Source organism: Cryobacterium sp. MP_3.1 (assembly GCF_035984795.1).
GTDB lineage: Bacteria > Actinomycetota > Actinomycetes > Actinomycetales > Microbacteriaceae > Cryobacterium > Cryobacterium zongtaii.
Map to the genome: position 1 here is coordinate 1 of NZ_JAXCHV010000014.1, position 82,605 is coordinate 82,605.

88 protein-coding genes are annotated in these 82,605 nt (G+C 69.0%); 38 read left to right on the forward strand and 50 right to left on the reverse strand.

The genetic code is table 11. From position 1 onward, the window contains the following. Positions 1 to 130 precede the first annotated feature (130 nt). From RCH12_RS10485 to ku, 5 genes are all read right to left on the reverse strand, one after another. Positions 131 to 682, reverse strand: a complete 552-nt coding sequence (locus RCH12_RS10485; protein ID WP_088456040.1) for a MerR family transcriptional regulator — start codon at positions 680 to 682, stop codon at positions 131 to 133. Positions 683 to 831: 149 nt separating this feature from the next. Further along, complete coding sequence (ftsR, locus tag RCH12_RS10490; protein ID WP_088456039.1) at positions 832 to 1,530, reverse strand: transcriptional regulator FtsR; 699 nt, start codon at positions 1,528 to 1,530, stop codon at positions 832 to 834. Further along, positions 1,530 to 1,943, reverse strand: a complete 414-nt coding sequence (locus RCH12_RS10495; RefSeq protein WP_088457974.1) for an FHA domain-containing protein — start codon at positions 1,941 to 1,943, stop codon at positions 1,530 to 1,532. The genes ftsR and RCH12_RS10495 overlap by 1 nt, the downstream gene beginning before the upstream one ends. Positions 1,944 to 2,065: 122 nt before the next feature. Continuing rightward, entirely contained in the window at positions 2,066 to 2,650 is a 585-nt protein-coding gene (locus RCH12_RS10500; RefSeq protein ID WP_327016827.1) for a CDP-alcohol phosphatidyltransferase family protein, read from the reverse strand. Between the two features lie 33 nt (positions 2,651 to 2,683). Beyond that, on the reverse strand, positions 2,684 to 3,637 hold the full coding sequence (gene ku / locus RCH12_RS10505; RefSeq protein ID WP_327016828.1) for a non-homologous end joining protein Ku: 954 nt from the start codon (positions 3,635 to 3,637) through the stop codon (positions 2,684 to 2,686). Positions 3,638 to 3,719: 82 nt separating this feature from the next. On the opposite strand from ku, the gene RCH12_RS10510 reads away from it, so the two are divergent. After that, positions 3,720 to 6,251, forward strand: coding sequence for an ATP-dependent DNA ligase (locus RCH12_RS10510; RefSeq protein WP_327016829.1), 2,532 nt, complete (start codon positions 3,720 to 3,722; stop codon positions 6,249 to 6,251). Next, complete coding sequence (locus tag RCH12_RS10515; RefSeq protein WP_327016830.1) at positions 6,248 to 7,120, forward strand: DUF1295 domain-containing protein; 873 nt, start codon at positions 6,248 to 6,250, stop codon at positions 7,118 to 7,120. The genes RCH12_RS10510 and RCH12_RS10515 overlap by 4 nt, the downstream gene beginning before the upstream one ends. Here the strand turns inward: RCH12_RS10515 and RCH12_RS10520 are convergent. Next, entirely contained in the window at positions 7,101 to 7,550 is a 450-nt protein-coding gene (locus RCH12_RS10520; RefSeq protein ID WP_088456035.1) for an NUDIX domain-containing protein, read from the reverse strand. The two genes, RCH12_RS10515 and RCH12_RS10520, sit on opposite strands and share 20 nt — an antisense overlap. 99 nt (positions 7,551 to 7,649) lie before the next feature. Here RCH12_RS10520 and deoC point away from each other — a divergent pair, with 99 nt between their 5' ends. Then, positions 7,650 to 8,363 carry a deoxyribose-phosphate aldolase gene (gene deoC, locus RCH12_RS10525; RefSeq protein ID WP_103431698.1) on the forward strand — a complete coding sequence of 238 codons (714 nt, stop codon included), beginning with the start codon at positions 7,650 to 7,652 and terminating at the stop codon, positions 8,361 to 8,363. Positions 8,364 to 8,550: 187 nt separating this feature from the next. On the opposite strand, the gene RCH12_RS10530 is transcribed toward deoC, so the two are convergent. Together RCH12_RS10530 and RCH12_RS10535 are read right to left on the reverse strand one after the other, a co-directional pair. After that, a complete protein-coding gene (locus RCH12_RS10530; protein ID WP_103431697.1) occupies positions 8,551 to 9,078 on the reverse strand; it encodes an adenine phosphoribosyltransferase in 528 nt (175 codons plus the stop codon). A gap of 64 nt (positions 9,079 to 9,142) precedes the next feature. Beyond that, positions 9,143 to 9,715, reverse strand: coding sequence for a MarR family winged helix-turn-helix transcriptional regulator (locus RCH12_RS10535; protein WP_327016831.1), 573 nt, complete (start codon positions 9,713 to 9,715; stop codon positions 9,143 to 9,145). Positions 9,716 to 9,797: 82 nt separating this feature from the next. Here RCH12_RS10535 and idi point away from each other — a divergent pair, with 82 nt between their 5' ends. From idi to RCH12_RS10575, 8 genes are read left to right on the forward strand one after another with little or no spacing between them, the layout of a single operon-like run. Next, a complete protein-coding gene (gene idi, locus RCH12_RS10540) occupies positions 9,798 to 10,379 on the forward strand; it encodes an isopentenyl-diphosphate Delta-isomerase (protein WP_103431695.1) in 582 nt (193 codons plus the stop codon). Then, positions 10,372 to 11,418 carry a polyprenyl synthetase family protein gene (locus RCH12_RS10545; RefSeq protein ID WP_103431694.1) on the forward strand — a complete coding sequence of 349 codons (1,047 nt, stop codon included), beginning with the start codon at positions 10,372 to 10,374 and terminating at the stop codon, positions 11,416 to 11,418. The genes idi and RCH12_RS10545 overlap by 8 nt, the downstream gene beginning before the upstream one ends. Next, positions 11,415 to 12,323 carry a phytoene/squalene synthase family protein gene (locus tag RCH12_RS10550; RefSeq protein ID WP_103431693.1) on the forward strand — a complete coding sequence of 303 codons (909 nt, stop codon included), beginning with the start codon at positions 11,415 to 11,417 and terminating at the stop codon, positions 12,321 to 12,323. Before RCH12_RS10545 ends, RCH12_RS10550 begins: the two co-directional genes overlap by 4 nt. Beyond that, the gene (crtI, locus tag RCH12_RS10555) at positions 12,320 to 13,957 is read left to right on the forward strand and encodes a phytoene desaturase family protein (protein ID WP_327016869.1); all 1,638 of its coding nucleotides are present in this window, start codon (positions 12,320 to 12,322) and stop codon (positions 13,955 to 13,957) included. The genes RCH12_RS10550 and crtI overlap by 4 nt, the downstream gene beginning before the upstream one ends. After that, the gene (locus RCH12_RS10560; RefSeq protein ID WP_423739413.1) at positions 13,957 to 14,283 is read left to right on the forward strand and encodes a lycopene cyclase domain-containing protein; all 327 of its coding nucleotides are present in this window, start codon (positions 13,957 to 13,959) and stop codon (positions 14,281 to 14,283) included. The genes crtI and RCH12_RS10560 overlap by 1 nt, the downstream gene beginning before the upstream one ends. Continuing rightward, positions 14,280 to 14,630, forward strand: a complete 351-nt coding sequence (locus RCH12_RS10565; RefSeq protein WP_327016832.1) for a lycopene cyclase domain-containing protein — start codon at positions 14,280 to 14,282, stop codon at positions 14,628 to 14,630. Before RCH12_RS10560 ends, RCH12_RS10565 begins: the two co-directional genes overlap by 4 nt. Next, positions 14,627 to 15,541: a prenyltransferase gene (locus RCH12_RS10570; RefSeq protein WP_103431691.1), complete on the forward strand. Its 915-nt coding sequence runs from the start codon at positions 14,627 to 14,629 to the stop codon at positions 15,539 to 15,541. The genes RCH12_RS10565 and RCH12_RS10570 overlap by 4 nt, the downstream gene beginning before the upstream one ends. Positions 15,542 to 15,572: 31 nt before the next feature. Continuing rightward, the gene (locus RCH12_RS10575; protein ID WP_088456025.1) at positions 15,573 to 15,941 is read left to right on the forward strand and encodes an RNA-binding S4 domain-containing protein; all 369 of its coding nucleotides are present in this window, start codon (positions 15,573 to 15,575) and stop codon (positions 15,939 to 15,941) included. A gap of 27 nt (positions 15,942 to 15,968) precedes the next feature. Here the strand turns inward: RCH12_RS10575 and RCH12_RS10580 are convergent, their stop codons facing one another. Beyond that, entirely contained in the window at positions 15,969 to 17,441 is a 1,473-nt protein-coding gene (locus tag RCH12_RS10580; protein WP_327016833.1) for a lipase maturation factor family protein, read from the reverse strand. Between the two features lie 143 nt (positions 17,442 to 17,584). On the opposite strand from RCH12_RS10580, the gene RCH12_RS10585 reads away from it, so the two are divergent. From RCH12_RS10585 to RCH12_RS10605, 5 genes are all read left to right on the forward strand, one after another. After that, on the forward strand, positions 17,585 to 18,634 hold the full coding sequence (locus RCH12_RS10585; protein ID WP_243399201.1) for a LacI family DNA-binding transcriptional regulator: 1,050 nt from the start codon (positions 17,585 to 17,587) through the stop codon (positions 18,632 to 18,634). Positions 18,635 to 18,714: 80 nt separating this feature from the next. Continuing rightward, positions 18,715 to 20,037, forward strand: coding sequence for an extracellular solute-binding protein (locus tag RCH12_RS10590; RefSeq protein ID WP_103432111.1), 1,323 nt, complete (start codon positions 18,715 to 18,717; stop codon positions 20,035 to 20,037). Between the two features lie 6 nt (positions 20,038 to 20,043). Beyond that, positions 20,044 to 21,018 (forward strand): carbohydrate ABC transporter permease, encoded by a 975-nt coding sequence (locus tag RCH12_RS10595; RefSeq protein WP_103431688.1) that lies wholly within the window; start codon positions 20,044 to 20,046, stop codon positions 21,016 to 21,018. Then, positions 21,015 to 21,890 (forward strand): carbohydrate ABC transporter permease, encoded by an 876-nt coding sequence (locus RCH12_RS10600; protein ID WP_103431687.1) that lies wholly within the window; start codon positions 21,015 to 21,017, stop codon positions 21,888 to 21,890. Before RCH12_RS10595 ends, RCH12_RS10600 begins: the two co-directional genes overlap by 4 nt. 2 nt (positions 21,891 to 21,892) lie before the next feature. Further along, positions 21,893 to 22,969 carry a glycoside hydrolase family 130 protein gene (locus tag RCH12_RS10605; RefSeq protein ID WP_103431686.1) on the forward strand — a complete coding sequence of 359 codons (1,077 nt, stop codon included), beginning with the start codon at positions 21,893 to 21,895 and terminating at the stop codon, positions 22,967 to 22,969. Between the two features lie 46 nt (positions 22,970 to 23,015). Here RCH12_RS10605 and csrA read toward each other — a convergent pair whose 3' ends face one another. The 11 genes from csrA to RCH12_RS10660 all read right to left on the reverse strand — a co-directional run bounded on the left by csrA (position 23,016) and on the right by RCH12_RS10660 (position 32,544). Then, complete coding sequence (gene csrA, locus RCH12_RS10610) at positions 23,016 to 23,288, reverse strand: carbon storage regulator CsrA (protein WP_088456020.1); 273 nt, start codon at positions 23,286 to 23,288, stop codon at positions 23,016 to 23,018. Between the two features lie 4 nt (positions 23,289 to 23,292). Further along, positions 23,293 to 24,366, reverse strand: coding sequence for a hypothetical protein (locus tag RCH12_RS10615; RefSeq protein WP_327016834.1), 1,074 nt, complete (start codon positions 24,364 to 24,366; stop codon positions 23,293 to 23,295). Then, positions 24,341 to 26,392 (reverse strand): flagellar biosynthesis protein FlhA, encoded by a 2,052-nt coding sequence (locus RCH12_RS10620; protein ID WP_327016835.1) that lies wholly within the window; start codon positions 26,390 to 26,392, stop codon positions 24,341 to 24,343. The genes RCH12_RS10615 and RCH12_RS10620 overlap by 26 nt, the downstream gene beginning before the upstream one ends. Further along, a complete protein-coding gene (locus RCH12_RS10625) occupies positions 26,393 to 27,490 on the reverse strand; it encodes an EscU/YscU/HrcU family type III secretion system export apparatus switch protein (protein WP_327016836.1) in 1,098 nt (365 codons plus the stop codon). Continuing rightward, complete coding sequence (locus RCH12_RS10630) at positions 27,491 to 28,249, reverse strand: flagellar biosynthetic protein FliR (protein ID WP_327016837.1); 759 nt, start codon at positions 28,247 to 28,249, stop codon at positions 27,491 to 27,493. Continuing rightward, positions 28,250 to 28,525 carry a flagellar biosynthesis protein FliQ gene (gene fliQ / locus RCH12_RS10635; protein ID WP_088456015.1) on the reverse strand — a complete coding sequence of 92 codons (276 nt, stop codon included), beginning with the start codon at positions 28,523 to 28,525 and terminating at the stop codon, positions 28,250 to 28,252. Continuing rightward, positions 28,525 to 29,325, reverse strand: coding sequence for a flagellar type III secretion system pore protein FliP (gene fliP, locus RCH12_RS10640; RefSeq protein ID WP_103432110.1), 801 nt, complete (start codon positions 29,323 to 29,325; stop codon positions 28,525 to 28,527). The genes fliQ and fliP overlap by 1 nt, the downstream gene beginning before the upstream one ends. A gap of 92 nt (positions 29,326 to 29,417) precedes the next feature. Further along, positions 29,418 to 29,918, reverse strand: coding sequence for a flagellar biosynthetic protein FliO (locus RCH12_RS10645; protein WP_327016838.1), 501 nt, complete (start codon positions 29,916 to 29,918; stop codon positions 29,418 to 29,420). Then, positions 29,919 to 30,692, reverse strand: coding sequence for a flagellar motor switch protein FliN (fliN, locus tag RCH12_RS10650; RefSeq protein WP_327016839.1), 774 nt, complete (start codon positions 30,690 to 30,692; stop codon positions 29,919 to 29,921). Next, on the reverse strand, positions 30,689 to 31,597 hold the full coding sequence (locus RCH12_RS10655) for a flagellar motor switch protein FliM (protein WP_327016840.1): 909 nt from the start codon (positions 31,595 to 31,597) through the stop codon (positions 30,689 to 30,691). Before RCH12_RS10655 ends, fliN begins: the two co-directional genes overlap by 4 nt. Before the next feature lie 32 nt (positions 31,598 to 31,629). Further along, on the reverse strand, positions 31,630 to 32,544 hold the full coding sequence (locus RCH12_RS10660) for an EamA family transporter (RefSeq protein ID WP_327016841.1): 915 nt from the start codon (positions 32,542 to 32,544) through the stop codon (positions 31,630 to 31,632). A 40-nt stretch (positions 32,545 to 32,584) separates the two neighbouring features. Here RCH12_RS10660 and RCH12_RS10665 point away from each other — a divergent pair, with 40 nt between their 5' ends. Beyond that, positions 32,585 to 33,064 carry a MarR family winged helix-turn-helix transcriptional regulator gene (locus RCH12_RS10665; RefSeq protein WP_327016842.1) on the forward strand — a complete coding sequence of 160 codons (480 nt, stop codon included), beginning with the start codon at positions 32,585 to 32,587 and terminating at the stop codon, positions 33,062 to 33,064. Positions 33,065 to 33,113: 49 nt separating this feature from the next. On the opposite strand, the gene RCH12_RS10670 is transcribed toward RCH12_RS10665, so the two are convergent. Both RCH12_RS10670 and RCH12_RS10675 read right to left on the reverse strand, forming a co-directional pair. Next, complete coding sequence (locus tag RCH12_RS10670; protein WP_327016870.1) at positions 33,114 to 33,671, reverse strand: GrpB family protein; 558 nt, start codon at positions 33,669 to 33,671, stop codon at positions 33,114 to 33,116. A gap of 66 nt (positions 33,672 to 33,737) precedes the next feature. Next, on the reverse strand, positions 33,738 to 34,187 hold the full coding sequence (locus RCH12_RS10675) for an SRPBCC family protein (RefSeq protein WP_103431675.1): 450 nt from the start codon (positions 34,185 to 34,187) through the stop codon (positions 33,738 to 33,740). Positions 34,188 to 34,223: 36 nt separating this feature from the next. Between RCH12_RS10675 and RCH12_RS10680 the strand changes: the two genes are divergently transcribed. Beyond that, the gene (locus RCH12_RS10680) at positions 34,224 to 34,778 is read left to right on the forward strand and encodes a GNAT family N-acetyltransferase (RefSeq protein ID WP_133163851.1); all 555 of its coding nucleotides are present in this window, start codon (positions 34,224 to 34,226) and stop codon (positions 34,776 to 34,778) included. 151 nt (positions 34,779 to 34,929) lie between these two features. Here the strand turns inward: RCH12_RS10680 and RCH12_RS10685 are convergent, their stop codons facing one another. From RCH12_RS10685 to RCH12_RS10705, 5 genes are all read right to left on the reverse strand, one after another. Beyond that, positions 34,930 to 35,100: a hypothetical protein gene (locus tag RCH12_RS10685; RefSeq protein ID WP_327016843.1), complete on the reverse strand. Its 171-nt coding sequence runs from the start codon at positions 35,098 to 35,100 to the stop codon at positions 34,930 to 34,932. Between the two features lie 94 nt (positions 35,101 to 35,194). Continuing rightward, a complete protein-coding gene (locus RCH12_RS10690) occupies positions 35,195 to 36,103 on the reverse strand; it encodes an OmpA/MotB family protein (protein ID WP_327016844.1) in 909 nt (302 codons plus the stop codon). Then, complete coding sequence (locus RCH12_RS10695) at positions 36,100 to 36,912, reverse strand: motility protein A (protein WP_103431672.1); 813 nt, start codon at positions 36,910 to 36,912, stop codon at positions 36,100 to 36,102. Before RCH12_RS10695 ends, RCH12_RS10690 begins: the two co-directional genes overlap by 4 nt. Continuing rightward, positions 36,913 to 37,179 carry a flagellar FlbD family protein gene (locus tag RCH12_RS10700; RefSeq protein ID WP_103431671.1) on the reverse strand — a complete coding sequence of 89 codons (267 nt, stop codon included), beginning with the start codon at positions 37,177 to 37,179 and terminating at the stop codon, positions 36,913 to 36,915. Positions 37,180 to 37,284: 105 nt separating this feature from the next. Next, complete coding sequence (locus RCH12_RS10705; RefSeq protein ID WP_327016845.1) at positions 37,285 to 37,989, reverse strand: hypothetical protein; 705 nt, start codon at positions 37,987 to 37,989, stop codon at positions 37,285 to 37,287. Between the two features lie 138 nt (positions 37,990 to 38,127). On the opposite strand from RCH12_RS10705, the gene RCH12_RS10710 reads away from it, so the two are divergent. Continuing rightward, positions 38,128 to 39,807: an HNH endonuclease signature motif containing protein gene (locus RCH12_RS10710; RefSeq protein ID WP_327016846.1), complete on the forward strand. Its 1,680-nt coding sequence runs from the start codon at positions 38,128 to 38,130 to the stop codon at positions 39,805 to 39,807. Positions 39,808 to 39,830: 23 nt separating this feature from the next. Here RCH12_RS10710 and RCH12_RS10715 read toward each other — a convergent pair whose 3' ends face one another. The 17 genes from RCH12_RS10715 to RCH12_RS10795 form a co-directional block, all read right to left on the reverse strand. Next, positions 39,831 to 41,015 carry a flagellar hook protein FlgE gene (locus RCH12_RS10715; RefSeq protein ID WP_327016847.1) on the reverse strand — a complete coding sequence of 395 codons (1,185 nt, stop codon included), beginning with the start codon at positions 41,013 to 41,015 and terminating at the stop codon, positions 39,831 to 39,833. Positions 41,016 to 41,146: 131 nt separating this feature from the next. After that, complete coding sequence (locus tag RCH12_RS10720; protein WP_327016848.1) at positions 41,147 to 41,599, reverse strand: flagellar hook assembly protein FlgD; 453 nt, start codon at positions 41,597 to 41,599, stop codon at positions 41,147 to 41,149. A 78-nt stretch (positions 41,600 to 41,677) separates the two neighbouring features. Next, entirely contained in the window at positions 41,678 to 42,781 is a 1,104-nt protein-coding gene (locus RCH12_RS10725; RefSeq protein WP_327016849.1) for a flagellar hook-length control protein FliK, read from the reverse strand. 521 nt (positions 42,782 to 43,302) lie between these two features. Further along, positions 43,303 to 44,022 carry a C40 family peptidase gene (locus RCH12_RS10730; RefSeq protein WP_327016850.1) on the reverse strand — a complete coding sequence of 240 codons (720 nt, stop codon included), beginning with the start codon at positions 44,020 to 44,022 and terminating at the stop codon, positions 43,303 to 43,305. Beyond that, positions 44,019 to 44,498 (reverse strand): flagellar export protein FliJ, encoded by a 480-nt coding sequence (locus RCH12_RS10735; RefSeq protein ID WP_103431664.1) that lies wholly within the window; start codon positions 44,496 to 44,498, stop codon positions 44,019 to 44,021. The genes RCH12_RS10730 and RCH12_RS10735 overlap by 4 nt, the downstream gene beginning before the upstream one ends. Beyond that, on the reverse strand, positions 44,495 to 45,877 hold the full coding sequence (locus RCH12_RS10740; protein ID WP_327016851.1) for a FliI/YscN family ATPase: 1,383 nt from the start codon (positions 45,875 to 45,877) through the stop codon (positions 44,495 to 44,497). Before RCH12_RS10740 ends, RCH12_RS10735 begins: the two co-directional genes overlap by 4 nt. After that, positions 45,874 to 46,560 (reverse strand): FliH/SctL family protein, encoded by a 687-nt coding sequence (locus RCH12_RS10745; RefSeq protein WP_327016852.1) that lies wholly within the window; start codon positions 46,558 to 46,560, stop codon positions 45,874 to 45,876. The genes RCH12_RS10740 and RCH12_RS10745 overlap by 4 nt, the downstream gene beginning before the upstream one ends. Beyond that, complete coding sequence (fliG, locus tag RCH12_RS10750) at positions 46,544 to 47,560, reverse strand: flagellar motor switch protein FliG (RefSeq protein ID WP_103431661.1); 1,017 nt, start codon at positions 47,558 to 47,560, stop codon at positions 46,544 to 46,546. Before fliG ends, RCH12_RS10745 begins: the two co-directional genes overlap by 17 nt. Then, complete coding sequence (fliF, locus tag RCH12_RS10755; RefSeq protein ID WP_327016853.1) at positions 47,560 to 49,182, reverse strand: flagellar basal-body MS-ring/collar protein FliF; 1,623 nt, start codon at positions 49,180 to 49,182, stop codon at positions 47,560 to 47,562. Before fliF ends, fliG begins: the two co-directional genes overlap by 1 nt. Beyond that, positions 49,182 to 49,493 carry a flagellar hook-basal body complex protein FliE gene (gene fliE, locus RCH12_RS10760; protein ID WP_103431659.1) on the reverse strand — a complete coding sequence of 104 codons (312 nt, stop codon included), beginning with the start codon at positions 49,491 to 49,493 and terminating at the stop codon, positions 49,182 to 49,184. The genes fliF and fliE overlap by 1 nt, the downstream gene beginning before the upstream one ends. After that, entirely contained in the window at positions 49,493 to 49,885 is a 393-nt protein-coding gene (locus RCH12_RS10765; RefSeq protein ID WP_103431658.1) for a flagellar basal body rod protein FlgC, read from the reverse strand. Before RCH12_RS10765 ends, fliE begins: the two co-directional genes overlap by 1 nt. Next, positions 49,885 to 50,226, reverse strand: coding sequence for a flagellar basal body rod protein FlgB (locus RCH12_RS10770; RefSeq protein WP_103431657.1), 342 nt, complete (start codon positions 50,224 to 50,226; stop codon positions 49,885 to 49,887). The genes RCH12_RS10765 and RCH12_RS10770 overlap by 1 nt, the downstream gene beginning before the upstream one ends. 139 nt (positions 50,227 to 50,365) lie before the next feature. Further along, positions 50,366 to 50,758 (reverse strand): hypothetical protein, encoded by a 393-nt coding sequence (locus tag RCH12_RS10775; protein WP_103431656.1) that lies wholly within the window; start codon positions 50,756 to 50,758, stop codon positions 50,366 to 50,368. Continuing rightward, entirely contained in the window at positions 50,745 to 51,248 is a 504-nt protein-coding gene (fliS, locus tag RCH12_RS10780; RefSeq protein WP_327016854.1) for a flagellar export chaperone FliS, read from the reverse strand. The genes RCH12_RS10775 and fliS overlap by 14 nt, the downstream gene beginning before the upstream one ends. Continuing rightward, positions 51,248 to 52,576, reverse strand: coding sequence for a flagellar filament capping protein FliD (fliD, locus tag RCH12_RS10785; protein WP_327016855.1), 1,329 nt, complete (start codon positions 52,574 to 52,576; stop codon positions 51,248 to 51,250). Before fliD ends, fliS begins: the two co-directional genes overlap by 1 nt. A gap of 149 nt (positions 52,577 to 52,725) precedes the next feature. Further along, positions 52,726 to 53,568 carry a flagellin N-terminal helical domain-containing protein gene (locus RCH12_RS10790; RefSeq protein WP_327016856.1) on the reverse strand — a complete coding sequence of 281 codons (843 nt, stop codon included), beginning with the start codon at positions 53,566 to 53,568 and terminating at the stop codon, positions 52,726 to 52,728. A gap of 84 nt (positions 53,569 to 53,652) precedes the next feature. Continuing rightward, positions 53,653 to 54,615 carry a sigma-70 family RNA polymerase sigma factor gene (locus RCH12_RS10795; protein ID WP_103431652.1) on the reverse strand — a complete coding sequence of 321 codons (963 nt, stop codon included), beginning with the start codon at positions 54,613 to 54,615 and terminating at the stop codon, positions 53,653 to 53,655. Positions 54,616 to 55,012: 397 nt separating this feature from the next. Here RCH12_RS10795 and RCH12_RS10800 point away from each other — a divergent pair, with 397 nt between their 5' ends. The 7 genes from RCH12_RS10800 to RCH12_RS10830 all read left to right on the forward strand — a co-directional run bounded on the left by RCH12_RS10800 (position 55,013) and on the right by RCH12_RS10830 (position 63,640). Continuing rightward, positions 55,013 to 55,498 (forward strand): flagellar protein FlgN, encoded by a 486-nt coding sequence (locus RCH12_RS10800; protein ID WP_103432109.1) that lies wholly within the window; start codon positions 55,013 to 55,015, stop codon positions 55,496 to 55,498. 33 nt (positions 55,499 to 55,531) lie between these two features. Continuing rightward, positions 55,532 to 56,977 carry a flagellar hook-associated protein FlgK gene (flgK, locus tag RCH12_RS10805; protein WP_327016857.1) on the forward strand — a complete coding sequence of 482 codons (1,446 nt, stop codon included), beginning with the start codon at positions 55,532 to 55,534 and terminating at the stop codon, positions 56,975 to 56,977. Between the two features lie 15 nt (positions 56,978 to 56,992). After that, a complete protein-coding gene (locus RCH12_RS10810; RefSeq protein WP_327016858.1) occupies positions 56,993 to 57,868 on the forward strand; it encodes a flagellin N-terminal helical domain-containing protein in 876 nt (291 codons plus the stop codon). Next, positions 57,865 to 58,275, forward strand: coding sequence for a flagellar assembly protein FliW (locus RCH12_RS10815; protein ID WP_103431649.1), 411 nt, complete (start codon positions 57,865 to 57,867; stop codon positions 58,273 to 58,275). Before RCH12_RS10810 ends, RCH12_RS10815 begins: the two co-directional genes overlap by 4 nt. Positions 58,276 to 58,326: 51 nt before the next feature. After that, positions 58,327 to 60,636, forward strand: a complete 2,310-nt coding sequence (locus tag RCH12_RS10820) for an acyltransferase family protein (RefSeq protein WP_327016859.1) — start codon at positions 58,327 to 58,329, stop codon at positions 60,634 to 60,636. Between the two features lie 207 nt (positions 60,637 to 60,843). Further along, positions 60,844 to 62,613 (forward strand): ABC transporter ATP-binding protein, encoded by a 1,770-nt coding sequence (locus tag RCH12_RS10825; protein WP_103431648.1) that lies wholly within the window; start codon positions 60,844 to 60,846, stop codon positions 62,611 to 62,613. A gap of 43 nt (positions 62,614 to 62,656) precedes the next feature. After that, positions 62,657 to 63,640 (forward strand): acetylxylan esterase, encoded by a 984-nt coding sequence (locus tag RCH12_RS10830; protein WP_103431647.1) that lies wholly within the window; start codon positions 62,657 to 62,659, stop codon positions 63,638 to 63,640. A 16-nt stretch (positions 63,641 to 63,656) separates the two neighbouring features. Here the strand turns inward: RCH12_RS10830 and RCH12_RS10835 are convergent, their stop codons facing one another. Beyond that, positions 63,657 to 64,664 (reverse strand): LacI family DNA-binding transcriptional regulator, encoded by a 1,008-nt coding sequence (locus tag RCH12_RS10835; protein ID WP_103431646.1) that lies wholly within the window; start codon positions 64,662 to 64,664, stop codon positions 63,657 to 63,659. Between the two features lie 302 nt (positions 64,665 to 64,966). Between RCH12_RS10835 and RCH12_RS10840 the strand changes: the two genes are divergently transcribed. The 6 genes from RCH12_RS10840 to RCH12_RS10865 all read left to right on the forward strand — a co-directional run bounded on the left by RCH12_RS10840 (position 64,967) and on the right by RCH12_RS10865 (position 72,651). Next, the gene (locus tag RCH12_RS10840; RefSeq protein WP_103431645.1) at positions 64,967 to 66,259 is read left to right on the forward strand and encodes an ABC transporter substrate-binding protein; all 1,293 of its coding nucleotides are present in this window, start codon (positions 64,967 to 64,969) and stop codon (positions 66,257 to 66,259) included. A gap of 187 nt (positions 66,260 to 66,446) precedes the next feature. Beyond that, positions 66,447 to 67,346, forward strand: a complete 900-nt coding sequence (locus tag RCH12_RS10845; RefSeq protein WP_243399240.1) for a carbohydrate ABC transporter permease — start codon at positions 66,447 to 66,449, stop codon at positions 67,344 to 67,346. Further along, positions 67,343 to 68,167 (forward strand): carbohydrate ABC transporter permease, encoded by an 825-nt coding sequence (locus RCH12_RS10850; RefSeq protein WP_088455979.1) that lies wholly within the window; start codon positions 67,343 to 67,345, stop codon positions 68,165 to 68,167. Before RCH12_RS10845 ends, RCH12_RS10850 begins: the two co-directional genes overlap by 4 nt. 16 nt (positions 68,168 to 68,183) lie before the next feature. Then, positions 68,184 to 70,694: a glycoside hydrolase family 2 protein gene (locus tag RCH12_RS10855; protein ID WP_327016860.1), complete on the forward strand. Its 2,511-nt coding sequence runs from the start codon at positions 68,184 to 68,186 to the stop codon at positions 70,692 to 70,694. Next, positions 70,691 to 71,725 carry a glycoside hydrolase family 113 gene (locus tag RCH12_RS10860; RefSeq protein ID WP_442784576.1) on the forward strand — a complete coding sequence of 345 codons (1,035 nt, stop codon included), beginning with the start codon at positions 70,691 to 70,693 and terminating at the stop codon, positions 71,723 to 71,725. The genes RCH12_RS10855 and RCH12_RS10860 overlap by 4 nt, the downstream gene beginning before the upstream one ends. After that, positions 71,722 to 72,651: a BadF/BadG/BcrA/BcrD ATPase family protein gene (locus RCH12_RS10865; RefSeq protein ID WP_327016861.1), complete on the forward strand. Its 930-nt coding sequence runs from the start codon at positions 71,722 to 71,724 to the stop codon at positions 72,649 to 72,651. The genes RCH12_RS10860 and RCH12_RS10865 overlap by 4 nt, the downstream gene beginning before the upstream one ends. A gap of 26 nt (positions 72,652 to 72,677) precedes the next feature. On the opposite strand, the gene sufU is transcribed toward RCH12_RS10865, so the two are convergent. Together sufU and RCH12_RS10875 are read right to left on the reverse strand one after the other, a co-directional pair. Continuing rightward, the gene (gene sufU / locus RCH12_RS10870) at positions 72,678 to 73,169 is read right to left on the reverse strand and encodes a Fe-S cluster assembly sulfur transfer protein SufU (protein WP_327016862.1); all 492 of its coding nucleotides are present in this window, start codon (positions 73,167 to 73,169) and stop codon (positions 72,678 to 72,680) included. Beyond that, a complete protein-coding gene (locus tag RCH12_RS10875; RefSeq protein WP_327016863.1) occupies positions 73,166 to 74,527 on the reverse strand; it encodes an aminotransferase class V-fold PLP-dependent enzyme in 1,362 nt (453 codons plus the stop codon). The genes sufU and RCH12_RS10875 overlap by 4 nt, the downstream gene beginning before the upstream one ends. Positions 74,528 to 74,647: 120 nt before the next feature. Between RCH12_RS10875 and RCH12_RS10880 the strand changes: the two genes are divergently transcribed. Next, complete coding sequence (locus RCH12_RS10880; RefSeq protein WP_327016864.1) at positions 74,648 to 75,868, forward strand: ThiF family adenylyltransferase; 1,221 nt, start codon at positions 74,648 to 74,650, stop codon at positions 75,866 to 75,868. 13 nt (positions 75,869 to 75,881) lie between these two features. Here RCH12_RS10880 and RCH12_RS10885 read toward each other — a convergent pair whose 3' ends face one another. Further along, positions 75,882 to 76,550: a GAP family protein gene (locus tag RCH12_RS10885; RefSeq protein ID WP_133163850.1), complete on the reverse strand. Its 669-nt coding sequence runs from the start codon at positions 76,548 to 76,550 to the stop codon at positions 75,882 to 75,884. 140 nt (positions 76,551 to 76,690) lie between these two features. Between RCH12_RS10885 and RCH12_RS10890 the strand changes: the two genes are divergently transcribed. Continuing rightward, positions 76,691 to 78,511 carry an alkyl/aryl-sulfatase gene (locus RCH12_RS10890; protein WP_103432107.1) on the forward strand — a complete coding sequence of 607 codons (1,821 nt, stop codon included), beginning with the start codon at positions 76,691 to 76,693 and terminating at the stop codon, positions 78,509 to 78,511. 19 nt (positions 78,512 to 78,530) lie between these two features. Here the strand turns inward: RCH12_RS10890 and RCH12_RS10895 are convergent, their stop codons facing one another. Continuing rightward, positions 78,531 to 78,839: a MoaD/ThiS family protein gene (locus RCH12_RS10895; protein WP_241980223.1), complete on the reverse strand. Its 309-nt coding sequence runs from the start codon at positions 78,837 to 78,839 to the stop codon at positions 78,531 to 78,533. Then, positions 78,836 to 79,420: a dihydrofolate reductase family protein gene (locus RCH12_RS10900; protein WP_327016865.1), complete on the reverse strand. Its 585-nt coding sequence runs from the start codon at positions 79,418 to 79,420 to the stop codon at positions 78,836 to 78,838. The genes RCH12_RS10895 and RCH12_RS10900 overlap by 4 nt, the downstream gene beginning before the upstream one ends. Before the next feature lie 157 nt (positions 79,421 to 79,577). Between RCH12_RS10900 and RCH12_RS10905 the strand changes: the two genes are divergently transcribed. The 4 genes from RCH12_RS10905 to RCH12_RS10920 are packed head-to-tail and all read left to right on the forward strand — an operon-like array spanning position 79,578 to position 82,464. Then, positions 79,578 to 80,909 (forward strand): molybdopterin molybdotransferase MoeA, encoded by a 1,332-nt coding sequence (locus RCH12_RS10905; protein WP_327016866.1) that lies wholly within the window; start codon positions 79,578 to 79,580, stop codon positions 80,907 to 80,909. Further along, positions 80,902 to 81,408: a cyclic pyranopterin monophosphate synthase MoaC gene (moaC, locus tag RCH12_RS10910; RefSeq protein WP_327016867.1), complete on the forward strand. Its 507-nt coding sequence runs from the start codon at positions 80,902 to 80,904 to the stop codon at positions 81,406 to 81,408. Before RCH12_RS10905 ends, moaC begins: the two co-directional genes overlap by 8 nt. Beyond that, complete coding sequence (locus RCH12_RS10915; protein ID WP_327016868.1) at positions 81,405 to 82,034, forward strand: MogA/MoaB family molybdenum cofactor biosynthesis protein; 630 nt, start codon at positions 81,405 to 81,407, stop codon at positions 82,032 to 82,034. Before moaC ends, RCH12_RS10915 begins: the two co-directional genes overlap by 4 nt. Continuing rightward, entirely contained in the window at positions 82,024 to 82,464 is a 441-nt protein-coding gene (locus RCH12_RS10920; RefSeq protein ID WP_174776720.1) for a molybdenum cofactor biosynthesis protein MoaE, read from the forward strand. The genes RCH12_RS10915 and RCH12_RS10920 overlap by 11 nt, the downstream gene beginning before the upstream one ends. Positions 82,465 to 82,605: the final 141 nt, after the last annotated feature.

Consider the following 82,605-nt stretch of genomic DNA (forward strand, 5'->3'; position numbering starts at 1 on the left):
TTCTCACCCGAAGACGGGTTTCCACTCGTTAACGAAGACACGGTCGTTGCAACTCCCAGAAGTACGGGGTGTTGCAACGACCGCTAGAACCCAAGGAGCGTTTCGGGGCTTTTCTCACGGTTCGCGCAGGCTAAGAGACCTTGCGGGAGACACGACGGGCGGCGAGCTCGTCGGACGGGTCAGCGGTCTGGGTGTCGAGTTCGACGAGGGTGGTTTCCACCTCGCGCAAGACCTTGCCGACGGCGATGCCGAAGACACCCTGGCCGCGGCTGACGAGGTCGATGACCTCGTCGTTGGAGGTGCAGAGGTAGACGCTGGCGCCGTCGCTCATGAGGGTGGTCTGAGCCAGGTCGTTGACGCCTGATTCGCGCAGCTGGTTGACCGCGGTGCGGATCTGCTGCAGGGAGATGCCGGTGTCGAGCAGACGTTTGACGAGCTTGAGTACCAGGATGTCGCGGAAGCCGTAGAGCCGCTGCGATCCGGAGCCGGCCGCGCCGCGAACCGTGGGCTCCACGAGTTCGGTGCGGGCCCAGTAGTCGAGCTGGCGGTAGCTGATACCCGCGGCGCGCGCCGCGACGGCCCCCCGATAGCCGGAGTTCTCGTCGAGCTCGGGCATCCCGTCGGTGAAGAGCAGCCCCTGACCGTACCGAGACGAATCATCTCGGGGATTGAGTTCACTCATACAGAACGCCTCTCGGGGGTGGATGCGAACCTTCAGGCCGCACTTCAACGTTAGCGAGACCGACGGCCCCTACCGATGACATCCGCCCGAACGTGTCGGCGTGTCGAGAGAACGCTGGTTCTCGGTGCGTTGAACTTTCAGTCTACGACTTATTTGGTCAGGCGGCCCAGGGCGGAGCGGATCAGGCTGCCACGGATCACTTCGAGCTGCCCGGCGATCTCCACGGCCATTTCGGCCGCCTTGGCGCGGCTGGAGGCGTCCTTCCGGCGGGCCAGCGGAACCAGGGCGCTCTCGATCAGGCCGAGCTCGCGTTCAGCCGCACCGCGGAAGCCGCGGAGGTGCCTGGGTTCGATCCCGCTCTGCTGCAGGTCGACCAGGGCGCGGAGCACCTTGAGGGCGTCGTCACCGTAGTGTTCGGCGGGCACGATGATCGACGCCGTGACGGCGTCGTGCAGAAGAGTGGAGGAGGCTCCGGACTCGCGCAGGAGGTCCTCGCGGGTGAAGCGGCGCGCGATCACAAGCATGCTCGGACCGGGCGCCCCGCCGCCGGGAAGAACCGGTGACAGGCCCGCATCGAGGTCATCGAGGTAGGCGCGGATCACCTTCAGCGGCAGGTAGTGGTCGCGCTGCATCGACAGGATCAGGCGCAGCCTGTCCACGTCGCCGCCGTTGAACTTACGGTAGCCGGACTCCGTGCGTGCCGGGGAGACAAGCCCCTGTTCCTCAAGGAACCGCAGTTTGGACGGGGTCAGGTCAGGGAATTCCGGTGTCAACCGGGCCAGGACCTGGCCGATACTCAAGAGTGACGTCGCGCCCGGCAGTCTGGCCTGGGCGGAGGACGCCGACACTAGTCGCTCGCCAGGTGAACGAGGTCGAGCCGCGAGGCGTAGAACGTGAGGCGGAATTTGCCGACCTGAACTTCGGATCCGTCGGTGAGGACGGCCAGGTCGATGCGTTCGCCGTCGAAATAGGTGCCGTTGAGCGATCCCAGGTCTTTCACCTGGAAGATGCGGCCGTTGCGCAGGAATTCGGCGTGGCGACGCGACACCGTGACGTCATCGAGGAAGATGTCGGCATTCGGGTGTCGTCCCACCGTCGTGACATCGGCATCCAGGAGGAAACGCGCACCCGAATTGGGACCGCGGCGCACCACCAGGAGCGCCGACCCTGAGGGCAGTGCCGCGATGGCCTCCTGCTCCTCGACGGTGACGTTGGCGTCGAGCGCGGCCAAGGACGCCGCGAACTCCTGGCTGAACGTCATCGTCGTATCGACGTTGCCCGTGGCATTCTCAGGCGCCACCTTACGCACGGGTTCTTTCTTGTCGTCGGGATCGACCACGGTGCACCTCCTACTGGGTAAATCGTATCGGATGGAACGGACCTTCAAGCGCGCGGAAGCCGAATCACCCGAACCGTTTCAATCGCGTAGATGACCCCGGCCCACCAGTAGAGGTAGGCGCCCCAGAGACCGAACGCCCAGCCGACCGGCTGCGACCACCAGGACAGCTCCGGGAACGCCTGGCCGAGCATGATCATCGGGAGGGCATAAAAGAGGCAGAACGTGGCCACCTTGCCCAGCTCATGCACAGGGAGCGGGCCGAAACCGTGGTTGGCCAGCACAACTCCCAAGCCGAGCAGGAACACATCGCGACCGACGACGACGGCAACGATCCACCACGGCACCAGATCGCGAAAGGCGAGCCCGACGAGTGCGGCAAAGATGTAAAGCCGGTCCGCGGCCGGGTCGAGCAGTTGGCCGAGCCGGGTGATCTGGTTGAACCTTCGCGCGATCACGCCATCGAGGTAGTCGGTGAGGCTGGCCACCGCGAGGACCAGGAGCGCCCAGGCGTCCTCCCCGCGCACCAGCAGGGTGAGGAAGACCGGGACCAGCGCCAGTCGGAGGAAACTGAGCAGATTCGGCACCGTCAGCACCCTGGAGCTGAGCTGAGGTGGAACGGGCCCGGTCACGACACGAGTCTATCGAGCGGCCACGGAAGAGGCTCAGGCTTCTTTCCTGGCGGCGGGCTTCTTCGTGGCGGCCTTGGTCTTGGCGGCACCGGTCTTGCTGGCACCGGTCTTGCTGGCACCGGTCTTGCTGGCACCGGTCTTGATTGCTGCGGTCTTGGCGGCACCGGTCTTGGCGGCGCCTGCCTTGGCGGCACCGTCCCCGGACCGGCTGCGGTCGACGCTGCGGCGCAGCGCCTCCATGAGGTCGAGCACCTCTCCCCCGCCGGCCTCCTCGTCGGCGCCGCCGAAGGTGGCCTCGGTGTCGATCGCGTCACCCTTCTCGAGCTTCTCCTCGATGAGGCGGCGCAGTTGGGCCTGGTACTCATCGGTGTAGTCGCCCGGGCTGAAATCGGCGGCGAAGGAGTCCACCAAGGCCGCGGAGAGGTCCAGCTCCCGGTCGGAGATCTTCACGGCCTGCTCGAGCGCCGGGAACTCGGCCACGCGCACCTCGTCGTCCCAGAGCAGGGTCTGCAGCATCAGAACGCCCTCGCGCACCCGGAGTGCGGCGAGCCGCGTTTTCTGCCGCAATGCGAAGTGCACGATGGCGGTGCGGTCGGTCTGCTCCAGAGTGCGGCGCAGCAGCACGTAAGCCTTGGGTGAGGAACCGTCCGGTTCGAGGAAGTAGCTGCGGTCGAACATGATCGGGTCGAGCTGGTCGCTGGGCACGAATTCGACGACGTCGATCTCGCGGCTGCGCTCCTCGGGTAGGGACTTGAGGTCGGCATCCGTGATCACGACGGTCTTGTCGCCGTCGGTGAAGGCCTTGTCGATGTGCGCGTAGTCGACGACCTTGCCGCAGACCTCACAGCGGCGCTGGTAGCGGATGCGTCCGCCATCCGCATCGTGCACCTGGTGCAGTTCGACGTCGTGGTCTTCGGTGGCGCTGTAGACCTTGACCGGCACGTTGACCAGCCCGAACGTGATGGCGCCCTTCCAGATTGATCGCATCGTTCGTCCTCCAGAGCCCAGTACACACCCGTCCTATGGGGTGAGGCTAGACCGGCGGGCGGGCGTGGAGCAAGCTGGGCACATGGCAACTGGCGCGGGGGCTGCGGGGAATGGCGCTGTGAGCGCCGACGGCGCCCAGCGGGAGGTCGTGACGGTGGGCGGCCGACGGGTCACCCTCACCCATCTGGACAAGGTGATGTACCCGGAGACCGGCACCACCAAGGCCGACATCCTGGGCTACTACGCGGCGGTCGCGGATGCGCTCATCCGCCATGCGCGGGACCGGCCGGCGACCCGCAAGCGCTGGGTGCACGGCGTGGGCACCCCCCAGGAGCCCGGGCAGGTGTTCTTCCAGAAGAACCTGGCCGAGGGCACGCCGGACTGGGTGGAGCGCCGGGAACTGGCTCACAAGGCGCGCACCACCGTGTACCCGCTGGTGAACGACCTGGCCACCCTCACCTGGCTCGCCCAGATCGGCACCCTGGAGATCCACGTGCCGCAGTGGCGGTTCGACGCGGCGGGCGCCCCGGCCCGCCCCGACCGGCTGGTGCTGGACCTGGACCCCGGCGAGGGCGTCGGCCTCGCCGAGTGCGCGGAGGTGGCCCGGTGGGCCAGGGCGCTGCTGCTGGACATGGGCCTGGACACCCTGCCGGTGACCAGTGGGAGCAAGGGCATCCACCTGTATGCGGCGCTGGACGGCAGCCACACCTCGGAGCAGGTGGGCCAGGTGGCGCATGAACTCGCGCGGGCATTGGAAGCGGACCATCCTGGCGAGGTTCTCAGCGCGATGACCCGGTCGCTGCGGGACGGCAAGGTCTTCGTGGACTGGAGCCAGAACAGCGCGAACAAGACCACCATCGCGCCCTACAGCCTGCGCGGACTGCTGCGGCCGCTGGTGGCGGCACCGCGAACCTGGCGGGAGCTGGAGTCGCCCGGACTGGAGCAGCTGGATTACCGGCAGGTGCTGAAGCGACTGGAACGACGCCCGGACCTGCTGGGCCCGGTGGCGGACGCCATCGACGCGGGCGCGAGCTCGGCCTCACGGACCGAAGAGGACCGCCTGCACCAGTACCGCAGCAAGCGCGACGCCCGGCGCACCCCTGAGCCGGTGCCGAGGGCGACACCGCCGGCGCCCGCCGGTGGCGGCGGGGCTTCGTTTGTGATCCAGGAGCACCACGCCAGGGCCCTGCACTTCGACCTGCGCCTGGAACAGGGCGGCGTGCTGGTGTCGTGGGCGCTGCCCAAGGGCGTGCCCGTCGACCCCACCCGCAACCACCTGGCCGTGCACACCGAGGACCACCCGCTGGAGTATCTCGAGTTCCAGGGTGATATTCCGGTGGGAGAGTACGGCGCCGGCACCATGTCGATCTGGGATTCCGGTACCTATTCGCTGCAGAAATGGCGGGACGATGAGGTGATCGTCACCCTGCACGGCCGACCGGACGGCGGTCTGGGCGGTGCCGAACACGAGTTCGCGCTCATCCGGACCGGCGGTGCGGAGTCGCGCAACTGGCTGATCCACCTGATGAAGCCGAAACGATCGGTGCCGGCCGGCTGGGGTGCCACCGAGGCCCGATACTCCCCCATGCTCGCCAGGCTGGGCAGCCTCCGCGAGCTGTCGGCGGAGTCCGACTGGGCCTACGAGATGAAGTGGGACGGCATCCGGATGCTGGCCTACCTCGACGGCGACGGGAAGGTGCGCTTCCTCACCCGGAACGGCAACGACGTGACGGCGTCCTTCCCCGAGCTCGTTGACGACCTGCGAACGGCCGTGGGAACCGGCGGCGCCGTGCTCGACGGCGAGGTCGTGGCCCTGGACACCACGAACCGGCCCGACTTCTCCCTGCTGCAGACCAGGCTCGGGCTCACCGATGAGAGTGATGTGCGCCGAGCGCAGCGGCGGGCCCCCGTGCACTATTTCGTCTTCGACCTGCTCGAGAACGACGGCGTGGCTCTGGTCGACCAACCGTACGCGGAGCGCCGGGCAGCCTTGGAGGCCGGTGTGACGCCCACCGGAACCGTGCAGGTGCCGCCGTCCTTCTCCGGCGATGCCGCCACGGTGCTGGCCACCAGCCGGCAACTCGGCCTGGAGGGACTGATCGCCAAGGAGACCGGCAGTACCTACTCGAGCGGACGCCGCACCGACCGCTGGGTGAAGATCAAACACGTCAGGGCACAGGAGGTCGTGATCGGCGGCTGGCGGCCCGGAAACGGGCACCGCGGCGACACCTTCGGCTCGCTTCTCGTGGGCGTGCCGACGGCGGGCGACTCCGCCCGGCTGCGGTACGCCGGGCGGATCGGCACCGGCTTTCGCGACCGCGACCTCACCAGCCTGCGCCGCCGGCTCGACGAGCTGCCCACGACGGACACCCCGTTCGACGACGTTCCGTCGGAGGAGGCGTCCGACGCCGTGTGGGTGCGCCCGGTGCTCGTGGGCGAAGTGGAGTTCGCCGGGTGGACCCCGGCCGGCCGGCTGCGGCACCCGAGCTGGCGGGGCCTGCGCCCAGACAAAGCGCCCAGCGATGTGGTGCTGGACGAGGAGCTGCCGCCGGACGCGGTGCCGGATGCCGCGGTGGCGAGTACCGCCGTGCCGGAGGGGACGGCGCCCCGATGACCGCCGCCGCATCCGCCCTGCTGGTGTGCCTGAGCCTGTGTGCGGCCGCCATCGCCACAACCTGGCTGCTGTCGGTTCTGACCCGGGAGTACTCCTGGGTGGACCGGGCCTGGTCGGTGCTGCCGCCGGTGTATCTGTGGGTGTTCGCCGTCGCCGGCGGGCTCACCGATCCCCGGCTGGTCGTCATGGCCGTGCTCGGCACACTGTGGGGCCTGCGACTGACGTTCAATTTCGCGCGGAAGGGCGGCTACCGGCCCGGCGGTGAGGACTATCGGTGGGCGGCGCTGGGGCGCCGGATGAGCCGGCGCCGGTTCGCCCTGTTCAACCTGGTCTTCATTTCCGGCTACCAGAACCTGTTGCTGCTGCTCATCACCCTGCCGGCGTGGATCGGGCTGCAGCACCCTCAGACACCGTTCGGCGCTGCCGACCTGGTCGCCACCGTGCTGTTCCTCGCCTTCCTCGCCGGGGAGACCGTGGCCGATCAGCAGCAGTGGGACTTCCAACGCTCCCGCGCCGTGCTCCGTGCGCGGGGCGGGGCCGACCCGGGGTTTCTGCGGAGCGGACTGTTCAGGTTCTCCAGGCATCCGAACTACTTCGCTGAGATCGCCCAGTGGTGGGTGATCGCCGGCTTCGGCGCCATCGCCGCCGGCACCTGGCTGCAGCCGGGTGCGCTCGGCGCGGTGTTGCTGACCCTGCTCTTCGTGGGATCCACCGCCTTCACCGAGAGCATCTCGGTCTCCAGGCATCCCGGCTATCGGGCCTATCAGCGCGAGGTCTCGGCCCTCGTGCCGTGGCCCCCGCGCCGACCGGCGGCCCACTCGGTGGGCGCATCCGCCGGCGACGGCCCGGTCAGACCAGGCGGTCCCTGAGCGCGGGCCAACTGGCCGCGAAACCGGGATGCAGCGGCAGCTGCTGCACCTCGGCCGGCGCCACCCAACGCAGCGCGATGCTCTCCGTGTCACTGATGATCGGGTCGAACGGTTCCAGCGCCCGGACGACCACCGTGGTGTACGACCAGAAGCCGAGGTCGACCACCGAACTGAAGCTCAGCCTGAGCAGGTGCGCGGGAACACCGGCCTCTTCGCCGGCCTCCCGGATCGCGGCGTCGAGGGCGCTCTCGTTCTCGTGCCTGGCGCCGCCCGGGACTCCCCAGGTGTCGCCCTGATGGCTCCACAGGGCACGGTGCTGCAGAAGGACACCGAGGTCGGGATGGTGCACGAGCAGACCGGCCGCCCCGTACCGGCCCCAGAACCTGGCACCGTCGGGGCCGTAGACCCACGCATCACCGCTCCCGCTCATAACTCAAGCATGCCGCACCCGCCAGGGAACATCATCCGCGCGCCGGGTAAGATCGAGCCAGGCGGACACCTCGCCGCCCCTCCCAAAGGACTTACGAGCATGACCTCTTCCACACCCGCCACCGCACTCGACGCCGCCGGCCTGGCCCGCTATATCGACCACACCCTGCTGAAGCCCGAGGCCACCCAGGCCGACGTGGCCGGCCTCATCGCCGAGGCCGTCGAGCTCGGTGTCTACTCGGTCTGCGTGTCGCCGTCGATGTTGCCGCTGACCCTTCCCGCGGATGCCGACCTCAAGGTCGCCGTGGTCTGCGGGTTCCCGAGCGGCAAGCACGCCAGCTCGATCAAGGCCGCCGAGGCCGCCCTGTCGGTGTCGCAGGGCACCGACGAGGTCGACATGGTCATCGACATCGGTGCGGCCAAGGCCGGCCGATTCGATCTCGTCGAAGCCGACATCAGCGCCGTGCGCGCCGAGATCCCCGCACCCCTGATCCTCAAGGTGATCATCGAGTCCGCCGCCCTCACCGACGACGAGATCGTCGGCGTGTGCCGCGCGGCCGTGGCCGCCGGCGCCGATTTTGTCAAGACCTCGACAGGGTTCCACCCGGCCGGCGGCGCCACCGTGCACGCCGTGCGCCTGATGCGCGAAACCGTCGGCGATGCCCTCGGCGTCAAGGCCTCCGGCGGGGTGCGCAGCCACGCCGACGCTCTCGCCATGATCGAGGCCGGCGCGAGCCGCCTCGGCGTGTCGGGCAGCAAGGCCGTGCTCTCCGGCGCAGCCGTCGAGCCCTCGGCCAACCCCGCCGCCTACTAGCGGTACCCGGGCCTGACCCCGCCACGAGCGTCGTGGCGCGGGTTAGCCCCGGCGGCACGTGGCAATCGCGGCGGCCTGCGTTCTATCCCGGGCCGTCGGAGATACCACGTGCCGCGAGCAACAACCTGTGCCATCGGAGACGACCCGTGCCGAAGGAACCGTGCGACACGGGTCACAAAGCGCGCGGCTAGACCGAGACGATCGTGTGCACGGGTGCGCCGCTGATACGGCTACGCCCGTCGAGCTCGGCCAGTTCGAGCACCACGCCGACACCGATCGTCAGGTAGCCGGCCCGTTCGATGAGGCGCGCGGTGGCCGCGACGGTGCCGCCGGTGGCCAGCACATCATCCACGATGAGCACCCGGGACCCGGCGGGCAGCTGCCCGACCTCGAGTTCGAGGCGTGCCGAGCCGTACTCCAGGTCGTACTCCTCCGTCAGCACCGTGCCGGGGAGCTTTCCGCCCTTGCGTACCGCGAGGACCGCGCACTGCGCGGCGTAACCGATCCCGGCCGCGAGCAGGAACCCACGGGCCTCGATGCCGGCCACGGCGTCGAACTGGCCCCGGTAGCGCTCGCTCAGGTCATCGATGATCGCTCGGAAGGCCACGGCATCGGCGAAAACCGGGTTGAGGTCACGGAACAGGATCCCGGGTTGGGGGAAGTCCGGATACGAGGCGAGAAGGGTGTGCACGTGCTGGGCGGCGGGAATAATCACGTACTCCAGGGTACCGCCCGGCTTCGTCGCTCCTCGGCCAACGGCAGCCACCGGAACCCGAGAGTCAGGGTGCGGTGGGGGCGTCGGCGTCTGGCGCGGCCGAGTCGGCCGGCTCGTCCATCGCTCCGCTGAGCTCGTCGAGGAAACGCACCACGGCGAGCTGCTCCGGCGCGGTGAGCTTCTCGGCGGCCGCCAGCATCCTCTGGTGTGCAGCTCCCAGGGTGCGCCGCATCTCGTCGTGAGCGCGCCGGGTGGCGTGCAGCACTTGCGCCCGCCGGTCGCTGGGGTGCGGCTCCCGGCGCAGCCGACCGGATGCCTCCAGCCGGGAGAGCAGCTTGGCCGTGGCGGCCGAGGTGATGCCGAGAACGGCGCTGAGGTCCTTCGGGCCGATCGGCTCCGAGCGCTCCTCCGCCGCGATCAGGTGCCGCAGGGCGACCAGGTCGGAGTCGTTCATGTCCATGTCGGAGCGCGCCCGGATGCGCATCGCCACGTCGGCCGCGCGGAACCTGCGCACGGCGCGGAGCACGTCGACCGCGGTGGCCGGTTCCCCGCCGGCGCCGGCGGCGGCATCCGGGTACCAGTACGCGTCGGAACCGAGTCGACTCGGCTCGGCGGCGGGTACGACGGCGGGAGGCATAGGCACCATGCTAGCCTCGAATATCGCTAACTCGGTTAGGTACTTTTTCGGGTATCTTGGCTGCACGAGAGGAAGTCCCGTGATGCACACAGCAGAACACACGATCGAATTCGACACCATCGAATCTCGGCACGCCGCCCCTGCCGACGATCTGGTCGTTCTGCTGGACGAGGAGGGTCGTGAGATCGGCACCGCCGCCAAGAGCAGCGTGCACGGCGCGGACACCTCCCTGCACCTGGCGTTCTCCTGCTACGTCTTCAACGATCGCGGTGAGGTCCTGGTGACCCGGCGGGCACTGGCCAAGAAGACCTGGCCCGGCGTCTGGACCAACTCCTTCTGCGGCCACCCGGCCCCGGCCGAAACTCTCACCGACGCCGTGCACCGGCGCGCCGACTTCGAACTGGGACTCGACATCGACCGCATCGACCTGGCCCTGCCCCTGTTCCGCTACCGCGCGACCGACAGCAGCGGCATCGTCGAGAACGAGGTGTGCCCGGTCTACCTGGCGCGGGCATCCGCGGATCCGGTGCCCAACCCCGACGAGGTCATGGAATTCACCTGGACCCAGCCCGAGACCCTGCGGCGCTCGGTGCTGGCCAGTCCGTTCGCTTTCAGTCCCTGGATGGTGTTGCAGATGCGCGAACTGGAGACCTTCCGTGCATGAGATCGTGACGCTGGGCGTCGAAACCGAACTGCACAGGTTTTTCGCCGCGGCCCGGTTGCGCGCCAGCGACTACGGCGACCACTACGTCGCGCTCTGGGATTCCCTGGACCAGGCCAGCCGCGGCGGCAAACGGGTCCGCCCCGCCCTGGTGCTGGCCGCCTACGACGGCTTCGGCGGCACCGACCGCACCCTGTCCACGCCCGTCGCGGTGAGCTTCGAGCTCCTGCACACGGCGTTCCTGATCCACGACGACGTGATCGACCGCGACCTGTCCCGCCGCGGTATGGCCAACATCGCCGGCCGGTTCACCGAACGTGCCATCGCGCACGGTGCGGCAACCGGGCAGGCCGAGGCCTGGGCCGCCACAGCGGCCATCCTCGCCGGCGACCTGGCCCTGAGCGAGGCGCATCGCGCGCTGGCCCTGCTGCCGGTGCCCGCCGAACTGCGCGGCCGGCTGCTCGATCTGCTCGACCGGGCCGTGTTCGTTTCCGCGGCCGGCGAACTCGCGGATGTGACCAACACCGTCAGCCGGGACCCCCTCACGATCGACCAGGTGGTCACCACGCTCGAACACAAAACGGCGATCTACTCCTTCGAGGCTCCCCTGCAGGCCGGCGCGGTCCTGGCCGGCGCGCCGGAGGAGGCCATTGACGCCCTCGGCCGGTTCGGGCGCCTGATCGGTGTCGCCTTCCAGCTCACCGACGACCTGCTGGGCGTGTTCGGCGACCCCGCCAGCACCGGCAAGAGCGTCCTCGCGGACCTCCGCGAGGGCAAGCAGACCGCCCTGATCGCGCACGCCGGCGCCACCGACCGGTGGCCCCTGATCGCGCCGTTCCTGGGCAAGGACGACCTCACCGAGGCCGAGGCCGAACTGGTGCGCGGGCACCTCCGCGACTGTGGGGCCCCTGACACCGCGGATGCTCTCGCCCGCGAGTACGCCAGCCGTGCGGTTGAGGCCCTGCAGGGCCCGCTCATGCCCGACGAGCTGCGCGCCACCCTCACCCAACTCGCCCTCAGCGCCGTGACGCGGCAGAAATGAGCCGCGACACGGCCGGTTCCCTGGTCGGCGCGGAGACGACGGGCCTGGACAGCTACAACGCCGCCGCGCTGGCCAGCGCGAACACGGTGATCGCCCAGTACTCCACCTCGTTCGGCCTGGCCGCCCGACTGCTCGCCCCGGCACGGCGCGACGAGGTGCGCAGCATCTACGCGCTCGTGCGCATCGCCGACGAGATCGTCGACGGCGCCGCCAGCGGGGCGGGCATCGACCTGGCCGGACAGCGCGAGCTGCTCGACGATCTCGAGCACGAAACCGAACGCGCGATGGCGCGCGGCTTCAGCACCAACCTGGTGGTGCACGCGTTCGCCGTCACCGCCCGCCGGGTCGGCATCGACCCGGCCCTGACCCGCCCGTTCTTCTCCTCGATGCGTCGAGACCTCGACCCGGCCCCGTTCACCGAGACGGGTGTCGCCGAGTACATCTACGGGTCCGCGGAGGTCGTCGGGCTGATGTGCCTGCGCAGCTTTCTGCGCGAGTCCCCTCGGACGCCGCAGGAGCAGGCCGTCCTCGAACACGGTGCCCGCAGCCTCGGCGCCGCGTTCCAGAAGGTGAATTTTCTGCGCGATCTGGCCGCCGACCGGGATGCGCTGGGGCGCAACTACTTCCCGGGTATCGACCTCACCCGGCTCACCGAACCGCAGAAGAACCTGCTGCTGGACGATATGGATGCCGACCTCGACGCCGCCGCGCGGGTGCTGCCGCTCCTGCCTCCTGGCAGCCGCCGCGCCGTCACCGCCGCCCACCGGCTATTCGCCCGGTTGTCTGCGAAACTGCGGGAGACCCCCGCCCAGAGTTTGATGAGCACCCGTATTCGGGTGCCGGATCCGGAGAAACTGATGATCGCCCTCTCGTCCTCGCTCGGCCCGCAGGCGTGGCGACGGTGAGCGGCCAGGCCCGCCCAGCGCCGACCGGAAACGCGCCGACCAACGCGCCGACCAGGACAGTGGTGATCGGCGGCGGCATCGCTGGCCTGGCCAGCGCGGCGCTCCTGGCCAAGGAGGGCCACCAGGTCACTTTGCTTGAGGCCCACGACACGCTCGGCGGCCGGGCCGGCTTCTGGGAGGCCGACGGTTTCCGCTTCGAGACCGGTCCGTCCTGGTACCTCATGCCGGAGGTGTTCGAGCACTTCTACCGGCTGATGGGCACGAGCGCGGCCGAGCAGCTGCAGCTGACCCGTCTCGACCCCGGCTATCGGGTGTTCTTCGAATCGGACACCGAGCCCGTGGATGTGCGCGCGGAGCGGGCCGACAACATCCGGCTGTTCGAGAGCCTCGAACCCGGTGCCGGCGCCCGCCTGGAGAAGTACTTGGCCAGTGCCAAGGAAACCTACGACATGGCCGTGGACAGGTTCCTGTACACGAGCTTCGCCTCGTTCAAGCCTCTGCTGGTGCAGGACGTGCTCTCCAGGATGGGCCGGCTCGGCCGCCTCCTGCTGCAGCCGCTGGATAAATTCGTTGCCGGCTACTTCCGCGACCCGCGCATCCGCCAGATCCTCGGCTACCCGGCAGTGTTCCTCGGCTCCTCGCCCGACCGGACCCCGTCGATGTACCACCTGATGAGCCACCTCGACCTGGCCGACGGTGTGCTCTACCCGCAGGGCGGCTTCAGCCGGCTCATCCAGAGCATCGTGGACCTGGCCCGCGCGGAGGGCGTCACCATCGAAACCGGTGCCACCGTGCAGGCCATCCGCAGCGGGCCCACCCCTGTCGGCCGGCGCGCCAAGGCGGCCGTCGAGGGCGTCACCTACACCAACGCGGCCGGCGAGACCGTGCGACTGGATGCCGATCTGGTCGTCTCGGCCGCCGACCTGCACCACACCGAAACCGAACTGGTGGAACCCGCCAAGCAGACCTACCCGGAGCGCTGGTGGCAGAAGCGCACCTCGGGCCCCGGGGCCGTGCTGGTGCTGCTCGGCGTGAGCGGCGAGCTGCCCAAGCTCGCCCATCACACCCTGTTCTTCACCGAGGACTGGGCCGACAACTTCGACCGCATCTTCGGCACGGAGACCTCGGTGCCCAACCCGGCGTCGTTCTACGCCTGCCTGCCGAGCGCGACCGACCCCGGGGTGGCGCCCGACGGTGCCAGCAACATGTTCCTGCTCATCCCGGTGCCCGCCGACACCGGCATCGGCCACGGTGGCATCGACGGCGCCGGTTCGGCCGGTGTCGAGGGCATCGCGGATGCCGCGATCGGCCAGCTGGCCGAGTGGGCCGGCATCCCCGACCTCGCCGAGCGCATCCTGGTGCGGCGCACCATCGGGCCGGCCGACTTCGCCGACGACCTCAACTCGTGGAAGGGCGGGGCGCTGGGACCGGCGCACACCCTCAAGCAGAGCGCGTTCTTCCGGGGCACCAATGTGTCCAAGCACATCGACGGCCTGTACTACGCCGGTGGCACCACCATCCCGGGCATCGGCCTGCCGATGTGCCTGATCAGCGCCGAGATCCTGCTCAAACGGATTCGTGGGGACGTGAGTACCGGGCCGCTGCCCGAGCCCCTGGCCGTCGTTCTGCACTGATGCTGGGTTTCGCGTATCTGCTTGCCCTGCTGGTGTCGTTGACCGGGATGGTCGTGCTCGACCGCCGGTTCGGCCTGTTCTTCTGGCGGGCGCCCCGCGCCGCGGCCGTCGTGCTCGCGTCGGGGGTGCTGTTCTTCCTGGCCTGGGACCTGGTCGGGATCGGTACCGGCATCTTCTATCGCGGCGAGACCGTCTTCATGACCGGTCTGCAGGTGGCCCCCGAGCTGCCGATCGAAGAGGTCTTCTTCCTGACCTTCCTCTGCTACCTGTTCATGAATGCCCTGCAGGGCGCGCGGATGCTGCTGGAGCGACGGCGCCCCGCATGAGCTACCTGGCGCTGAACACGATCTTCCTCGGCCTCGCGGCCCTGGCGGCTGCCGCGGCCCTGTGGCGGCGGCCGGCCTCCAGACGGCTCTACGCGGCATCCGGGCTCGCCCTGGCCGCCGTGCTCGTGCTCACCGCGGTCTTCGATAACATCATGATCGGGGTGGGGCTCGTCGCGTACGACCCGGCCCTGATCTCCGGAGTGTTCGTGGGAATCGCGCCAGTGGAAGACTTTGCGTATCCGGTGGCCGCGGCCCTGCTGCTTCCGGCCGTCTGGTCGCTGCTCGGCGGCGACACCCGGCCGCCCATACGCCGCCGGACCACCCCACGATCGGAGCAGGACGAATGACCGAGTCGATTCCCCCCACCGGCGCCGCGGCGACCGGACTCGGCCACACCTTCCGGCAGGTGCTGCTGTCGTCCCGCCCACTGAGCTGGATCAACACGGCCTTCCCGTTCGCCGCCGCCTACGTCGTCACGACGGGCCGCGTCGACGCGCTGCTGGTGGTGGGCACCCTGTTCTTCCTGATTCCCTACAACCTGCTCATGTACGGCATCAACGACGTCTTCGACTACGAATCCGACCTGCGCAACCCCCGGAAGGGCGGCGTCGAAGGCGCCATGCTCGAACAGAGCCTGCACCGCACTGTGCTGGTCTCGGGCGTCGCGACGGCGGTGCCGGTACTCCTGCTGATGCTCGTGCTCGCCGGTGCGAACCCCGGGTCCTGGCTGGTGCTGGCGATCAGCCTCTTCGCCGTGGTCGCCTACTCGGCACCCCGGCTGCGGTTCAAGGAACGGCCGGTGCTGGACTCGGTCACCTCGAGCATCCACTTCGTGAGCCCGGCCGTGTACGGCCTCGCCGTTGCGGGCGCCCTGGTCACGCCGGACCTCGTCGCGGTGCTGGCGGCCTTCTTCTTCTGGGGCATCGCCAGCCACGCCTTCGGTGCCGTGCAGGATGTCGAACCCGACCGGCAGGGCGGCATCAGCTCGATCGCGACGGCGTTCGGTGCCGCGCAGACCGTGCGCCTGGCCATCGGTTTCTGGCTGCTGGCCGGGGTGCTCATGCTGGTCACCGACTGGCCGGGGCCGCTCGCCGCACTGCTGGTGATCCCCTACGTTCTCGCCGCCTGGCCGTACCGGTCGATCAGCGACGCCGAGTCCGAACGGGCCAACAACGGCTGGAAACGGTTCCTGCGGCTGAACTTCTTCACCGGTTTCCTGGTGACCATGTTGCTCATCCTCTGGGTCGTGCTGCGCTGACCCTGCGCCCCGGCCCGCGTAGAGTCTAGGCATGGAGTTGAGCAGTGCACGGGTGGACAGCTGGGCCTGGGCGGTGCGGATGTACAAGACCCGCTCGCAGGCCACGGCGGCCTGCCGGGCCGGGCACGTTCGGGTGAACGGGGAACGGGCCAAGTCCGCTCAGTCCATCAAGCCCGGCGACGAGGTGCGAATCCGGGCCAACGGGTTCGACAGGGTTCTCGTGGTGTCGCGGATCATCGTCAAGCGGGTGGGTCCGAGCGTGGCCGCCGAGTGCTTCGTGGACAACACGCCGCCACCGCCGCCGCGCGAGGAGCTGGCCCTGGTGCCTATGCGCGACCGCGGCGCCGGCCGGCCCACCAAGCGTGAGCGCCGCGAGATCGAGGAGCTGCGCGGGCACTGACCGGCCGGGCCGCCCAGCCAGGCCGGGTCACGGCGCGCTGCCGTCCTCGGTGTCGGCCGGCAGCCGCACGGGCGGCACCAGGGTGCCCACCTCACTGCGCACCCACCAGACGTGTTCGGCCCGGCGTTCAGCCGGCGTGCTGAACCTGTACAGGAACAGCCGGGCACGCACATAGCGCGGCGGCGCCGCGGCGAACGGATTGTGCGCGAGCATCCGCAGGGTGGCGCGGTCGCCCTGCAACAACCGGGCCAGGAATACCTCGAACCACCGGGACTCGCGTGACCCGAGGGCCAGGAACCACATCAGCCAGTCCAGCCGCAAGTGGTACGGCGCGAACTGCCCCGGCACCCTGGCCACGTCACCGGGCTTGCCGCGGAACTCGTAGGCCCGCCAGGCCGTGGGGTCCCGCGGGTCGTCGGAGTCGCTGCCCTCGACGACCACCTCAAACCGCTCCTTCGTGACGGTGCCGAACGCACCGTAGGCGTTCACCAGGTGGAACGGGTTGAAGCTCGCGTTCATGAGCTGACGGCGGCGCAGCAGGTTGCGGGCCGGCCAGTAGCTGAGCACCAGCAGGCCGAGGGTCACGGCGAGCACCACAACCACGAACCACGCCGGCTGCTCCCCCGCCACGGCCGCCGGCTCCGGCGCGCGCAGGGCCGGCACGAACAGCCCGCCGACCCATCGGAAGGCGGCGTCGTCGACCGCCGCGGCGGCCAGCACGATGGTGATCCAGTTCAGCCAGGCGAAATTGCCGGTGAGCACCAACCAGAGCTGACTGAGCACGATGACGCCCGCCGCAACCGAGGCCACGGGCTGCGGAGCGAACAGCAGGAACGGGGCGATGAGCTGCACGGTGTGGTTGGCGAGCACCTCGCCGCGATGGAACCACCGGGGCAGGTGGTGCACGAACCAGCTCACCGGGTTGGGCATCGGCTGGGTCTCGTGGTGATAGAACAGGGCCGTGAGGTCACGCCATTCCCGCCCGCCGCGCAGTTTGATCATTCCGGCACCGAACTCCAGCCTGAACACCAGCCAGCGCAGGAAGAACAGGACGGGCAGCGGCGTGGCGACGTCGGCAGAGCCCAGGAACGCCACGACGAAACCCGCCTCGACCAGGAGACTCTCCCAGCCGAACCCGTAGAAGGTCTGCCCCACGTTCACGATCGACAGGTAGCCGGCGAAAAGCAGCAGGAACACGATCATCACCAGCCAGGCCGGGCCCAGTTGCGGCAGACCCAGCACCACGGCAGCCGCCAGGACGATCCCCGACCAGGCGACCAGGCGACACAGCCGGTCGGAGTAGCGCCAGTGGAACAGGCTGGGGGCGCGGCCGAACGGCACCCGCGCGACAAAATCGCGCACCGGCAGCAGCCCGTTGTCACCCAGGAGGGCCGGGAACTGGGCCAACGCCGAGGAGAACGCGACCAGGAAGACAGCGGCGATCCCCCGTTGCAACACCTCGCGTGCGATGTCGTAGTCCCCGGTGCCGAACCAGTCCATGGTGCAGTTCACCCTAGGCTCGGGCGGCCGCTGCCTCAATGTGAGAAGTGCTTGACTTCGTCGACTAAACCGGTATAGGTTTGGCCCTAAACCGGTTCAGGCATCCGCGGATGCGGGCCGGTCGCCATCAACGAGGAGGCCCCGTGGAGTCCACCCAGGATTCGGTCAAGAGCTCCACCAAGGTGACCATTGCCGATGTGGCCAGGGAGGCCGGGGTCAGCAAGGGCCTCGTCTCGTTCGCGCTCAATGACCGGCCCGGCGTCGCGGCCGACACCCGCGCCAGGATCCTCCAGGTGGCCGAGGCCCTCGGCTGGACACCGTCGCTGCGCGCCAGGTCGCTCTCGTCGAAGCGGTCTTTCGCGCTCGGCCTGGTCATCGCCCGTGACCCGGAGGTGCTCGGGTCTGACCCGTTCTTCACCTCCTTCATCGCCGGTGTCGAGACCGTTCTCGCCCCGGAGGGACTCGCTTTGGTGCTCAGCGTTGTGCCCGACGAGGAGACCGAGCTGCAGACCTACCGCACCCTGGTCACCGACGGCCGTGTCGACGGGGTGTTCCTCAGCGACCTGCGCATCGACGATGCGCGCATCCAGTGCCTGGCCGATCTCGGGCTGCCCACGGTCACCCTCGGCCGGCCCGACCAGCCCAGCCCGTTCCCGGCCGTGTCGATCGACGACACCCACGGCATCGCGGAATCGGTGCGCCACCTGGCCGGTCTCGGCCACCGGCGCATCGCCCACGTCGCCGGCAGCCCCGCCATGCTGCACGGCAGCCGGCGGCAGGAGGCCTTCACCGGCGCCATGCGAGCGGCCGGTCTCGGGGACGGCCAGATCGTGGAGACCGACTTCTCGATCGCCGCCGGCGCCGACGCCGCACGCCGGCTGCTCAGCCAGCCCGAACCGCCCACCGCCATCGTCTTCGCCAACGACCCGATGGCCATCGCCGGCATCGGGGTGGCCCAGGAACTCGGCATCAGGGTGCCGGAGGATGTGTCGATCACCGGGTTCGACGACATCGAATTCGCCCGGTACGTGTACCCGGCGCTCACCACCGTCGGCGCCACTCCCCTGGTCTGGGGCCGCGCGGCCGCCGCCACGCTCCTCCGGCTCATCCGCACCGGAAGCGCCGACGACGTCGACCTTCCCGCCGCCCGGCTGATCATCCGGGGCTCGGCAGCCATTCCGGCACCCCGCTAGTCGTCACACCTGCACAGAGCCTTATCAACGACACACCATGCCGCAGCAGAGCCGCTGCGGATTCATGAATGGAGAAGGAAATGCACAGCAGCACCACAAGACCGCACCGCAGTGCGCGAGCAACCCGGCGACTCCTGGCCGCCGCCGCCACCTCCGCGGCCATGATCGTCACCCTGGGCGCCTGTTCCAGCGGCGGCGACTCCGGTTCGGCCACGGAACGCGGCGACATCACCATCTGGTATTCGAACAACGAGAACGAGGTCATCTGGGGCAAGGCGATGGTCGACGCCTGGAACGCCGACAATCCCGATGAGCAGGTCAAGGCCCAGGAGATTCCGGCCGGTAAGAGCAGCGAAGAGGTCATCGGCGCCGCCATCACGGCCGGCAACGCTCCGTGCCTGGTCTTCAACACCGCACCCGTTGCGGTGCCGCAGTTCCAGAAGCAGGGCGGCCTCGTCGACCTCAGCAGCTTCGAGGACGGCGACTCGTACATTGAAGAACGCACCGGCGACCTGGCCGACCAGTACCAGAGCGACGACGGCAAGTTCTACCAGATGCCGTGGAAGTCCAACCCGGTGATGTTGTTCTACAACAAGGACCTCTTCGCCGCGGCCGGGCTCGACCCGGAGAACCCCGCGCTGGGCACCTACGAGGAGTTCACCGCCACCGCACGCACCCTGGTCTCCAGCGGCGCGGCGGAGTACGCCATCTACCCCTCGCCCACCAGCCAGTTCTTCCAGAGCTGGTTCGACTTCTACCCGACCTACGCGGCCGAGACCGACGGCACGCTTTTCGTCGAGGACGGCGAAGCCACGTTCAACTCTGACGAGGGCGTCGCGGTCGGCGAGTTCTGGAAGACCCTCTACGCCGAAGGCCTCGCGGGCAAGGAGCAGTACCAGGGTGACTCGTTCGCCGACGGCAAGGCGGCCATGTCCAGCGCCGGCCCCTGGGCCGTGTCGGTCTACAAGGATGCCGTGAACTGGGGAGCGGTCCCGTTCCCGACCAGCGCCGGCGTCGCCCCCGAGGAGGCGTACACCTTCAGCGACGCGAAGAACGTCGGCATGTTCACGGCCTGCGAGAACCAGGCCACCGCCTGGGACGTGCTGAAATTCGCCACCAGTGAGGAGCAGGACGGCCAGCTCCTCGAGCTGACCGGCCAGATGCCGTTGCGTGCGGACCTGACCGAGGCCTACCCCGACTACTTCGCGGCCAACCCGGCCTACGAGCAGTTCGGTGACCAGGCATCGCGCACGGTCGAGGTACCCCAGGTGGCCAACTCCGTCGCCGCCTGGCAGGCATTCCGGGACGCCTGGACGAAGAGCGTCATCACCGGTGAGGGAGACATCCAGGATGCCTTCGACGCCGCGGCCGACAAGGTCAACGAATTGATTGCGCAGCCGTAACCCCTGATGTCCACCCCGACAGTCTCCTCCGGGAACGTCACCCCGAACCCCGCCGCCAGGCCTGCACAGCCTGGCGGCGGGGGCCCCCGCCGCTCCGTGCGGCGCCGCTGGCTGGGCAAGAACCCGCTCGGGCTCGTGCTCAGCGCCCCCTACCTGGTCTTCGTGCTGCTGGTCTTCGCGTATCCGCTGGTCTTCGCCTTCTACATGTCCTTCCACGACTACTTCTTCGCCGCACCCGGCGCCGTGGTGGACCGCCCGTTCGTCGGCCTGGCGAACTTCCAGGAAGTGCTCTCCGACCCCGCGATCATCCGTTCGTTCGGCAATGTGGGGATCTTCCTGCTGATCAACGTGCCCCTCACCGTGGTGCTCTCCCTCGTGCTCGCCACGGCGCTGAACAAGGTCGTCCACGCTCGCACCTTCCTGCGGGTGGCCTTCTATGTGCCGTACGTCACGGCCAGCGTGGCCGTGGTCGGTGTCTGGATCTTCCTGTTCAGCGGCAACGGCCTGGTCAACCAGATCCTCGGCCCGCTGGCCCCCGACCCGGCCTGGCTGATCAACGAGCAGTGGGCGATGCCCACCATCGCGATCTTCGTCACCTGGAAGGGTATGGGTTTCTTCATCCTGCTCTACCTGGCCGCCCTGCAGAACGTCTCCGAGGAGCTGTACGAAGCCGCGGCGACGGATGGTGCGGGCAAAATCCGGATGTTCTTCTCCATCACCGTGCCCGGCGTGCGGCCGGCGACGGTGCTGGTCCTGCTGCTGGCCACCGTCACCGGCGCGAACCTGTTCACGGAGCCCTATCTGCTCACCGGCGGTGGCGGACCCAACGGCGCCTCGTCGTCGCCCGTGCTGCTGATGTACCAGCGCGGCATCGAGCAGGGCGCACCGGACATCGCCGCCGCGATCGGGGTCATCCTCGTGATCGGCGTGCTGATTCTGGCATTCATCCAACGCAAGCTGGCCGGAGGGGACGACTCATGAGCAACACCGAACGCACCCGGGTGGCCAAGGTCGACGGCCTGAGCCGCGGGCAGAACATCCTGCGTTACGTGGTGCTGTTCGTGGGCGCCTTGGTGTTCCTGTTCCCGTTCTACTACATGGTGATCGGCTCCCTGCAGACGGAACCGGACTCGACCGTGGCCGGGGCGTTCCCCAACCCGGCGAACATCACGGTGGAGAACTACGCCGCCATCAACAGTCGCATCGACCTGTTGCAGGGACTGGCCAACTCCGGCATCTTCGCCGGGGGCGTCATCCTCTGCACGGTCGTGTTCGGTGTGCTGGTCGGCTACGCGCTGGCTCAACTGCAGTGGCGCGGCCGCGGCATCACCTTCGCGCTGGTGCTGCTGGTGCAGGTGGTGCCCTTCCAGCTGCTGATGATCCCGCTCTACGTGATGATCGCCAGGGACTACGGCCTGGCCGACAATTACCTGGGCATGATCCTGCCGTTCGCGATCAACTCCACGGCGGTGCTGATCTTCCGGCAGTACTTCCTGCAGGTGCCGAGTGCTCTGTTCGACGCCGCCAGGATCGACGGCGCCGGCGAACTGAAGATCCTCTGGAGCATCGCGTTGCCGCTCGTGCGGCCGGCGCTGCTGACCGTGGTCCTGCTCACCTTCATCGGCCCGTGGAACGAGTTCCTCTGGCCGTTCCTGATCACCAAGGAGGCCTCGCTGCAACCGCTGGCGGTCTCACTGGCGAACTACCTCAGCAACGTCGCGGCCACCGCGGCGAACCCGTTCGGCGCCATCCTGGCCGGCGCCTGCGTGTTGGCCGCCCCGGCGGTCGTGCTCTTCATCCTGTTCCAACGGCACTTCGTCTCGAGCGATATCGGCTCCGGCGTGAAAGGTTAGTCATGAGCTCCACCACGACAGAATTTCCGTACACCCTCACCAGGATGGGCGTCATCATGACGCCTGAGGAGGGCAACGAACTCGAAGCGGAGGGCGTGCTCAATCCCGGCACCGGGCACACCCCCGACGGCACCCTGTACCTGCTCCCCCGGCTGGTCGCCTCTGGCAACGTGTCCAGGGTGGGGCTGGCCAGGGTGATCATCGAGAACGGCGTTCCCACCGGCGTCGAGCGTGAGGGCGTGGTCCTCGCGCCCGACCGAGGCTGGGAGCGTGGGGCGAACAACGCCGGCGTCGAGGACCCCCGGGTCACCTTCGTGCCACGGCTCGATCTCCACGTGATGACCTACGTGGCCTACGGACCGCTGGGTCCCCGCACCGCGGTGGCCGTGTCGGAGGACCTGCGCGACTGGCGGCGGCTCGGCCCGGCCCTGTTCGCGTACGACGAGGCCCTGGACATGGACCTGAACCTGTTCCATAACAAGGACACCGTGTTCTTCCCCGAGCCCGTCACCGCGCCGGACGGTGTGGAGAGCTTTGCGGTACTGCACCGGCCGATGTGGGACCTGGACGAGACCAAGCCCGGTGAGGGCATCCGGGTGCCGGCCGGCGTCACCGACCAGCGACAGAGCATCTGGATCAGCTACGTGCCCGTCGCCGACGCGCTGGCGGATGTCTCGGCGCTGACCTTCTGGCGCGGGCACCGGTTTCTGGCCGGACCCGAGTTCGCCTTCGAGGAGCTCAAGATCGGCGGCGGCCCCGCGCCGCTGCGGGTGCCGGAGGGCTGGCTGCTGCTGCACCACGGCGTCACGGGCATCCTCGCGAAGGCGTTCGATCAGCAGCAGAAGGTGAACTACGCCGCCGGGGGCATGATCTTGGACGCCGATGACCCCACGATCGTGCTCAGCCGCACGAGCGAACCGTTACTGAAGGCCGAGACCGCCGACGAGACCAGCGGCATCGTGCCCAACGTGGTGTTCCCCACCGCGATCGAGGAGATCGACGGGCAGCTCTACGTGTTCTACGGCATGGCCGACTCGAAGATCGGCGTGGCCAGGCTCGACCGCCGCGCCGCCGAGTAGGCCCCGCGAGCAACAGTTGGCGGCGGTTCGGCTCGGGATGCTCGGGCTAGGGCTGGGCCGGCGGCGGCGGGGCGGCGGGGAGCAGGCCCAGGCTCGACTTGAGCTGGTCGGCCGCGACCTGGTCGTCCCGGTCCGCGGCGAGGTTGGCCTCGAGGTTGGCCTCGGTGACGGCCTTGAGAATCTCGGCGCGCTGGATCGAGATGCCCCGCGGGGCATCCACGCCCAGGCGGATGCTGTCGCCGCGGACATCGAGCACGGTGATGACGATGTCGTCACCGATGAGGATCTTTTCCCCCTGTTTGCGCGTGAGAACCAGCATCCGCTCAGCCTATCGCGAACGGGTCAGACGGCCCGGCGGACGCCGCCGGCGCAGGGGCGAGCCAGCCGATCGGCAGGCCTAGTTCCCGCACGGTTCCCGGGGTGGCGGTGGTCTCGATGCCGAGCACCGCGATGCCGTCGATGCTGACGTCGGCTCCGGCGTCCCGCACCCAACGGGCGGTGTCCGAGGGCTTGCGGCCGGCGTGCACCACGGCCCAGACCTGGTCGGCGCCGAGCGCGGCCACGGGACCGGCGGGCAGGCCCTGGACCACGAGGATGCCGCGGCCTCGTTCCACTCCCCTGGCCCGCGCGGCGAGGGCCGACCGCCGGTCGGTCACGGCGTGGTCGGTGGCGTCGAAGATCGGTGCCGTGGGTCCGTTGGAGAGCAGCCGGGCGGCCTCGAGGACATCGTCGTGCAGCCCCAGGAGCAGGACCAGGTCGCCGGGGCCGGCCAGGATTCGCGGCGCCCCCGGGGTGAGTTGCACCGCATCCTGGGGTGCGGCGGCCGCCGCGGCGTCGGTCGGCGCCACGGCAGCCCAGGGCGCCGGCGTCGGCACGGCCACGGGCTGGGCGGCGCGGGCGGGGGACGTCGCGAAGGTCAGCTCGTCCATCAGCCGGGCGAAGTCCGGAGTGTCCGTCGACACGACATCCGCTGACGGCGCGGCTTGGCGGGCGTGGCGCCGGGCCGGGGCGGCACCGGTCGAAGCGGGGCCGGTCGAAGCGGCGCCGCTCGGGGTGCCGCCGACGGTCGGCCCGGCTGCCCGGTCGCCGTGCAACACCGACTCGGCATCATCCGCGTCGTCGAGCAGTGCCGCGATGCCGAGCCGGGTGCTGAGCTCGTCGCGGCTGTGTGCTGCGCGCCGGCGGCCCGATGGGACCGCCACGAGGACGTCTGCGGGATCGTCCGCGGGCACCTCAACGGTCACCTCGATGTGGCGTTTGGCGAAGAAGCCGCGGATGCCGCCCACGGTGACCTGCTCGGCCGCGATGATGCGGGCACCGGCGCCATGCTCGGCGACCACCCGGGCCTGCAGCTCGGGCAGGGTGGCGCCCTCAAGCCGCAATCGTCTCGGTTCCACGGACCACCCCCACGGTCTCGATCGCGACCCGCGCGGAGGTGACCTCCTCGTAGGACAACACCGGCAGGCCGCCGGCCTGGGCGGACACCAGGCGGCGGATGGCCGGGCGCAGGGCCGGCGCGCAGACCAGCACTGCGGTGAGGCCGCTCGCCTCGACGGTGGCCATGGCCGTGCGGAGCGACCCGAGGATCGCGTCGATCCGAACCGGGTCGAGCAGGATCTGGCTGCCCTGGTCGCTGGGGCGCATGCCCTCGAGCATGGACTGCTCCAGCCCGGGTTCGATCATGATCACCCGGAGCACCGCGCCGTCCAGGTACAGCGCGGTGAGTGCGGGACCGAGTGCCTGCCTGGCCGCCTCGATGAGGCCCTCGGGATCGCCGGACACCTTGGCCCGCACCGACAGGGCCTCGTAGATGCGGGGCAGGTCGTTGATCGGGATCTGCTCGGCGAGCAGCCCCTGCAGCACCCGCTGCACCTCGGCGAGGGACAGCAGGCCGGGGATCAGGTCGTCGACGGCCGACGGGCTGACCTGGCGGACGCCATCCGTGAGCACCCGCACGTCTTCGCGGGTGAGCAGCCGGGCGGCGTTGCCGGTGATGATGGACGACAGGTGCGTCACGAGCACCGAGACCCTGTCGATGACGGTGGCGCCGGCCATTTCGGCGCGGGGCCGCATTTCGCCCGGCACCCACTTGCCGACCAGGCCGAACACCGGCTCGACCGTCGCGGTGCCGGGCAGGGACTCCAGGTTGTCACCGAGCGCGAGCACCTTGCCGGCCGGGGCGATGCCGCGGCCGGCCTCGACGCCGGCGATGCGGATGGCGTAGGTGGACGGCGGCAGGTCGATGTTGTCCCTCGTGCGCACCGGTGGCACCACCATTCCCAGGTCGATCGCGACCTTGCGGCGGAGTGCCCGCACCCGGGCGAGCAGGTCGTCGGAGGCCCCGGAGACCAGGTCGACGAGGTCGGGGGCGAGTTGGATCTCCAGGGCGTGCACGCGCATCTGCTCGATGAGGTCTTCGGCGGTGTCGGACCGGGGCGCGAGGCCCTCCACGGCCGCCGCCGCGGCGGCTCCGGCCTTGGCCTTGGCCTCGTTGCCCTTGATGCGCTGGGAGATGACGATCAGCCCGGCGCCGACGATGATGAACGGGATGATGGGCATGCCCGGGATCAGCGCCATCAGGATCGCGGCGGCACCGGCGATCATCAGGGCGGTGCGGGACTGGGTGAGCTGGGCCGATGCCGTGGCGCCGATGTCGGATTCGGCGTTGGAGCGGGTGACGATCATGCCGGTGGAGACGGCCATCAGCAGGGCGGGGATCTGGGTGACCAGGCCGTCGCCGATGGTGAGCAGGGCGTAGGTGTTCAGCGCGTCGCCGACCTCCATGCCCCGCTGCAGCATGCCGATCGCGATGCCGCCGATCAGGTTGATGATGATGATGATCAGGCCGGCGATGGCGTCACCCTTGACGAACTTGGAGGCGCCGTCCATGGCACCGTAGAAGTCGGCCTCGGCGGAGACCTCTGCGCGCCGGTCCTTGGCCTGCACATCGGTGATCAGGCCGGCGTTGAGGTCGGCGTCGATGGCCATCTGCTTGCCGGGCATGGCGTCGAGGGTGAACCGGGCGCCCACCTCGGCGACGCGTTCGGCGCCCTTGGTGACCACGACGAACTGGATCACCACCAGGATCAGGAAGATCACGGCGCCGATGATGATGGACCCGCCGACGGCGACATGGCCGAACGAGGCGATCACCTGGCCGGCGTAGCCCTCGCCCAGCACCAGCCGGGTGGACGCGACGTTGAGGCCGAGCCTGAACAGGGTGGCCACCAACAACAGTGACGGGAACACCGAGAAGTCCAGCGGCTTCTTGACGAACATGGTGGTGAGCAGGGTCACCAGGGCGAGCAGGATGTTCACGATGATGAGAACGTCGAGCAGCCCGGCGGGGATGGGCACCACCAGCAGCAGGATGATGCCGACCACCCCGATGGGAACGGCGAGTTTTGCGAGCGTGCTGTTCACTTAGGTGGCCTCCGAGGAACGAAAGGGTTGGGTCATGGTGTGCACGCCGGCCCGGGAGCCGCGCGTTTTCAGGGCCAGGACGAATGCGAGCACCCGGGCTACGGCGTTGTACAGCTCGACCGGGATCTCCTGGCCGAGTTCGCAGGCACCGTGCAGCGCCCGGGTGAGCGGGATGTCCCTCACGATGGGCACGGTGTCGGTCTCGGCCTGCTCGCGGATGCGGGCGGCGATCACCCCGGCGCCCTTGGCGACGACCCGGGGTGCGGACTTGCCGGGCTCGTACCGGAGCGCGACGGCGAAGTGGGTGGGGTTGATCAGAACGACGTCGGCGGTGGCGACGGCGGCGATCATGCGGTTGCGGCTCATCGCCAGCTGGCGGGCGCGACGCTGCGAGCGGATCATCGGGTCACCCTCTGAGCTCTTGTGCTCGTCGGTGACCTCCTTCTTGGTCATCCGGGTGCGCTTGCGGTTCCGCCGCATCACGACCATCACGTCGGCGGCGGCCAGCACGAGCCCTGCGATCACCGCCGACTGCACCAGCGCGGCGGTGCCGACCCCGGCCGCGCCGATCAGCACATTCACCGGCAGGCCCCCCGCGGTCATCAGCACCGGGGTCAGGCCTTGGATCACCGAGGTGAGCACCACGCCGACGACGATAGTCTTGAGCAGGGCCTTCACGCCCTGCCAGAGCGCCTGGGTGCCGAAGGTGCGGGCGAGCCCGGTGACCGGGTTGAACTGATCGTACTTTCCGGCGATCTTCTTCACGTGGATGCCGCCCTGCGCGACAGATCCCGCCAGGACCGCCACGCAGACCACGGCGAGCATGGGCGTGAGGATGCCGCCCATGGCGCCCAGCCCCTCGCCGAGCAGGTGCAGGGCCCGCTCGGGGTCGGGGTTCTCGGCCACGGCGCGGATGTCGAACAGCTGCGCCCGACCGGCCGCGGCGCCGGCCTCGATGGTCATCGGCATCATCACCGCGGCCGCGCCGATGCCGACCCAGGCGGTGAGGTCCTGCGAGCGGGCCAGCTGGCCCTTGGAGCGCACCTCCCGCATCCGCTTCTCGGTGGCCTGTTCGGTGCGTTCGCCGGAGTCGCTCATCTAGCCCACCCCCCACATGCCGGCGACGGCGTCGTCGGTGAGGGAGGCGACGATGCCGGGCAGGGCCATGAACCCGGCGGCGCCGAGGGTGAGCGTGATCAGGATCTTGAGTGGGAAGCCGAGCGCGAAGGCGTTGAGCGCTGGGGCCACCCGGGTGAGGAGGCCGAGGCCCGCGTCGGCGAGGAACAGCACCACGATGAGCGGGCCGGCTATCTGCACCGAGGCGAGCAGCATCTGGCCGACGGCGCCGGTGATCGCCTGCATCGGCACGGCGAGGTCGATGCCGCCGCCGACGGGCAGCGCAGCGAACGAGCGGGCCAGGCCGCCCAGGATCAGCTGATAGCCGCCGGAGGCGAACAGGAGCGCCAGCGCGGTCATCTGGTAGAGCCTGGTGAACTGGGCGCCGTTGACCATCGACTGCGGGTCGAAGCCCTGGGCCAGCTGGAAACCGCCGAACTGGTCGATGAGGTTACCGGCCGATTGGATCGCGGAGAACACCACGAGCACCAGGAAGCCGAGCACCCCGCCGACGACGATCTCCAGCAGCAGCGCGAGAATGAAACCGCCGGTGTCCGGCGACACGTAGCCGGGCACCACCCTGGGGGCCACGGCCAGGGCCAGGCCGATCGAGAGCATGCCCTTGATGCGCAGCGGGAACGCGTTGAACGAGAACGGCGGCGCGATGACGAGGAACACGACCATGCGCACCCCGGCCAGCATCACCGCCTCCAGCCAGGCGAAGTCCAGGGTGATGTTCACCTAGCCTCCGCCGATCAGGCCGGGGATCTTGTCGAACAGGTTGGTGGTGAACGAGACGATCTCGGAGATCATCCAGTGCCCGCAGATGAGCATGGCGAAGCAGACCGCGATGGCCTTGGGCACGAATGAGAGCGTCACCTCCTGGATCTGCGTGATCGACTGCACGAGTGAGATGGCGAAGCCGACCACCAGAGCGGTGATCAGGATGGGCGCGGAGAGCTTGGCGGACACGACGATGGCCTGCAGGCCGATGTCCAGGACGGCGTTGGAGTCCATCAGCCACCCCGGTAACTGTTGACCAGGGTGGTGATGACCAGGCCCCAGCCGTCGACGAGGATGAAGAGCAGGATCTTGAACGGCAGCGAGATCATCACCGGCGGCAGCATCATCATGCCCATCGACATCAGCGCCGCCGACACCACCAGGTCGATGACCAGGAACGGGATGAAGATCACGAAGCCGATGATGAACGCCGCGCGGAGCTCGGAGATCATGAACGCGGGGATCAGGGTGAGAAGCGACACCGCGGCGGGGTTGGCCGGGTTGGGCTGGTCGGACGCGCGCACCATCAGGGCGAGGTCTTCCTGCCTGGTGTGCGCGAGCATAAAGGTGCGCAGCGGCTCCGACCCCGTCGTGACGGCGTCGTCGAAGGTCATCGACCCGTTCAGGTAGGGCTGCAGAGCGTCGGTGTTGATGTCGGTGAGGATGGGCGACATGATGAACAGCGACAGGAACAGGGCCAGCCCCGCGAGCACCTGGTTCGGCGGGATCGACGGCAGCGCGAGGGCGTTGCGGGTCATGGCGAGCACCACGAAGATCTTGGTGAACGACGTCATCATCAGCAGCAGCGCCGGCGCCACCGACAGCAGCGTGATGCCGATCAGGGTCACGATGGCCGAGGACGGCGCCCCGTTCGGACCGTTGATCTCCACGGTCAGGCCGGCGCCGGGGGTGGCGGCCGGTGTGGGGGTGGCCGGGTCGGTGGGCGCGATCGGCTCGGTGAGCTGCGCCGCGTGCCCGGTCGAGGCGACGAGGATCTGCAGGGCACCGACAATCACGAGCACCAGCGCCGCCATGATGACGACGCGTGCCAGCCGCAGGCGCTTCTCTCTCACCGCGGCGGCGTGAGACGCGAGCTCGTGACGGCCGAGGGAGTGGCTCGTGGTGTTCACCGGCCCGGCCGGAGCAGGGCGGCCGTCTGGTGCCAGGTCGTCGGCGAGAGGATGGAGCCGCCGAGCCGGCCGCCGGCGCTGCGGTCCCGGCGCGGACGGAGAGTGAGCGTCGGATCGGCCGACGAGTCGGTGTCCAGCGGCACGAGGGTCGGGCCACCGGATGCGGCGTGCAGCGACCTGGCGAACGCCACCGCCGACCGATCGTTGCCGGTACCGGCCCGCACCGGCCGGCTCGCCCGGGCGGCGTCCCGGTCGGTCTCGGCGTCGTGCAGCACGCTGATCGCCTGCTCGGTGACACCGAGCACGAAGCGGCGGCCGTCGACATCCACCACCACCACGGATGCCTTCTGGCCGATTCCCTGCCGGCCCACGACGGTGACCACGTTGTTGGCGCGCGCCCCGGCGCCGCGGTTCAGGCGTCGTTGCAGCACCCAGAGCAGCCCGAGCACCACGGCCAGGGACAGGATCACTCGCAGGGCGACGACGACGGTGTCCACCTAGGTCAGGCTCTCGGCGACGTCGAGGATCTTGGTGATCCGCACTGCGTAGTCCTGGTCGACGACGACGATCTCCCCGTGGGCGATCAGCCGGCCGTTGAGGAGGATGTCGGCGGGCGATCCGACGGAACGGTCCAGCTCGACAACGGCGCCGGGCTCGAGGGCGAGCACGTCGCGTACCGTCATCCGGGTGCGGCCGATCTCGACGGTGAGGGCCATCTCGACGCTGTTGATGCGGCCGAGGTTGCCGACCACGGTGCGTTCGCCGGTCGCGGCGGCCGTGCCGTTCCGGCGCAGGCGGATTGCGAACCACCCGACGGTGACGCCGTCGCCGACGAGGTCGAAGACCACGGTCTCCGGGTCGAGGAACAGCGTCGTGGCGTCGTCGATCCGGGCGTCGCCCAGCACGCCGAGACCGAGGACGCCCGCGGCACGCTCGAGCGCCGGGCGAATGATGTCCTCCCGCGAGACGAGACCGCTCTCGGCGCCGGCCGCCGCGTCGAGGGAGCCGGGATCGGCGAGGACCACGGCGAGGTCGGCGGAGGTGGCACCGACGAAGGAAGCGACCACGGCGCCGTGCACGACTCCCCCGGTGCGGCCCACGACGACGGCGCCGGACCCGGCCGTCGCGGTGAGGACGGTGGGCGTGGGCAGCACCGTGAGCAGGGCGTCGACAGCCGCAACCGCGACGCCGTCGGAGAGCCCGGAGCCGAGAACCCCGGTGCCGCGCGCGGCTGACGGTGACTGGGCGGAGGCGGGGCTATGAATCGTCATGGAGTCTTTTCCTCGGTGTCGATGATGATGCAGGCCAGGCGGGAACCCGTGGCGCCGACGGCGGCTCGGGCGAGAGTGCGGCCATCCACCACCAGGTCGAGCGGCCGGTGGGTGGGATGCGGGATCGCGAGGACGTCGCCGACGGCGAGGGCCAGGATGGCGCTCGGCAGCACCCGCGCGTGGGCCAGGCGCAGCGAGACATCGACGGGCACCCAGCCGAGCTGGGCGCGCAGCAGATCCACCGGCGGGGTGGCCGACACCGGCGGACCGGGCTCGCCGAGCTGGGGAAGCAGCGCCTCGGCGGGCAGGGCGAGGGTCGCCGCCGTGGTCTTGTCGCCGACCCTGATGACGAAGGACGCCACGATCATCAGGTCGGAGGTGGCCGCGGCCTGCGCGAATTGGGAGTTGTACTGGATGCCGCCGACCGCGATGGGCAGGATGAGCAGGGCACCGAGCGAGTAGCGCAGGTCTTCGAGCGCGTCGTCCATCAGCCGGCGGACGAGGGCCTGTTCGATCTGGGTGAACGGGCGCTCCGGCGGTCCGGGCATCCCGGTGCCGCCGAGCATGTGGGCGACCCAGTACAGCGCCGCGGCCGACGGGAACTGAAGGACGGCCTGCGCCTCGAGGCCCTCGACGGTGCAGAGCACCATGGTGGTGGTGGCCGGGAGGGAAGCGGCGTACTCGTCGTAGCCGCTCATCACCACCTGCTCGCAGGTGACCTGGGAGATCACCCGCACCTGGGCGGTGAGCTGGGTGCCCCACTGGCGGGCGAAGGTCTCGAAGGCCAGCTCGAGCACCCTGGCGTGGTCACGGGCCAGCGTCGTCGGCCGGCTGAAGTCGTAGACTTCCACCGCGCGCGCGGGTTTTCCGGGCACGCCGGTGCTGATGTGTTCCTGGACCGTCACGACTGGCACTATCGGCCGGTCGGAAACGGATGTTAGCGGCATCGGCAAAATTGCCGATGCCAAAGCCGTTTCTTTCCTAGCTTCGTCGGGCTGCAACGGGAAGGACTGACGACCGTTGTGACGGAAGCGAAAACGAGCGCGACGCCTGCGCCCTGGATCCAGGTCAGGGTCTCGTTGGCGGCGGCAAGCCCGATGGTCAGCGCGACGATGGGGCTGAGCAGGCCGAGGAATGCCGGGATGTGGGTGGGCAGCAGTTTGATGCCGCGAAACCAGAGCAGGTAGGCAAGCGCAGTACCGACGAGCGAGAGATACGTGTAGCCGGCAATGTTGCTCAGCGAAGGGGCGAGCGCCGGGAGGGGCTCAAGGACGGTGGTCAACAGTGCAAGGAAGAGCCCGCCGGCGAGCAGTTGCCACGCGGTGGTGACCAGAGGCGACTGACCGTCAGACCACTTCTTGGTGAGCACCACTCCAATCGCCATCGAGACCGCGCCCCCGATCGCAGCGGCCACTCCGATGGGGTCGAGGCCAGCCTGAGAGCGCAACACGATAAGCGCGACCCCGGCGAACCCTCCTGCACCGGCGACAAGCACTCTGCTCCCCACGCGTTCAGAGAGCACGCCGGATGCGAGCACCGCGATGAGCAGCGGCTGGATGCCGCCGACGACCGCAGCGACACCGCCGGGCAACCGTTCTGCCGCAACGAACAGCAGCGCAAAGAAGACACCGATATTGAGAATGCCCAGTACGGCCGATTTCCACCACCACGCCCCGTGTGGCAGCTGGCGCGAGACGCCGAGCAGTACGACACCCGCGGGAAGCGCGCGCAGAGTGGCGGTGAGGAGGGGGTGTCCCCCAATGAGAAAAGTGGTCGATGTGTAATACGTCGTGCCCCACATCACGGGCGCGGCAGCGGTGACCAGGACGAGAGACATTCGTTTGCTAAGCACTTAGCAATACTAGCTAAGTCCTTAGCTATAAGCTGAGTTCATGGATCATGTTGACCGCATCATCGAGCAGTGGCGCATTGAACGACCCGATCTGGATCCGTCACCGATGGCCGTGATCGGACGTCTGAGTCGTGCAGCCGCGATAGTGGATGCGCGGCTTTCGGCGACCTTTGCAAGGCACGGCATCGATTCCGCCACTTTCGACGTCCTGGCGACTCTGGCGCGTCAGGGTGCACCGTATCGGATCAGCCCTGCAGCGCTGGCCGCAAGCAGCATGATCTCCAGCAGCGCCGTAGCGCAGCGTTTGAACCGCCTGGAGGCCGCGGGATTCATCACCCGGAAACCCAGCTCCGATGACGGTCGAGGAAAACTCGTGCAGCTCACGGACCCCGGACATGAGCTGCTGAACAGGGTTCTCCCCGATCACCTCGCGGCCGAGGAGCGGATTCTTTCCCTGTTCACATCAACCGAGCGGGAGACCCTCGCTGATCTCCTGGCTCGACTCGCCCCCTCGGAGTGACTGTTCCGGCGGGAACCCCTCGGCCCGTTCCGGACCTGCTGACCCGGCATCAGCGGGCGCGCGCCGCCCTCGCTCGCGCTTTGATGGCCATGATGACCTCAGTCTTGGCATCGGCGTAGTCGTTCATGTCGTCCCACCGCGTGCTGAGCAGTTCCCTCTTGGTGTTCTCGTAGAGGGAGCGGTCTTCCGCATCAGTACGGAGATGATCACGCAGGAGGAGGTAGTCGTCCACGGCAGGATCGTCGTGTTCGAAGAGGTGCACATGCACGTCGCGTGCCGGCGTGCGCACGAGACGATGTCTCGGTTCGCGGACCCGCAGTTCGTATCCGGCGTCCAGCAGCGCATCCAGGTAGTCCTCTTCAGCGGTGATGTCGTCCACCGTGACCACGATGTCGATGATCGGCTTGGCTGCCAGTCCGGGCACGGAGGTGGAACCGATGTGCTGGATCCCGATCTCCCCTACCGTGGGGGCGTCGCTGATCCGCCGCCGGTGTTCCAGATATGTGCCGGCCCAGCGCTCGTCATAGGGGTGCAGCTGGAGTGTGAGCGCCTCGGCTCCCCCGACCAGCTCGACGGTCGTGACATCGGGACGCCGCGGCTCGCGCATTCTGCTCACAGGGACATTCTCGCCCTCGAAATTCCGGCGTTGTGACGCACTTCGGTCGCGGCACACCTAGCGGACGATTTTCTGCAGAAACGCGTTTCTCTGCTCGATCAGTTTCCGCATGTAGTCGGCGAGCACCACGCGTTCAACTACCCGACCAAGGAGCCCCAGGGGCGCCGCAAACGACACCCGATCAATCATGAGAGTGCCTTTTCCGTGCGGGCGAAATACATGCTCGTGGGTGAAGTAGCGAAACGGCCCGTGCGTCTGTTCATCAGTGAAGCTCCGCGGCGAGCTCATCGCGGTGATCCGACTCGTCATTCGCAGAGGCAGCCCAAAGTGCCACGCACGCCAGGTGACGTCCTCGTTGAGGCCGATCAACCCACTGCGGACACCACCGACCGCCGTCTCCCGGAACCCCGACATGGAATCCGTGTGAGCGGTGATGTCCCGTGCGAGATCGAAGAGGCGTTCCGGAGCAAGCACCGACTCTGTGGCGCATTCGAACGAAACCGACATGGCGCACAATCTATCAGCGCGGCGAAGACGTGCCTGGTGAATTCGATCTCGGTGCGGGAGGCTGGAGCAATGAACTTCGGTGAGTTGGGTGAGGGCTATGCGCTGGTATTGCGCACCGCGGACAGCGTCACGGAGATGCGTGATCTCACCCTCAAAAACCTCGATCGACTCCGGGAGTGGGAGCCATGGGCTCAGACCGAGCAGACGTTGGAGGGAACCGCGGCGTATACACAATTCCAGCTCGAACTGTTCGCCACAGGGTCCGCAGTGCCTGGGATGATTCTGCGCGGCGACACGGCCGTCGGATCGGTATCTCTGAAAATCGATGCGTATCTGCACACTGCCGAGCTTGGCTACTGGATCGACGAAGAAGCAGAGGGGCGCGGGGTAGTGACTCGCGCTTGTGCCCGGATGATCGAGCACGCGGAATCCGTTGCTGTTCGCCGCATTGAGATTCGGACGGCGGTGGGTAACACACGTAGCGCTGCCGTTGCCGAACGGCTCGGGTTCGAACGAGAAGGAGTTCTTCGTCAGGCGTTGCCGATCGGCGCCGACAGGCTGGACGTCGTCATCTACGGACGCGTCTTGTGAGTACCTGTCTCACCGGTGCTCACTGAGAGAATGTGCTGCGCGTGAGGGGTCTCGACCATCGTGCTGCTGCGGCTGCCAGCCTCACCGTCGGGGCACGGGCAGTGTGATTGCATCGACCGCCGTCTGAACCAGCAACTCGCCGTCGATGGACTCAATCCCGGCGAGGTCCCACATCGAATTGCCGGGTCGCGGCGGAAGGAATAGCCGTAGCTTCGAGCACAATCGCCGTGTGGGACGGGAAGAGCGTGGTTTCAGACCGGAACAGCGTGAGGAGCGCTGCAACTCCAGCGCTGGTCTTCAGAACGGTCTTGTCGTCGGCCATGAGGGACCTTCCTGACGGAGCCTGGAATTGAAGGTTATCCGGGCAAGCCTGTTCCTGGGCGGACGCTGCCCAGCCGGAGGCGGATTCCGGGACCTCAGTGGCCGGAGCTGACCTCGGGTTTGTTCGTGCCGGTCTTGTCGCTGCTGTGGGCCGGGACGCTCTCGACCGGCGCCGTCTCGTCTGGCACCGCCGTGCCGTTGAGCACCGACGGGATCAGAGCGCGCACGCTGTCCGGCTGGTTGGAGAGCAGCACCACGTCGACCCTTCGGTTGCGGGCCATCGCTGCCAGATCGTCCCCGGTGTCCACCGGCCGGGCGGAGCCGTAACCGATCGCACCGATCCGCTCCTGGGCTACTCCGGTCCGCTCGACCAGATTCCGGAGCACCTGGGTGGCTCTGGCGCTGGAGAGCTCCCAGTCGGTCGGGTAGTTGACCGTCACGCCGTGCCTATCGGCGTGCCCCTCCACCGACACCTCACGCTGGCTGCCGGCCAGGACCGGGCCGATGGTGTCGAGCACCGAGACCGCCTGGCCACTGAGGGTGGCGACGTTGGGTTCGAAGAAGGTCTCCGACCCGATCAGGCCCACCGAGAGGCCGCGTTCGTCGATGGTGTACTCCACGAGGGCATCCAGGCCGACCGCGCTGAGCGCCGCCTGCATGGCCGCCTGCACCGCGGTGAGGTCGTTGACCTCCGCTATGGCGAGATCGAGGTCGGTGAGGCCGACATCATGGTTCACCGCCGGGGCGTCGACGAGGTCGGCCGGCACCACGATGCCCTCCGCGGTGTCGATCTTGCCCACATCCACCGCACCGAAGCCCGTCGCCAAGGAGTTCTTCAGCTGCACGAACTTGGCCTCGTCCACCGACGACATGGCGAAAAGCACGATGAACATGCACATCAGCACGGTGACCATGTCCATGTACGAGGCCATCCAGCGCTCGTCGACGTGCTCCTCGTGTTCCTCCTCGAGGCCACGGCCACGGCCCCGGCCGCGTCCGCTCACGCGGCCTTCTTGAGCGGTTTGGCCGAAGACTTGCCGGTCTTGGCACTCTTGGCACTCTTGGCGGATGCCGTGGGAACCATGGCCTGCAACCGCTCGCCGAGCAGGCGGGGCTGGCTGCCGGCCTGTACGGCCAGGGCGCCCTCCATGAGCAGGGTCATCCGCTCGGCCTCGATGTCGGAGAGCCGCTTCAGCCGGCTACCGATCGGCAGCCAGAGGAAGTTCGCGGACAGGAGCCCCCACAGCGTCGCAACGAACGCGGCAGCGATCATGGGGCCCAGGGTGGACGGGGTGTCGAGGTTCTCGAGAACGTGGGTGAGGGAGATCACGGTGCCGATGATGCCCACCGTGGGGGCGTAGCCGCCGAGGGTGGTGAAGAACTTGGCCGCGTTGCGGCTCTCCTTGGTGCGGGTCGCGATCTCGTCTTCGAGCAGGATGCGCAACTCGTCACCATCGGTGCCGTCGGCGATGTTCTGCAGGGCCCCGCGCAGGAACGGGTCGGTGATCGTGTCGGCCTCCTGCTCGAGGGCGAGCAGCCCGGAGCTGCGCGCCTTCTCGGCCAGACCGACGACCTGGTCGATGAGCTTCTGAGGCGGGGTCGTCTTGCCCAGGAATGCGCCGGGAAGTGCCTTGATGGCCTTGACGGTGTCGCGCAGGGTTCCGCCGGCGACGCCGACGGCAATGGTGGCGCCGAAGACCAGCACGATCGGGGCGGGCAGCAGGATCGCGGTGATGTGCGAGCCCTCGATGGTGATCATCGCGAAGAGCGCGCCGAAGGCCAGGACGATGCCGATCAGGGTTGCGGGATCCATCTATATCCTCCGGGGGCGCAGGGGGACAACGGCGTCCGGCCGGGTGTCGGGGTCGCCGCCGGAACCGTCACCGGAGCTGTAGGCCAGTCCGATCACATGGGCCCGGTAGGCCGCGATCTTCTCGATGACCTCGGCCAGGCTCTCGGTGACGATGAACTTGGCGCCATCCACCATCACGAGGGTGGTGTCCGGGTTGACGTGGATGCGTTCGATGAGGTCGGGATTGATCGCGAACTGACTGTCGTTCAGCCTGGTTACAACGATCATGGACCCGTCCCTGGTTCCCGGACGACTCCAGCAGCCGTCGACAACCACTGTCGGCCGCTCGCTGCGTTGCGTTAGCGGGCGTGATGGGAGCCGGAGCTGTGCGGGTTAGAACGTAGCCACGCTGAGCATCCCGCCGCCCTCGAGGACGGTCACTGAGAATGGCGCGCTGATCGAGGGTGTGCCGACAGCGGCCATCCCCGACTGGCGGCTTGCCGCATCGTCACCCGTGATCGAAACGACGATGGCTCGGGGCTGAATCGTGGGATCCGACTCGACCGTAAATCCGACAGTCGACCTCAGTCCCGCCTCGTCGAGCGCCTCGATGACCTGTCGTGAGACAGCGCCAGTGGCGGCCTGGTACTCGGTCGCAGAAAAGCCGAGTCCTTCGACGGTGGTGAATGGCAGACCGGTAGCGTCGAGCACCGCGATCGCCCCGGCCGGCGCATCGCCGGCGAAGCCCATCGTGAAGGTGCGCGATTCTCCGAAGTAGCAGTAGGCGTAGTCGTCGGCGAACTCGGTCTCGATGACACTCGCGGCGTCACCCAGAGGCTTCTGGTAGAGCGCCCATTCCTGCTCTTGAGGCGAGTAGTTCAGCTCGCCAAGGGTGTGCCCGGGGTAGATCTCCCGAGCCATGATGGCGTCATGGTCGGTGGCGAGCCCTGCTCCGGCGTGCTCGGTGCCGCGCCACGGTGCCGCCGCGTCACTGGCCTCGCTGGGGCCCGGTGCCGGGGCCAGTGCAACGCCCAGGCAGAGCGCACCTGCGGCGAGGATGGCTGCGGCCCGCGTGGCCCTGGCTGCTGCCGTTCTCATCTGTCCCCCATAGCCGGTCGCTCGTGCGTCCATGAGGTCAAGCTAACGCACGGGGCCCAGGAATGGGCCAAAAAAAGAGGTTATCCACAAGTTGATTTTTGCTCACACAAAGCTTCGGAATCGGGCTAGATTCGGGGCATGACAAACCAGTCGAGTATCGCAAACATCTTCGCCGTTTCCCGCGGCGATGGGCTGGTGGATGCGGCGGTCGACGTGGCGCGGCTGGGCTCCTGCAGTGTCGACTTCGACACGCTCTCGGACGGCGATGTCCTGGCCGGTCAGCAGACCCTGGCCCGGGCTCAGCGGGAGCTTGATACCCGCAAGGCGTGGATGGCGAAGACCCTGGCCCAGCGGTCCCGGTGGGAGTTGGGACAGTCCGGTCTGGCGGCGCAGCAGGGTTTCCTCAATCCCGAGGCTCTGATCCAGAAGCTGACCGGCACCAGCAAGGTCGAGTCCCGCAAACTCGTCGGGGTGGGGCGGATGCTCGCCGAAGCCGAAGACGCCGCAGCGCAGGCCGCCGCGGCTGAGGCCGAGGCTGCCCGCCGGTTGCTCGACGGTGCACTGAATGGTGGTGCGCTCGACCCGGACTCCCCCGACGGCCTCGACGGCCTCGACCCGGCCGGTCTGCTGCCGGCGCCGACACCGATGCCCTGGCACGCGCCGATCTCCCACGCCGTGACCGGCGGCACCCTCTCGATCGATGCCGCGCACGCCCTGCGCACCGGCCTGGGTGACATCGACACCGTCGTCACCGGCCCGGCCCTCGCGAACGCCCTGGCCGGGCTGCTCACCGACGCCGCATCGATGAACGTCGACCAGCTACTCAAACAGGCCCGCCACCTGCGCGACACCCTCGACGAGGCCGGCATCCGGGTGCGCGAGCAAAAAGCCTGGGACGACCGCTACCTGCGCATCTGGACCCTGAACACCGGCCAGGTCCGCATCGACGGCCTCTTCCCCGCCGAACAGGGCGAGTTCATCAAGTCGACCTTCGACAGCTTCACCAGCCCGCGCCGCGGCGGCGTGCGCTTCGTCGACACCGAACGCGCCGCCTGGGCCAAACGGGTCAAAGAGGACCCGCGCAGCACCAGCCAGATCACCTGCGACGGCTTCTTCGACCTGCTCAAAGCCGGCACCACCGTCAACCCGAACGACATGCTCGGCGGCCGCCGCCCCGCCGTGCAGATCCTCACCACCCACACCCCGACGGCCGGGCACGCCGCACCCACCGAGCACGCCGGTTCAGCCGTTCCAGTCGGTCCAGCCGATTCAGCCGGTTCAGCCGGTTCAGCCGGTTCAGCCGGTTCAGCCGGTTCAGCCGCCGACGACATCCTGATCTGCCTGACCGGGCAGGCCGGGCACGGCTATATCGAAGGCAACACCGCCCCCATCTCCCCCGAAACCATCGAACGCCTGATCTGCGACTCCGGTACCGTCGAGATCAGGCTCGACGAGTTCGACCGGCCGCTGGACCTGGGCCACGAACAACGCCTGTTCACCCGGGCCCAGCGCCGGGCCCTCGCGGCCCGCGACGGCGGCTGCCGATGGCCCGGCTGCGACCGGCCACCGGCCTTCACCGAAGCTCACCACATCGATCACTGGCTCAGGGACCACGGCGGAACCGACATCAACCAGGGCATCCTGCTCTGCCCCGCCCACCACCTGCTACTGCACAACCAGCGCTGGCAGATCTTCGAAAACACCGGCCGCTACTGGCTCCGACCACCCGCGACCATCGACCCGGGCCAGGCTCTCATCGACATGCCCCGGCGCAACCATGGTCTGTCGCCAGCACCAACGCCACCGCCCAAGACCTGAATCAAGCCAGCAGCGGCGTTTCGTTAGCGCTTGAGGTTGGTGAGCTCCTGAAGCACCTCGTCGGAGGTGGTGATGATGCGCGCGTTCGCCTGGAAGCCGCGCTGGGCGACGATGAGGTTGGTGAATTCCTGCGACAGGTCGACGTTCGACATTTCCAGGGCCCCGCCGGTGAGCGAGCCCAGCCCGGCGGAACCGGGAGCGCCGAGTTCGGCGGTGCCGGAGTTGAAGGTGGCCCGGTAACCGTTCGAGCCGGTCTTCTCCAGCCCGCCCGGGTTGGTGAAGGTGGCGAGGGCGATCCGGCCCAACGCCTTCTGCTCACCGTTGCTGAACAGGCCGATGAGCGTGCCGTCCTTGCCGAAGGAGTAGGACTCGAGCGATCCGGGCGCGGTACCGTCCTGAGACGAGGCCGTGACAGTGCTGATTCCGGCAAGGGCGGTCAGCGTACTCAGGTCGATCCTGATGCCGGTGGTCGTGATGTCACCGATGTCGAGTGTGCCGCCGGAGGACACTCCATTGCCGGTGAAGGCCAGCGCGGTCGATCCGGAGGAAGTGCCGTCCACGCCACCGACGGTCCAGCCGTTTGCCGCTTTCGTGAAGGTCAGGGAGAGCGTGCGAGCCGCACCCGAGGCATCGTAAACCTTGATGTCGCGTACCAACTCGGTTCCAACGACGGCGTCAGAGGGCAGCGTTCCCGTCATGGATACCTTGCTCGTCCGGTCCCCCGCGATGACGGCGTTCAGCGGCAGGGACAGGTCCCCGACGGCACCACCCTCGTTGACCACGCCGTCGACGGCGCCCCAGCCCTGCACGATCGCACCGGACGGGGTGACGAGGCGGCCGGCGGAGTCGAAGTCGAAAGAGCCGGCCCGGCTGTAGATCGTCTCGCCGCCCTGCTGGGTGAGGAAGAACCCATCGCCGGAGATGAGCATGTCCGAGGCCTTGCCGGTGGTCTGCGACGACCCCTGTGCAAAGTTGGTGGCAATGCCGGCAACCTGCACACCGAGGCCCACCTGCGCCGGGTTGGTGCCTCCGGTCGCGGCCCCAGGGCCGCCGGCGCCCTGGGTGAGCTGGGAGAGGGTGTCCTGGAATTGGGTGGCCGAGCCCTTGAACGCCGTGGTGTTGACGTTGGCGATGTTGTTGCCGGTGACGTCGAGCATGGTCTGGTGGGCGCGAAGTCCGGAGATACCGGAGTACAGGGAGCGAAGCATGAGTGCTGCCTTTCAGGAGGTGATGAAGAGGAAGGGATGCGGCGACCTCGCCGGGTTTGCGGGCGGGTGTCGCGGTGGTGCAGATCGAGCTGCTGAGGGGCGGGCTCGCTGGACGCGAACGCGGTGCCGGATCACCCGGTGGGAGCGGTCACCCCCGAGATCGCGTCCAGAGCCACGCTGGCCGTGCCGACGGTGACCTGGGGCACCGGGCCGGCGTAGGTCACCGCTGACGCGATGCCGGTGACGCTGGCGCCTGCGGCATCCGTGTACGTGACGTTCTGGCCGACGAGAGCGGCCGCGGCCGTGCGCATCTGCAGCGAAAAGTTCTCGTCCGCGGTCGTGGACAGCGCGGTGAGCTTCTCCATCATGGCCAGCTGGGTGGTCTGGGAGATCATCTGGTTGGTGTCCATGGGCGAACTCGGGTCCTGGTTGCGCAACTGGGCCACCAGAAGGGACATGAAGGTCTCTGAATCGAGAGTCTGCTTGGGAGTGCGCACCGGCGTCGTCGAGTACAGGCTGGCTCCGGCGCTGGAGTCTGCGGCGGCGGTGGCGGTGGACACGGAGCCGACGGCGTCGATTGTCATGGGATCTCGTTTCTGGGAGGCTGCGTGCGGTGAGGAATGCGGGGTGAGGTGCGGGGCGATGTGCTGCTGGGCGGCGGGTCAGGCGAGAACATCAACACGTCCCCTGGCCAGGTCGGATCGGGTCGGATCAGCCGCGGCGTCCGTCGTATCCGCGCCGATCGGCGGGGACCGCAGCCACGGATCGGCGGCACCGGAGTCCCGGCGGCGGTCATGGGCTCCGTGCTGATCTCCGCCGAGCGCCGGATTGCCCTGGCCGGGCTGGTCGGCGTTGCGGTCCTGCCGGCCTGACGGGTCGGCGTCACCGGGCTGGTTCCGCGCGGATACATCGAGGCTCGCCGTCAGTGCGCCGCCGGCCAGATCGCGGCGCAGGTCGGGCAAAATGAGCCGCAGTGCGTCCCGTGCGACGTCGGTCGAAGCGAACAGCTCCAGACGGATGCCGGTGGCGCTGATCTGCGCCCGCACCAGGACCGGCCCGAGATCGTCGGGAGTGACGCTGATCGACATTGTGTGTTCACCGGGTCCGGCGGCCGCCAGGGTGAACAGCGGACGGGCCACCTGGCTCGCCAGAGGCACCGGAACGCCGGCACCGGTCGACGGCGACAGTGAAGGGGCACCGGCGGGTGAACCGGTGACGGGCGCCACCGCGGTAATCTGCCCGGCGGCGGCTGGCGGAACGAGGCCCGCCGTCGGATTCTCGGCTGCAGCGGATTCGTCTGTGACCGCACCGGGCGTCCGGGTCGACCACACGACGGTGGCGGCGACGCCGGGGGCAGTTGCCGTCGCGGCAGTGCCGGTCGCTGCAGTCTCGGTCGCTGCAGTCTCGGTCGCTGCAGTCTCGGTCACTGCCGTGCCGGTCGCTGCGGACGTGGTCGCTGCCGTGCCGGTAGCTGCGGTCGTGGTTGCGGCAGTGGCGGTCACCGCGGTCGCGGTCGCGGCAGTGCCCGTCGCGGCAGTTCCCGTCGCGGCAAAGCCGGTCACTGTCGTCGCGGTCAACGCGGTCCCGTTCGTGGCGGTTCCGTACGCCACAGTTCCGTTCGCCACAGTTTCGTTCACCGCAGTCCCGATCGCGGCGCTGCCGGTGTCGGTGCTGACGGTCGGGGCTGGTGATGGGTGCTCGGTTGCGGCGGTTCCCACCGGCCGGCCCAACGCTTGTGCCGTCGGCTGCGCTGTCGGCTGCGCCATCGGCCCAGCGTGCCCGCCTCCGGAAGCGAGCCCGGCATCCGCCGCTCCGACCGGCGTGACGACAGCGGCTGGTGCGGGCTGGGACCCGGTAGGACGGGATTCGGCAAGCGCAGCGGCGATGGGTCCGTCGCTGAGTTCGACGTTGCCGAGTTCGACGTTGTTGAGTTCGACGTTGCCGAGCTCGGAGTCGCTGAGTTCAGCCTCGCCGCGTTCAGTGCGGCTCGCGGATGCAGTCGTGGCGGGCGGGTGTCGGACGACCGCTGGCCGGGTCGGTGCGGAGGCACCGCCGGAAGGAGCACCGCTACGGACGGCAGCACCGATCCCAGCACCACCAGGGCTTGCAGAGGCGCTACGCCGAGCGCCAACCGATCCGGCGCCGGAATCTGGACCGGACGCGGCACCGCGCAACACCCCAGCGAACGTGTCGGCGCCGCCGACGGAATCCGGCTGGGAGCCGCGAGAGCCACGACCGGGGGCCACGCCGGGCGCTCCCGGGGAACGCGGGAACTGCGTGGGCGCTGTCACGAGAACAATCCGGACAGGGACAGCGCCGAAGCGGACGAGGCGCTGGACGCTGAGCCGGTGGACGCGGCGCCGTTGAACATCGATGCGAATGCCGCCGTGAGCAGATCGGTGGAGCTCGATGCCGCGCCGGCCGTAGCCGCCGCTCGATCGGGGATCACCCGGCGGATGGTGGTGATCTCGGAATCGTCCATATAGGCATCCACCTTGCTGACCGTGCGCCCCTCGTATGGCGCGTGGATCACCTGGTTGTTGCCGGCGTAGATCAGGATGTGGTCGCCGCCGCCGGTGACGATGAGGTCACCGGGCTTGGCCTCGGCCAGCGATGCCACCTCGGTGCCGATGGTCATTTGCCCGGAGACCAGGCGGGGCACCTCGATGCCGAGGTCGGCGTAGACGCGCTGCACCAGACCCGAACAGTCCATTCCGGTGCTGTCCTCGCCCCCGAACACGTACGGCACGCCCAGGTACTTCTCGGCGGCAGCGACGACGCCGGCGCCGGTCGCTCCCGAGCCGGCGGTGCCGGATGCTGCGGCCGGCGTGCCGGTGGCCGCGGCGAGGGCATCGGCGAAGCTGGTCGCGGAGACCGACGTACCTGCGGTGCTGCCCGCCGTGGCTGTGCTGCTCGCCGCTCCGGTGCCGCCGGCGACAAGGTCGTTGAGCTGCACCAGCCTGGCCTGGATCTCGCCCATCCGGCCGAGGGCCTCCACCATCGTCATCGTGTCTCCCCCGTTGGCGCTCCGGTGCCCGATGAGGCGGTGCCGGCTCGTTCGTCGCCCAACCGTCGGTGCCATCCGGTCGACGCGATCTCGTCGATGACAGCCTGCTCGGCGTGCAGGTCTTCGGCGGCGGCCAGTTCGCCGTGGCGTCCCTCGAGCTTCTCCAGGCTCACCGCGGCGGACTTCCTCGACTCGAATTCGCGTTGCGCATCGACGACACCCTGCTGGGCGACGGCGTCGAGGGCCGCGAGTTCGGCCAGCATGCTGCGGGATGACGCCCTGGCGGCGGCGATCGCGGAGAGGGTGTCGGCGCCGGTGGCGCTGATCGGCAGGTGCTCGAGCGCGGCCCGGGTTTCGTCGATGCGGGTCGCGGCAGCCCGCAGCCGCGCGTTCGCGACGGCGAGGTCACCCGCGGCCTGGTCCTGTTGCAGGTGTCGCAGACGCAGCAGGCCGGCGAGCGAGAAGGGACGGCTCATCGGGCGCCGCCCAACAGCCGGGCCAGCGCGGCGAGTCGGTCCCAGGCCTCGGCGGCCGGGGTGTGCTCGTCCATCCGCTGCTGCAGGAACGCGGTGATGGCGCCGTCGTGCTCGACGGCGGCGTCGACCATCGGGTTGGTGCCGCGGCGATAGGCGCCCACGTCGATCAGGTCCTGTGCGGCGCGCCGGGCGGCGAGCACCGCCCGGAGAGTGCCGGCAACGGCGGCCTGCTCCGGCGTCGTCACCCGCGACGCCACCCTGGAGATCGAGGCGAGGGCGTCAACGGACGGAAAGTGGCCGAGCACGGCCAGTTTGCGGTCGAGCACGACGTGGCCGTCGAGGATGGAGCGGGCGGCATCGGCGATGGGTTCGTTGTGATCGTCGCCGTCGACGAGCACTGTGTAGATGCCGGTGATCGAGCCGGACTGGTCGGTGCCGGCCCGTTCGAGGAGGCGGGCGAGCAGCGAGAACGTCGACGGCGGGTAGCCGCGGGTGGCGGGCGGTTCGCCGACCGACAGGCCGATCTCGCGCTGGGCCATCGCCACCCGGGTGAGCGAGTCCATCATCAGCATGACGTCGGCGCCCCGGTCGCGGAACGACTCGGCGATGCGGGTGGCGACGAACGCGGCCCGCAGGCGCATCATGGCCGGCTCATCGGAGGTGGACACCACGACGATCGACCGGGCCAGACCCTCGGCACCGAGGTCGTCCTCGAGGAATTCGCGCACCTCGCGGCCGCGCTCGCCCACCAGAGCGATCACCGACACTTCGGCGTCGGTGCCGCGGGCGATCATCGACAGCAGCGACGACTTCCCCACGCCGGAGCCGGCGAACAAACCCATCCGCTGGCCCTTGCCCACGGTGGTGAGGGTGTCCAGCACCCGCACCCCCAGCTGCAACGGCGACTGGATGCGCGACCTGGCCATGGCGGACGGGCTGGCGTGATCAAGGGGCACCCGCTGCTCCACGACGAGGGGTCCCTTGCCGTCGATGGGGCGCCCGAGCCCGTCGATCACCCGGCCCAGCAGGCCGGAACCGGTCGGGACGAGGAAGCCGGTGCCGCCGCCGCCGGCACGCACGGGGTCGCCGACGCGGATGCCGGTGAGCCTGGCCAACGGCATGCAGCGCATGCCGTCGGGGGTGGTGGCCACGACTTCGGCGTCGACACCGGCGGTGCCGGTGCCGGTGACAGTTGCGGTGCCGGCCTGGGTTCCGATGCCGGGTCCGCCGATCGTGACGAGGTCGCCGATGGCGCCGTTCAGCCCGCGCACGTCCACGCTCAGGCCCACGATCGACGCGACCGTGCCCACCCGCTCCGGGCGGGCCGCTGCCAGGGCTCGGGCCAGACGGGCGGTGCTGTCCGGCCGGGTGAGGGTCACGACACGCCTCCGGTCAGCGCCGCCCTGGCCCGCTGCAGGGCGCTGCCGATGCGGGCATCGAGGTAGCCGTCGGGAAACTCGCTGACGGCGTCGCCGCGGGACAGGCTCGCATCCGCCACCAGGGTGACGCCAGACCCGGCCAGCGCGGAGCCGTCGAGCACTGAGCCGTCGAGGGCAGCAAGGTCGTGCGGGTTCAGCCGCACGGTGTGGCCGGGAGACCCCGCTGCCCCGTCGGCACGGGTGCGAGCCAGTGCCGAGCGCACCGCGGTCGCCTCGTCGGCGAGGGCGTGGCCGATGATCGCCTCGGCCAGATCGATGGCGGCGCCGAGCAGGGTGTCTTCGGCGTCGTGGAGCACCGGCGCGGTACGGGTCTCCAGCGCGCGGACCGCGGCGTTGAGCACCTCCAACGTGCGGTCGCGCTGCTGGCCGGCGGCCCGCATCAGCTGGGCATGCTCGGCCTCGAGCCTGGCTACCCGCGCGTCGACGGCGGCCGCCGCCGCCCGCAGTCCCTCGGCGTACCCGGCAGCGTGGCCCCTGGCCTGCCACTGGCGCTCGACCCTGGCGCGGTCGTCATCGCGGCCGCCACTCGCCCCGGCGTCGGCGAGGGTGGGAAAGACCAGCGCCGAGAAGTCGGTATCCGGAACCCCCGTACCGGTGCGTGCCGCGCTAAACAACGAAGTCATCCTCGTCGGCACGCTGCACGGTGATCGCGCCCTGCGCGGCCAGGTCGCGGATCGACCGCACGATGGTGGCGCGGGCTTCCTCCACCTGCGAGACCCGCACGGGTCCGAGTCCGGTGACCTCGTCGTTGAGGATCTCGCGGTTCCGCTCGGAGAGGTTGCGCTGGATGATGTCGACGACCAGCTCGCTGGACCCCTTCATGGCCACGGCCAGCACGGCGGCGTCGATGCCGCGCAGCACCAGCTGCACATCCCGGTTCTCCAGCTTGATGATGTCGGCGAAGGTGAGCATGCGAGAGCGCACCTCTTCGGCGAGCACCGGGTCGCGTTCCTCGAGCGCCTCGAGCAGGGCCCGCTCGGTGTTGATGTCGGCGCGGTTGATGATCTCCACCAACGGTTGCACGCCGCCGACGACCTCGGCGGAGTCCCGCGACGCGGCGACGGCGCCGATGCGTTTCTTGAGGATGTCGGTGACCACCCGCACGGCCTCCGGGGTGGCCGGTCCGGTGGAGGCGATGCACTGGGCGACATCGGTGCGCACCGAGCCGTCCAGCCCGGACAGGATCGCGGAAGCGTGCTCGGGCCGCAGGTGGGCGAGCACCAGGGCGATGGTCTGCGGCAGTTCGCCGTCGAGCAGCGCGAGCACCTGCATCGGGTCGACGGTGTCGAGAAACTCGAACGCCTTGCCGGCCATGGAGGTTGCCACCCGGCTCATCACGCCGGCCGCCCGTTCGGCGCCGAAGGACTTCTCGAGCAGCCCGATCGCCACGGCGTGGCCGCCGCGCGGGTTGCGGGCGCCGATGGTGGTGAGTTCGTGGAACTCCGCGACGGCGCTGTCCATGACCGCCGCGTCGACCCGGCGCAGCTGCACGATCTCGGCGATGATCTCGGCCGCCTCGACCTCGGAGAACTGCTTCATCACCTCTGAGGCGCGTTGCTGGTCCATGGTCATCAGGACCACGGCCACCTTCTGGGTGCCGGTCAGGCCGGTTCTGGTGTCCATCAGGCCGGCTGCCGATCGTCCATCAGGCCACGCAGCATCTCGGCGGCCATCTGCGGGTCACGCAGGGCGAGGGCATCGATGTCGGCCACCCTCTGGTCGCCGCCGCCCGGCAGGGCGCCCACAGGTGCGCCGCTCTGCGGGTAAGCCTGGGTGGGCAGGGGGTCGATGTGCAGCGGCGCCATCTGCGGCGGCAACGCGAACGGCACCGTCGGCGCATCCAGTGCGGACCGCGCCTGCACCAGGTCGCTCAGTTCGATGGCCTGGCGGCTCTGCCGGCGTGAGCGCCTGGCGTAGAGGATCAGTCCGAGCACAAACGCGATCACGGTGCCGCCCACGATCAGTCCGACCTGAAGGATGCCGGCATTACGGGCGGCCTCTTCGGCAGCGGCGGCCTCGGCAAGTTCTGCGGCGGCGGCGTCGGCGCCGGCGGCGTTGAAGCTCACGACCTCCACGGTCACGGCGTCTCCCCTGGCCACGTCGATGCCGGCGGCCGAGGACACCAGGCTGGTCACGTCGGCCACGTTGAGGTCGTCGGCCACGGCGGCGTTCACCGCCACCGAGACCGTCTGCCGGTTGATCTCCCCGGCGGGCACCGTGCGTGTTTCGGTGACCTTGTTGATGGCGTTGTTGCGGGTGGTGTCTTCGCTGGTGAAGGTGCCGTCCGCCGTGGTTTCGGCCGGGACGGCGATGTTGTCCGGGCCGAGCACCCCGGCCGCGGCATCCCCGGCACCGGTGTACGACTCTGTCGTCACGGCTTCGTTGAGCGCCGGGGCGTTCTCGGGAACAGTGAACGACTCCTCGACGACCTGGGCGCTCTGGTAGCTCATGTCCGCGGCGACCACGACGGTGGCGTTGCCCGGTCCCACGACCTTGTCGAGCATCGCCTGCACCGAACCGCGCACCCGTTCCTCGTAGTCGCTGGCCTGCTGACCGGCCGACCCGGTGGCCCCGACGCCCACGGCGGAGAGCACGACGCCGGCCGCGTCGATGACCGCGACATCCGTGGGTTTCATGCCGTCGATGGAGGCGCTGGTGAGGTGCACGATCGCCTGCACCTGCTCGGCGTTCAGGGTGATGCCGTTCCGGGTGCCGACGAAGACGGATGCGGTGGGATCGTTGGTCTCCTCGGTGAACACCGTGGCTTCGGGGATCGCCAGCCGCACCGAAGCGGTCTGCACACCCTTCATGGCCTCGATGGTCGCGGCGAGTTCGCCCTCGAGGGCCCGCTTGTAGGTGACCGACTGCTGGAACTCGGAGGCGGTGACCCCCATGGTGTCCAGCAGCGAGTAGCCACCGGTGCTCGACGACGGCAGGCCGGCGGCGGCGGACTTGAGTCGCTGGTCGTAGACGTCGGCCTCCGGCACCAGAATGGTCGCTCCCCCGTCGCTGAGTTCGTAAGAGACCCCGTCGGTGCGCAGCTGCTCCACGATGGTGTTGGCGTCGGAACCGCTCAGACCCGAGTACAGCGGGGTGTACGCCGGTTGGGTGGCCCACATCGTGAGCGCGGCCGTGCCCAGGGCGAGCACGGCGACACCGATGATGGCCATGGTGCGTTGGGCGACGGTGAACTCTCGGATGGCGTTGCCCAGCCGGCGGAACACCGAGGTGATCTGAGCGGGCATCAGGCCTGCATTCTCATGATGTCGTTGAACGCTTCGACGCCCTTGTTGCGCACGGCGGCGACCAGTTCGAGGGTGACCGCGGCGCGCGAGGACGCGATGGTGGCGGTGTGGATGTCGTCGAGGTCACCCGTCACGGCCTGGATGGCATAGCTGTTGGAGGTGGACTGCAACTGCTGCAGGTTGTTCACGGCTCCGGTGAGGGCGCTGGCGAAGCCGGTGTCAGAGGATTCGGTGGTGCTGCCGGCCGTGCTTGCGGGGAGGTAGGACGTGGCGCTGACGGCGGGCGCGGCGCCGATGGCGGGGATGGTCATCAGTTGCGTCCGATCTGCAGGGCGGCTTCGTAGGAGGTCTTGGCGCGGTCGATGACGGCGGCGTTGGCCTGGTAGCCGCGCTGGGCCATGATCAGCTCGCCCATTTGCTCGGCCATGTCGATGTCGGGGCGGCGCACGTAGCCGTCGGCGTCCGCGATGGGGTTGTCCGGTTCGTAGACCAGCAGGCCCTCGGCATCGCCCAGGGCGGTGCCGGCCACGTAGGCACCCGACACGCCCTCGCCCTCCTGGGCGACGATGTAGCGAGCTTGGAAGGCATCCCCGGAGGTGGCGGTGGCGGTGTTCGCGTTCGCGATGTTGTCGGCTACGGCGTCGAGCCACTTGCGGTGCAGGGTGAGTCCGGTGCCGGCGATGCCGAGAGCGTCGAGGCCCATCAGCTGGTCCGGAGCGCGGCGCGCATGCTCGAGTCGGCGCCGGCCACGGCCTGGGCCGCGAACTGGTAGCGCAGCACGGTGTCGATGTTCGAGACCGTTTCGGTGTCGAGGTTCACGTTGTTGCCGTCGAGCCGGGTCGGCTCGAGCGAGCGCGCCGTGCTGGCTGTGGTGTGGCCGTCGCCGGCCCGGACCGACTGGGCGAGGGCGTCCTCGAATGAGACCCGCTGGGCCTGGTAGCCGGGGGTGTTCACGTTCGCGATGTTGTTCGCGATGGTGCGCTGGCGCAGGGCCAGTCCGTCCAGGGCGCTGGTCAGCGCCGCGGTCGTCACGGATTCGATCACGCAGGGCCCGATTCGTCGTCAATGTTCCGGACGGCCGATCCGTGGCCTGTGGTGAGCAATCCGTGCTCATCCGGAGCTATCGGCCGTCGACGACGATGCGTTAGTGCTTGTCGGGAAAGTTGTCAGAAAATCTGTCGGATCAGCCCGCGATGTCGAGGTAGACCGGCTGGTCGGAGCTGTGCGTGGAGAGGATGGTGCGCACGGCGGCCAGGTGGGCACCGGCGGAGCGGCGGGCATCCTCGATCTCACGGATCAGTTCGAGCTGCCCGGTGAGCAGCATCCGCGCCCGTTCTTCGAGTTCGCGCGGGAGCTGACCGATGTGTTCGGGGGCACGCCACTGCACCCCGGTCACGAGTTGTCCGCCCTGGGCGGAGAGCACGGCATCCCTGGCACCGCTGCCCAGGCTCGTTTCCAGGTCGTCGAGCACCTGCAGCCATTCGGCGTTGCTGGTGCGGCGCTCCCCCGGCGCGGCGGCGCTCGCACGAGTGCTGTGCGGCCGGGCGCTGCTGGAGTGAACCTCAGGCGACTCCACGGTAGCCCTCTCCGCTCGGAGCGGTCTGCGGAGCCGGCAGCGCACCGGCGGCTTCGTGCCAGGCCTGACGCAGCGGCTCGAGCAGAACAATGCTCTCGCGGGTGCGGGCCACGTCACGGTGGATGTTCGCACCGATCAACGCGTTCGACACGTAGGTGTAGATGGCGAGGAGACCGTCGGCTCCGTCCCAGGCGGTGACGTTGAGCGAGGTGGTGAGTTCGTCGACGATGGCCTGCGCGTGCAGCAGGTTCTCCGACGCGACCGGCCAGTTCTCGCCGACCTGGGCGGTCTCCGCGCGGACGAGGTCGAGCATCAGCCTGTCGTAGAGCATGGTGAGCAGGCGCACCGGGGTGGCCGACAGAACGGCGTCGCGATTGAGCTGGGCGCGCTTGGCTTGCGCGGCGGCCAGCTGGGCCGCCGAGGGCTGTGCAGTCGGCTGGGCCGATTGCTGCGGCGCTGAAAGTTGGGGTGCGAACAGTGCGGTGGTCATCAACTGGAACTCCCTGTGTAGGCGTCGGGTAGCGAAGCGATCTGCGAGGTGAGCCAGGAGGACTGCGCCTTCAGCTCCCCCAGCCTGGATTCCATGGCGGTGTAGACCCGTTCGAGCGAGGTGCGTTTGGCGGTGAGCCTGAGGTCCCAGTCGCTGATCTCCAGGCCCATCGTGCGCACCTGGGACTGTTGGCTGGTGACGGTTGCGGTGAGGGTGCCGTCGTATTTGTCGGATGCCGTCGCCGCAGCCGTCGCCACCCGCCCGGAGATCTCCTGCACCGTCTTCATCACGCCGGCAGGATCCTTGGCCAGGGCGGCGGCGAACTTCTCGGCGTCGAATTCCATCGTGCCGGACTTGGTGATGCTGATGCCGATCTCCGACGGAGAGCGTCCGTCGACCGGCATCGACGCAGCGGAGAGCAGGTTCTGTTTGACCGTACGGATGGTGCCGTCGCCGGCGAAGAGACCGGCTGTGGTGACGCTCTTGCCGGTGGAGTCTGTCGTGGTCGACACTGCAGACCGGTTGGTGATGACGGCGAAGATGTCGTTCAGGCCGCTGACCAGGCCGCCGGCCATCTTGGAGATGCCGGCGTCGTCTCGGGTCACGGTGAGCGTGACCGGTGCGGCGGAGACCACATTTACGGTCACATCCAGACCCGGCAGCAGGTTGGTGAAGGTGTTGGTGCCGGAGGTGATCGTCTGTTCGGCCGTGGTGCCGGCCCAGAGCGTGACCTGGGCATCCTGGGCGGCCTTGACCTGAGTGGTCGGAACCGTGCCGCCGGTGAGAGTGAAAGCGGAGGCGGCGCCAGGGGCCGCGCTGCTGAACTGCAGCCGGAAGCCGTCGGCGCCCACGGCGACCTTGGTGGCGGTGATGCCGAGCCCGGCCGTGTTGACGGCGGTGACGACGTCGTCGAGCGAGGTGGATGCCGGCGTGATCACGGTGGCGGTGCCGGCGGCGTTGGTAAGAGTGAGGGTAGCCTCGGGCCAGGCGGTGAGCGGCCCGGTGACGGTGACCTGGTTCTGGGCGAGCCGGCCGACGGTGACGTCGAGCACGCCGGCGGCGGCGCCGGTGCTCGTGGTCGCGGTGACCTGGCTGGAACTGCTGGTGGCGGTGTAGAGGTCGTAGCTGGCGGGTTTTGCGGCCTTGGTTGCGGCATCGGCGAGGGCGGCGACCTGGGTGTTCAGCCCCTGCACGGCGGTGGTGTAGTTCTGGGCGGCCGTGACCTTGCCCTTCAGCAGGGTCTGCGGGATCGCTTCGACCGCGATCAGGTTGTTGATCAGGGTCGTGGTGTCCTGACCACTGATCAGGCCATCGATGGAGAGTCCCATGGCGCCGTGTCCGTTCCGTTGTCTGCGGGTGTGCGAGTGGCCGGCGGCCCGCGCTTTCTGAGGTCCAGGTCAGATCGTGCGTGCCACCGGCCGGTTCCCGGTCGGTCGACGTTCCGGCTTTTCAGCCGGTCGGTCGGTCGGTCCGTGACTTAGCGCAGCAGCGAGAGGACGCCCTGGTTGGACTGGTTCGCCTGCGCGAGCATGGCGGTACCGGCCTGCGACAGGATGCTGGAGCGGGTGTACTTGACCATTTCCTCGGCCATGTCGGTGTCGCGGATACGCGAACCGGCAGCGGTGAGGTTCTCCTTGGAGACGGCGATGTTACGGATGACGCTCTCGAACCGGTTCTGGTCGGCACCGAGCGAGGCGCGCGAATCGGAAACGTCCTTGATGTGGCCGTCGATCGTGTTGATCGTGTCGAGTGCCAGCGCCGAGGTCGCGAATCCGGTCCCCGCCAAAGTAGTAACAGCGGCTCCGATGAGGGAAACGTCCGTTAGCTTCACGTTGATCTGGTCGTCGGCAGCGACGCCGCCGGCGCCGATCTGGAACGTAAGGTCGGTTGCAGCCGCAGTCGTGTCGAGAAGCTTGGTGCCATTGAAATTGGTTGACGAGCTGATACGGGTCAGTTCCTTGCCCAACGCCGCGACCTCTTTTGTGATCGCGTCGCGTGAGTCGCCGTTGTTCGAGCCGTTACCGGCCTGGACGGCGAGGTCACGAACGCGCTGCAGAATGGTCTGCACCTCGCTCAGGGAACCTTCAGCGGTCTGGATGACCGAGACGGCGTCCTGGGCGTTGCGGCTGGCGACCGTGAGGCCACCGACCTGCGACTTCAGTCCCTCGGAGATGGCCAGGCCGGCCGCGTCATCCGCTGCGCGGTTGATGCGGAGGCCGCTGGAGAGGCGCTCAAGCGACTTGGCCATGTCGGTCTGGGTCGAAGCCAGGTTGCGGTAGGTGTTGTTCGCCGCGAGGTTGGTGTTGATCTGCATACCCATGATGTGTTCCTCCGTGATTGGGTGGTGTTCGCCTGCCCATCCATGGGCTGACACTGTGACCTATCGGCCCCACCCCGCGGCGCGTTAGCCGTTGCTGGAGAAAAGTTCGCGGGAGTCCAGCGCGATCGGCTGGCCCGTCGCTGTCGACTGGCCCACGTTGATGTCGGTGACGCCGGCGAGTCCATCTGCCGCAGAGGCAACGGCAGGGCGGGAGATCAACGGGCCCGCGGAAAGGCTGGGAGCAGCATCCGGCACCCTGTCGTGCGCCAGGATCGCCATGCCGAGCATCGCCTGGTCGGCCATCCGGGACAGGTAGGCGCTGCGGCGGGCCGGCGCCACGGTGGACTCCGGCACGAAATCGGCCTCGGCGTCATCGGCGTAGTGGGTGCCCAGTCCGTCGCGCAGCAACCGGATGGCCTCAGAGCGTTGTTGGGACACCGCGGAGTGGGTGATGCCCAGGCCAGCTGCGATCTCCTTGACCGACCGGTCCTCGAAGTACACCTGCTCGATGATCAGCCGCATCCGCTCCGGCAGCGCCGAGACGCCCGCCCGCAGGTAGGCGAGACGTTCGGCCGCCAGCAGGGACTCCTCGGGAAGCACGGTGTCGGCGACGAGGAACTCGGCGGTGCTGTCGTCGAGGGTGGTCAGCGTGCGCTCGGAGTCGGCCAGACCGGCCAGCGCGGTCTCCCGGTCGACGCCCAGCGCGGCTGCGACCTCGTCTACTGTGGCGCTGCGGCCGAGGGCGGCGGCGAGGGTTTCCTGCACCTGGCGGGTCTCTTTGATCCGGCGGCGGGCCATCCGGGTGGCCCAGTCGTTGGAGCGCATCTCGTCGGCGAAGGCGCCGATGATGCGGCGCCGGGCGAAGGCACCGAACGGCACGCCCAGGGCCGGGTCGAACGCGTCTGCGGAGGTGATCAGGGCCAGCGATCCGGCCGAGGCCAGGTCGTCGCGGGACAGGTGCCGGGCCTTCGCCCAGACTTCGGAAACGAGGTAGCCGACGAGGGGCAGGTTCTCGACGACGAGCCTGTTGCGCTCCGAACGATTCACCGAGTGCCCTCCTGATTGGTGCTGAACCTGTTGCCATGCGGTCGACGAACTGAGACGGGTCTCTGTTCGCTGCCGGGTGCGCAGGGTGAGGGATGGCGTCGTTTCATGAGCGCGAATACCGCCCGGAACAGGGGTTCGGGTCCCAGTGCCTGCGGTGTGCGCCTAGCTCTTACGGTAACAACCGCGGCAGTCGCATCCGCCTCGGAGGTGCCCCCAATACGGGGCACCCGGTGTCCTATCTTTGGGGGACACCGCCGGTGCGATTCGCGGGATCAGCACACCCGTTGGCCGATTCCCCGCTAACCGGCGGGAATATGCGGCCGATAGTGCTCTCGAACGGTCAGGGAATCGTACGATGGACCAACGGGGCCTGCAGGGGCGGAAAGGCAGTGTCGACGTGGGCGCCAATGAATTGTCTGCGCTGTTGTGGCGCGAACGCGAACTGCTGGAATTGTTGGTCTTCAAACTCGATGAGGAACAGCTGTTGCTCAGCGCCGGTCGCACACGGTGGGTTCAGCACGCCACCCGCGAGGTCGAGCAGGTGCTCGAGCTGGTGCGCGAGGCCGGCCTGGGCCGATCGGTCGAGGTGGCTGCCGTCGCCGCGGAGTGGGGTACCTCAGCGGATGCAACGCTGAGCGAACTCGTCCAGCAGGCTCCCGCCGGGCCGTGGGGCGACATCCTCAGCGCCCACCTCACCGCCATGACCGAACTGATCGCGCAGATCCGCAGCCTGCGTGATGTCAACGAACAGTTCCTGCGTTCGGCCGCGCGTTACACCCAGGAGACCCTGGCCGGCGTCGACGCACAGGCCACCACCTACGATTCCCGCGGCGCCTCCGGAGCTCAGAGCGCCGGTGCCCGACTCTTCGACCAGAGCCTGTGAGACTTCCGCGATGACTTCAGCACTGAGGACCCCATGAGCACATTCGGCGGGTTGAACACCGCATACTCCGGACTCGTCGCGGCACGCGCCGGGCTCGACGTGGTCGGGCAGAACATCGCCAACGTCAACACCGAGGGCTACACCCGCCAGCGGGTGACGACCTCCGCCACCAACGCCGCGGCGCGGGCCGGCCTCGTCGCCTGGGGCGCGACCCCCGGCACTGGAGTATCCGTCGACGGCATCGCCCGGCTGGGCAGTGCCACCCTGGACGCCAAGGTGCGCGCGACCGCCGCCATCGCCGGCTACACCGCCGTGCGCGCCAATGCCCTCGGCGCGGTCGAGAACTCGCTCAAGGAACCCGGCGTCAACGGGCTTTCCCACCAGCTGCAGGAATTCTGGGCGGCCTGGCAGGATCTCGCCAACGGGGCCGACCCCGCCGCATCCGCCGGGCTGCTGCTCGGCGAGGCCGGCCAGCTCACCAGCCAGATCACCGCCGGATACCGCGCCGTGACCGACGAATGGGCCGTTGTACGCAGCAGCGCCGACGCGCTGGCCACCGAGGTCAACGGGGCCGCGGCGCAGGTGGGCGAGCTCAACGGCATCATCCGCCAGACCCTCGCCTCCGGCGGGTCGGCCAACGAACTCATCGACAAGCGTGACACCCTCACCGCCACGATCTCCGCCATCACCGGGGCCAGCGTGCGCCCCCAGGCCAACGGCACGGTGGACGTCCTGATCGGCGGAAACCCCCTGGTGTCCGGTACCGACGTGCGGGTGCTCACGGTGACCGGGCCCACCAGCCTGGCGTCCGCCAACGGCCCCGTTCAGCTCGAGTGGGCCCATCACCCCGGCCAGCCCATTGCCGTCGACGGCGGCGAGCTTGCCGGCGCCCTGTCTCTGCTGGGACCGGCGGATGCCGATGGCACCGGTGGCGCCCTCGCCGAGGCCGCCGCTTCCTACAACGGCTTCGCCGCCCACCTGGCCGACTCCGTGAACAGCATCCATCGTGGTGGGATCACCAGCGCTGGAATCCCCGGCGGCACCTTCTTCGACTACGTCGCGGGCGATGCCGCTGCGACGCTGGGCGTCTCTCCGAAGAACGCGACCGAGATCGCCGCTGGCGCCGTCGGTGCCGGGGCAGCCAACGGCGCCAACGCCGACAAGATCGCCCAGCTCGGCACCAGGCACGCGGTGGACAAGGATGGGCTCCCGCTCGCCTCCCCGAACTCGGTCTGGTCCGAATTCGTCACCAGGCTCGGCGTCGCCACCGGCATCGAACTCGCCCAGGCGTCGTCGGCGAACCTGTCGGCCACCGCCGCGGTCACCCTGCAGCTGTCCAACTCCTCGGTCGACATCGACGAGGAGAACGTCAATCTGCTGACCTTCCAGCACGCCTACCAGGGCGCCGCCCGGGTGATGACGGCCGTGGACGAGATGCTCGACACCCTGATCAACCGCACCGGACTGGTGGGAAGGTAGCCGATGATCCCCCGCGTGACCAGCCAGACCCAGATGCGTGCCGCCCAGGCCAATCTGCAGGCCAGCGCCCAGCGCCTGGCCCAGCTGCAGGAGCAGTCCTCGTCGCTGAAGACCATCAGCCGGGCCTCCGACGACCCCGCCCGCGCCGCCAACGCCCTCGCGGTGCGTGCCGAGCAGCGTGCCACCGCCCAGTACACCCGCAACGCCGACAACGGCAACGGCTGGCTGACCACGCTGGACACCGCGCTCGGCGCGAGCACCACCATCCTGAACCGGGTGCGCGACCTCACCGTTCAGGGCGCGAACGCCGGCACCATGTCGCCGGCAGCCAGGGAAGCCATCGCCCTGCAGATCGACGGCCTCAAACAGGACCTGCTCAGCCAGGCCAACGCGACGCACCTCGGCCGCACCGTCTTCGCCGGCAATTCCGACACCGGCGTGGCGTTCACGGACGCTGGCGTGCACAGCGGCGGATCCACCCCGGGGGTCGACCGGCGCGTGGGCGCCGACAGCACGGTGCGGGTGGATGCCGACGGCGCCGCCGTCTTCGGCAGCGGCCCCGACTCGATTTTCGCCCTGCTCACAACGGTCTCGGATGCCTTGCGCAACTCCCCGGCGACGGTGTCGAGCCATCTGGGCGCCATCGACACCGCCCTGAACCGGGTCATCGCCGCCAACTCCGACGTCGGCGCCCGGCAGACCCGCATCGAAAGCGCCACCGCCGCACTGGTCACCCAGAAGGGCACCCTCGAGGCACAGCGGGTGCAGCTCGAGGATGCCGACCTGGCGACCGTGATCCTCGACCTCAAGCTGCAGGAGGTCGCCTACCAGTCCGGCCTCGCCGTCACCGCCCGCGTGATTCAACCGACCCTGATGGACTTCCTTTCATGACCGCCACCCTGAGTTTCCTCTCTCCGCCGCCCGGCCTGGCCCCGCTGACCGACTTCCAGCTGCGCGAGATCACCGGCGCCGCCGGACTGTTCGCCCTGCAGTCAGCCATCGACGAGCACACCCGGCTGTTCGTGCTCGACGCGTCGGTGTACCTGCCGGACTACACGCCCGTGATCTCCGACGAGCACGCCAAGGCCCTCGACCTCGCCGCACCAGAGCAGGCGATGGTCCTGGTGGTGACCAACCCTGGCGAGACCGGCACGACCGTGAACCTGATGGCTCCCATCGTGGTGAACGCCGACACCGGCCGGTGCGCCCAGATCATCCTGGACGGCCAGGATTGGCCGCTCCGCGCCGAGCTCACCCCACGTGCCGCGCCGCAGGACCTGCAGGACCCTGCCGTCTAGAACGAGCGCTGTCGGGATAGGCTCGGCAGCGGTTCAATAGCTGGGGGACGCGTGCACACTGGGATCGGGGCAACACCGCCCGACGCATCAGCGACTCCGCCGTCCCACCGGACGCCGTCCCCACAGACGCCGTACCAACAGACCCCGTCCCGCCCGGGCGCCTCCCGCCCCAATGCCACCCGCACCGTCACGATCCGCACGACAGCGCCGGCTGAGGCCCCACAGCCCCGCTCGAGGCCACCAGCCCGGCCGCCGACCGCGCAGCCGGCCGCACCGCCGTCCACCCGACGGCGGGACATCCAGGGGCTCCGCGCCCTCGCGGTCATCGCCGTCATCTTCGACCATGTGCTCCACTGGCCCGCCGGCGGTTTTGTCGGCGTAGACATCTTCTTCGTCATCTCGGGTTTTCTCATCACGGGCATCCTGCTGCGCGAACACGAGCGCACCGGGCGCATCTCGCTCCGGTCCTTCTACGGCAGTAGGCTCCGCCGCCTCCTTCCGTCCGCGGCCGTGGTGCTCGTCGCCACCGGCGCGATCGGTTCCCTCCTGTTCAACCAGACCCGGGCGTTGTCCACCCTGTGGGACGCCGGCGCGTCGTTCCTCTTCGTCGCCAACTGGCGGTTCACCGCCCTCGGCACCGACTACTTCAGCGCCCTCGCGCCGGCCTCGGCGGTGCAGCACTACTGGTCGCTCTCGGTGGAGGAACAGTTCTACCTCGTCTGGCCGTGGCTGATGATTGTGATCCTGTTGGTAGGGGCCCGGGGATCCCGCACGCCAGGTCGCGGCCGGCGCGCCGTCGGCATCCTTGCGATCGTCGTCGTCGCGGCATCCTTCGCCTACGCCGTCTGGGACAGCGCAACGAATCCGGCAGTCGCGTACTTCTCGACCTTCTCCAGGGCCTGGGAGCTCGGCGTCGGCGCGATCCTGGCCGTCGCCGCACCGCTGGCCGCACGGATGCCCGTCGCCTGGCGAGTCATCCTCGGCTGGGCCGGCCTGGCCGGCGTCGTCGCATCGTTCATCGTGGTCACCGGGGACATCGCCTTCCCCGGCCCGGGTGCCGCCCTCCCCGTGCTGGCGACGGCGCTCGTGCTCGCAGCCGGTATCGGCGGCCCGCAGCGCACCCTGGTCCCGCTCACCAACCCGGTCAGCGTATACCTCGGCAACATCTCCTACTCGCTGTACCTCTGGCACTTCCCGATCTTCGTCTTCCTCACCGTGTTGCTTCCCGAGCAGAGCCCGCAGAGCACCCTGATCATTCTGGGCACGATCCTCGCCGTCTCGGTGACGTCGTACTACCTCGTTGAACAGCCGTTCCACCGCTCCCCCTGGCTGCGCGGCGGCCACCCGGCCGGTGAGCGCCGCGCCGCCTGGCGCAGCTGGCGAGAGTCCTTCGGCAGCCAGTTCATCCTGTCGTCGATGGGCGTCTTCGTCATCGCGATCGTCGTCGCTGTGTCATTCCAGCCCGCCGGCGGGCGGGCGACGTCCGAGGCGGCCTCGGTCGCAGGCGCCGACTCCGCCGTGAACCCCGAGGTGGGATTGCAAGCCGAGCTGGCCGCCGCCGTGGCCGCGACCGCCTGGCCGGACAACCTGTCCCCCTCCCTCGACGACGCCATGGCACGGACCTCCAACGACAACCCCGCACGCGACTGCTTCGACATCGGCGACACCCCCGACTTCGGCGGCTGCACCTGGGGCGCCGACAGCGCCCCCAACCACATGTACCTCGTGGGCGACTCCGAAGCCCTCTCCTACGCCCCCGCGTTCAAGGCCATCGCCGAAGACAGCGACGGACAGTGGAAGATCACCACCATCGGACTCTACGGCTGCCGGTTCACCGAGGTGCTGGTCGCCAACGAGGGTACCGGGGTGATGGACGCCTGCCCGCAACGCAAACTCGACATCAGCGACCGGATCGTCGCGGACGCCCCACAGCTGGTGGTGGTGGCCAACGCCTTCGCCGAGGGGCAGGACGCCAACCGGTCACCGCTGTCGGTCGAGAGCCTGGTCGCATCGACCCTCGCCGAAACGGCCGGCTACAACGCTGCCGGGAAGATCGTCTACCTCGCGCCCCCACCGCTCGGGGCAGAGCTCGGCCGGTGCTACTCAGCGGTGTCCAGTCCCCAGGACTGCACTGTCGGGGTGGGATCGGTCTGGCAGCAGTTCGCCGCAGCGCTGGCGGCCCCGTCTGCGACCGGTGACCACTTTGTCAGTTCGCTGCCGTTCAGCTGCTCGGCGGGCATCTGCCCGGCTTTCGCCGGAACCCTCCCGACCAAGTACGACACCGTGCACCTGACGCCGGAGTACGCGGTACACGTGGCCCCGGCCATCCGCGACGCCCTCACCGCCCTGGGCGTCCTCTGACCCGGCGTGCCGCAATCCGGTCGTGTGGCCGCGCTCTCAACGCCGGTATAGTCGGTGCTGGCACCAGCGTTGGTGCCGGCGACCTCACCCCGCGACAGCCGTGGGCTCCGACAGCTCCCGGCTGAGGACGCACCTCCAGCCCCTCGACCAGTGTCGAGGTTGCCGCCGCGCCATCAAGCGCCGCGGATGAGCTCCAAAAGGTCTTCCATGGGTGACAATTCCGCACTGCGATCGATCGAACGGTCCTTCGTCGCCTCCTCCCCGGTCCGCTCGCTGCTGCGCCTGTTGATCCCCCACCGCGGCCGACTCTCGCTGGCCACCCTGGCCTTTCTCATCAAGGACAGCCCGGCCTGGCTGCTGCCGCCGATCACCGCGGCCGTCATCGACATCGTCGTGGACCGCGGTCCCCTGCCACAGCTGTGGTTCTGGGCGGCCTGCGCCCTGGCGCTGCTGAGCCTGAATTACCCGTTCCACATGATCTTCGTGCGGCTGTCCAGCCGGGCGATCCGGTCGATGGCCGTGGATGTGCGCAACGCCCTCGCCGAGCGCCTGCAACGGCTGTCGATCGGCTTCCACAACCGGCAGAGCGCCTCGATCGTGCACACCAAGGTGGTGCGGGATGTCGAGAGCATCGAGATGATGATGCAGCAGGCCCTGCCCACCTTCCTCTCGGCCCTGTTCACCCTCACCGGCGCGGTGGTGCTCACCGCCCTCACCGTGCCCGCCTTCGTCGGAGTCTTCGCCGTCACCGTGCCCCTGGCCGTGCTGCTCATCGGCTACATCCGATCGCGCGCCGCCGACCGCAACGAGAATTTCCGACACGAGGTGGAACGATTCTCGGCCGGTGTGGGCGAGATGGCGGCGCTGATCCCCATCACCCGCGGGCACGGCCTCGAACGCGTCGCCACCCGTCGTGTCGCCGGCCAGGCCGAGAACGTGCGCGTGGCCGGGCAGGCACTGGACACCCTCAACGGCCGGTTCGGGGCACTCTCCTGGTTGTCGTACCAGGCGCTCGGCGTGATCTGCCTGATCGGCGCATCCGCAGCATCGATCACCCGGGTCATCGCCATCAGCCCGGGCGAGGTTGTGCTGCTCAGCACCTACTTCACGGTGCTCACCGGCGGCATCGTGGCCCTGCTCAATGTGACGCCGATCTTCACCCGCGGCATCGACTCCATTCGGTCGATCGCCGAGGTGATGGAGGAGCCCGACGTGGAGGTGAACGAGGGCAAGCAGCTCGTGACCGCGGTTGCCGGCCGGATCGATCTTGAGGGCGTGTGCTTCAGCTACGAGGATGACCGGCCCGCCCTGCGGGACATCTCCCTGTCGATCCGGGCCGGCGAGACCATCGCGCTGGTCGGCCCGTCCGGGTCGGGGAAGTCGACCCTGCTCAACCTGGTCCTCGGCTTCGTGCGGCCCAGCACCGGGCGGCTGCTGCTGGACGGCGTCGACGCCGCCACCCTCGACCTGCGCAGCGCCCGGTTCTTCGTCTCCGTCGTGCCGCAGGAATCGGTGCTGTTCGAGGGCACCATCCGCGACAACGTCGCCTACGGACTGACCGGCGTCAGCGACGAAGCCGTGCTGGCCGCCCTGGCCGGCGCCAACGCGCTGGACATCCTCGCCGGCCAGGGCGCCGGCCTGGACTCCGTGGTCGGAGACCGGGGCGCCCGGCTCTCCGGCGGCCAGCGCCAGCGCCTCGCTATCGCCAGGGCCCTGGTACGTGACCCGCGCATCCTGGTGCTCGACGAACCCACCAGCGCCCTCGACTCGGTGTCCGAGGAGAAGGTCAAGGATGCCCTCAGCACCCTCTTCCGCGATCGCACGACGATCATCGCGGCCCACCGGCTGTCCACCATCCGTGAGGCCGACCGGATCGTCTACATCGAGGCCGGCCGCATCGTCGAACTCGGCAGCCACGACGAACTGATGGCGCTCGGCGGCCGGTATTCGGCCATCGTCCTGCACCAGAACTCCTGACAGAACCCAGCCACCCGCATTCGCCCCTCCAGAAAGGCAACCAGTGCCCCGCTTAGACATGCCCCTGCCCGAGCTCACGCAGTACCGCCCCGCGGTCGCCGAACCGGCCGACTTCGACGCGTTCTGGCAGCGCACCCTGGCCGAGTCCCGGCTGCACCCGGCCGAGCCCCGGCTTACCAGGGTCGACTCGCCGCTGAGCGAGGTTGAGGTCTACGACGTCACCTTCAACGGCTTCGCCGGTGACCCGGTCAAGGCGTGGTTCATGCTCCCTGTCGACAGGGCCGGGTTGCTGCCGGCCCGGTTGCCCGCGGTGGTCGAGTACAACGGTTACGGCGGCGGCCGGGGTTTCCCGCACGAGCACCTCGGCTGGGTGGCCAGCGGCTACGCCTACCTGTTCATGGACACCCGCGGGCAGGGCAGCGGCTGGGGCTCCGGCGGCGACACCGCCGACCCGCACGGCAGCGGACCGGCCGGCTCCGGCTTCATGACCCGCGGCATCCAGTCACCCGACGACTACTACTACCGGCGGGTGTTCACCGATGCCGTGCGCGCGATCGACGCCGTGCGCACGCTCGACAGGGTCGACCCGGAGCGGGTGACGGTGTGCGGCGGCAGCCAGGGCGGTGGCATCGCCATCGCGGCCGCGGCCCTCTCCACCGGCCTGGTTGCGGCGATGCCGGAGGTGCCCTTCCTCTGCCACTTCGAGCGCGCCGTCGGAATGACCGGCGACGACCCGTACCAGGAGGTCGTGCGCTATCTCGCGGTGCACCGGGACGAGGTCGAGCAGACCTTCGCGACGCTCTCGTACTTCGACGGGGTCAACTTCGCCAAGCGGGCCACCGCTCCCGCGCTGTTCTCGGTGGGGTTGCTCGACCCCATCTGCCCACCGTCCACGGTTTTCGCCGCGCACAACCACTGGGCAGCGGATGCCGACATCGAGGTGTACCCGTTCAACGAGCACGAGGGCGGCCAGGGCCACCACTTCGTGCGCCAGGCCGCCTGGCTCGCCCGCCGGCTGGCCGGGTAGCCGCCCGCCGGCCGGCTCAGCGCGGCGGCGGGATCTCGCCGGAGCCGCGGTGGATCAGCCGGGTGGGAATCTCGACCTGTTTGGTGAACGAGTCGGGGTCGGCCAGGTGCTCGAGGGCCAGCCGGGCGGCGGTGCGGCCGAGCTCCATCGGGTCGTAGGCCACGACGGAGATGTCCAGGGCGTCCGCCAGCTCGAAGTCGTCGAAGCCGATGAACGCCACCGGCGGCTCGAGATTGCGCAGCACCCGCACGGCGCCCGCGCTGCCGCGGTTGTTGCCGGCCACGATCGCCGTCGGCGGGTCCGGCAGGTCGAGCAGGCTCTGCACGGCGAGCTCCGGCGAGATGTCGGGGTCGTCGTCGAGGCGCTCCCACTGCGCGGTCTCGGTGACGCCCACCTCGCGCAGCGCCTCGCGGTACCCGGCCAGGCGTTCCCGCTGGGTGTACATCGCGGACGGGTTGGAGATGAAACCGATCCTGCGGTGGCCGATGGCCGTGAGTGAGCGCACCGCGTCCGCCATACCGTGGCGGTTCTGCAGCACCACGGAGTCGGCGACGAGGTTGCGGGCCGGCCGGTCGACGCTCACCACCGGGGTGCCCAGCTGGCGTTCGCCCTCGAGGTAGGACTGGTCGTCGGCGATGGGGATCAGCAGCAGCGCCCGCACCCGTTGCGAGATCAGGGCGTCCACGACGCGTTCCTCGCTGTCCGGTGAGTCATCCGTCGTGGCGAGCACCATGGTGAGACCGCGGAGCGCCAGTTCGCGTTCGATACCGGCCGCGACGTGGAAGTAGAACGGGTTCTTCAGGTCGCCGATCACGAACGCGACGGTGTTGGTGACTCCCCCGCGACGCAGGTTGCGGGCCAGGTTGTTGGGCCGGAAGCGCAACCGCTTGGCGGCCTTGAGAACCCGCTCCCGGGTGTCAGACGAGACGTTGCCGGCACCGGCGAAGACCCGCGACACCGTCTTGGAGCTCACTCCCGCGAGCATCGCCACGTCGGCCAGTGTCGCGCGTGATTGTGTCGTCATGGGATCTCCTTCGATCAGCGAGTAGTCCAAACCGGCCAAATCACCGCTATGTCAACGTAGGACATTTTGCAGACATTGGCAACAGTTTTTTGTTCGAGGGAACCGTGAGTTCCCCGCTATTTCAACGATCTGCGGTATCCAAATACGAATAGGACAACTTCGGACAGCGCTGACATTTTTGTTTGACGGCCCGCCAAAACCGGGCCTAGCATGAGGCCCAACAGCAACACCAGAGATCCACGGGCGGGAAGTCGCGGTCGTGTCTCAACGGGTCAATGGTGATACCGATTAGGAGAAGACCGATGGCAAAGAAGCTCATCATGGGGGTAGCCGCTCTGGCGGCCACCGCACTACTGGCAGGATGCTCCGGGTCGGCCCCGGCAGACGAGGGCGAGATCACCGGGGAGATCACCGTGATCACCCAGCGCACCGACATCGTCGACACCGTGTTCAAGGACTACGCCGCCCAGTTCGAAAAGGCCTACCCCGGCACCTCGGTCAAATTCGAGGCCATCAAGGACTACGAAACCGACATCTCCACCCGGTTGTCCTCGGGCAGCTACGGTGACGTGCTCCTCATTCCCAGCACCGTCACCAAGGTGCAGCTGGCACAGTTCTTCGAGCCGCTCGGTTCCCTGGAGGAGATGAGCGAGACCTACCGCTTCGTCGCCGAGAAGGCCTACGACGACCTGGCCTACGGAGTCGCCATCACCGGAAACGCTCAGGGCATCGTCTACAACAAGAATGTCTGGGCCGACGCCGGCGTCACCGAGATGCCGACCACCCCCGATGAATTCCTCGCCGACCTCCAGCTCATCAAGGACAACACCGACGCGGTGCCGTACTACACGAACTACGGCGACGGCTGGCCGCTGAGCCAGTGGGACGGCAACCGAGCCGCGACCGGCGACAAGGACGCCTCCATCACCCTCGTCGAGTCCGACGCCCCGTGGGCGACCGGCGAGTACCACGAGATCGCTGACGGGCTGCTCTACGACATCGTCGCGCAGGGCCTGAGTGAAGAAGACCCCACCACCACGGACTGGGAATCGTCCAAGGGCGGGCTCGGCAGCGGCGAGATCGGCTCCATGGTCCTGGGCTCCTGGGCCATCACCCAGATGCAGGATGCCGCGGTGACCGCCGGCGGATCGGCCGACGACATCGGCTACATGGCCTTCCCCAGTGCCGTCGACGGACAGTCGTACTCCACCATCGGTGGCGACTACCAGAACGCCATCAGCATCAACTCGAAGAACAAGGCCACGGCCCGCGCCTGGATCGACTGGTTCGCCCAGGAGTCCGGCTACGCCACCGACCAGGGCGGGCTCTCCCCCGTCGTCGACGGCCCCGCCCCGGACGCCCTCGCTGACTTCACCGCCAGCGGCGTCGAATTCCTCGAGCTCACGCCGGTGCCGGCCGACCAGGCCACCCTGGAGAACGACATCACCAGCGAGTCCGAGATCGACCTGACCGGCCCGCTCTACCGCCAGAAGATCGTCGACACCGCCCGCGGTGCCGCCGACGGCGACAAGGCGTCGCTCTTCGCCGACCTGAACGCTGCCTGGGCCACGGCCAAGGCATCCGTCGAGGGCTAGGCCCCGTCCCCACCCGCACCACCAGCAGGGGAAGTCCGCAGTAACAGCCGGCCGGCCGGGCATTCAACGGCCGGCCGCGCTCTGCCCGGACCGACACTGCCCCAGGCAAGAGAAAGGACGCTCGGTGTCTCAACAACTGGCCCCAGCGAAAGCGCCGGACCTGTTCAGCCGGTTCTCGCACCGCTTCATCCGCACCACCGTCAGCGCAACCGGCAAACGCAAAGACTCCATCGTCATGCCGTGGCTGTTCCTGGCCATCCCGCTGGCCCTGCTGATCACGTTCACCTATATCCCGGTGGGCAACATGATCTGGTACAGCTTCACCTCCTGGGACGGCCTGGACAAGACCAAAGACGTCGTCGGGCTGAACAACTTCGTCAAGATCTTCACCGATCCCAAGTACTGGCAGGTCTTCGTGGTCAGCCTGTACTACTTCGGGGCGTCGTTCCTGCAGATGGCCCTGGCGCTCTACTTCGCCACGATCCTCAGCTTCAAGACCCGGTTCCGCAACCTGTTCAAGGGCATCCTGTTCTTTCCCTACCTGATCAACGCCGTCGCCATCGCGTTCATCTTCCTGTTCTTCTTCCGCCCGGGCGGCACCCTCGACGCCGTGCTCGGCTTCGTAGGCCTCGGCGAGCTCTCCACCCAGTGGCTCGGTAACCCGGATGTGGTCAACTACTCCCTCGCCGGCGTCGCCATCTGGCGCTACATCGGCCTCAACTTCGTCCTCTTCCTCGGCGCGATCCAGTCGATCCCCGGCGAACTCTACGAGGCGGCCGACCTGGACGGCGCGAACAAGTGGCAGCAGTTCCGCTACATCATCGCCCCGGGCATCCAGCGCATCATCAGCCTGTCCTTCATCCTGGCTATCGCCGGCAGCCTCTCCGCGTTCGAACTGCCGTACATCATCACCGGCGGCACCAACGGCAGCATGACCTTCGTCATCCAGACCATCCAAACGGCCTTCGTGTACCGCAAGGTCGGCCTCGCCTCGGCGATGGCGGTCATCCTGCTCATCATCGTGCTGCTCGTCACCTGGCTGCAGCGCAAGGTCGTCCCCGACGAGAAAGTGACGTTGGCCTCATGATCAGACATCTCGGCACCACGGGGAAGTACCTGTCCCTCGTTCTCGGTTCGCTCGTCGCGCTCGTGCCCATCATCGTGATCCTGTTCGCGTCGCTGAAGAGCAACACCGAGTACGCCACCACCGGTCCCCTGGTGCCGCCGTCGAACTGGTTCAACTTCGCCAACTTCGCCACGGCCTTCGTCGACGGACGGATGATGCTCGGGTTCCTGAACACCTCGATCATCGCGGTGATCTCGGTCACCGGCACCATCCTGATCGGCACCATGGCCGCGTACGTGCTCGACAGGTTCGAGTTCCGCTTCAAGAAGGTGGTCTTCGGGCTCTTCCTCGTCGCCACCCTGGTGCCGGCCGTCACCACCCAGGTGGCGACCTACCAGGTGGTGAACTTCTTCCACCTGGTCAACACCCACGGGGCCGCGATCATCCTGTTCATGGGTACCGACATCCTCTCGATCTACATCTTCATCCAGTTCATGCAGTCGATTCCCCGGTCGCTCGACGAAGCCGCCATGCTCGACGGCGCGAGCCGGTTCGGGGTGTACTGGCGCATCATCCTGCCGCTGCTCGGCCCCGCCATCGCCACGGTCGTCATCATCAAGGGCATCGCCATCTACAACGAGTTCTACATCCCCTACCTCTATATGCCCGCTCAGGACCTGGCCGTGATCAGCACCTCGCTCTTCAGGTTCCAGGGACCGTACGGCGCACAGTGGGAGATCATCGCGGCCGGCATCATGATCGTCATCGTGCCGACCCTGATCATCTTCCTGTTCCTGCAACGATTCATCTACAACGGCGTCACGTCCGGAGCCACCAAGTAATGTCTGGAAACCCGTAATGTCTGCACACACCATCCCCTCGTCCTCCCTTGCCCCCGTCACCCGGTTGCTCGACACCGACTGGAGTGTCACCGCTCTGGACGGACCGGTGCCGGCGAGCATCCGGCGCCTCACCGTGCCGGCCACCGTGCCCGGCTCCGTGCACACCGATCTGCTGGCCGCCGAGCTGATTCCCGACCCGTACCTCGACGGCAACGAGCAGCTGCTCTCCTGGATCGGGCTGACCGACTGGCGCTACAGCACCACCTTCGCCTGGAACCCGGCCGGCGCCGAGAAGACCGAGCTGGTCTTCGCCGGGCTCGACACCATCGCCGAGATCGAACTGAACGGGGTGTCGCTGGGCACTACCCGCAATATGCACCGCAGCTACCGCTTCGACGTGAGCGCCCGCCTCACAGCCGGCCTCAACGAGCTCGTGGTGGTGTTCCGCTCCCCCATCAAGGCCGCGGATGCCGCGAGCCTGGACCTCGGCTACCGTCCGCACGTGAACCACCACCCCTACAACGCCATCCGCAAGATGGCCTGCAGCTTCGGCTGGGACTGGGGCATCGACACGTCCACCTCCGGGCTGTGGAAGCCGGTGACCCTGGTCAGCTGGTCGACCGCCCGGCTGGCGAGTGTGCGCCCGATCGCCACGGTGTCTGACCCGACGGGGCCGACCAGCACCGGGCTGGTGGACGTGCATGTGGAGGTGGACCGCGCGACGGAGACCCCGGTCAGCGTCACGGCATCCGTCGCCGGCGTCAGCCGCACCGTGGAGCTGTCTGCCGGAGCGACCGGCACCACCGTGAGCCTGAGCGTGCCCGATGTGGACCTGTGGTGGCCGCTCGGCTACGGTGAGCACCCGCTCTACGAGCTGGAGGTCACCCTGCGCGCGGCCGACACCGCGGTGGAACTGGACCGGTCGAGCACCCGGATCGGCTTCCGCACCGTCGAATTCGACACCACCCCCGACGAGAACGGCACCCCGTTCACCCTGGTCATCAACGGCCAGCCGGTGTTCGTGCGCGGCGCCAACTGGATCCCAGACGACGCCTTCCCGCACCGCGTCACCAAGGCACGCTACCTGGACCGGCTCACACAGGCCGAGTTCGCCAACATCAACCTGATCCGGGTGTGGGGCGGGGGCATCTTCGAGAGCGACGACTTCTACGACCTGTGCGACGAGCGCGGCCTCCTCACCTGGCAGGACTTCCTGCTCGCCTGCGCCGCCTACGCCGAAGAGGCCCCGCTCGGTCACGAGATCGAGGCCGAGGCCAGAGAGAACGTCGCCCGGCTCGCCGCGCATCCGTCCCTCGTGGTGCTGAACGGCAACAACGAGAACCTCTGGGGCTTCGAGGAATGGAACTGGAAACTGCGCCTGGACGGCAAGACCTGGGGCGGCGGCTTCTACTACGACGTGTTTCCCGCCCTGGTCGCCGAGCTGGCCCCGCACATCGGCTACACGCCCGGCAGCCCGTTCTCCCCGGTTGCCGGCACGGCCTCCAATGACCTGCACCCCAACGACCCCGAGCACGGCACCATGCACATCTGGGACCTCTGGAACCAGCGCGACTACCCCGCCTACCGCGATTACCAGCCGCGCTTCGTGGCCGAGTTCGGCTGGCAGGGCCCGCCCACCTGGTCGACCCTGACGGAGTCGATCCACGATGTGCCGCTGACCCCGGAATCGCCGGGCATGCTCGTGCACCAGAAGGCCATGGAGGGCAACGTCAAGCTCACCGACGGACTGCTGCCGCACCTGCCGCTCCCCGACGAGATCGGCGACTGGCATTGGGCGATGTCCCTGAACCAGGCCACCGCCATCAGCACCGCGATCGAGCACTTCCGCTCGCTCTCCCCGCACTGCATGGGCAGTATCGTCTGGCAGCTCAACGACTGCTGGCCGGTCACCTCCTGGGCCGCCGTGGACGGCTACGGCCGGCCGAAGCCCCTGCTGTACGCGATCAAGCACGCCTACGCCGACAGGCTGATCACCATCCAGCCCCGCGAGAGCGGCCTGGCCGTCATCGCGGTCAACGACTCCGCCGACACCTGGAGCGGCGAGCTCCTGGTGCGGCGGTACACAGACACGGGATCAGTCCTGGCCGAGCACGCCGAGCGGGTCACCCTGCCGGCGCGGTCGAGCGTGACCGTGCCGCTGCCCGCATCCGTGTCCGCGGCAACGGATGCGGCAGCGGAGCTCCTCCGCGCCGAGCTGGCCGGGGTGCGTGGGCACTGGTTCTTCGCCGAGGCCCGAGACAGCACCCTGACACCGGGCACCCCCGAGGTGAGCGCCGTGCACACCGCCGACGGCTACAGCGTGCGGGTCACCGTGCCGGTGCTCACCCGCGACCTGGTCTTGCTGGTCGACAAGGTCGACCCGGACGCCCTGGTCGACGACATGCTGGTCACCCTGCTGCCCGGTGAAAGCGTGGTCTTCACGGTCACCTCCCTGCTCGAGGTCGACCCGGCAGCCTTCACGACGCCGGGTGTGCTGCGCAGCACCAACCAGCTGGTGCGACGGTGACGAACACGTCCGGGCCCGATGCGGCATCCGTTCTCACCGAACCGGTCTGCGGCATGACCTGGGGCTGGACGGGCGTTCGGGGAACCTGGGCGACCCCGGCGGCCGCCGACTCGATGCGGCTCATGGCCGACCTCGGCGTGAACTGGACCGCCCTGGCCTACGCGGCGTTGCAGGACACCGCCCAGTCGGAGGAGATCCCGTTCGGCGACGCGCCGACGGTAACCGACGACGAGGTGCGCTGGGCCATCCGCGAGGCCAAGGCGCACGGACTCAAGGTCTGCCTCAAGCCCGTCGTCAACTGCGCCGACGGCACCTGGCGCGCCTACATCGGCTTCTTCGACTGGGAGGTACCGGGCGAACCCGGCTGGACCGCCTGGTTCCGGTCGTACACGGCGTTCATCCTGCGCGCCGCCCGCCTCGCCGAGGAGGAGGGCGCCGAGATGCTCTGCATAGGCTGCGAGATGGTGCGCGCCGACGGCCAGGATGCGCGCTGGCGCACCCTGATCACCGCGGTGCGCGAGGTCTACAGCGGCCTGGTGACCTACAACTGCGACAAGTTCCAGGAGGACCACGTCACCTGGTGGGACGCCGTCGACGTGATCACCTCCAGCGGCTACTACCCGATCGATACCTGGGACGAGCAGCTGGATCGCATCGAGCAGGTCGTGACGGCCACCGGCAAGCTGTTCTTCTTCATGGAGGCCGGCTGCCCGAGCCGCACCGGGTCACCCGACAGGCCCAACGACTGGGCCCTGCCCGGGGTTCCCTCCGGCGCCGATCAGCTGCGCTACTACGAGGACATGTTCGCGGCCACCGGTCGGCGAGAATGGATGCGCGGCTTCATGCTCTGGGACTGGCCGACGACCCTGTACGCAGCGGCCGATGCGGCGCAGAATGACGACTACTGCGTCTACGGCAAACCCGCCGAAGACTTCCTGGGCCGCCGGTACCGGGCCTGGCTGGCCGCACCGCCCAGTTCCGCACCGCCCGCACCCGCACCCGTACCACCCGCAAGAACGGACCACCCATGAGTGTCGAATCCAGCTCCCTCACCATCGACGCCGGCCAGACCGGCATCCGGGCGCGCCTGCACACCGGGAACGGCGAGTGGGTTCCGTTCGAATTCGGCGGGATCCGCACCGACAGTGCCCTGATCCCCCAGCTCGGCGAGGTCGTCGCCTCCGTCGCGTCATCGACCCGGCAGCCGATCGTCACCGTCAGTGCCGGCATCTCCGGCTTCTCGAAGGCCGAAACCGACCCGCGCGAACTCCTCGCCGCCGGCGCGGCACTCGGGGTGCGCGAGGTCTTCCTCGCCCACGACTCCGTCACGAGCTACCTCGGCGCCCTCGGGGACGAGCTCGGCGTGGTCGTCGCCGCCGGCACCGGCGTGGTCACCCTCGCGGTGGGTGCGAACGATGTGGCCCGCATCGACGGGTGGGGCAACCTGATCGGCGACGCCGGCAGCGGCTACTGGCTCGGCCGCGCGGCCCTGGACGCCGTGATGCGCGCCTACGACGGCCGCGGCCCGGCAACGGCGCTGTCCGCCGTCATGCGCCGGGAGTTCCCCCAGCTCGAAATGGCCTACCTCGAGCTGCAGGCCGATCCGCTGCGGGTGAGCCGCATCGCCGCCTACTCCCGTCAAGTCACCGAACTGGCCGCAACGGATACCGTCGCCGCCGCGATCTGCGACGGAGCCGCCGCCGAGCTGGTGCTCTCGGCCGCCACCGGGCTCCGCCGGGTCGGCGAAGACACCAGCCCGTCCCCCGTGGTCTGCGGCATCGGCGGGGTGCTGCGCGCCCCCGAGATGACCACCCGGTTCGAGCGGGGTCTGCGCGAGCTGTGGCCAGACGTCGACATCCGCCCCGCCATCGCCAACGCCCTGGACGGCGCCGAATACCTGGCCCGGCTGGCCCCCACCAGCGCCCTGCGCGACCGCATCGCCACCTCGATCGGCTAGCGCCGACGGGCCGGATTGTCAGTCGGCTAGCTCAGCTGGAGCAGGGCGGCCTCGAAGGCCACCCAGGGCAGCATGGCGCACTTGACCCTCGCCGGGTACTTGGAGACGCCGGCGAAGGCCGCGGCGTCGCCGAGCACCTCTTCGTCGGGTTCGATGGTGCCGCGGGAGCGCAGCATCTCCCGGAACAGGTCGAGCATGACCAGCGACTCGGCGACGCTGGTGCCGCGCACGGTGTCGTTGAGCACTGAGGCCGACGCCATCGAAATGGAGCAGCCGACACCCCGCCAGGCGAAACCGTCGATCCGGGCATCCGCTCCGGCGCCGGACAGGCCGACCCGCACGGTGATCTCATCGCCGCAGGTGGTGTTCACCTGGTGCGACTGGGCCTGGCGCAGACCGGCGGCGACCGCTGCCGCGTCCTCGTCGAGCTCCGACAGTTCGGCGACGGCGCCGTGCGCGGACTTCGCGTGGTCGAGGATGATCTGCTGGTACAGCTGCTGCATGGCGGAAGAGGTCATCGGGCTACTCCGAAGAACGGGCCGACCTCGGCGAGCACGGCCAGGAACTGGTCGACCTCGTCGTCGGTCGTGTACAGGTAGGTGCTCGCACGGGTGGACGCGGTGACGCCGAGTTTCTTGTGCAGCGGCTGGGCGCAGTGGTGCCCCACCCGCACGGCGATGCCGGCCTCGTCCAGGAACTGGCCGACGTCGTGCGCGTGCACGCCGGCGACATCCACCGCGGCCAGGCCGATGCGTTCGACCCCGAGGCCGGGGCCGAGCAGCCGCACGCCGGGGATGGCGGTGACGCCCTCGACGAGCCGCCGGCCGAGCTCGGCTTCGCGGGTGCGGATACGGCCCATGCCGGTGTGGCTGAGGTAGTCGACCGCGGAGGCCAGCGCGATGGCCTGGGAGATGCGCTGGGTGCCGGCCTCGAACCGCTGCGGCGGGGTGAGGAACTCGGCGCCCTGCATGTCGACGGTGGTGATCATGGACCCGCCGTGGAGGAACGGCGGCATCGCGGCGAGCAGCTCGGCCTTGCCGTAGAGCACGCCGATACCGGTGGGGCCGAGCATCTTGTGCCCGGAGAACACCGCGAAATCCACGTCGAGCGCGGTGAGGTCCAGGGCCAGGTGCGGCGCCGACTGGCAGGCGTCCAGGAAGACCAGGGCGTCGACGGCGTGGGCCAGGGCCACGAGCTCGTCGATGGGGTTGATGGTGCCCACCACGTTGGAGGCGTGGGTGACGGCGAGCAGCCGGGTGCGCGGGTTCAGGATCTCGGCGGCGGCGGCCATGTCGAGGGTGCCGTCCGGCAGCACCGGGATGAAACGGAGGGTGGCTCCGGTGCGAAGCGCCAGCTGCTGCCAGGGGATGAGGTTGGAGTGGTGCTCCATCTCGGTGACGACGATCTCGTCGCCGAACCCCAGCTTGAAGCGGGCGGCGGCGGCGCCGCCGAGGCCCAGGGACGCGTTGGAGAACGAGTACGAGACGAGGTTCACACCCTCGGTGGCGTTGGAGGTCCAGACGATCTCGTCTTCCCGGGCGCCGACGAACCCGGCGACCGTGGCGCGGGCGGCCTCGAACACCTCGGTGGCGGCGAAGGCCAGGGTGTGCGCGCCGCGGTGCACGGCGGCGTTCCGCTGCTCGTAGTACTCCTGCTCGGCCTCCATCACGCTGATCGGGTTCTGCGAGGTGGCACCGGAGTCGAGGTAGGCCAGCGGATGCCCGTTGACGAGCTGATGCAGCACCGGGAAGTCATTGCGGATGCGCAGCACCTCATCGGAACTCAGAGTCTGGTCGGCCAGGCTCTCGTCAGGCAGGCTCTCGTGATGCGGAGCCTGGTCACGCGCGGAGGCAGAGGGTGGTGCGACGAACGTCATACCTCAGGGTACCGCCACCGGCCGGGCCCCGGCTGAGGATGACGGCAGGATACGAAGCGCCCGCGCCGGCGGTCCGGGCTCGGTTCAGGCCTAGGCTGGAAGCCAGCAGAAAGGGCCGCCATGCCGCACGCTCCCCTGGTTTCGCCGGGACCGCCGCTCACCCCGGCCCAACGCCAACGCTATGCCCGGCAGCTCTCTCTCGAGCAGGTCGGCGATCTCGGTCAGCGCCGCCTCGCGGCCGCCAGGGTGCTGATGGTCGGTGCCGGCGGACTGGGCTCCCCCGTGCTCACCGCCCTGGCCGCCGCGGGCGTCGGCACTCTCGGCATCGTGGATTCAGACAGCGTGGAGGTCTCCAACCTGCACCGCCAGACCATCTACACGATGGCCGACCTGGCCCGGCCCAAGGCCGAGGCGGCGGCGGCGGCCCTGCGCGCGCACAACCCGCTGATCGAGGTCGTGGCGCACCAGACCCGCCTCACGGCCGCCAACGTGCTCGCCCTGATCGCCGACTACGACATCGTCGTCGACGGCACCGACAACTTCGCCACCCGCCACCTCGCCCACGACGCCGCTGCGCTGCTGCACAAGCCGTACATCTGGGGCTCCGTGCTGCGCTTCGACGGCCTGGTGACGACGTTCTGGGTCGACGGTCCGGCCGGCGGCACCCGCCTGGAGGACCTGTTCCCGAGCACTCCGGGCGCCGACGAGGCCGAAACCTGCGCCATGGCCGGGGTGCTCGGCTCGGTGTGCGCCAGTGTCGGCGCCATGATGGCCTCCGAAACGCTCAAACTCATCGTGGGCTTCGGTGAACCGTTGTTCGGCCGACTGCTCGTGCACGACGGCCTCGACGCCTCCTGGCGGGAGGTGCCGTACGGGGCGGGCGCCGCGACAGGGGTGACCGGCCCCCTCGAGCCGGCCGCGGCCGCCGACCCGCCCCGCGACACCAGCCACAGCCAGGTGCACACCCACCCGATCCCGGTGCTGCCGCACCCCGGCGCACCTGCACCCGACGAGGTCACCTCGGCCGAGCTCGCCGGCCTGCTCGCCGACCGGCAGGCGGGGCTCGCCGACTTCGTGCTGGTGGACATCCGGGAGCCGTGGGAGCGCGACATCGTCGCCATCGACGGATCAGCGCTGGTGCCGATGGCGCAGCTGCTCACCGACGAGGCGCGCTCGGTGATGGAACCCGACGACCGCGTCATCCTCTACTGCCACCACGGCGCCCGGTCCGAATACGCCCGCGAGGTGCTCCGCGACAACGGCTGGTCGGCGGTCACCCACCTCGCGGGCGGCGTCGACGACTGGGTGCTGCGGATCGAACCGGACAAAGCGCGGTACTGATCTCGCCGCACGCTCAGAACCGGCCGAGCCCGTTGCCGATCACCACGACACCGATCACCAGGAGAACCACACTCACCACCACGGAGTAGTTGGTGATCAGCCAGGTCTCCAACCGCTGCAGCGGAGGCCGCATCCGCTCACCGGCCACCAGACCGGTCAGCACCGGGATCAGCACCGTCGAAGCGGCGAGCACGGTGAACAGCAGGACGAGAGCCGCGCTGGCACCCCGGTCGAGGTGGGCCGCACCGATGGTGATGCCGGCGCTGGCGCCCAATAAGAGGTTCTTCGGTTTGACGGCCGCGAACAGCAGCGCCACGGCGAAGCCGCGACCGGCGGTCATCCGGTCCAGAGACGCCATCCAGCCGGGTAGCTCCGGCTCCTCTCCGGCTTTGTGCCGCGTGCCGAACTCCCGGACGGCCAACAGCACGAGCACCACCCCGACCGCGATGGACAGCGCCCCGACCAGCGGAGCCTCACCGCCGGACTGCTCAGGGATCACCGCGAAGAGCAGCGTGAAGACGCTCACCAGACCCAGGATGCCCACGACCCAACCGGCCAGGAAACCCAGGCCGGCTCTCGAGCCCGTCGGGGTAAGCAGCAGCAGGATCACGATGAAGACCGGGATCGGGCTGAGGGCGATGCCCAGCGCCAGGGGAAGCAGGTCGCCGATGACGGGGCCCATGAGCACCTCCAGATCGAGCCGGCGCACCCCGCCTGGCCAGCGGAATTCGCGGGGTGGTTGCCGGGTGGGCGCCCGGTTATGGTGTGCGCAACGGGCACGATAGTACGTCCCGAGAGAGCACGGCAAGAGAGGTGGTCATCATGGGCGATGACAAGCGTCCAACCGGGAACACGGCGACGGGGTCGCGGGGCAGCGACGAGGCCGTCGACCGTGGTTTCCTCGGCACCCTCGATCCCCTGATCATCCATGCCGCCGACGGCCGGGTGGTCTGGGAGATGGAGTCCCTCGCCTTCCTGGCCGGTGCCGGGTCGGAGAACGTGCACGACGGTCTCTGGCGGCAGAGCGCTCTGACCGCCAGGCACGGCCTCTATCTGGTGACCGAGGGCATCTATCAGGTGCGCGGCTTCGACCTCTCCAACATGACTCTGGTCGAGGGCGACCACGGGGTCATCGTGATCGACCCGCTCATCTCGGCGGAGACCGCTGCGGCCGCGCTGGCGCTGTACCGCAGCCATCGCGGCGACCGCCCGGTGTCGGCGATCGTGTACACCCACGCTCACGCCGACCACTTCGGCGGCGTGCTCGGTGTGATCGAACCCGACACCGGCATCCCCATCGTCGCCCCCGAACACTTTCTCGACAACGCGGTGTCCGAGAACGTCTACGCGGGAACCGCGATGTTCCGCCGCGGCTACTACTACGACGGGCATCCGTTGGCCCGGAACGCCGCCGGCCGAATCGGTATCGGCCTGGGCGCCGGCGCGTCGACAGGCAGTATCGGCCTGGTCGTGCCCACCCTCGACATCACCGCGACGGGCCAGGAAGAGGTGCTCGACGGCGTGCGGATCGTCTTCCAGCTCACCCCCGGCACCGAGTGTCCGTCGGAGATGAACCTGTACTTCCCGGCGCAGCGCGCCCTGTGCATGGCCGAGAACGCCACCCACACCATGCACAACCTGCTCACCCTGCGCGGCGCACAGGTGCGCGACCCCCGCATGTGGTCCCGATACCTGAGTGAGGCCACCGAACTGTTCGGCCACCGATCTGATGTGGAATTCGCGTCGCACCACTGGCCGACCTGGGGAACCGACGCCATCGTCGCCTTCCTCACCGAGCAGCGCGACCTCTACGCCTACCTGCACGATCAGACCGTGCGCCTGATGAACCAGGGCCTGACCGGCAGCGAGATCGCCGAGGACTTCGACATGCCGCCGTCGCTGGCCGGGAAGTGGCACACCCACGGCTACTACGGCTCGGTGAGCCACAACGTCAAGGCGATCTACCAGCGCTACCTCGGCTGGTACGACGGCAACCCGGCGCACCTGTGGCAGCATCCGCCGACGGCCGCGGCCACCCGGTACGTCGATGTGATGGGCGGCGTCGCGGCCACCCTCGCGCACGCCAGGCGCTACCTGGATGCCGGTGATCTGCGGTTCGCCGTGGAGCTGGCCAGTCACGCCGTTTTCGCCGACCCCGGTGACGGCGCGGCCCGCGACCTGCTGGCGACGGGCCTGGAGCGGCTGGGTTTCGGTGCGGAGAACGCCACCTGGCGGAACGTCTTCCTCACCGGGGCGACCGAGCTGCGGTACGGCGTGGGCCGCAACGACCTCGAGGCCGGCGGTCTGCTCGACGTGCTCACCGTCACCCAGCTCTTCGACACCCTGGCGATCCGGCTGGTGGGGCCCCGGTCGTGGAACGAGAGCTTCGCGATCAACTGGGTGATCACGGACACGCGGGAGCTCTACAGGCTGGAGCTCAGCCACGGAGCACTGATCCACTATCCGATCGACAAGCCCCGCCCGGCGGACCTCAACGTGCGCATCACCCACGCCAGGCTGGCCCAGGCCGTGGCCGGCGGCTCCTTCAGCGGGGTGGACATGACCGGGGACGCCGGCGTGCTGCCGAGGTTGTTCGCCCTGCTGGACAGCCCGGATCCGACCTTCGCCGTCGTGACGCCGTAGCGCGCCCCGCCGGGCCTGGTCAGCCGCCGGCGAACGGGGGCAGGACGTCGAGCCTGTCGCCCTCGTTCAGCACGCGGGCGCGGTCGGTGGTGGCCGTCCCGTTCACGATGAAGGAGCAGCGGGCGAAGACGGCGGGCGAGCTGCTGCCGAGATCCGTCAGGAAGGCGCCGATGGTGGCCCCTGCGGGCAGGTCGCGGGTTTCCTCAGCTACCCCCGTCGCCGCCTTGGCCGCGGCGTAATAGCGCACCTGCACCTGCATGGTGATGAACCCTTCGTCGGTGGGCGGGCCGTATCGGCCGGCCCGTTCGTCCAGCCTACGACGGGTCACCACTCCGGAGCGGCGCGCAGGGCGTAGTGAAGCTCGACCAGGCCGTCATCGAAGCTCTGCGCACCGCGCAGGTCGAGAACGGCCGGGTCGGAGTCGGCCGGGAACACCCCGCGGCCGGCGCCGATCACGACCGGCATCACCACGAGGCGCACCTCATCCACCTCGCCGGCGGCGAAGAAGGCCCGGCTGAGGCTCAGGCTGCCCCACAGCACGACGATGCCGCTGGTCTCGGCCTTGATCCGGCGGATGGCCTCGACGGCGTCGCCGGACTCCAGGGTCGCCGCGGGCAGGTCGCCCCACGGGGCGTGGCTGAGCGTGCGCGAGAACACGTGGCGACGCAAAGCGTTGAGTGGGCCGGTGAGGACCTCGTCCGCCGCTTCCGGCGTGGGCCAGTAGCCCACGAACATGCGGTAGGTGTTGGCGCCGAGCACCATTGCTTCGACGCCGTCGAGCCAGGCCAGCTGGCTCCGGTCGAATTCGTCGGTGCGGCCGTCGAGAAGTTCGTAGGCCGTGAACTCGTTGTCGAGGTTGGCCGCGAAGCCGTCGAGGGTCACGAACTGCTGCACCACGAGGTGTCCCATGAGTTGCCCTTCCGTGTGAGAGCCCGCACTACGGCCCGTGTATTCGAGGCACGATACGCCCGGGCCGAGTCGCCTTCAAGCAACCGGCCGGCGGCGGCCGGCGCCGGAGCCGGTGCACACACGGCTTCGCGGCGGCGAACTGCGGCAAGATGGTGACATGAGCGCGCGCACGATCGACCAGCACCGGGAGGCCGTGGCGGCGCTTCTCGCACCGCTGTTCCAGAACCGCGCCACCGAGGTGCTCCCGCTCTCGAGTGCTCGGCTGACCGACGACCCCGACAGCTACCGGGACAGGTCCCTCGCGATCGCCGTCGACTCCCCCGTGGCGCTGCCCCCCTTCGACAACTCACAGATGGACGGCTACGCCGTGCGCGCCGGGGACCTCGCGGCGGCCTCGGAGCTCACACCGACCACCCTGACCGTAGCCGGCCGGATCGCCGCGGGTGACCCCGCCGGGCAGCTGGCGCCGGGTACCGCCGCCCCGATCATGACGGGTGCGCCGATCCCGGCGGGCGCGGATGCCGTGGTGCCGATCGAGCAGGCCGATCCGCCCCGCTTCCAGCCGCAGGACCCCGACGGCAGGTCTCCCGAGGTCCGGAACGTCTCGTTCCGCGCCGCGGTCCCGGTCGGCGGGTTCGTGCGCCGGACCGGCAGCGACGTGCACCCCGGCGACAGGCTCCTCGACGCCGGAACCCGGCTCGGCCCGGCCCAGTACGGGGTCCTCGCCGGGACCGGGCTGACCTCGGTTTCCGTGCTGCGGCGTGTCAGGGTCCTGCTCATCGCGACCGGCCACGAGATCCGCGAGCCCGGCGACAACCTGGCCGCCGGCCAGATCTACGACTCCAACAGCGTCATCCTCGGCCAGGCCCTGCGGGATGCCGGCTGCACGGTGACCGCCCGGCCGTGCCGTTCCGACGATGCCGCCGACCTCCTCGCCCTCCTCGCCGAGGCCCCGGAGGTAGACCTCGTGGTCACCGTCGGCGGCGTCAGCGCCGGCGCCCGTGAGGTGGTGCGCGATGCGCTCGGCCCACTCGGGGTGACCTTCCAGCACGTCGCGATGCAGCCCGGCGGCCCGCAGGGGCTCGGCGCGATCGCGGTGCCGATCAACGCGGGGCCGATCAACACCGTGCCGATCAACGCCGTGCCGATCAACACCGTGCCCGTGATCACCTTCCCCGGCAACCCGGTGAGCGCGCTCATCTCGTTCGAGGTGTTCCTGCGGCCGGTGCTGCGGCGCCTGGCCGGACTGGCGAGACCGGACCGGGAGGTGCGGAGCGCCCCCCTCGCCGCGCCGGTGGAGTCGCCGGCCGGTAAGCACCAGCTGCGGCGCGGCATCCTGCGCCCCGACGGCGCCCTCGAACTGGTGGGCGGTGCCAGTTCGCACCTCCTGCACGCCTATGCCACCGCGACGGTGCTCGTGCACCTGCCCGTCGGGGCCGGCAGTGTCGCCGCGGGAGAACCCGTGGACTATTGGAGTATCGATGACTGAAACACCGTCCGAGGACACCCCGGCGCCGCCCACCCGGCTCAGCCACGTGCGCGCCGACGGCGCCGCCCTCATGGTGGACGTGACCGACAAGTCCGTCACCAAACGACGAGCCACCGCGACGGCCACGCTGATCACCCGGCCCGACGTGATCGCCCTGCTGATCGCCGGCGAACTACCCAAGGGCGAGGCCCTCGCCGTGGCCAGGGTGGCCGGCATCATGGGCGCCAAGCAGACCTCGGCGTTGATCCCGCTCTGTCACCCCCTTCCGCTCAGCGGTGCCACGATCGACTTCGCTCCCGGTGACGATCGGGTGCTCATCAGCGCGACGGTGAAGACCACCGGGGTGACCGGCGTCGAGATGGAGGCGCTGACCGCGGTGTCCGTGGCGGCGCTCACCCTGTACGACATGATCAAGGCCGTGGACAAACACGCGGTGATCACCGACATCAGGGTGCTGGCGAAGTCCGGCGGCAAGAGCGGCGACTGGAGCACCGAGTGAGCGCGACCGTCGGGCCGAGCGGACGGCCCGGCGACGGGCGCACCGGGCAGGTGATCGTGGCGTCGACCCGCGCGGCCGCCGGCGTGTACACCGACCGCACCGGACCCGTCATCGACGCGTGGCTGCGCGAGCGCGGCTGGCTGGTACTGGACCGGGCCGTCGTCGCAGACGGCGAACCCGTCGGCGACGCCCTGGCCGCGGCCATCGAAGCCGGCCTCGACCTGGTCATCACGACAGGCGGCACCGGCGTGAGCCCCACCGACCAGACCCCGGAGCAGACCCTGCCGCTGCTGGATCGCCAATTGCCCGGAATCATGGAGGAGCTGCGGCGGCGGGGCACGGCCGCCACACCGCTTGCCGTGCTCTCTCGCGGTCACGCGGGCATCGCCCGGGGCCGCACCGTCGTGATCAACCTGCCCGGCTCCACCGGCGGCGTGCGCGACGGGCTGGCCGTGCTCGCCGAACTGCTCGACCACCTCATCGACCAGGTGCGCGGAGTCGACCATGCCGGCACGCCGGCCGCCGCCGACCAGCACGCCGCACCCGCCAAGGCCTCGAAGGCCCCCTCGCCCAAGACCGTGCCCCGTACCGGCACACCCCCCAAGGACCCCCGACATGGCCACTGAGCCCACCCCGCACGTGTTGTTCGCCCGCGTCGATGACACCCCGATCACCGTCGACGAGTGCACGGATGCCGTGGCCGACGCGACAGCAGGCGCCGTCGTGTCGTTCGCGGGTGTTGTGCGCAACCACGACGAGGACCGCGGCGTGACCTGGCTGCGCTACAGCGCCCATCCGAGCGCCCAGACCGTGCTCGAGGAGGTCGCGCACGAGGTGGCCCTGGCGCACCCGGGCTGCCGGATCGCCGCCGCGCACCGGGTGGGCGACCTGGGCATCGGCGACGTGGCGCTGGCCTGCGCCGTGGCGTCCGCCCACCGGGCCGAGGCCTTCGCGGCCTGCGCCGCCCTGGTCGACGAGATCAAGGCCCGGGTGCCCATCTGGAAGGAACAGGGCTTCACCGACGGCAGCACCGAGTGGGTCGCCGCGCTCGGCTGACCCGTCAAGCGCCCCCTGCCAACTGTTCCCCCACCGGACAAATGGTCCCCTTGGGTTCAAAGGGTCGTTGCAACACCTGAGTGATTGAGGTGTTGGCGATGAATGGTTCGGCAGGGTTTCCGCGTGAGGTTCGCCGCCGGT

What these genes read in the sequence shown, in the direction of transcription:
- RCH12_RS10485 (WP_088456040.1), bottom strand. Translation starts at nt 682, where the DNA reads ATGAGTGAACTCAATCCCCGAGATGATTCGTCTCGGTACGGTCAGGGG.
- RCH12_RS10495 (WP_088457974.1), bottom strand. Translation starts at nt 1,943, where the DNA reads ATGACGTTCAGCCAGGAGTTCGCGGCGTCCTTGGCCGCGCTCGACGCC.
- ku (WP_327016828.1), bottom strand. Translation starts at nt 3,637, where the DNA reads ATGCGATCAATCTGGAAGGGCGCCATCACGTTCGGGCTGGTCAACGTG.
- RCH12_RS10510 (WP_327016829.1), top strand. Translation starts at nt 3,720, where the DNA reads ATGGCAACTGGCGCGGGGGCTGCGGGGAATGGCGCTGTGAGCGCCGAC.
- RCH12_RS10515 (WP_327016830.1), top strand. Translation starts at nt 6,248, where the DNA reads ATGACCGCCGCCGCATCCGCCCTGCTGGTGTGCCTGAGCCTGTGTGCG.
- RCH12_RS10520 (WP_088456035.1), bottom strand. Translation starts at nt 7,550, where the DNA reads ATGAGCGGGAGCGGTGATGCGTGGGTCTACGGCCCCGACGGTGCCAGG.
- deoC (WP_103431698.1), top strand. Translation starts at nt 7,650, where the DNA reads ATGACCTCTTCCACACCCGCCACCGCACTCGACGCCGCCGGCCTGGCC.
- RCH12_RS10535 (WP_327016831.1), bottom strand. Translation starts at nt 9,715, where the DNA reads ATGCCTCCCGCCGTCGTACCCGCCGCCGAGCCGAGTCGACTCGGTTCC.
- idi (WP_103431695.1), top strand. Translation starts at nt 9,798, where the DNA reads ATGCACACAGCAGAACACACGATCGAATTCGACACCATCGAATCTCGG.
- RCH12_RS10550 (WP_103431693.1), top strand. Translation starts at nt 11,415, where the DNA reads ATGAGCCGCGACACGGCCGGTTCCCTGGTCGGCGCGGAGACGACGGGC.
- RCH12_RS10560 (WP_423739413.1), top strand. Translation starts at nt 13,957, where the DNA reads ATGCTGGGTTTCGCGTATCTGCTTGCCCTGCTGGTGTCGTTGACCGGG.
- RCH12_RS10565 (WP_327016832.1), top strand. Translation starts at nt 14,280, where the DNA reads ATGAGCTACCTGGCGCTGAACACGATCTTCCTCGGCCTCGCGGCCCTG.
- RCH12_RS10570 (WP_103431691.1), top strand. Translation starts at nt 14,627, where the DNA reads ATGACCGAGTCGATTCCCCCCACCGGCGCCGCGGCGACCGGACTCGGC.
- RCH12_RS10575 (WP_088456025.1), top strand. Translation starts at nt 15,573, where the DNA reads ATGGAGTTGAGCAGTGCACGGGTGGACAGCTGGGCCTGGGCGGTGCGG.
- RCH12_RS10580 (WP_327016833.1), bottom strand. Translation starts at nt 17,441, where the DNA reads ATGGACTGGTTCGGCACCGGGGACTACGACATCGCACGCGAGGTGTTG.
- RCH12_RS10590 (WP_103432111.1), top strand. Translation starts at nt 18,715, where the DNA reads ATGCACAGCAGCACCACAAGACCGCACCGCAGTGCGCGAGCAACCCGG.
- RCH12_RS10595 (WP_103431688.1), top strand. Translation starts at nt 20,044, where the DNA reads ATGTCCACCCCGACAGTCTCCTCCGGGAACGTCACCCCGAACCCCGCC.
- RCH12_RS10600 (WP_103431687.1), top strand. Translation starts at nt 21,015, where the DNA reads ATGAGCAACACCGAACGCACCCGGGTGGCCAAGGTCGACGGCCTGAGC.
- RCH12_RS10605 (WP_103431686.1), top strand. Translation starts at nt 21,893, where the DNA reads ATGAGCTCCACCACGACAGAATTTCCGTACACCCTCACCAGGATGGGC.
- csrA (WP_088456020.1), bottom strand. Translation starts at nt 23,288, where the DNA reads ATGCTGGTTCTCACGCGCAAACAGGGGGAAAAGATCCTCATCGGTGAC.
- RCH12_RS10625 (WP_327016836.1), bottom strand. Translation starts at nt 27,490, where the DNA reads ATGAGCGACTCCGGCGAACGCACCGAACAGGCCACCGAGAAGCGGATG.
- fliQ (WP_088456015.1), bottom strand. Translation starts at nt 28,525, where the DNA reads ATGGACTCCAACGCCGTCCTGGACATCGGCCTGCAGGCCATCGTCGTG.
- fliP (WP_103432110.1), bottom strand. Translation starts at nt 29,325, where the DNA reads ATGGCGGCGCTGGTGCTCGTGATTGTCGGTGCCCTGCAGATCCTCGTC.
- fliN (WP_327016839.1), bottom strand. Translation starts at nt 30,692, where the DNA reads ATGACGATTCATAGCCCCGCCTCCGCCCAGTCACCGTCAGCCGCGCGC.
- RCH12_RS10665 (WP_327016842.1), top strand. Translation starts at nt 32,585, where the DNA reads ATGGATCATGTTGACCGCATCATCGAGCAGTGGCGCATTGAACGACCC.
- RCH12_RS10670 (WP_327016870.1), bottom strand. Translation starts at nt 33,671, where the DNA reads ATGCGCGAGCCGCGGCGTCCCGATGTCACGACCGTCGAGCTGGTCGGG.
- RCH12_RS10675 (WP_103431675.1), bottom strand. Translation starts at nt 34,187, where the DNA reads ATGTCGGTTTCGTTCGAATGCGCCACAGAGTCGGTGCTTGCTCCGGAA.
- RCH12_RS10685 (WP_327016843.1), bottom strand. Translation starts at nt 35,100, where the DNA reads ATGGCCGACGACAAGACCGTTCTGAAGACCAGCGCTGGAGTTGCAGCG.
- RCH12_RS10695 (WP_103431672.1), bottom strand. Translation starts at nt 36,912, where the DNA reads ATGGATCCCGCAACCCTGATCGGCATCGTCCTGGCCTTCGGCGCGCTC.
- RCH12_RS10700 (WP_103431671.1), bottom strand. Translation starts at nt 37,179, where the DNA reads ATGATCGTTGTAACCAGGCTGAACGACAGTCAGTTCGCGATCAATCCC.
- RCH12_RS10705 (WP_327016845.1), bottom strand. Translation starts at nt 37,989, where the DNA reads ATGAGAACGGCAGCAGCCAGGGCCACGCGGGCCGCAGCCATCCTCGCC.
- RCH12_RS10710 (WP_327016846.1), top strand. Translation starts at nt 38,128, where the DNA reads ATGACAAACCAGTCGAGTATCGCAAACATCTTCGCCGTTTCCCGCGGC.
- RCH12_RS10715 (WP_327016847.1), bottom strand. Translation starts at nt 41,015, where the DNA reads ATGCTTCGCTCCCTGTACTCCGGTATCTCCGGACTTCGCGCCCACCAG.
- RCH12_RS10720 (WP_327016848.1), bottom strand. Translation starts at nt 41,599, where the DNA reads ATGACAATCGACGCCGTCGGCTCCGTGTCCACCGCCACCGCCGCCGCA.
- RCH12_RS10725 (WP_327016849.1), bottom strand. Translation starts at nt 42,781, where the DNA reads ATGGCGCAGCCGACAGCGCAGCCGACGGCACAAGCGTTGGGCCGGCCG.
- RCH12_RS10730 (WP_327016850.1), bottom strand. Translation starts at nt 44,022, where the DNA reads ATGACGATGGTGGAGGCCCTCGGCCGGATGGGCGAGATCCAGGCCAGG.
- RCH12_RS10735 (WP_103431664.1), bottom strand. Translation starts at nt 44,498, where the DNA reads ATGAGCCGTCCCTTCTCGCTCGCCGGCCTGCTGCGTCTGCGACACCTG.
- RCH12_RS10745 (WP_327016852.1), bottom strand. Translation starts at nt 46,560, where the DNA reads ATGACTTCGTTGTTTAGCGCGGCACGCACCGGTACGGGGGTTCCGGAT.
- fliG (WP_103431661.1), bottom strand. Translation starts at nt 47,560, where the DNA reads ATGGACACCAGAACCGGCCTGACCGGCACCCAGAAGGTGGCCGTGGTC.
- fliF (WP_327016853.1), bottom strand. Translation starts at nt 49,182, where the DNA reads ATGCCCGCTCAGATCACCTCGGTGTTCCGCCGGCTGGGCAACGCCATC.
- fliE (WP_103431659.1), bottom strand. Translation starts at nt 49,493, where the DNA reads ATGACCATCCCCGCCATCGGCGCCGCGCCCGCCGTCAGCGCCACGTCC.
- RCH12_RS10765 (WP_103431658.1), bottom strand. Translation starts at nt 49,885, where the DNA reads ATGGGCCTCGACGCTCTCGGCATCGCCGGCACCGGACTCACCCTGCAC.
- fliS (WP_327016854.1), bottom strand. Translation starts at nt 51,248, where the DNA reads ATGACCACCGCACTGTTCGCACCCCAACTTTCAGCGCCGCAGCAATCG.
- fliD (WP_327016855.1), bottom strand. Translation starts at nt 52,576, where the DNA reads ATGGGACTCTCCATCGATGGCCTGATCAGTGGTCAGGACACCACGACC.
- RCH12_RS10790 (WP_327016856.1), bottom strand. Translation starts at nt 53,568, where the DNA reads ATGGGTATGCAGATCAACACCAACCTCGCGGCGAACAACACCTACCGC.
- flgK (WP_327016857.1), top strand. Translation starts at nt 55,532, where the DNA reads ATGAGCACATTCGGCGGGTTGAACACCGCATACTCCGGACTCGTCGCG.
- RCH12_RS10815 (WP_103431649.1), top strand. Translation starts at nt 57,865, where the DNA reads ATGACCGCCACCCTGAGTTTCCTCTCTCCGCCGCCCGGCCTGGCCCCG.
- RCH12_RS10825 (WP_103431648.1), top strand. Translation starts at nt 60,844, where the DNA reads ATGGGTGACAATTCCGCACTGCGATCGATCGAACGGTCCTTCGTCGCC.
- RCH12_RS10835 (WP_103431646.1), bottom strand. Translation starts at nt 64,664, where the DNA reads ATGACGACACAATCACGCGCGACACTGGCCGACGTGGCGATGCTCGCG.
- RCH12_RS10840 (WP_103431645.1), top strand. Translation starts at nt 64,967, where the DNA reads ATGGCAAAGAAGCTCATCATGGGGGTAGCCGCTCTGGCGGCCACCGCA.
- RCH12_RS10850 (WP_088455979.1), top strand. Translation starts at nt 67,343, where the DNA reads ATGATCAGACATCTCGGCACCACGGGGAAGTACCTGTCCCTCGTTCTC.
- RCH12_RS10855 (WP_327016860.1), top strand. Translation starts at nt 68,184, where the DNA reads ATGTCTGCACACACCATCCCCTCGTCCTCCCTTGCCCCCGTCACCCGG.
- RCH12_RS10865 (WP_327016861.1), top strand. Translation starts at nt 71,722, where the DNA reads ATGAGTGTCGAATCCAGCTCCCTCACCATCGACGCCGGCCAGACCGGC.
- sufU (WP_327016862.1), bottom strand. Translation starts at nt 73,169, where the DNA reads ATGACCTCTTCCGCCATGCAGCAGCTGTACCAGCAGATCATCCTCGAC.
- RCH12_RS10875 (WP_327016863.1), bottom strand. Translation starts at nt 74,527, where the DNA reads ATGACGTTCGTCGCACCACCCTCTGCCTCCGCGCGTGACCAGGCTCCG.
- RCH12_RS10880 (WP_327016864.1), top strand. Translation starts at nt 74,648, where the DNA reads ATGCCGCACGCTCCCCTGGTTTCGCCGGGACCGCCGCTCACCCCGGCC.
- RCH12_RS10885 (WP_133163850.1), bottom strand. Translation starts at nt 76,550, where the DNA reads ATGGGCCCCGTCATCGGCGACCTGCTTCCCCTGGCGCTGGGCATCGCC.
- RCH12_RS10890 (WP_103432107.1), top strand. Translation starts at nt 76,691, where the DNA reads ATGGGCGATGACAAGCGTCCAACCGGGAACACGGCGACGGGGTCGCGG.
- RCH12_RS10900 (WP_327016865.1), bottom strand. Translation starts at nt 79,420, where the DNA reads ATGGGACACCTCGTGGTGCAGCAGTTCGTGACCCTCGACGGCTTCGCG.
- RCH12_RS10905 (WP_327016866.1), top strand. Translation starts at nt 79,578, where the DNA reads ATGAGCGCGCGCACGATCGACCAGCACCGGGAGGCCGTGGCGGCGCTT.
- moaC (WP_327016867.1), top strand. Translation starts at nt 80,902, where the DNA reads ATGACTGAAACACCGTCCGAGGACACCCCGGCGCCGCCCACCCGGCTC.
- RCH12_RS10920 (WP_174776720.1), top strand. Translation starts at nt 82,024, where the DNA reads ATGGCCACTGAGCCCACCCCGCACGTGTTGTTCGCCCGCGTCGATGAC.